We start from the raw sequence: 115,343 nt of genomic DNA, 5'->3' as shown, positions 1-115,343 counted from the left end.
GACGAGCCCCCGAAGCGAAGAGCAAATCTACGTATCCACCCTGCCCGGGCTGGAGCCCGCGCTGGAGGCGGAGGCGTCCGCCCTGGGCTGGAAGCCGCGCCGCGTGGAAGGCGGCGTGGAGTTGGAAGGCCCGGCCGGACTCCACCAGGAGGCCAACCTGCGCCTGCGCACCGCCAGCCGGGTGCTGCTGCGCGTGGGCACCTTCCGCGCGGGAGACTCCGACACGCTGGCCGAGCGCCTGGGCGCGCTGGACCTCTCCCGCGTCTGGGACGGGCGCACGCCTCCGAAGCTGTCGGTGAGCCTGCACCGCTCGCCGGTGCCGGGGCCGGACGTGGTGCTCTCCGCCGCCGCGTACGCGTGGGGCCTGCCCTCCGTGGAGCGCGCGGGCCCGCTGGACGAGGAAGGCGGCGGCGCGGGCCTCACGTTGCTGGTGCGCGTGGAGGCAGATGCCTTCACCGTGAGCGCCGACACCAGCGGCGAGCCCCTGCACCGGCGCGGCTACCGGCAGGAGGTGAGCCGCGCGCCCCTTCGCGAGACGCTCGCCTCGGGCATCCTGCGGCTCGCCGGGTATGACGGCACGGAGCCGCTGGTGGACCCGATGTGCGGCTCGGGGACGTTCCTCGTCGAGGGCGCGTGGCTGTCCATGCGCCGCGCGCCGGGCCTGCTGCGCGCCTTCGCCTTCGAGTCCTTCCCTTCCTTCGAGGCCGCGGCCTGGGCGCGGCGCAAGGCAGCCGCGGAGGCGGAGGCGCTCCCTGCTCCCCGCGCGACGCTCCACGGCTTCGACATCAACGCGGGCTCGCTGGGCACGGCGCGGCGCAATGCCCGACGCGCGGGGTTGACGCTCGCGCTGGAGCGGCGGGACGTGCGCACGCTGACACCTCCTCCTGGGAGCCCGGGACTGGTGGTGGCGAACCCGCCCTACGGCAAGCGCGTCGGCGAGGCGGAGGACCTGCCCGGCCTCTACCGCGCGCTGGGCCACACGCTGCGACAGTCCTTCGCCGGCTGGCGCGCGGCGGTCATCCTCCCGGACGACGCGACGCTGGTGAAGGCGCTGGACCTGCCCGGTGCGCGCAGCCTCCCCGTGCGCAATGGCGGGCTGCGATGCCTGCTGCTGCTGGCCGGCTCCGCGACGCCCCAGGCGCCAACGCGAGGATGAAGCTCACGGTCCACGTCAGCGGACGGCCGAGGGGCAAGTACTCGTTTTACGGCTTGATACCTGGAAGTTGAAACATGGCCGCGAGGCAGCAGGCGGGCGTCCAGGCGAGCGGACCACGAGAACACGGCCTGCGACACGGAGCAGCCTGAAGCCCCCGCCTTCTCCAGCGGGCAGGCAGCCGGGGTCTCACTGACCCATTTTGCTTTTCATGTGTCAGACACCGGAACATTCGCGTCACATGGGTTTCTCCCGCGTGTCGACAGCGCTCGTTGTTCTCGGAACTTCCTCCAGCAACTCTCCACACCGGCGACACAGGCGGGGCGGGAGTTCGTCGCGCCTCGCGGGCCTGGGCACCGCGCTGCTCCTCGTCCTCGCGCTGACGTCCCTGGCGCACGCGGCCACGCCCCCGGCGACGGTGCCCGCAATCGAAGGGTGGCGCTTCCGCTGGGGCGACGCCCCGCTCGGGCCCGACGGCGTCCCCACCTGGGCGAAGGAGACGGGCGCGGAGGAAGGCTGGCGGCCCGTGGCCGCGTTCCAGGTGCCTCCGGACCGCGGCACGAACACGTTCCTGTGGCTGAGCATCCCGGTGCCCGACGGGAAGTGGCTGGAGCCCGCCCTCTTCCTAGGCACTGTCGCCAACGCCTTCGAGGCGTACAGCGGTGGCCAGCTCCTCTTCTCCAGCGGGAAGCTGAACCCGTCCGGCCGCGAGGAGATGGACAACATGGCGTGGCACGTCGTGCCACTGCCGCCCACGGCGGCGGGCCAGCGTGTGCTCCTGCGCATCCAGGGGAGCGGGCCCGCCATCGGCGTGCTGCGTGACGCGCGGGTGGGCGCGCGTCATGAGCTGCTCTCCTCGATGACGCGCACCGGCCTGGCGTCCTTTGTCATGGGGACGCTGCTCCTGGCCATCGCCCTGGCGTCCGCCGGGGCCGCCATCCTTCGGCGCCAGCGGCGGATGTTGGTGGGGCTGACCGTCTTCGCCGGTGGCTCGGGGGCGCTCCTGCTTGGCATGAGCGGCCTGTTCCTGTCGCTCTGGGACTCCACCCTGCTCAGCGGCCAGCTCACGCTGCTGGGCGCGTACGGCATCCTCCCCGGCCTCGCGTGGTTCATCTCCGACACGATTGGCGAGGGGCGGCTGCGCTGGTTCCGCATTGGCGCGGCGGTGGTCTCCGTGCCCGCAACCATCCAGTGCGTGCTCGTGCTCGTGGACTTCGGCGCGGCCCAGCAGTTCGTGACGCTCCTCACGCTCTATTCGCTCCCCGGGTTGATGGTCTGCGTCGGCGTCGCGGCCGTCGAGGCGTGGCGAGGCAATGCCGACGCCCGCATCTTCGTCACCGGCCTGGGCATCCTCATGCTCACCCTCGTCCACGTCACGCTGCCGCAGCTCGGGCTGATGGAGGCGACCGACAGCCAGATGCACTGGGGCTTCCTGGCGCTCACGCTGTCGCTCGTGGGCATTGTCGGACGCCGCTCCGCGCTCGTGGTCCGCTCGCTCACGCAGCACACCCGCAAGCTGGAGGAGCGGCGCCAGGAAGTGCACACCCTGGCCGAGAACATGGGCAGCGGCGCTGGCGAGCTGGCGGCGGTGGCGCAGCAGCTGCGCACCACCAGCGAGGAGCAGACCGCCGGCATCAGCCGCCAGGCGACGGCGCTCCAGCAGTTGGAGCAGACCGTGGAGGAGATCCGCCAGGGCTCCCACGTGACGGCCGACAAGGCCCAGCAGCTCGCCACCTCCGCCCAGGGCGCCGAGCAGGTGGGGCGCGACGGCGGGGCGGCCATCGAGCGGACGCTGTCCAACCTCGAGACCATCCGCGCCGAGGTGTCGGAGATGGCCAGCCGCATCCTCGCGCTCGACGCCCGCACCCGCGAGGTGTCCGGCATCGTGGACGCGGTGAAGACGCTGGCGGACCAGTCCAACATGCTGGCCATCAACGCGGCCATCGAGGCGGTGCGCAACGGCGACAGCGGCAAGGGCTTTGCCGTGGTGGCGCGGGAGATGCGCAGCCTCGCGGACCAGTCCATCCAGGCCACCACGCGCATCCGCGACGTGCTCGACGGCCTGAGCACCAGCATGCGCGACACCGCGAAGCTGAGCGAGCAGGGCGAGCAGCGCGTGCGGGGCAGCCTGGACGCCGTGCGCACCTCCGGCGCGCAGCTCCAGAAGCTGGCCTCCATCATCGGCGACACCAGTACCAGCGTGCGGCAGATCACCGCGGCCGTGGCCCAGCAGGACGCGGGCACCCACCAGATTGCCCAGGCCATCCAGGAGCTGTCCGGGCAGATGCAGCGCACGCTGAAGGTCGTCGACGAGACGCGGACGGTGACGCGCTCCGTGCAGTCGCTGGCCGAGCGCATGTCGGGCGTCTCCGACCAGGCGCTCCGCTCCGGAATGCTGGACTCGAACCCGGCGCCTGCCCGGTAGGCGCGGGCTCAGGGCGCGTCGAAGGCGTACAGCTTGTTCTGGTCCGCGGTGTAGACGCGCTTGCCCACGATGATGGGGTCCCGGAGCTGGCCGCCGGAGCTCCCGTCGACGGCACCCACCAGCGTGGACTTGGACGCGCTCCACTGCTGCGCCAGGTCTGACACGCGCAGCACGTGCAGGCCGCTGCTGGAGGTGATGACGAGCGTGGGCACGCCGGTGCCAGCGTCATCCCGCGTACCGGAGGCCGCGGCGAGGGTGGTGGTGCGCTTCGCGCTCCGGGGCGTGGTGAAGGCGAGCAACTCCATGCCGTACGCATCCACCACGATGCCGTAGACGCCGGAGAGCGTGCGCGTCACCGGCGTCCCACCGGAGATGGCGTCGAAGGAGTAGAGGACGGTGCCCGCCGACTCCTGCGTCGCGACGATGGCACGCCCCCCCACCAGCACTGGCGCCTGGACGCTGACGAGCGCCGAGCTCGGAAAGGGCGCGGAGCGGAACAGGCTGGAGCCCTTGTAGCCGCCGTTGCGGATGTTGAACGTCACCTGGCCCGTGGTGGCGTCTCGCTCCAGCAGATAGATGCGGTTGCCCGCCACGCTAAGGTGGCTGGCGGGCGTCAGGGCCACCGCCGGCCACCGCTCGACGCCCGTGGCGATGTCCCAGCCGTACAGTCCGCTGGTGAAGGGCCAGGGCTGGCTCGCGTTGCACTGGGTGGAGCACTGGAAGTTGTAGATGGCCGCCAGGTAGATGAAGCCCCCGTCCGCGGCGATGGCGCCGAAGTTGTCCTGGGCGGTGTTCCACTGCTCCGCCGGGTAGGAGGGCGCGTTGGGGTAGTAGCCGTAGGTGTTCAGCTCGCGCTCCACCGCACCCCTGCGGGTGAAGGCGCGCAGGCCCAGCCTGGGGCCGTGCCACGCCTCCTGGTTGTAGATCCACAGGCGGGTGCCATCGGTGAGCGACTGGCCCCAGCTGTCGTTGCTGTGCAGCTCCACATCCGAGTACGGCAGCGGGTTCCCCGGGTAGTAGACGGGGCCGGAGGCCTTGTTCCAGATGCGGATGCCGTCGTCGTTGAGGACCACTCCGTCGCGCGTCTCCCACTGAGCGGTGCGGACCTCCTTCTCGTACGTGAACAGGGTGGGCCAGTTGCCGCGGTTGTCGTTCAGCGGCTTGTCGGCGCTCCACACCTTCGCCCCCGCCAGCGACACCTTGTCCACCGCCGGCGTGCCGCGGCTGTTGCTGTAGTTGCCGCTGGAGTCCCACTTCACGTAGACGCCGCCCGTGTCCGCCACGGCGCGCTCCACCGTCTGCATGACGCGAGGCGAAGCGGCGGTGGGCGCGTAGCTCCAGGCGGGCGCCAGCGGGTACCAGACACAGCCGTCGGACGCCGAGGAGCGGCGGGCGTCATGCCCGTAGGTCCCCCACGCGCTGGAACCCGTGCACGCTGGCGTCAGTGACGAAGCGCGGGTGCCGGTCGGCTCCAGCAGAGGCACGGGGGCGTCCTCTCCAGCGCTCCCGCAGGCGGCAAGGCCCGTGGCGGACAGGAACAGCGCAATCCCTCTGGCTCTCAGCGTCATGACACGACCTCCTCGTTGGGGCTCGCGACGGACGGGTGACGGCCTGGATGGTGTAGAAAATCAGCACCTCGTGGCAATCCCGTTCACTTCGATTTCACGGACGGATGCCCCGGGCCGCGTCGCGTCATGCGGCGCTCCACTGCCGCGCTAGGCGGGGCGGGTGAAGTCCTTCCGCTGGCGCTCTGCCTCACGGCGGAGCGCGCAGCCGTCGACATGGTCGTTCACCATGCCCATGGCCTGCATGAAGGCATAGGACGTGGTGGGGCCCACGAACGTCCACCCGCGCCGGCGCAGCTCTTTCGACAGCGCGGTCGACTCGGGCGTCGTGGGCATGCTCCGCAGCACCTCCCAGGTGAGGTGCCGGGGCCTGCTGGCGGCGGTGGGCTCGAAGCGCCAGAGGAACGCGGCGAGCGAGCCCTGCTCCTCCACCAGCTCGCACGCGCGGCGCGCGTTGTTCACCACGGACTCAATCTTCCCCCGGTGACGCACGATGCCGGCATTCCCCAGGAGGCGCTCCACGTCGCGCTCGGTGAAGCGGGCCAGCCGGACGAAGTCGAAGCCGAGGAAGGCCTCGCGGAAGGCCTCGCGCTTGCGAAGGATGGTGAGCCAGCTGAGGCCCGCCTGGAAGCCTTCGAGGCAGAGCTTCTCGAACAGGCGCCGGTCCTCCGCCATCGGCCGCCCCCACTCCGTGTCGTGGTAGGCGAGGTATTCGGCGGTGCTCCCCGCCCACCTGCACCGCCGCACTCCGTCCACGCCTTCGATGAGGCCCTCCTCCGTCGTCGAGGTCCTCGGCGTCTCTTCGCGCTGCGCCCCGGTCCGGGACGCGTTCTTCTGCCTGGTCGCCATGCGCGGCCATCCTCGCACGTCACGCACGCGGAGCTCATGGGCGCCTGCCAGCCTGGGAGACGGGAAGCCCCCCTCCCAGGCTGGACCGGCGCGCCTGCCCGGTTTCGTGCTACCGAAGGGCCGTGGAGATGTGGGTCACGCCCTTCGAGCCGCAGCCGGCACCGCATGAGGTGACCGGGAGCTTCCCGAGCCCCTTCGACGAGCCCGGTCCCCCCGCGCTCGCGCGCAGGGCCGCGGAGGCGTTGCAGGCGGAGCTTCGCGCGGGGCTCATCGCTCCCGGGCTTCCATCCGCGCTGCTCGACGAACCCGAGGGTGGGAAGATGTTCGGCGTGCTCGTCGTGCGCGAGCCCGGCGGACGCATCGGGTTCCTGCGCTCCTTCTCCGGCATGCTCGCGGGACGCTGGGATGTGCCCGGCTTCGTCCCGCCCCTCTTCGACCGCGAGGCACGGGCGCGGCTGGAGCCCGAGGGTGAGGCCGCGGTGAAGGCCCAACACGCCCGCGCCGAAGCGCTTCGCACGTCACCGGAGCTCGCTTCGCTCCGTGCCGCCCACGAGGCGCAGGAGGTCCGCCACACCACGGAGCGCGCGGCGCTGCGTGCCCGGCATGAGGAGCGGCGGAGGCAACGCCACGCGCGGCGGGCGGAGTTCACGGCCCCTGGCGGCGCCGAGACGCAGGCGGTGCACCCCGGGCCCCCTCCCGGGAGCCACGGCGTGAAGGCGGAGCCGCTCGGAGACGCCGAGAAGCGCGCGGCCCTCCACGCGCTGGACCAGGAGAGCCGGGGCGACAAGGCGGAGGCGCGCCGGATGGAGGCGACCCACGAGGAGGAACGTCGGGCGCTCGCGCCGAAGCTCGCGCGGCTGGAGCGACGACTCCGGGCGTCGGAGCGGCTGCGGCGCATCGTCAGCCGCGCGATGATGAAGCGCCTCCACGACACGTACGCCGTGCCCAATGCGAAGGGCGAGCGGCGCCTCCTCCGCGCACTGTTCACCTCGGGAGAGCCTCCCTCGGGCGCCGCTGACTGCGCGGGGCCGAAGCTCCTCGCCCAGGCCTTCGCGCACGGCCTGCAGCCGCTGGCGCTCGCGGAGTTCTGGTGGGGCGCTCCGCCCATGTCGGGAGGACGTGCCTCGGGCGCGTTCTACGCCGCGTGCCGGGACAAGTGCGGCCCCCTGCTGCCGTACATGCTGGAGGGCCTGTCCGTCTCCGCCCCCCGGACCTTCGCCCCCCCCGCGTCAGCGAGCGACGGGCTGTCCATCCTCTTCGAGGACGCCTGGCTCGTCGTGGTGGACAAGCCGGAGGGGCTGCTCTCCGTGCCCGGCCGGGAGGCCTCGCTGACGGACTCGGTGCTCACCCGGCTGCGTGCGCGGTATCCGCGGGCGACGGGTCCGCTGCTCGTGCACCGGCTCGACCTGGACACGTCGGGGCTGCTCGTCGCCGCGCTGGACGCGGGGACGCATGCGACGCTGCAGCGACAGTTCCTCCACCGGCAGGTCCACAAGCGCTATGTGGCGTGGGTCCAGGGACAGGTGAAGGGCGAGCGGGGCACCATCGACTTCCCCATGCGCGTGGACCTGGATGACAGGCCCCGACAGATTCACGACCCGGTGCACGGCAAGCCCGCGGTGACGGAGTGGCAGGTCCTGGAGCGCAGCGGAGACCGCACCCGCGTGGCCTTCTTCCCGCACACCGGAAGGACGCACCAGCTGCGCGTCCATGCGGCGCATCCGCTCGGCCTGGGCGCGCCCATCGTCGGGGACCGCCTCTACGGACACCCCGGCGCACGCCTGCTGCTGCACGCGGAGGCGCTGACGCTCCTGCACCCGGGCACCGGACAGCGCGTCACCTTCGAGCGGCCCGCTCCGTTCTAGGCAGCACGCTCCGCGGACACCACCGCTCGCTGGACCGCCGGGAAGATTTCGGGGTCCCGTCGTAATGGAGGTGCGCCCGCCGACCCGGCTCGATTCGCGGTGGGCTCCATCCAGAGCGAGACGTCTGGCCCGCCGTCAGAGGCCGCCAGCGCGCGCTCGATACCCGAGCCAAGGACCCATCCATGTTCCAGAACCGCACTGTCTCCGTGCGCGCGCTTCGCGCCGCGCTGCTGTCTTCCCTGCTCTTCGCCTCGGGCGCGTTCGCCGATGAGGCCCAGGTGACTGCTCCGAGCGCGCTCTCTTCGCGCACGGAAGAGGCCCACTGGGGCTACGCGCAGCGCGTGAGCCCCGCCCACTGGGGAGAGCTCGCGGGAAGCGGCATGTGCTCGACGGGCCAGCAACAGTCGCCCATTCCGCTGCAGTCGACGAACGTGTCCCACCAGCACGTAAGCATCCCCAGCTACCACTACCAGACGAGCCAGGTGCACATGCTCAACACGGGCCACACCGTGGAGTTCGCCTACGACGTGGGCAGCTCGGTCCAACTGGGTGGCAACGTCTACACGCTCAAGCAGTTCCACTTCCACACGCCCAGTGAGCACGTGGTGGACCACATCCGCTACCCCCACCCCATGGAGATGCACCTGGTCCACGTGGACGCCAACGGCAACCCCGCGCTCGTCGTGGCCGTCTTCATCAAGGCGGGCGCGGTGAACAACGTGCTGCTCAACGCCTTCAGCCATCTTCCGAAGCACGCGGGTCAGGTGAGCGCACCGCTGGGAGCGGTCCTCAACGCGAGCGCCCTGCTGCCGCACGACAAGGACTTCTTCCAGTACACGGGCTCGCTCACCACCCCGCCGTGCAGCGAGGGCATCCAGTGGTACGTGCTGAAGAACCCCATCGAGCTGTCGGACGCGCAGATCGCCGAGTACCAGCGACTGCCGCACCTCAACCCCAGCAACCGGCCGCTCCAGCCGCTGAACGGCCGTGACGCGAAGCTGCACCCCATCCCCGGCTACTGAGCACGGCACGGGGATGAAGCCTCAGGCCGGGCGCTCTCGGACGCCCGGCCTGCTTCGTCAGCCACCGTGCGCAGGGACTTCCGCGAGCGCGGCGTCCCTCACCGCGCGGAGCCGGGCGCGCACCGCGTCCAGGTTCGTCCCATCATAGCGCAGCGCATTCGGGTGCTCGAAGCCCACGTTCCACGGCTGCGCGGGGACGATGACCAGCCCGCGCGGCCGCCACGTGAGCCAGCGGTGGATGTACTCCGGCCAGTCGTCCACCAGCACCTTCCCGTAGACCAGCCCCTTGTCCATGGTGACGGTGACGCGCGCGTCCGGCACATGCGCCTGGCACCACTGGAGCTTCTCCGCCCAGGCGTTCGTGGAGCTCACCGGGCCCTTGGTGAGCACGTGCAGCTCGAACCCGAGCGTCCGCAGCTCCCCCAGCACGTCGAAGCCGTGCTGCCGCCGCTCCAGCCGCGCCCACCACCCCGGCTGCCCGCGGATGAGCTCCTGCCGGGCCCTCAGCCAGGGCGAGTCCTCGAAGTCGGCCGTCAGCGGGGGCTCGCCCGGGCTGCGCAGCCGCTCCAAGTCCCGCAGCATCGCCCCCTGGTAGTCGCAGAGCGTCCCGTCCATGTCGACGAGCGCCACCAGCTCCGACCGCTTCACCGTGTCCGTCATGAGGGCCGTTCTACTCCAGCCCGGAGCGTCCGGGCCTCCCAGGGGAGGCCCGGCTCACTGCCCGACGGGAGCCTCGGCGGGGGCCTCGGGCGCGTCGGCCTCGGCCGGCACCATCGCGGCCTCCGGACCAGACAGCACGGCGGGCTTCACACCCAGCTCGCGCGTCAGCTTCGGCGCCACGCCCGTCTCCGCCAGCAGGCGCTCCAGCTGCACCCGGGCGCGGCGGTTCTCCTTGTGCACCCGGCGGCCGAGAATCAGCTCGTTCTTCAGCGAGTGCTCCCAGCCCGTCAGCTCCGTCACCGTCACCTGGTAGCCGAAGGCCTCCAGCGTCAGCGCGCGGATGACGTTCGTCAGGTGCGAGCCGAACTCCCGGCGGTGCCACGCGTGCGAGTACAGCAGCGAGATGGAGCCACTGCCCCCCGACACCGGGCGCTTCTCCTTGAGCTGCGCGGACACCTCGGCCTGGCAGCACGGCACCACCGCCACGTGGTCCGCCCCGTGGCGGATGGCCGCCACCAGCGCGTCATCCGTCGCCGTGTCGCACGCGTGCAGCGCCATCAGCAGGTGGATGCGCTCCGGGTACTTCGCCGTGTCGATGTGCGCCGTCTCGAACTGCATTCGCGTGAAGCCAAGCCGCTCCGCGCGGCCCTTCGCACGCTCGGTCAGGTCCGGCCGGCCTTCGATGGACAGCAGCGTGCCGGTGGCCGCGTCCTTCAGGAACAGCTCGTAGAGGACGAAGCCCAGGTAGGCGTTGCCGCTGCCCGCGTCCACCAGCACCGCGCCAGGGTGGCGCGCCTGCACGTCCTCAATCGCGGGGCGCAGCAGGCCCATCAGGTGGTTCACCTGCTTGAGCTTGCGCAGCGCGTCCGCGTTGAGGTTGCCCTCGCGGGTGAGCAGGTGCAGCTCACGCAGGAGCGCCGGGGACTGGTCCGGCAACAGCTCCCGCCGGACCTGCGAGGCCTTGACGTTGCGCCTCAGACGGACACCACTTCGAGCACCTCGGGGATGGCCTCGCGCAGGCGCCCCTCGATGCCCATCTTCAGGGTGGCCGTGGACGACGGGCAGCCCGCGCACGAGCCCTTCATGTGCAGGTAGACGATGCCGTCCTCGAAGCGGTCCAGCGTGATGTCGCCGCCGTCCATCGCCACCGCCGGACGGATTTCGCTGTCCAGGATTTCCTGGATGCGCGCCTGGATGGAGCCACCCTCCGCTCCGCCCGCCGCCTGGCGCGAGGCCGCCACCGCCGCCTCGTCCACCACCGGCTCGTTGGCCGTCAGGTGCGAGTCCAGCGCGGACATCACCGCGTCATTCATCTCGTCCCACTCGCCCTCCTCGCCCTTCGTCACCGTCACGAAGTTGCTGCCAATCATCACCGCCGTCACGCCGCGCACGTCCATCAGCTTGTGCGCCAGCGGCGACTTCGCCTGGGCGTCGTCCCGGCTCGTGAAGTTCAACGCGCCGCCCGCCAACAGCTTCCGGTCCACCACGTACTTCAGCGTGCTGGGGTTCGGGGTCCACTCGAGCTGGATGTTCACCGACATTCAATTCTCCTCAGGCCCTTCCTCTAAGGCGCCGGTCGCCCCTTAGCAACCCGACTCTCGGAGAAGCAAACGGCGTCGTGCCGCCCACCCCCCCACCCTCCACTGTTCAACAAGAAATACGAGAACTTCCAGAACTCGACGTGGAATCCGGTATACTCCCAGGCTGACTGCTCCCCGGGGAGCCCGCCGATGTTGATGACCAGCCACCGCCGACCCCTCGATACCCCCCAGCCCGCGCCGCGCGTGCCGGCGGCCGTGTTCGAGGGACTGTTCGTGCGGGGCCTCAAGGCGGAGGGGCGGCTGGCCCGGGAGCTGGAAGCGCTCGGCTACCACATGAAGAAGCCGGAGATGGACTACCCCATCGCGCTCTGGCAGCGGGCGGTGACGTTGGCGCGCCAGGAGGCCTTCGCCTCGCTGGGCGAGGAGGACGCGTACCGGCAGCTTGGCCGCCAGCTCGTCGTGGGCTTCGCGGAGACGCTCATCGGCCGGGTGGCGGCGGTGGCCCTGCCGATGATTGGCCCCGCGCGGGCCATGGAGCGCGTGCCGCGCTACCTGGCGCTGATGGGCCGCACCGACATCCACGTGACGCTCACCCCGGTGGGAGACCGCGGCCGCCGCATCCACCTGACGGACCGCTACAACCGGCCGGACCTGATGGCGGGCGGCATGGAGCGGATGCTGGAGCTGACGTCCGCCCAGCCGCGAATCACCGTGGAGGAACGCAGCGCCGAGGGCTACCGTCTCCTCGTGCGTTGGTAGCTGTTGGTCGCCGCCGCGCCTCACCAGGAGCGCACCACATGTCCTACCCACCCCGTCTCGCCCACCTCGCCACCCGTGCCGTGGTGGTGGCGAAGCTGATGCCCACCTACGCCCGGGCCCACAACATCGACGAGGAAGAGGCGTCGCAGCGGCTGTCCACCGCGCTCGCCGGGCGCCTGCTGACCGCGCTGCTGGAGGCCGCGTGGACCGCCATGCGCGGCACCGCGAAGCGGCTCACCGACGACGGGCTGCTGGAGAAGGTGGCCACCACGCTGGGTGACCGCCCCCTGCGCCCCGGGCGTCCCGCCCCCTCCAGCCCCTCCTGGAGCGCCTTTCTCATCCTGTTGGATTTGGAGGTCGGCACCGCCAGCGACGCCGCGCGCCGGGTCATGGAGACCGACGAGGGACGGCGCCGGGGCGACGAGGGACTGGCGGAAGCCGGACGCTTCCTTGCCGCGGAGCTGACACGCGGGAAGTAGCCCGGTGCGGTGCTGGCGGCACCCGGGCCGCATCGTTATAGGCTCGCGCCAACGTCGCGATGTCCACCCCGCTCCCCACCACCCTGCGCATCCTGCCCTCCATCACCGAGGTCCCCCGTGCCGCGTGGGATGCCCTGGTGGACGAGGCGGGCGTGCCCTTCCTGGAGTGGACCTTCCTCGCGAGCCTGGAGGAGAGCGGCAGCGCCGTGCCGGAGCGGGGCTGGCACCCCCGCCACCTGACGCTGTGGCGCGGCTCCCGGCTGGTGGCCGCGGCGCCCGCGTATCTCAAGGAGGACAGCAACGGCGAGTTCGTCTTCGACGGGCCCTGGGCCACCGCCGCCGAGCGCGCCGGCCTGCGCTACTTCCCCAAGCTCGTCCTCACCGTGCCCTTCACCCCCGCCACCGGCCGGCGCGTGTTGGTGGCCCCGGGCGAGGACCGCCGCGCGCGCGAGGCCGAGCTGTACGCCGCCGCGCAGGAGTACGCCCGCGCCGAGCGCCTGTCCGGAGTCCACGTCCTCTTCCCCACCGAGGAGGAGCTGCCCGTCCTGGAGGACCAGGGCTTCGCGGTGCGCCTGGGCGTCCAGTACCAGTGGCGCAACGAGGGCTACCGCACCCTGGAGGACTTCCTCGCCCGCTTCCACTCCAAGCGGCGCACCCAGCTGCGCCGCGAGCTGCGCGCCCCGGCCGACCTGGGCATCCAGGTACAGACCCTGCGGGGCGAGGCCCTGGAGGGCGTGGACGCGGACACGGTGTACCGCCTGTACGCCTCCACGGTGGACAAGTACCCGTGGGGCATGCGGTTTCTCACCCGGGACTTCTTCGCCCGGATGCTCGCCCGCTTCCGGCACCGCTGTGAATGGGTGGAGGCCCGCCGGGAAGGACGGCTGGTGGCCGGCGCGTTCAACTTCGCCGGCCCCCGCGCCCTCTACGGCCGCTACTGGGGCTGCTTCGAGGAGCACCCCTTCCTGCACTTCAACGTCTGCCTGTACCACCCGGTGGAGCAGGGCATCGCCCGGGGGCTGGAGCGCTTCGAGCCCGGCCATGGCGGCGAGCACAAACTCACCCGGGGCTTCGAGCCGCACCTTACATACAGTGCGCACCTGCTCCTCCACCCCGGCCTGGACCGCGCCGTGCGCGGCTTCCTGGCCCATGAGCGAGCAGCCGTCGAAGGCGGCCTGCCCCAGTGGCGGGCGGAGACTGGTTTCAAGGAGGGGGCCTGAAAATCCCTCCTCCCGTCGTCATTAAAGGGAGCGCGATAGACCCATGGCGCAGAAGCACGAGCACGATAACTCCGTCGTCACGGAGTCAGCACCCAAGCAGAAGCTCAAGAGGCCCACCCTCTACAAGGTGCTCCTGCACAACGACAACTACACGACGCGGGAGTTCGTTGTCGCCGTGCTCAAGGAGATCTTCCACAAGTCGGAGACGGATGCCGTGCAGATCATGCTGCACGTCCATTACAACGGGGTCGGGGTTGCCGGCGTCTATACGTTCGAGGTCGCCGAAACGAAGGTCAAGACGGTGGAGGCCGCGGCTCAGGAGAATGGGTTTCCCCTGCGGCTCTCCATGGAACCCGAGGAAGGTTGAAACGTGGCAGGACCGCTGATTGCCAAAGAGTTGCAGGCCAGCTTCCGCACCGCACTCGATGAGGCGCGGAAGATGCGCCACGAGTACCTGACGCTGGAGCACCTGCTCCTCGCGCTCACCCGGGACTCGCGGACACGCGAAGTCCTGCGGGCGTGTGGAGCCAACGCGAAGCGCCTCCAGGAGCGCCTGGTCTCCTTCCTGGAGGAGACCGTCGAGCGCCTGCCCGAGGGCGTGGAGGCCGAGCCCCAGCAGACCATCGGAGTGGAGCGGGTGCTCCACCGCGCCGCCATGCACGCGCTGTCCGCCGAGCAGAAGCTCATCGACGGCGGGGACGTGCTGGTGGCCATGTTCCGGGAGGAGGAGAGCCAGGCGCTCTACCTGCTCCAGCAGGAGGGCGTCACCCGGCTGGACCTCCTCAACTACATCTCCCACGGCATCTCCAAGGATGGCGAGGGCGACGGTGCTCCGTCCGAGGGCGCTCCCGGCCGTGCCGCGCCGGTGGGCGACGACGAGGAGGGCGAGTCTCCCCGGAAGAGCCCCCTGGAGGCCTACACCACCCAGCTCAACATCGAGGCGAAGGAGGGGCGCATCGACCCGCTCATCGGCCGCGAGAAGGAGCTGGAGCGCACCATCCAGGTGCTCTGCCGCCGCCGGAAGAACAACCCGCTCTACGTGGGCGAGGCGGGCGTGGGCAAGACGGCGATTGCCGAGGGCCTGGCGCTGCACATCCACGAGGGCCGGGTGCCGGAGGTGCTGAAGAACTCCGTCGTCTACTCGCTGGACATGGGCGCGCTGCTGGCGGGCACCAAGTTCCGCGGCCAGTTCGAGGAGCGGCTCAAGGGCGTGCTCAAGGCGCTGCAGGAGCAGAAGGACGCCATCCTCTTCATCGACGAGATTCACACGATTGTGGGCGCCGGTGCCACCAGCGGCGGCTCCATGGACGCGTCCAACCTGCTCAAGCCCGCGCTGGCCAGCGGCCGGCTGCGCTGCATCGGCTCCACGACGTTCCAGGAGTACAAGGCGGCCTTCGAGCGGGACCGGGCGCTGTCGCGGCGCTTCCAGAAGATTGAAGTGGGCGAGCCCACCGTGGAGGACACCGTCCTCATCCTGGAGGGGCTGAAGAGCCGCTACGAGGAGCACCACGGGGTGAAGTACACGCCCGAGGCCATCCGCGCGGCGGCGGAGCTGTCCGCGAAGCACATCAACGACCGCTTCCTGCCGGACAAGGCCATCGACGTCATCGACGAGACGGGCGCGGCCGAGCGGCTCAAGCCCGAGGGCAAGCGCACCAACACCGTCAGCGCCGCCGACGTGGAGAACGTGGTGGCGAAGATGGCGAAGATTCCCGCCAAGAGCGTGTCCGCCAGCGAGGGCGTCCAGCTCCAGAATCTGGAGAAGGAGCTCCAGGCGGTCATCTTCGGTCAGGAAGCGGCCATCAAGGACCTGGTCAGCGCCATCAAGCTGGCCCGCTCCGGCCTGCGTGCGCCGGAGAAGCCCATCGGCTCGTTCCTCTTCTCCGGCCCCACGGGCGTGGGCAAGACGGAGCTGGCCAAGCAGCTCGCGCAGACGCTGGGCGTGGAGTTCCTGCGCTTCGACATGAGCGAGTACTCGGAGAAGCACACGGTGAGCCGGCTCATCGGCGCGCCTCCGGGCTACGTGGGCTTCGACCAGGGCGGCCTCTTGACGGACGCCGTGCGCAAGCACCCGTACGCGGTGCTGGTGCTGGATGAAATCGAGAAGGCCCACCCGGACCTCTTCAACATCCTGCTCCAGGTGATGGACCACGCGACGCTGACGGACAACAACGGCCGCAAGGCCGACTTCCGCAACATCGTCCTCATCCTCACCACCAACGCTGGCGCGCAGGAGATGAGCACCAAGGCCATGGGCTTCGGTGACTTGCAGAAGCCCGCGGACGGCACCCGCGCGAAGAAGGCGATTGAGCGCACCTTCACCCCCGAGTTCCGCAACCGGCTGGACGGGTGGATTCTCTTCTCCGGCCTGCCGCCGGAAATCATCCTGAAGGTCGTGGACAAGGAAGTCCGCCTCCTCCAGAAGATGCTGGACGAGAAGAAGGTGAAGCTGGAGCTGACGCCCGCCGCCCGCGCGTGGCTGGCCGAGCACGGCTATGACCCGGCCTTCGGCGCGCGGCCCATGGCCCGCCTCGTGGACAACTCGCTGAAGAAGCCGCTCGCCGAGGCGCTCCTCTTCGGCGACCTGAAGGACGGCGGCATCGCCCGCTACGACGTGGAGGGCGACAGCCTGAAGCTCCAGACGATGCCCGCCGCCGCCGAGGTGGTGTAGCCCGTCCCGCCCGGCCGCCGGGCACCGGACATGAAAAAGGCCCCGGCTCCCAGGTGGAGTCGGGGCCTTCTTCTTTTCGCGAAGGCGGGACGCGCGGCGCTTCAGCCGACGCGGTAGCTCTTCACCGCGCTGGAGAGCTGCTCGGAGATGATTTGCAGCGTGGTGGCGGCCTCGCCGGTGGAGCCGATGCGGGCCACCGTCTCGTCCATCATCTTGGAGAGGTCATTCACCGCCAGGGTGATTTGATTGATGCCCACGTTCTGCTGGCTGACGGCGGCGGCAATCTGGCGGACGGCGGCGGCGTTGTCCTGGACGATGGAGGACAGCTCACGCAGGTTCTGCCCGCTGTTGCGCACCTGGGCCAGGCCCGACTCCATGCGCTCGGCGCCGCGCTCCGTGATTCGCACCGCGGCGGTGACGGAGCTGGCGATGTCGTCCAGCAGCTCGCGCACGCGGGTGGTGGCCTGGATGGACTGGTCGGCCAGCGCGCGGATTTCCCGCGCCACCACGCCGAAGCCCTTGCCGTGCTCGCCCGAGCGGACGGACTCAATCGCCGCGTTGAGCGCCAGCATGTTGGACTGGTCCGCCAAATCCTTCACCGTCTGGGTGATGCCGCCAATCTGCTGCGTGCGCTCGCCCAGCTCGACAATCTTCTGGGCAATCTCGCCCACCTGGACGCGGATGTCGTTGAGCCCCGCCATCGTCAGCTCGATGGAGGCCTCGCCCGACTTGGCCAGGGCGTCCGCGCGCTCGGCGACGGAGAGCACGCTCTCCGCCTTCTGCGCGGCCAGCATGGAGGTCTGCTTGATTTCCTGCGCCGTCACCTGCGTCTCCTGCAGGGCGGCGGCCTGGCGGGAGATGGTCTGCGCCTGGTCGGTGGAGGAGGTGTTGAGGTGCTCGGTGGACTGGGTGAGCGCGGTGGCGGCCTGCTGGAGGTTGATGGTCACCTCGCGCAGCCGGGCCACCATCTGCGCGAAGGAGTTGGACAGCCGGCCCACCTCGTCGCCGCTCTTCACCTGGATGGGACGGGTGAGGTCACCGGACTCGACGATGTGGCCCGCCACCTCCGTCAAGTCACGCAGCGGGCGGACGATGCTGCGGCCGAACATCGCGGCCACGCCCACGCCCACGGCCACCAGCAGCAGGGCGAAGACCATCATCCGCCAGCGCAGCGAGGACACCTGACTGGAGACGTGGTCCATGGACATGCCCACGTGCACCGTGCCCAGCCGGCCTCCGGCCACCGGGGCGCTGACGTTGAGGGCGCGCAGCCGGCTGTCGCCGAACTCCATGTCCACCACCGCCGAGTCCCCCGCCGCGAGGATGGCGGCCTTCAGCGGCTCGGGGAAGGCGCTGGTGAAGGAGTGCGCCACGACGTTGCCGCTGGCGTCCTGGACGAAGAGGTAGGACAGGTCGTCACTGCCGCGGGTGACGTCCAGCATGGGCTGGAGCGTCCCGTCGCTGGCGGTGATGCCCTGCTCGGCGGCCACCGCGATGCTGCGGGCCACCAGCTGCCCTTCCTCCAGGTGGTTGTCCACCAGGCCGTTCTCGAGCCCGTTGGTGGCGACACCCGTGAGGATGAAGGCCACCGAGGCGCTGATGACCGCGGTGAGGAGGACGAACTTCGGCGCGAGCCCCAGCGACTGCCGGAACTGCTGGGTGAGCTGCGTGGTGAGCGATTTTTGGGGGAGGGTCACGGAATCACCACCAGGGAGACGACGTCAGGAAGGCACCCGCGAGCAGGCTGGCAGGTGAAGAAGGGACACGGGCGCGAGGCCCGGGACAGGGGTTTCATCGGGGAGGGCCTCCCTCGCCCCGCCCGCTCGCGCGGAAGGCGGAGAGCGAGCAACTCTGGAGGATGAGCTCCGGCATGGAGGCCAGGGGCACGCCCTGGTCCGTGGCCTTCAGCTCGAGCGCGGCGCGCGGCATGCCGTAGACGACGGAGGAGGCCTCGTCCTGTGAGAAGGTGACGCCGCCCGCCTTGCGGATGGCCAGCAGGCCGCGCGCGCCGTCCTCGCCCATGCCGGTGAGCACCACGCCTCCGCTGCGCCGGCCGAAGGCGGAGGCCAGCGAGGACAGCAGAACGTCCCCGTTGGGGCACGGGCCACCCTTGGTGCGCTGCAGCCGCGCGAGGCCCGCCGCGTCCACCATCAGGTCATGCCCGTCCAGCGGGAAGTACACCTTGCCCGGCTCCAGGCGCTCGCCTTCCTTCGCGATGTTCACCGGGAGGGGCGTCACCTGGGACAGCCAGCGCACCATGCCCTGGGTGAAGCCCACGGTGATGTGCTGGGCGATGAGCAGCGGCACCGAGAAGTCCTTCGGCAGCTTCGCCAGCAGGTCCGCCAGCGCGGGCGGGCCGCCGGTGGAGGCGACGATGCCGAAGACGTCCACCCGCGCGCCCGTGGGCGGAGGCGGCATCACCCCGGTGCGCGGGCGGCGCGAGATGACGGGCACCTCCGCCATCAGGCACACCGAGTGGGCCAGATCACGGCCCCACTTGCGCAGCTCCTCGGCGTTGGTGACGTTGGGCTTGCCGATGAGCTCCAGCGCGCCGGCGCTCATCGCCTGGAAGCCCAGGTCCACGCCACGCTCCTCGGCCACCGCGCTCACCACGAGGATGCGCGCGGGCGACTGGGACATGATGGCGGCGATGGCCGCCGGGCCGTCCAGCCCCGGCAGCAGCAGGTCCATGGTGATGACGTCCGGACGCAGCAGTCGCGCGAGCTGCACGGCGCGGTTGCCGTCGCCCGCCCGGCCGACGACTTCGATGCGCGGCTCCTCCGTGAGGAGGGCCGTGAGCGTGTTGGCCATGGTGGGGGAGTCATCCACCACCAGGACGCGGATGGACCGCTGCACACTCACGCCCGAGACCCCCTGCGGCTCATCACGTCCAGCACCTCGGCCAGCAGGCGGCCCGCGGCGCACTCGCGCTTGCTGAGGTAGCCGTCCGCGCCCGCCGCCAGCCCACGCTCGCGCGCGGGGGCGCTGTCATGCGCGGAGACGAGGATGACGGGCAGCGAGGCCGTCTCCTTGCGCTCGCGGAGCTTCGCGATGAGCTGCACGCCGTCCATCTCCTCCATGTCCAGGTCGCAGATGACGACGTCGTAGGTGTCCGTCTGCAGCCGGTCCAGCGCCCGGGCCCCGCTGGCCGCCAGGTGCACCGTGAAGCCGCCGGCCTCCAGCATGGCCCGGTGCAGCGCGCGCGCGGTGAGCGAGTCGTCCACCACCAGCGCCCGCCGCTGCGCCACCACCTGCGTCTGCGCGAGCTCCGTCACCAGCCAGTCCGGGCGGCAGATGAGCAGCAGCTCGCCGCGGCTGAGCGTGGCCGCGCCCTGCCAGGCCGGCACGTCCCGCACCTCGGAGGGCAGCGGGCGGATGACCAGGTCCCGGTCCCCCACCACCGCGTCCACCGCGAGCGCCACGCGCTTGCCGCCGCTCTGCACGATGAGCAGCGGCTGCCCTTCGGCCGGCGGCGCCATGGCGCGCAGCCCCAGCCGCGCCCCGATGTCCACCACCGGCAGCAGCTGCCCCTGGTACTCCAGGTGGGCCCGGCGCTTGCCCAGGCGCAGCGAGTCCGCGCGGGCCAATTGCGTGGCCTCCACCGCCAGCATCGGCAGGCCCACCAGCGTCTCCAGCGCGCGCACCACCAGCACCGGGGAGCTGCCCAGGTCCACCGGCAGGGTCATCATGAAGCGCGTGCCCTGCCCCGGCGTGCTGGCGACTTCAATGCGGCCCTGGAGCGCCTCCACCGAGGCGCGCACCGCGTCCAGCCCCACGCCGCGCCCGGAGGTGTCCGTCACGTCCGAGCGCGTGCTGAAGCCGGCCCGGAAGATGAGGTCCCTCACCTGGTTCTCGTTGAGCCGCGCCGTCTCGTCGGAGGTGACGACGCCGCGCGACTCGGCCACCTTCTTCACGCGCTCCACGTCGATGCCGGCGCCGTCGTCCGCGCACTCCAGGAAGAGCAGGTTGCCCTGCTGTTCGATTCGCAGCGTCAGGGCGCCCTCGTGGTGCTTGCCCGCGCGCTCGCGCTGGGCCGGCAGCTCCAGGCCGTGGTCCACCGCGTTGCGCAGCAGGTGCACCAGCGCCCCCTGCAGCTTCTCCAGCAGGCGCCTGTCCAACGACAGCTCCGAGCCCACCACCGACAGCCGGGCCTCCTTGCCGAGCTGGCGCGACAAGTCGCGCACCATGCGCTGGAGGGGGTCCAGAATCGTGCGCACCGGGCGCGTGGTAATCGCCTTGAGGCCCTCCTCCAGCGCCTCGACGATGTCGCCCGTCTCCTCGCCGTCGGTGCGCAGCGTGCGCGACGTGCCGGACAGCAGCGAGCGCGCCTCCGCCGTCTCCGCCAGCAGGCCCTGCTTGGCCAGCAGCGTCACCACGCGGTCCAGCTCGCGGCCGCGCTCCTCGAAGCGCAGCCGCACCTCGCGCAGGCGCTCCACCTCGCGCATCAGCGCCGTCACCTGCCGCACCGACACGCGCCAGCCGGTGTCCGCCGACTCGGGCAGCGCATCCGGCATGGCCACCGGCGCGGACTCGGCCCCGCCCGTCGAGGCCGCTTCCGGCGCCGCCGCGTGCGAGGGCGCGCCCATGTCCGCGGCTGCTTCCGGGGGCGGCGCGTCGGACACCAGCTGCGCCAGGGCGGCCGCCGGGTCCGGCAGCGCGTCTCCGCGCCCGTCCGCGTGCGCCTGCGCGCGCAGCATGAACAGGTCCAGGCCGTGCAGCAGGATGTCCACCACCGGCCGGGGCATCTTCTGGGGGTTGGCCTTCAGCGGGGCGAGCGCATCCTCCAGCCTGTGGGCGATGTCGCCCAGGTCCTGCATGCCCAGCGACGAGGCGCTGCCCTTCAGGGTGTGCAGGTGGCGGCCCAGCCGCACGTAGAGCCTGGCGAGCGCGTCCGTCTCCAGGCCGTCGCGCTCCAGCTCCAGCAGGTCCATGGTGACCTTCTGGACGACCTCCTGGGCCTCCACGGCGAAGCCGGCGACGAGGCCTTGTAGCAGCGGATCAACGGGCATGACGTCCTCCCGTCCCGCGCAGGGCGAACAGGCGCTTCAAGTCAATCAAGTGGATGAGCTGGCGGTCCTGGGTGAAGACCTCCAGGACGGCGCCCTCGGAGCGCACGCGCGCGGCCTCCACCGTGCTCATGGGCAGCGTGGTGGGGCGGGGAATGGCCTCGCAGTCCAGCGCGCACAGCTCGCCGTCACCGCGGTCCACCACCAGCAGCACCGCCGGGTCCTGCCGCCAGCCGTGGCCGCCCAGCAGCGACGCCAGGCTGAGCGCGGCCAGCACCTGGCCCTGGAAGCGCAGCACGCCCACGACGTGCGGGGCGGACAGCGGCACCGGCGTCACCATCTTCAGCGGCAGCGCGGCGCGCAGCGTCTCCAGGGAGAGCGCGTAGCGCTCCTCGCCCAGGGGAAACTCCGCAATCCAGTGGACCGACTCCTCGACGGTCGCCTCGCCCTGGTCTCTGAGTCGGGATGCGCGCCGTTCCAGCAGCTCGCGCGACTCGACCTCCTGGGCCTCTTCCATCGTCCGCGGGGTGACCTTCATTCGAGCGGCCCCTGATTGAGGTAGGCGTCAGCGGACGCCTGGTAGAAACGCGCCGGCAGCGCCTCGGGCCCGTCCACCAATTGGTCGGGCGGGAGGCGCTCGGCGCGAGAGCGCAGGGTCCGCATCAGCGGCACGGCCGCCTCGCGAGACCCGGAGCGCTCCCGCAGCAGGGCCAGCTCCAGCAGCCCCGGCAGATAGTCTGGCGACTGGCGGACCAGCGCCTCCAGCACGGCCATGGCGCCCGCCTCGTCCCCCTCCTCGATGCGCTCCAGCGCATTCAGGTGGAGCCGCGAGGGCACGGGCGGCGGCGCGGCGACGACGCGGGCCGCGACGGGCGCGGGCGGCGCCACCGGGCGACGGGCCGGCACGGAGGCACGAACGTCCTCGTTGGCGGCGCGCTGGCGCGAGGGCGGCTTGGCGGACTCGCCCGGGGCGAGGAGGCGGAAGGCCTGCAGCTCCGGAGGCCCCTCGCGCACCATGCCGGAGGGGACGCGGTCCACCTCCACGGCACCCAGGAAGAGCAGCCCGCCCGGGTTGAGCGTGCGCGACAGCAGCGTAATGGCCGCGTCACGCGCGGCGGGAGTGAAGTAGGTGAGCACGTTGCGGCAGAGGATGAAGTCGAAGCGGCCGAACCGCTCGGGCAGCGGCGCCAGCAGGTTGGCCTGGGCGAAGGAGGTGACGCGACGGACGACGGGAAGGATGGTGACCTCGCGCTCACCGCTCTCCACGTACAGGGGGAAGAGCCGGGGCGCGGACTCGCGGCGGGACCAGGTGCCGTAGGTGGCGCGGCGGGCCGCCTCCAGGCTGGCCTCACTGAGGTCCGTGCCCAGCACCTCCACCGGGAAGCCGTGGGGGAGCGACGCCTGAAGGCACGCGGCCAGCGAGTAGGCCTCCTCGCCCGTGGCGCACCCCGCGCTCCAGGCGCGCAGGGCCAGGGCGTCCCGGCGCAGCGCCGCGGGCACGCCCACCTGGGCGATGAAGCGGAAGTGCTCCGGCTGGCGGAAGAAGTACGTCTCCCCCACCAGGATGGCGCGCACCAGCGTGCTGGACAGGGTGGACACCGGGTGCACCAGCTCGCTCAGCAGATCTCCCGCGGAGCGCCCGCGCGTGAGCTCCGCCCGCATGACGCGCTCCATCGCCTCGGTGGCGATGGCGTCGGTGCGAAAGCCGGTGATGGCGGCCACCACCTCCCGCGCGCGGGTGAGCAGCCGCGGGTCGAGCTCTCCGCCGCTCATGCGGTCCGCCTGGCCTCCGCGGCCTCGAGCATGGAGGGCAGCTCCCGCAGCAGCCCGCGAGCGATGAACACCTTCGGGTCGAGGATGGGCAGCGCGCGGCCGCCGGCCCGCAGCATGCCGATGAGCCCCTCGCGCAGCGGGCCATGGTCGGCCCCGCCCACGCGCTCGCGCCGGTCCACGTCGGCCGCGGCGTACTCCTCCGGGTCCTTCACCGTGTCCACGGCCAGCGCCAGCGCCACGCCTTCCACCTGGATGACCACCAGCATGCGCTCGACGAGCACCTGCTTGTGCTCCACGCCCAGGCGGCGCGCCACGTCCAGCACGCACAGCGCGTTGCCCCGCACCTCCACGTACTCCCGCAGGTAGGCGGGGCCCGTGGGCAGCGGCCGCGTCGCCGGGTGCAGCAGCACCTCGCGCACGGCATCCAGGGGAATGGCGAACTCCAGCTCGCCCACCGTCACGCGCAGCACCAGCAGCGAGCCCGTCCGGGCCCGGCGCCGCGCGCTGGCCATCGACTCGCCCACGGTGTGCAGCAGTTCGTCCGCGCGGAAGGGCTTGGGCAGGAAGGCCTCGGCGCCCAGCCCCAGGCACGCCTCGGCGCGCGACTTCTCCGAGGAGATGATGATGACGGGGATGTGCGCGGTGGCCGGGTCCGCCTTCATCCGCTGGAGGACCTCGTCGCCGTCCATCTCCGGCATGGACAGGTCCAGCAGCACCGCCTCCGGGTGCAGCCGGCCCACCTTCTCCAGCGCCTCGCGGCCATTGCTGGCCGTGTGGATGGTGTAGTGGCCGGAGAGGATTGCGCGCTCCAGCGCGAGAATCGCGTCGCTGTCGTCGACGAGCAGCAGGGACGGCAGGCTCACGGCATCAGGCCTTGGAGAGGAACTGACGGACGGTTTCCGTCAATTCGTGGTGGGACACGGGCTTCTGGATGAAGGCGTTGGCGCCGGCCTCGGTGCCCTTCTGGCGCAGGTCCGCGTTCTTCTCCGCCGTCAGCAGCAGGATGGGGACCGAGCGCACCTGGGGCATCGCGCTGGCGCGCACCTCCCGCACGAAGGTGATGCCGTCCATGCCGGGCATGTTGATGTCGGCGATGACGAGGCTCACGGGAACGAGCCGGAGGATCTGGAGCGCCCGGGTCGCATCGTCCGCTTCGACGGTCGAGACCTTGAGGTTCATCAGGTAGATCTTGACGATGTTGCGGACCGTCGGGCTGTCATCCACCAGCAAGACGTTGGTGCTGTGGGTCGTCACTGTGATGCGGCTCCTACGCAGGCCCGCGCTGTGCGGGAGGCCCCTGCGACTGTTCAGGACTCTACCGTGAGCGCTCTCACGGGAGAAAGCGGGGCGGTCCGGCCCGGCATGGTACCGAGCGGGCAGGTGTCGGATGACCCCAGGACAATTCCCGGGGCCCGGGGGGTGCTCGGGAAGAATCCTACTCGGTTGCCTGCTTCGAGGCGCTGGCGGGCGGCTCCGCGGCGTCGGCCGAGGGGTCCACGGGCGGCGCGCCAATGGCGTGGTAGCCGCCGTCCACGTGCACCATTTCGCCCGTGGTGGAAGGCAGCCAGTCGGACAGGAGGGCGCAGGCGGTGCGAGCCACCATGTCGTGGCTGTCCTTGGAGCTCCAGCCCAGCGGCGCCTGCCGGCTCCAGCCCTGCTCCAGCGACTTGAAGCCCGGAATGCCCTTGGCGGCGATGGTGGCCAGGGGGCCCGCCGCCAGCGCGTTGACGCGGATGCCCTTGGGGCCCAGGTCACGGGCGAGGTAGCGCACCGTGGCCTCCAGGGCGGCCTTGCACACCCCCATCCAGTCGTAGATGGGCCAGGCGACGCGGTTGTCGAAGTCCAGCGTGACGATGGAGCCGCCCTTCGTCATCAAAGGCAGACACGCCACCGACAGCTCCTTGAGGGAGAAGGTGGAGATGCGGAAGGCCGTCTGCACGCTCTCCCAGGGGGTGTTGAGGAAGTTGCCGCCGAGCGCGTCCTCGGGGGCGTAGGCGATGGAGTGCAGGACGCCATCCACCCGGTCCCACCGCTGGCGCAGGGCCTCGGTCAGCGCGGGGAAGTGGGCGGGATTGCTGACGTCCAGCTCCAGCACCTCCAGGCCGGGCTTCAGGCGCTTCGCGCTGCGCTCGGTGAGCGACTTCGCGCGGCCGAACCCGGTGAGGAGGATGTCCGCGCCCTGTTCCAGCGCGTGTTCGGCGATGCCGTAGGCGAGGGACTGGGGCGTCAGCACCCCGGTGATGAGCAGCTTCTTGCCCTGGAGCAGCATGGAGCCTCGTCTGAAGGAGTGAGGGAACGCGCTCTCTACCACTCCTACCGGCCGGAGCGGGACGAAACCCGGGCGGGCCACCGGGGTGGAAACAGGGCAGACCTACATCGCCACGGCGGGCAGCGCCCCGGGCTGACAGCGGGAGGTTGGAGGACGTTGGAGGACGGAACAGATGCGCAGGTGGAGGCACGGATTCCGCCCGGGTGAAGTTGCGCTCACGTGGGGCATGAATCCACCTGCTCCCCGCCGAGCGGGAAGGCCTCCGACCTGCCTTGGGGGCTCAACAAAGATGCGGCGAAAAACCCCCAACGGGGCGCCCTTCCCAGTAAAAGACGACACCGCCATGGCGAATTTCCAGGACACGTTCCTTTCCGGCGCCAACATCGACTTCATCGAAGGGCTCTACGCCCGCTATCTCGAGGATCCCGCCAGCGTGGATGTGAGCTGGCGCGAGGTCTTCGAGCGCAATGACGGCGCCGGCAGACCCATCTTCAGCACGAAGCTGCTGGAGGCGGCCGCGGCCCCGGTGGCCCCCGCCCCTGGCAAGGCGAATGGCAAGGCCGCCGCCGTCGCCCAGAATGTCGCACAGGCCCCCGCCGCCGCCGCCGCGCCGGCCACCGACGTGCTGGTGCTGCAGTCGAAGGTGGACCAGACCATCACCGCCTTCCGCCTGCGCGGCCACCTGCGCGCGAAGCTGGATCCGCTGGGCCGCCCGCGCCCCCCGTTGGACCACGTGGCGGACGTGGGCATGGTGGACGACAGCCACTTCTCCGCGCGCGAGCGCGAGCAGGCGGTGGAGTGCAACAACGTCTTCCCCGAGCAGCGCGTGCGCCTGGGAGACCTGCTCGGCCGGCTGCACCGCACGTACACCGGCAGCGTCGGCGTGGAGTTCATGCAGATGCTCGACAGCGGCCGGCGCCGCTGGCTGATGCAGCGCATGGAGCACACCGAGAACAGCACGGACTTCTCGGTGGAGGACCAGCGCCACATCCTCACCCAGCTGTCCTACGCGGAGGGCTTCGAGCACTTCCTCCACACCAAGTACGTGGGCGCCAAGCGCTTCAGCCTCGACGGCGGCGAGTCGCTCATCCCCATGCTGGACGCGCTCGCCGAGGTCGGCAGCAGCATGGGCCTGAAGGAAATCGTCATCGGCATGGCCCACCGCGGCCGCCTCAACGTGCTGACGAACATCCTGGGCAAGAAGCCGGATCAGATCTTCAGCGAGTTCGACGGCCCGAAGGACCCGAAGGCCTACCTGGGCCGCGGCGACGTGAAGTACCACATGGGTTTCTCGTCGGACCGCACCACGCGCCAGGGCAAGAGCGTGCACCTGTCGCTGGCCTTCAACCCCAGCCACCTGGAGGCCGTCAATCCGGTGGTGGAGGGCCGCGTGCGCGCCAAGCAGGACCGCGGCGGTGACACCGGGCGCACCGGCGTCATGCCCCTGCTCATCCACGGCGACGCCGCCTTCATCGGCCAGGGCGTGGTGCCCGAGACGCTCAACCTGTCCGGCCTCAAGGGCTACACCACCGGCGGCACCGTCCACGTCGTCATCAACAACCAGGTCGGCTTCACCACCGACCCGCACGACTCGCGCTCGTCCATCTACGCCACGGCGATTGCGCAGCTGCTGGACATCCCCATCTTCCACGTGAATGGGGACGACCCGGAGGCCTGCGTCCACGTGGCGCGCCTGGCCACCGAGTTCCGGCAGACCTTCAAGAGCGACGTCGTCATCGACCTCATCTGCTACCGCCGCTACGGCCACAACGAGGGCGACGAGCCCTCGTTCACCCAGCCGGCGATGTACGACATCATCCGCAAGCACCCCACGGTGCGCACGCGCTACGCCGCCGCGCTGGCGGAGAAGGGCCGCATCTCCGCGGAGGAGTCCGAGACCATCAAGCAGCGCTGCCAGCAGGACTTCGACGCGGCGCTCACCCGCGCGCGCCAGGAGAGCCAGTTCAAGGAGCCCAACGCGCTGGAGGGCCTGTGGAAGCCGTACCAGGGCGGCTCGCTGAAGAGCGCGCCCCAGGTGTCCACGGCGGTGGCGAAGGACACGCTGTGCGAGGCCCTGAAGCGGCTGTCCACGCTGCCGGAGGGGTTCAACATCCACCGCGACGTGGAGCGCACCGTCATCAAGAAGCGCCTGGGCATGCTGGAGAGCGGCGAGCTCCAGTGGAGCGAGGGCGAGTCGCTGGCCTACGCCACCCTGCTGGCCGAGGGCTACAACGTCCGCCTCACCGGCCAGGACAGCGAGCGCGGCACCTTCAGCCACCGCCACGCGGTGCTGCACGACATCCAGACGGGTGAGGAGTTCGTGCCCCTGCGGCAGTTCGTCACCGGCAAGGGCGGCTTCCACATCCACAACAGCCCCCTGTCGGAGATGGGCGTGCTGGGCTTCGAGTACGGCTACAGCCTGGACGTGCCGGACGGCCTGACGGCGTGGGAGGCCCAGTTCGGCGACTTCGTCAACGGCGCTCAAATCATCATCGACCAGTTCATCGCCGCGGCGGAGAGCAAGTGGCGCCGGCTCAGCGGAATCACGCTGCTGCTGCCGCACGGCTACGAGGGCCAGGGCCCGGAGCACTCCAGCGCGCGCCTGGAGCGCTTCCTGGACCTGTGCGCCGAGGACAACATCCAGGTCTGCTACCCCACCACGCCCGCGCAGATCTTCCACCTGCTGCGCCGCCAGGTGATTCGGCCCGTGCGCAAGCCGCTGGTCATCATGTCGCCCAAGAGCGTGCTGCGCCGTCCGGAGGCCACCAGCAAGCTGGAGGAATTGGCCACGGGCACCTTCCAGGAGGTCATCCTGGACAAGGTGGCGCCGGCCGGCGTGACGCGGCTGATTCTGTGCAGCGGCAAGGTGTACTACGACCTGGTGAAGGCACGGGACGAGCGCAAGGACGACAGCATCGCCATCGTCCGGCTGGAGCAGCTCTACCCGTTCCCCTTCGACGAGCTGGCGGGCCTCGTGGCGAAGATGCCGAAGCTCGCGGAGCTCTTCTGGGTGCAGGAGGAGCCGCGCAACGCGGGCGGCTGGCACTTCATGTTCCCCCGCCTGCACGACCTGGCATCCACGCGCTCGCAACAGCCGCTGAAGTTGGGCTACATCGGGCGCGCGGAAGCCGCCAGCCCTGCCACCGGCTTCCCCAAGACTCACGAATACGAGCAGCAGCTCATCATCGAGGAAGCCATCTTCCGAGGGACCAAGAATGGCCGTTGAACTGAAAGTGCCCCCCCTGGGCGAGTCCATCACCGAGGCCGTCGTCGGAAAGTGGAACAAGAAGATGGGTGACGCGGTCTCCGCGGACGAGCCGCTCGTCGTCCTGGAGACGGACAAGGTCACCATCGACGTGCCCGCTCCCGCCGCCGGCTCCCTGTCCAGCATCTCCTTCAAGGAGGGCGACAAGGTCCGCGTGGGCGAGGTGCTGGGACTCATCGACGCCTCGGGTGCCGGGGCCTCGGCCGCGAAGCCCGCGGCCGCCGCCGCGCCCGCTCCGGTGCAGGCGCCCGCTCCCGCCGCCGCGGCTCCCGCCGGGGCAGCGGTGGACGCGCGCATGACGCCCACCGCGCGCAAGGTGGCCGAGGAGAACCAGGTCGACCTCACCCAGGTGAAGGGCAGCGGCTCCGGTGGCCGCATCACCAAGGACGACGTGCTCGGTCAGCTCAACCGTCCGGCCACGCCCGCGCAGGCGCCGGCCGCTCCGGCCATGCCGTCCGGGCCGCGCCCCAACGCCGCGCGCGAGGAGCGCGTGCGCATGACGCCGCTGCGCAAGCGCGTGGCCGAGCGCCTCATCCAGGCGCAGTCCACCGCCGCCATGCTCACCACCTTCAACGAGGTGGACATGGGCGAGGTGATGGCCCTGCGCAAGAAGTACAACGAGAAGTTCCAGGCGAAGCACGGCGTGAAGCTGGGCTTCATGAGCTTCTTCATCCGCGCCGCCGTCGAGGCCCTCAAGGCCTTCCCGCAAATCAACGCGGAGATTGACGGCGAGGACGTCATCTTCAAGCACTACTACGACATCGGCGTGGCGGTGAGCGGCAGCCGCGGCCTGGTGGTGCCGGTGGTGCGCAACGCGGACAAGCTGGGGCTGGCGGACCTGGAGAAGACGGTCGGCGAGCTCGGCACCCGCGCCCGCAGCGACAAGCTGGGCCTGGCGGACCTGCAGGGCGGCACCTTCACCATTACCAACGGCGGCATCTTCGGCTCCATGCTGTCCACGCCCATCCTCAACCCGCCGCAGACGGGCATCCTGGGCATGCACAACATCGTCGACCGGCCGGTGGCGCGCGACGGTCAGGTCGTCATCCGCCCCATCATGTTCGTCGCCCTCACGTACGACCACCGCCTGGTGGACGGCCGCGAGGCGGTGCAGTTCCTCGTGCGCATCAAGGAGTGCATCGAGGACCCCGAGCGGCTGCTCCTCGAGGTCTGACGCGACGCGGCTTCCCGCGAACAGTCTTGAGATGACGAGGCCCGGGTTCATTGCAACTCGGGCATTTCGGGCGGCCGGCTGGACTTCCAGTCGGCCGTTTCACTACAAAGACGAGTGTCTCCCGGTAGTCGGGGGGCGGGAAGAACGGGCGGCTCTCCACCACGCCGCCCCGCAAGACTGAGGAAGTGCAATGGCAACCGGTACCGTGAAGTGGTTCAACGACGCGAAGGGCTTCGGTTTCATCACCCAGGACGGCGGCGGTGAGGACGTGTTCTGCCACCACTCCGCCATCAACATGGATGGCTTCCGCACCCTGGCCGAGGGCCAGAAGGTGGAGTTCGAGGTCACCCGCGGCCCCAAGGGCCTGCAGGCGCAGAACGTCCGCGCCGCGGGGTAACGCGTCCGTCAGCCACTCCCTCAGGACTGGCCGATGAAAGAGAAGCCCGGCCCCCCTTGAAACAGGGGACCGGGCTTCCGCTTTTCCAGCAGTGCCTTCGAAGCGCGCGGGCTACAGGTTGCGCTTGAAGTGGTCCATGACGCGCTCCCACTGGCGCTCGGTGACGACGGGGTCCGGCACCATGTGCGTCAGGCCGCTCAGGGGCAGCAAGTCATGCGGCTTGCCGGCGCGGAAGAGCGCGTCCGACAGCTTGAGCGTGTGGAAGAAGTAGACGTTGTCGTCGGCGGTGCCGTGGATGAGCAGCAGCTTGCCCATGGGCTTGTCCTGCTTCGCGTAGGTGAGCAGCGAGCTCTTCTCGTACGCCTCGGGGTGCTCCTGGGGGATGCCCAGGTAGCGCTCGGTGTAGTGGGTGTCGTAGTCGAGCCAGTCCACCACCGGGGCGCCGGCCACCGCGGCCTTGAAGACGTCCGGGCGCTTGAGGACGGCCAGGGCGGACATGTAGCCGCCGAAGCTCCAGCCGGAGATGCCCACGCGGTTGAGGTCGACTTCGGGCAGCTCCTTCGCCAGCTCCTGGATGGCGGCGGCCTGGTCTTCAATGGTGACGCCTGCGAAGTCGTACCGCACCTCGCGCTCCCAGGCGGCGCCGCGCAGCGGGGTGCCGCGGCCGTCGAACTTCACGACGAGGAAGCCCTGGTCCGCCATCCACTGCGCCATCAGGTGGGCGGCCATGCTCTGGTAGACGACGGTGGTGGTGGGGCCGCCGTACACCTCGACGATGACGGGCAGCTTCTGGCCCTTCTTGAAGTCGCGCGGGCGGGTGATGGAGGCCCAGAACTTCCGGGGGCCCACCTGGCGCACCTCCACGTTGGGCGTGAAGGGCGGCTCCTGGGCGATTTCAGGCAGCTCGCCCACGCGGGTGCCGTCCCCGCGCAGCACGCTGATTTTCGTCATCGACTTGGGGCCCGAGGCGTTGAGCACCACCAGCCCGCCATTCTTGGAGACGGAGCCCCCCTCGACGCCGGGACCGGTGGCGCCGCTGGAGACCTTCTCCGGGGCGCCGCCGTCCTTCACGCGCCACAGGTAGCTCTCCGGAGGCGTGGGGCCGCCGTTGAAGTAGAGGGTGCGGTCCTTCTGGACGAAGCGCGCCAGCATCCGGTAGCCCGCGTCCGGCTTCACCAGGCTGCGCTCCAGCGAGCCATCCGCCTTGCGCAGCTCCACCTCGGGGCCGCCGTTGCGCTCGGTGTACCAGAGGAAGCCGCTGCCATCCTCCAGCCACAGCGGGAAGTCCTGCTCCAGGTTGAGCCAGGCGTCGTCCTTCTCGGTGAGCAGCTCGCGCGTCTTGCCGTTCTTCGGGTCCACCGCGAGGAGCTTCTGCTCCGTCTGGGTGCGGTTCTGCACGAGGATGCTGAGCGGGCCGGCCTTGGGCCACGCCACGGTGGCGAGGTACGGGTACTTCTCCGCGTCCCAGCTCACCCACGTCGTCTTGCCGCCAGCGGCGGGGATGACGCCCAGCCGCACCTTGGCGTTGGCCTTGCCCGGGCGCGGGTACGCGAAGTCCTCGCCGCCCTTCTCGGGGTGCATGACGTCGACGATGGTGAGCTTCTCCACGCCGGAGGTGTCGGACTCGGTGTAGGCGAAGGCCTTCGCGTCCGGGCCCCACCAGTAGCCGGAGAAGCGGCTCATCTCCTCCTGGGCGACGAACTCGGCCAGGCCGTGCGTCTTCGCGGCGGTGCCGCCCTGGGTGACGCGCACCTCCTTATTGGTGGCGATGTCGATGCGGTAGACGTCGTGCTCGCGCACGTAGCCCACCTGCTTGCCGTCCGGGGAGAACTTGGGGTCCAGCGTCCCGGGGCCCGTCTTCAGCTCCGTCACCTTGCCGCTGGCGCGCTCCACCACGTAGAGGCGGCCGGACAGGGGGACGAGGAGGCGGGTGCCGTCCTCGGAGAATTGATAGCCAGTGAAGCCCCGGGCGCTGACGCGCATGCGCTCACGGCGGGCCTTCTCCTCGGGGGTGAGCGTCTCCTCCGCGCCCTTGAGGATGGCCTCGGGGGTGAGCAGCTCCTTCGCCTGCCCGGACTCCACGTCGAACGCGTAGAGCATCTGGACGTTGGAGGTGGGGCTGGTGCGCAGGAAGAAGACGGACTTCTCGTCGGGGGCGATGCGCACGCCCGTGGGGCGGCCGCTCATGAAGCGACGCGTCTCGGAGAACTGGCGCAGGAAGGGGTCTGACTTGCGCTGCGTCTGGGACATGGGTGGGGGCTTCAGCTCCTGGGCGAAGACGGGGGTGCTCGCGAAGAAGAGCGCTGCGGTGAGGACCTGGCGCATGTTTGGTCGAATACCCGCGGTGGGCGGGTCTCCTTTCACGGAAAGGTGCGGGGAAGCCTACACTCGGCCGCCACGCGGCCGGAGCAAACGCCGGGCGGGCAAGAGGATTCCCGAGGTCATGGATACGGAAGACGACGCCCTGCGCCACCTCCGGCTGGCCGGGGTCATCCGGCTGGGGCTGGGCGGTGGACGGGGTCCGCGGGACGCGTACATCTTCGACCCTCACCGGCTCGCCCTGCCCTCCTGGGCCTTCGCGCTGGGGGAGTCCGGCCCCCCCGCCCTGCTGGTGTCGCTGGACCGGCACCTGGACGTGGTGGTGCCTCGCAGGCCCGAGGCGGTGCCGGACCGCTCGGCGGGGCTGCGCGCGCTGGACGAGCACGCGCGCTGGTCCCTGGACGTGCGCAACTACGACCACATCCTCGCGGCCATGGAGGCGGGGCTGGTGGGGGACGCGCTGCTGGTGGCCCGGACGCGGCCGCGAGGCTCGTTCGCCGGGGACACGTACGTGGACACGCGGGGCCGCGCGCACCGGCTGGTGACGGTGTCCACGGTGGACCGGGCCGCCGAGGCGTGGAACCACCCCGCTCCGGGTGACGCGGTGCGGGACGTGCTGGAGGCCGCGTCCCAGGTGCTGCTGGACGTGGACCTGGACTGCTTCACGTCGCTGAGCGACGCGGACCCGACGACGGTGCTACCGTGGCCGAAGAGCATCGTCCGCGAGTTCCTCCTGCCGGAGGGCTCGGAGCCCTTCTGGGACGCGGTGCTCGGCAAGGCGGTGGCGCTGACGCTGGCGCGCGAGCCGCACCACTGCGGCGGGCTTCTTGCCTCGGGGGAGCTGTTCCGCGACGTGGCGGAGGTGCTGTTCCGCGAGCTGCTGCGCGTCGAGCCGCCGTGAGTCCAGCGGCGGCTCCGGAGCGGGCGGCTACAGCGGCGAGTCCAGGAAGCCGGGCCGCGAGTCGGTGAGCTGTCCCCCGGCGAACGAGAAGCGGCTGCCCACGGGCGGGCGTTCGTCGTTGAGGACGTAGCCGAAGTCGATGCGGAACGGGACGACGTTGAACTGGGGGAACAGCAGCCGCAGGCCCACGCCCACCGTGTGCACCATGTCCGGCCTGTCATCGAAGGCGCTGCCCGAGTCGAAGAAGAGCACCCCGCCCAGGTGCACCGTCTGCACGACGACCGGCGCGGTGCGGTACTCCACGTTGACCAGCAGCAGCCGCTTGCCGGAGTACGCGTCCACCCCCGCGCCGCGCAGCCCGTTGCCGCCGCCCAGCAGGGTAATCCGGTCGAACAGGTCGTCGATATTCACATCCAGCAGCCCGCGCGCCACGAAGCGGCCACCGAGCACCTTGGGGGACACCTGCACCAGCTCCGTGGCCCAGCGCCGGTTGTTCCACCCCGCGTCCTCCCCCAGCTGCCGGCGGATGGCGCCCGCGGCGGAGACGGTGGTGAGGGCCTCGCCCAGGCGCAGCCGGTAGCGCGCGGCCAGGCCGAGCTCCGCGAAGTGCGACGCAGAGCCGAAGACGGGAGGCGCGTAGCGCACCGTGGCGGACACCCAGTGCCCCATCTGGAAGTCCTCGGAGAGCGCGTACGAGTCCACGTCGCGCATCACCTCGTAGCGGGCCTCGAAGGCGCGCAGGGACAGGGAGGCGTAGCCCGCGTCCTCCTCGCGCGGCAGGTAGTTGCGGCGGAACCAGTCGAGCTGCTCGTCGCTCAACATGGACGCGGCAGGCGGGTCATAGGCGTAGTGGTACGCGCCCAGCGTGCCGCCCACGTTCCACTTGTAGCGCGCCCCGTACGAGCGCGTGTACGAGACGCCGCCGGCCACCTCCTCCGTCTCGTAGACGTAGGGCACCGCCGGCCCGTCCGGAAAGGGGAGCTGCCAGATGTCCGCGCCGCGGTAGACGCGGTTGGTCTCCACGTTCCACGCCACGGACGTGCTGGTGCTCCACGGCGTGGCCAGCGAGTACAGGGGCCGGCTGAGGGAGAGGCTGCCGCGTGAGCCCTCGGGCCGGCCACTCTCGCGGCCGACGATGAGGGCAGCGGACTCACTGAGGGACCAGCGGCTGCCCAGCACGCGCGGGTCCGTGTAGCTCTGCCCGAAGCTGAGCGTGTCCAGCCGCAGGGTGAAGTCCAGCGCCAGCTTCTTCCCCCGGCCGAGGAAGTTCTGCTCCGTCCCCTGCAGCCGCAGGTACTGGAGGAGCGAGCCCACCGCGGAGAAGTCGCTGTTGAGCCGCAGCGACCAGATGTCCTTGGTGACGACGAGCAGCGCCACGGTGCCGGGCGCGCGGCCCTTCACCGGAACGAGTCGCACCACGGAGAAGAGGCGCAGCGTGCGCATGTTGCGGGCCGTCTCCTCCACGAGCGCGGCCGAGTACGGCTGACCGGGCTGGAGCAACGACTCCCGGCGGACGACCTCCTCCCGGGTGCGGATGTGGAAGATGTTGAGGAAGTCCGGGTACGGGTCCGTCTCGGCTACCACGTCCTCGGTGGCGACGAGCACCGCCTCCAGCACCTTGCCCTCGGGCTCGGGCTCCACCGTGAGGCCCTGCTGTTCCAGGGCCCGGGCAATCAAGGCCTCCTCGAAGTTACCCTGCTCGCGCTGAGCGTCCTCCCGTGAGTCGCCGTTCGGGGAGACTGGAGGCGCGGGTGCCGCCGTCGCCTGGGGTGAGGCCACGGCGAGGCGTGCGACGAGCAGGGCGAGCAGCGGGAGGTGCACGGGAGCATCCTGGCACGCACGGGGAGCGCCAAGGTGGACCGCATGACCCGCACGGGCTACCTCCCTCCCGCCACGGAACGGGCGTTGGCGTGGCGCTGGAAGTGCCTGAAATCAGGCGCGGAAACGCCTGGCGAGGTCGCGTTCACGTCACAGACCTACATTGTACGCAACCCTTGACGGGCTCCGGCCGATAACGTCGGCATGAGCGTCACCGCCGCCAGCCTCCACCGCGCCCTGCCCCGCTCGCCCTCCACGTCCACGGCCCGGGAAGGAACGGCCCGCGCACCGGCCCCGGTCGCCGAGGCTCGCGGCGCGGCCGGGCCGGCGGTCTCGCGCTTCCGGATGGATGGAGTGGATCCGTCCATGCTCGCGCGGCTCGGCTCCCTCTTCGCGCCGGTGTCCCCACCGCCGTCTCCCGCGGAAGACCCGTTCCAGGGGCTGCGCGACGCGGCGCTGCTGAAGGCCGTGAAGGCGTCCTCCGCGGACAAGAACGCGGTCAGCTACGACGCGGCCCGGCGCCACATCTTCGAGAGCCTGGACGTGGTGGACGGCAACGTGCGCTGCGTCTACACGGACCGGGAGATTCCCGGCGGCAAGATTCCGAAGAACACGGACATGAACGTGGAGCACACGTGGCCCCAGTCCAAGGGCGCCACCGGGGACGCCAAGAGCGACCTGCACCACCTCTTCCCCACCGACAGCAAGGCCAACGCCCGGCGGGGCAACTTCCCCTTCGGCCAGGTGGTGAACGTGAAGTGGAGCCAGGGCGGAGCGAAGCTCGGCACGGACGCCCAGGGCCGCACGGTGTTCGAGCCGCCCGACTCGCACAAGGGCAACGTGGCGCGCGCCATGTTCTACTTCTCCGCCACCTACGGCCGCGCCATTCCGGAGGCCGAGGAGGCGGTGCTGCGCCAGTGGAACAAGGTCGACACCGTGGACACCGCCGAGGTGGAGCGCAACCGGCGCATCGCCACCATCCAGGGCAACGTCAACGCCTTCGTCGAGCACTCGAACCTGGCGGACCGCATCAGCGACTTCTGACCGGACCGGTCAGCGGCCCGTCACAGCGCGCTTCGCAGGTCTCCCTTGCGCTGCTCGGGCAGCTTCTCGCCGCGCGCCACCGCCGCGACGATTCGCGCGAGCTGCTCCACCCCGTCCGACAGCGCGGCCGGGCCCGGCTGGAGGATGTAGCTGCTCCTCACCTCGTAGAGCTGGTCGTCCACCACCGCGCGCACCTCGCCCCAGCCCGGGCGGGAGGCAATCTTCTCCCGCTTCGCCTTGCGCCCGCACCAGCTCGCGATGACGGCGTCCGGGTTGCGCCTCGCCACCTCCTCCGGCTCGAAGATGCGGCCCTTCGCGCCATGCGACGCGCGCGACTCGCGGCACACGTCCTCGCCGCCCGCCAGCTCCACCAGCTCGGAGACCCAGCGGATGCTGGAGATGAGCGGCTCGTGCCACTCCTCGAAGAAGATGCGGGGCCGGCGCGGCAGCCGGTCCGCCGCCTCGGCGTGACGCTCCAGGTTCGCCGTCAGCTCGTCGGCCAGCCGCGCCGCGTCCTCCGCACGGCCCACCAGCGCGCCCGTCAGCCGCACCGACTGCAATATCTCCGCGACGGAGCGCTGGTTGAACAGGTACACGGGCACGCCGCGCTTGCACAGCTCGCGGCCCAGGTCCGCCTGCAGGTCCGAGAACCCCAGCACCAGGTCCGGCTTCAGCTCGAGGATGCGCTCGAAGTTCGCGTCCAGGAACGACGAGACGCGCGGCTTCTTGCGGGCCTCCGGCGGGCGCACCGTGAAGCCGGACACGCCGACGACCAGGTCCCCGGCGCCGATACGGTAGAGCACCTCCGTCGTTTCCTCGGTCATGCACACCACCCGCCGGGGGTAGGGCGGCGCGGAGGAGAGCAGCTCGGACAGGCGGGCGTTCATGGACCGCAACCTACCGCGCCCGCTCCGGACCGTCCGCCCGAGAGCAGGCAGGCGGGCTCAGTCGATGATGATGTTGAAGCAGCGCGCGGAGCACGCCTCCTCCAGCTCGTTGCACTGCCAGTCATCGTTGATGCACGCCGCGCACTCCCGGTCCAGGTCATCACAGGAGTCGCTGCACGAGAGCCCGGACGACTGGAAGCCACACTGGGACAACCTGTCACATGCGTCCTTGCAGCTCGTGTCCGAGCACCCGGACGCCGCCAGCCCCAGCGACACCACCATCACCGCGCGGAAGACCTTCATGGCCACCCCCTTCCAGCGCCGTCTACGCGGGCCTCCCCTCCCCGACCATTGCCCCACGGACAGGTCCGCCTTGCACCAACGGTGTTGGCTGCCGGACTTTGCTCCTCCGGAGCCGGAATCTCGGCCTTTGGCGCACTGCGGCAACCTGGCAGGTCGCTTGGGGAGTAGCGGATTGCAGTGTTAGCATCGGCGCGCATGTTCGACCGGAATGTCGAGTGCCTTCCCGGTCGGCGGGGGCAGACATGATCGAAAGCAACGCCCCGACGAATGGCGCCCCCCCAGAGATGGAGGATCCGCTGCTTGGACGGGTCCTCAACGAGCGTTTCCGCATCCTGGAGACCCTCGGTGCCGGCGGCATGGGCCGCGTCTACAAGGCGATGCAGGCACCGCTGGACCGGCTGGTCGCGCTCAAGGTCCTGAATCCGCAGTACGGCGAGGGGAAGGACCCGGGGTTCCAGAAGCGCTTCTTCCTGGAGGCCAGCGTCACCGCGAAGCTGCGCCACCCCAACACCGTCACCGTCATCGACTACGGCAAGACGGACGACGGCATCTACTACATCGCCATGGAGTACCTGGAGGGGCTGACGCTCGGCCAGCTCCTCACCCAGGTGGGTCCGCTGCCGTGGGCGCGCGCGCTCAACATCAACCAGCAGATTGCGCGCTCGCTGCGCGAGGCGCACCGGGTGGGCCTCATCCACCGCGACCTCAAGCCCGCCAACGTCATGGTCCTCAACCAGGAGACGGACCATGACGTGGTGAAGGTGCTGGACTTCGGCCTGGTGAAGTCCTTCATCGCCGACTCCGGCCCCATTCCCCAGGACACGTCGCTCACGCAGGCCGGCATCATCCTCGGCTCGCCGCAGTACATGGCGCCGGAGCAGGCGCGCAACGTCGCCGACCCGCGCAGCGACGTGTACAGCATGGGCGTGGTGCTCTATCAGATGCTGATGGGCCGGCCGCCCTTCCTGGCGTCGCAGAGCATCGACGTCATCGTGAAGCACATCAACGAGGCCCCGCCCGCCTTCGGCGCCATCTGGCCCAGCCACACCGTGCCCGCCGAAGTCGAAGCGCTGGTGATGAAGTGCCTCGCCAAGCTTCCCGTGGAGCGCTACCAGTCCATGGACGAGGTGCTGGAGGCCATGCGCCGCGTGGCCTCGTCCATCGGCGTCAGCGGCGTCTTCAGCGGCCCGCGAATCGCCAGCAGCGGCCCCATCAGCGGCCCCTACGGCGCCACCGGCTCCGGCCCCAGCACCATGGCGCTGGACATCTCCGTGGAGGAGACGCCCACGAAGCCGTCGCGGCGTCCGCTGGCCATCGGCCTCTTCGCGGGCTCGCTGCTCCTGGGCCTCGGCGTGGCCGCGTTCCTGGCGTTCCGCCCCACCACCCCGACGCCCCTGCCGCTCGCCCCGTCCACAGGGCAGCTCCCCTCCTCCGAGGCCCCCGTCCCCGCCCCCGCGCGGGCCGCGGCGGCCTCGCCGGGCACCAGCCTGGGCGCCGACGACGACGAGCTGGCCCTGGCGCCGCTGTCCCCCTCCCCCGTCAAGCCGGTGCGGTTCCTGATCGCCAGCGAGCCGAGCGGCGCGCGGGTGACGTACCTGGGCCAGGACATGGGGCCGACGCCCCTGAACCTCGAGGTAGCCCCGGAAGAGGGTGGCCGCGCCAGCGCGCAGCTGACCTTCAGCCTGGAGGGCTACAGCCGCGTCACCGTCGTCGCCAAGGGTGAGGGCCCCGAGGCGCGCCATACGCAGAAGCTCCAGCCGAAGAAGAAGGCGACCACGAAGCCAGGCAAGGCTTCGGGCTCCTCGCCCTACAAGGACGACCCGTACCAGTGAAAACCCCCACAGCCCTCAAACGAGCGGGCCTCCTCGCGTTGTGTCTCTGCGCGGGGGAGGCCCTGGCGGACGCACGCCTGGAAGCGCGCCGCCACTTCCGCAACGGCATGAGCCTCATTGCCCAGAAGCAGTATGACCAGGGCATCGCCGAGCTGGAGGCCGCGTACGCCATCAAGCCGCACGCCAACGTCCTCTACAACATCGCCCGCGCGTACCATGACGCCGGCCGGCTGACGGAGGCGCTGGACGCGTACCAGCGCTACCTCGCCATGAACCCGCCGGACTCCGGCTCGGTGGTGGCCACCGTGGCGGCCCTGGAGGAGAAGCTGAAGGCCGGCGGCGACGCCACCGCGTCCGCCTCGCCCGAGGACAAGTCCGCGCTGCCCATGCCGCCGCCGCCCGCCAGCATCCAGGCGCAGCAGCAGCTGGGCGTGCTGCTGGAGCGGCTGGAGAAGGCGATTGAGCGCGCCGAGTCCATGCCCTCGCCCGGCACCTCCACCGCCGCCGCCCCCACCCCCACGGTGTCGGCGCAGTCCAGCGGCGCGGAGGCCGTCGCAATGGACGAGGGCGCGGTGCCTTACGAGGAGCGCGTGGTGACGGCGAGCCGCCGTGCCCAGTCCTCGCTGGAGGCGCCCAACGCCACCACCGTCATCACCGCCGAGGACATCCGCCTGTCCGGCGCCACCAGCCTGCCGGAGCTGCTGCGGCGCGTGCCGGGCGCGGACGTCATGTCGCTGGGCGTGGGCAGCGCCAACGTGTCCCTGCGCGGCTTCAACCAGCGCATCGCCAACAAGGTGCTGGTGCTGGTGGACGGCCGCACGGAGTACCAGGACTTCCTCGGCCTGACGCTGTGGTCCTCCATCCCCATCGGCCTGGAGGAAATCGAGCGCATCGAGGTCATCCGCGGCCCGGGCAGCGCGCTGTACGGCGCCAACGCCATGCTGGGCGTCATCAACATCATCACCCAGTCCCCCGGCAGCGGCCCGCGCGCGCGCTTCACCGCCACCGGCGGCACCGGCAACACCGTGGCCGGCTCGTTCCTCAGCCACGGCAGCTCGGGCGCGCTGCGCTACCGCGCGGCGGTGGCGTACTCGCAGGCGGACAAGTGGAGCCGCGACTTCGCCAGCGGTCGGCCGGACATGGAGCTGAAGGACCCGGATCCGGACATCGGCATCCGCGGAGCGCGCGCCACGCTGTCCACCGTGTACACCTTCAATGAAGGGCGCCAGGTGGGCCTGTCCGGCGGCGTGCACCGCTACACCACGGAAATCTATCCGCTGGGCCTCTTGCGCAACTACTTCATGGACGGCGTCAACGCCTACGCCAAGGGCGACGTGGAGGTGGGGCCGCTCAAGCTGAAGACGTTCTGGAACCACATCTCCGGGGACGCGGGGCCGCAGTACGAGGCCATCGGCCAGCGCTCGCTGGGCACCACCATCAGCTCCAACCTCTTCAACGCGGAGCTGCTCTTCGCCCGCGCCTTCGACCTGGGCGGCATCCACCAGCTCAACGTGGGCGTGGAGGGCCGCCTCAAGCGCGTGGCCTGGAACTACCTGGGCCCGCTGCGCCAGGAGGTCCACGCCGCCGCCTTCATCCAGGACGAGTGGCAGCTGGTGGAGCCCCTGCGGCTCGTCGCCAGCTACCGCGTGGACCGGCACCCGCTGCTGGACAACGGCAGCCCGGGCCTGGCGCACTCGCCGCGCGTGTCCGCGCTGTTCCTGCCCTTCGAGGGCCACGCCTTCCGCGCCAGCGCGGCGTCCGCCTTCCGCGAGCCCACCTTCCTGGAGAGCTACACCCGCATCCCCGTGCCCGTGCCGGGCGTCAACGGCGCGAGCGCGCTCACCACCGGCAGCACGACGCTGCGTGCCGAGCGCCTCACGGCCTTCGAGCTGGGCTGGCGCGGCGAGGCCGCGGAGGTGGGCGTCGACTGGGACGTGGCCCTCTACCAGAACACGGTGAGGGACCTCATCGGCCTGTCCGCGGTGCAGCGGCTGCCCGCCGGTGAGTCCTATGACGCCGAGACGGGCTCGTACCTGCTCGGCATCTCGCGCTTCCAGAACGAGGACTCCGTCTACACCGCGCGCGGCGTGGAGGCCGGCGTCAACATGGCGCCGGTGGACGGCCTGGGCCTGAAGCTGAGCGCCGCCTTCCAGAACGTCACGTCGGACAGCGAGGAGAAGGCGCAGTGCGGCCCGTGCAGCCAGGCGCCCCAGTTCAAGCTGTACGGCGGCGTCACCTACCGCACCAAGGCGGACCTGGAGTTCGGCGTGGACGCGGCCTTCACCACGGCCAGCACCTGGATTGAGCGCGAGCCCGCCGCGGCGGACCCCACCCTCATCGAGCTGGTGCCCAACCCCCTGTCGGCCCATGCCGTCATCAACGCGCGGGTAGGCTACGAGGCCGTGAAGAACACCGTGGACGTCGCGCTGGTGGGCAGCCACCTGGGCGGCTCGCACGCCCAGCATCCCTTCGGCAATCGCATCGAGCGGCGCGTGTACGCGACCCTGACGGTGACTCCATGAAGCGCCCCCTGCTGTCCTGGACGAAGGCCCTGGGTGGCCTCGCCTTCACCTCCCTGCTCGGGCTCGGCTGCGAGGCTCCGCCCATCGTCCCCACCGCGGACGGCCGGCAGAACACCCGCACCGCCCGCATCGAGGGAAACCTGGTGGTCAACTCCACCGCGCGGGGCAACGCCGTGGTGCTCCTCTACGACGCCGCGCGTCCCCCTCCGCCGCAGGGCACGGGCCGCCCCATCGCCTTCACCGTCGTCCCCGCGGCGCAGCTGTTCGGGGCCGCCGGGAACACCCTGCCCGGCCCCTTCACCGCGCCCTTCACCTTCAGCCTGGTGTCCCCGGGGAGCTACCTGCTGCGCGGCTTCATCGACGCGGACACCTGCGGCGCCAACCCGGTGCAGCCGTGCCACGTGCCGGACTTCATCCCCTGGTACGGCGTCACCAGCGAGCCCAACGCGGGCGACGTGGGCGGCGCCGCGGTGCACCCCAGCACCGGCGTGCCCCTCACGCTGGAAGTCACCGCGGACGCGGACGGACAGCCCCAGCCCCTCACCGGCGTCTCCGTGAGCTTCTCCGACACGGCCCGGGTGCCGTTGGACAGGCCCGCCTTCACGGTGACGGCGCCGGACCGCGTGGTGGGGAGCACCCCGAAGGTGCTGCGCCTGCAGCGCGCGGCCCTCCAGGCCGGCGCCGTGGATCAGCGCCCTCCCGGCTTCCTGGTCAGCTACGTGGACGCCGACCGCGACGGCAGGCCGGACGATGCCAACAAGGATGGCGTGCCGGACCTGTGGCCGCGCGTGGTGGTGCGCAAGCTGGCGGACGCAGCCGGCCTCACGGAGGAGAACGACGTGGACCGCAATGGCGTGCTGGACGACCCCGGCATCGACCACCCGCGCGCGGATGGCGTCGTGGACGGCAAGCCGGACCTGGTGGTGCTCGCCGCGGGCCTGATTCCGGACGGCCCCATCGCCGCCCTCACGGATGAGGCGGGCAACCCGCGGATGACGCCCGTCATCCTGCCTGAGCTACAGGTGGTGGTACGACCGCTCGCGCTGGACGCCAGCAACCCCGCCGCCCCCGTCCAGCTCAAGGAGATGCCCAAGGGCCGCTATACCCTGGTACTGATCCAATCCACCGGCCAGACGTGGCGGGTTCCCAATGAAATGGACCCCGCTATTGCCCCGGGCGTGGGCCTTCCTCCCGACGAGAGCCAGTCCTTCGTTCTGGAAGTCCCTTGAGTACCAACGCTTTGACTTCCTCCTGTCCTTCCGTCAACATGACAAAGTTTTCAGGGGAACAGCCCCACCTGAGGTTGATGATCCGATGAAGGCCGGAACCCTCCCCTCTCCAGAGCCCGTACCCAATCGCACCACGACGGAGACGACCCGACCCCTGGGCGCGCGCCCTGCCGCGGGAACCGCGCCTCAGCGCGTCCTGCTGGTGGACGACAGCCGCTCCATCCGGACCCTGCTGAAGATCTACCTCATGGCCCGCAGCTTCGAGTTCCTGGAGGCGGAGTCCGCCGAAGAGGGACTGAAGGTGGCCGAGTCGGGCCCGGTGGACCTCATCCTCACCGACTTCCACATGGACGGGATGAACGGCGCGGACTTCGCGGCGCAGATTCGCGCCAGCGCCAACGCGAAGCTGTCCAAGGTGCCCATCCTGATGATGACGGGTGATCCGAACGTGGCGGAGGTGCGCGCCCTGGGTCAGAAGGCCGGCATCAGCGCCTTCGTCCGCAAGCCGGTGAGCTGCGCACAGCTCATGACGCTGGTGGACACCATCCTCCCGCTGCCGCGGAAGTAGTCCCCGCCGCGCCAGCGGCTACGACGCCGGGTTCCGGGCCGCCACCGCGGCACGGGCCCGGCGTTTCTTCTTCAGGGCCTCCGCTCCGCGGATGGCGAAGAGCAGCGCCAGCACCGCGCCGTAGAGGGCCGGCTCGGTGACGTCCTTCTTCACGCGCCACACGAAGTGCACCACGCCCAGCACCGCGGCCACGTAGGCCAGCCGGTGCAGGCGCTGCCAGCGGGGGAAGCCCAGCCGGCGCACCCACGCATTCGTGGAGGTGACGGCCAGCGGCGTCAGCAGCACCAGGGCGAGGAAGCCCACGGTGATGAAGGGCCGCTTGCCGAGGTCCTCGAGAATCGCGCCGAGCGCCAGTCCCTGATCCAACACCGCGTACACGAGGAAGTGCGCCGCCGCGTAGGTGAAGGCCAGCAGGCCCAGGGTGCGGCGCACGCGCGCGGGCCAGGTCCACTTGAAGACGAGCCGCAGCGGCGTGCAGGCCAGCGAGGCCAGCAGCAGCACCAGCGCGAGCAGGCCCGTCTGGTGGAGCGCGGCCTCAATCGCGTTGGGCCCCAAATCGCCCCGGGGGCCCTGCACGGCCAGCATCACCAGCGGCGAGAGGCCGCCCACGGCGAGGGCGGGGTTGAGCCAGGGACGCGGAGGCGAGGCCATGGCTCAGTAGCTCTTTCGCAGGTCCATGCCGCTGTACAGGTGCGCCACCTGATCCGCGTAGCCGTTGAAGGGCAGCGTGGGACGGCGCTCGAGGTCGCCGATGCGGCGCTCGGTGGCCTGGCTCCAGCGAGGGTGGGACACGGCGGGATTCACGTTGGCGTAGAAGCCGTACTCGCCCGGCGCGGCGAGGTTCCAGGTGGTGGGCGGCTCCTCGCGGGTGAGCGAGATTCGGACGATGGACTTGATGCCCTTGAAGCCGTACTTCCAGGGCACCACCAGCCGCAGCGGGGCGCCGTTCTGGTTGGGCAGTTGCCGCCCGTAGAGCCCCGTCGCCATCAGCGTCAGCGGGTGCAGGGCCTCGTCCAGGCGAAGGCCCTCGACGTAGGGCCAGTCCAGCGTGGAGCGGCGCTGGCCAGGCATCTGCTCCGGGTCCTGCAGCGTGGTGAAGGCCACGTACTTCGCCTGGCTGGTGGGCTCCACGCGCTCGAGCAGCTTGCCCAGGGGGAAGCCCAGCCACGGAATCACCATGGACCAGGCCTCCACGCAGCGCATGCGGTAGACGCGCTCCTCCAGGGGGAACCAGGAGGTGAGCTGGTCGATGTCCACCGTCTGCGGCTTGCCCACCTCGCCGTCGATGACGACAGTCCAGGGCCGGGGCTTGAGCGTGTGCGCGAAGCGGGCCGGGTCGTTCTTGTCGAGGCCGAACTCGTAGAAGTTGTTGTAGGTGGTGACGTCCTCGTAGGGCGTGCGCGGCTCGTCGGTGTCGTACGGGCCCTGGCCCCTCGCCACCGGCTGCGCCACCAGGCCCGCGTCCGGGACGAAGGCGTCCATGGGGCGCGTCTGCTTGCGGCCCAGCAGGTACAGGCCTCCGGCGACGGCGGCGGCGGTGCCCGCGAAGAGGCCGGCATTCTTGAGGAACTCGCGGCGGCGCAGGTAGAGCGCCTCGGGCGTGACTTCGGAGCTGGGGGGCTCGGCGGGCGGCTTGTCGCTCATGGCCCCTGTATAACGGCCAACCCCGCCCTTCGGTTACCGCGCCGCGCCTTCCTGTTCCGGCAGCGGGCCAGCCATCCGGGCCGCGGACAGGGCCGCCTCGCGGGCGCGGGCGTCCTTCAGCCGCCACAGGCGCCACCAGGGCGTGCCGGGCGACTCATGGTGCTCCCAGTGGTAGCCGAAGAAGAAGCAGGACAGCAGGCCCCACAGGTGGTTGCGCGGCAGGGTGCGCGCGTGGTGGGGCGCCATGTCCGGCGTGTCCGGGCGCCGGTGCGGCAGGTAGGTGCCGAAGTAGAAGAGCTGCAAGGTGCCCAGCACCGAGGGCAGCACCCAGAAGGCGAGGATGCGCGGCTGGGCCACGCCCAGCAGGAGCAGCACGTTGAACTTGGCCGCCATGACGCCCAGTTGCGGCAGCGTGGTGTAGCGGGCCATGAAGGCGCCCAGCCACGGCCAGAAGGCCTGGGAGCGGGTGGAGAAGTCCGGGTCGTCATGGCCCGTGGGGTCGGCGTGGTGGGCCCGGTGATTCACCACCAGCCGGCGGTACGACAGCCCCGCGAAGAGGAAGCAGGCGACCGTGCCCATGGCCTCGTTCACCCAGCGCCTGCGGGACACCGTGCCGTGCATGGCGTCATGCCCGGTGATGAAGAGGCCGGTGCACAGCCAGGCCTGCAGGGCGATGTGCAGCCAGGTGAGCGGCGCGTCCCAGGGCAGCCCGGGTGCCATGAACAGCCACGCGAGATGCCCTCCCCAGGCGCCGAGGATGCCGAGCGCGAGGACGACGCCCCACGGGTCGGGAGGCGCTGGACGGGGATGGCGGACCGGGGTCTGCATCTCTCCTGCTAACTGGCCATGCCCCGCCCGCCGCGCACGGAAAAGTGCCCGGCGGCGGACGGGACGGCGGCCGGTGGCTACTTCCGCACGGCGGTATCGGACGCGGAGGCCGCGGCGTCGCGCGACAGCTCCTCGGCGGTGACGTAGCGGGGCGCGATGTCCACCGGCACGTCCTTGAGCCGCTCCAGCACCTTCTGCACGGAGGGCCGCACCACGCCCATCTTCGCCAGCAGGGCCTCGGCCGCCTTGCGGTCGCCCCGGCCCTGAAGCTCCATGAGCTGCTTCGTGAGCGAGGTGACGGAGGCGCGAATCTTCTCCGGCACCACGGAGAAGGTGCCATCCGCGTTCACCTTCACCGCCCCGGTGTCGAGGAAGTGGTTGAGCTGCAGGGCGATGCCCTTGCCGTGCGCCTCGTCGATGCCAAAGCGGATGGAGCGGAACGAGGAGGCGAGGAACGTGGTGTACATGGTGCGCTCCAGCGCCTTGTCGATGACGCCCTCGTCCACCAGCCGCTGCAGGGCCCACAGGCCGGAGATGTCCGCCTTGGCCTCTTCAATCGCGCTGGAGGCCGCCTGGAGCTCCTTGCGCACGGTGGTCGCCTTGCCACCCACGGTGATGTTGCTGGGCCCCAGGCCGTGCATCAGCTCGTGCATGAGGATGTGGGTGAAGAAGGCGTCGAAGGAGACGTCCTGCTGGTCCTTCGCGGTGAGCGCCACCTTGGCGATGGGCAGCAGCACGCGCTCGAACTTGGCCTCCTGCACGTTCTTGAGCATGACGCGCTTGGAGCCCATCTTCTCCGTCACGCGCTCGTCGTTGGGGAGGTTGTAGGCGGCCGTCTGCACGCCGCGGTTGGCGTCACCGGCGGAGAAGAGGCTGTTGACGACGCGGATGGGGGCCAGCGCGCCAATCTTCGGGTTGCGCAGCTTCGGGTCGATGGGGAGCGCGTTCTCCAGTCCCTGGAGCTGGCCGCTGAACTTCGCCAGCTTCTGCGTCTCCGCGTCGTCGCGCAGGCCGATGAAGGACTCGAAGGCGGCCTTGTAGTTGAACCACTCGTCCTCGTAGACCTCGTAGGGGCCGATGGTGGGCTCGATGCTGGCGTCGAGCTGCATCCACGCCACCTCGCTGGCGTAGTAGTCGTTGGAGAGGAAGGCGTCCGCGCGGGCGGTGAGGAAGGCCTTGAGCGTGGGCTGCTTCGTGAGCGCGGCGGCCTCGCGCAGCAGCGTGGCGGCCTGGGCCAGCTCGCCCTGGTACTCCACGCTGTAGGGGACGGAGATGAACTTGCCGTCCGTGCCACGGCGGATGGTGGTGTAGAAGCCGGTGGCGTCCTTCTGCTGCGCCTCGGGGAGCGACTTCACCCAGGCCTCCACCTCGGCCTTGGTGGCGCCGGCCGGGTAGAAGTTGGCGGACTCGGGCTTGGGCGCCGCGCCGGGGATGAAGGGCTTCGCCTCGTCCAGGCTGCTCCAGGGCCCCTTGTCGAGGAGGAACGCGTGCAGGCGCGCGCGGCCCAGGGGCGAGTCGTCGTGCAGCAGGTCCAGGAGCATCGTCGGGTTGCCCGCCCAGCGCTGGCGCAGGAAGAGGGCGTCCATCACCTTCGACGCCTGGACGAGCTTTCCGAGCGCGCGCTTCTCGTTGTCGGGCAGGGCCTTCAGGTCGACCCGAAGTTCCACGGGAGCGAAGCGCGCCGTCATGCGCTGGAGCTCGGCGGCATCGGGAAGGCGGGCGGGGGTCTTCTCCGCGGCGGAGGCGGCGCTCGACAGCAGCACCGCGCCAAGCAGGGACAGGAGGGTCCGGTTCATGGCCCCTTCCCTACTCCAACGCGGCGCCCCCTCCCAGTGCGCTGTGCGGCGAGTGACGGGTGGGTGGCAGGGGGCTTGCTTTGACTCCCGTGGCGTGGCCGACGGCGGACCTGTTCACAGCATGTCAGGGGTAGCGCGTAGACTTATCTACCTCATGGGTTGTATAGGGAGGTGGAGGCGTGGGAGCTGAGGAGAAGTATGCGAGGAGGATGCTGGGGATGGGACAGGCAGAGCTGCTCGCCTTCTGGGGACGGGTGAAGCGGCGCGAGAGAATCGAGGGCTGGGCACCGGGCAGGGCCTTCGAGTTCCTCATGCTGCGGGCCTTCCAACTCGAAGGCGCAAGGGTGGTCTGGCCTTATTCGAGTGACCTCGAGCAGATAGACGGGGGCATCTACATTGATGGACTGGCGTGTCTCGTGGAAGCGAAGGACCACGCCGAGCCCATCGGGTTCGACGCCATTGCGAAACTGGCCCTGCGCATGCAACGCCGTCCGGCATCCGCCGTCGGACTGCTCTTCAGCACCAGTGGGTTCACCTGGCCCGCCCTGAAAGCCGTGGCGGTCCACCCGATTCGCAATGTCCTGCTCTGGAGCGACACGGACATCGGACTGGCCCTGAACCAGGGCGTGCGCGCGGCGCTCCGACGCAAGTGGCGTGGGGCTGTCGAAGCAGGAGTTGTGGACCAACCGCTCAGCAAGGAGGACGTCCCATGAAGCCCTATGTCATCACCTCGAATGCCACCGCCGCCGTGGTCCTGGGCAGGATGTTGGGGCCCGAGCTCGAAGGAAGGGTCGAGCTGATTGACGGGCGTGGGTGGGTCAACGCCACGAGCCGCGCCCGCGCCATCGCCTACGGAGGCTCCTGCGTCGCGCTGGTGCTCGGCCCGCGCAGGAAACGCGGCCCCAACGCACGCGAATGGGACAAGGCCTATGCCTATTCCCGCCTGAACCCAAACGGTGAGCGGACGGGCCTTCCGATGCGGCTCATTCTCTTGAAGTCGGCGCCAGAGGGACTCCTCTTCCTGGAGCCGGCCATCCTCCGGCAGCTCTCCGGCCGCGAGCCCACCGCGGAGCACCTGGAGTGGGCCCGCACGGCTCCCCGCCGGGCCCTGTCGGCCCTGCTGGGCGTGAAGCCCGCTTCGCTCGCGATGGCCCTGCGTCCCCGCCTGGAAGGCGTGGACCTGACGCAGCTCGCCTCACTTCCCGCCATCCGGAGGCTTCGGAAATTCATCCACGCGCAAATTCAATGGTCCGAGCGGCTGGAAACGCGGGAGGCCGTTTCCACGGGTGAACCCGGGTAGCGAAGATGACGAAGCGCGGCGCGACGAAGGTCGGAGCGTGCTGCCAACATGCGTGCGCCCTGGATGACCCAGGGTCCCCGGTGCCCGCCCCCGAGCCTGGGGCTCGTGAGGAACCCCACCATGTCGAAGACACCCCGCACCACCGCTTCCGCGCCCCGCTGGCGTGCCCTGCTGGCCTTGCTGGCCGGGCTCGCCCTGGGCGTCACCTCCACCCCGGCCCTGGCCGCGGACGAAATCCGCCTGCTCAAGGCCCACAGCGCCGTCAGCACCCGCTACGGCCAGGTGTGGCAGGACGTCACCTACACCCTGCTGGTGAAGAACCTCGCCTACGAGAAGTTCGTCTACGTCTACCAGAAGGAGCCGGACGGCTCGTGGGTCAACCTCCAGGGCTCCTACGTGGGCCCGGCGAGCGCGGGCCATGAGGTCTGGAAGGTCACCCGGCAGTACGCCGGATGGACGCAGCCTCCTGAGGCTTCGCGAGATCTGGAGTTCGTACCCAGGCTCGTCGTGGGCGGCACGTTCTACTGGGACAACAACTGGGGCGCGAACTACCACCTCGGCAGGAACGACGGCCCCATGCTCCACAACACCAACGTCCTGGTGGATGGCAGCTTCTGGCGGGAGAACGGCGACCTCGACGTCAACATCGACGTGCAGAACCTCGCCTACTCCAAGAGCGTGACGGTGGTCTACACCACCGACGGCTGGGCCACCTCGCACGAGGCCCCTGCCTCGTACGTCAGCGGCTATACCTACGCCTACTCCTACATCACCAGCCCCAACGTGAAGAACGTGGAGCGCTGGCAGGCCCACGTCCCGGCCGTCGCCGGCACCGCGCTGCAGTACTACGTGCGCTACCAGGTGAACGGGCAGACGTACTGGGACAGCAACTTCGGGTACAACTACGCGCATACCCGCCCCACCCCGTAGTCACGGGTGGGAGGTGCCCGGGGGTGTGGCCGCCGGCTCGCCCTGCCGCCAGACCTCCGGGCCCCTGCCCTCGACACGCCATTTTCCATGGTTATGGGGGAAGCGACGCTCGCGCTCCACGGGAGCGCCCGGAGGCTTTTTGTCCATGTCCGTTGAAAACTCCCCCCAGCGGGAAACCCACGCCTTCCAGGCGGAGATCAACCAGCTCCTCAGCCTGGTCATCAACTCGCTCTACTCCCATAAGGAAATCTTCCTCAGGGAGCTGGTGTCGAACGCGTCCGACGCGCTCGACAAGCTGCGCTTCCGCTCGATTACGGAGCCCGAGCTGCTCGCCGACGAGCCGGCCCTGGAGCTGCGCCTCATCCCCGACGCCGAGAAGGGCACCCTCACGATTGAGGACACCGGCATCGGCATGACGCATGACGAGCTGGTGAAGAACCTGGGCACCATCGCCCACTCCGGCTCGCGCGAGTTCCTGGAGACGCTGGCCCAGCGCGGGCAGAAGGACATGCAGCTCATCGGCCAGTTCGGCGTGGGCTTCTACAGCGCGTACCTCGTGGCGGACCACGTGGAGGTGGTCAGCCGCGCTCCCGGCAAGGACCAGCCGGCGTGGAAGTGGGCCTCGGACGCCAAGGGCTCCTTCACCGTGGAGCCCGCCGAGCGCGCCACGCGCGGCACCGCCATCACCCTCCACCTCAAGGCGGACCAGAAGGAGTTCCTGGAGGAGTACCGGCTGCGCACGCTGATTACGCAGTACTCCGACTACGTGGGCCACCCCATCAAGCTCCAGGTGAAGAAGACCACCGGGACGGGGGACGACGCCAAGACGGAGACGGCGCTGGAGGTGGTCAACAAGGCCAGCGCCCTGTGGCAGCGCTCGAAGTCCGAAATCACGGACGAGCAGTACCAGGAGTTCTACAAGCACCTGACGCACGACTGGGAAGCGCCGCTGGCCTGGACGCACTTCAAGGCGGACGGCAACCAGCAGTTCACCGGCCTGCTCTTCGTCCCCAAGCACCCGCCGTTCGACCTCAATGCGCAGCAGCAGCGCGGGGTGCGGCTGTTCGTCAAGCGCGTCTTCATCATGGACCGCTGCGAGGAGCTGGTGCCGCAGTGGCTGCGCTTCGTGCGCGGCGTCATCGACTCGGACGACCTGCCGCTGAACGTGTCGCGTGAGCTGCTCCAGGACTCGCAGGTGGTGCGCGCCATCCGCAAGCACGTGGTGAAGAAGTCGGTGGACCTGCTGGAGAAGCTGGCCAAGGACAAGCCGGACGACTACCGCGAGTTCTGGAAGGCCTTCGGCACGGTGGTGAAGGAGGGCCTGGCCACCGAGGCCGAGCACAAGGACAAGCTGGGCGGACTGCTGCGCTACGAGAGCTCGCGCGAGGAGGGAATCACCTCCCTGGCGGACTACGTGTCGCGGATGAAGGAGGGCCAGGAGGCCATCTATTACATCTACGGCGAGTCCCGGCAGGCGGTGGCGGACAGCCCGCACCTGGAGACGCTGAAGCAGCGCGGCTTCGAGGTCCTCTACATGACGGACCCGGTGGACGAGTGGGCCGCGCAGGGCCTGCGTGAGTTCCAGGGCAAGCAGCTGGTGTCCGCGCTCCAGGCGGACCTGAAGCTCCAGTCCACGGACGAGCAGAAGAAGGAGCAGGAGCAGCACGCCGAGGGGCTGAAGACGCTCACCACGAAGATGAAGGACGTCCTCAAGGACTCGGTGCGCGAGGTGCGCGTGTCGGACCGGCTGACGGACTCGCCGGTGTGCCTGGTGGTGCCCGAGGGCGGCTCGCCCGCGTACCTGGAGCGGCTGCTCCAGCAGCGAGGCAAGGGCATGGGCATGCCGCGCGTGAAGCGCATCATGGAAATCAACCCGGGCCACCCCGTCATCGCCCACCTGAAGGCCGTGCATGAGCGGCAGCCGGACGCGGCGCAGGTGACGGAGTGGATTGAGCTGCTGCACGACCAGGCGCTGCTCACCGAGGGCAGCACCATCTCCGACCCGAACCGCTTCGCGCGACGGATGACGGGGCTGCTGACGCAGGTGGCCGCGCAGGCGGCGGGCCACGGGGCCACGGCCACGGCCGCAACCCAGGCCCCCGCCCCGGAGGCCACCGCCGCCCAGCCGTCCAGCACCACGCAGCCCACGAGCTGACCGGACGCTGAACAGGAGCGGAGCCGCGTGGACTCGCGGCTCCGCTCCCGGGCGTATGGGCTTCCCACGTGCCTTGAGTTGAGCAGTCCCTGCCGCCCCCGGCGCGCTGCTGCGCAATTCCAGACACGTCTCGCGACTCCGGGACTGCTCCGCCCCGGGACGCAAGCTGTCACCCTCCCCGCCTTCCTCGACGCAGGCAGGGGGCGAGTGCCATGGGTTCGGCGGAGCTGATGGGCTACCTCGAGGACTGCCGCGTCCTCGCCCTCCAGGAAATCCAGCGCATCATCCCCGAGGCGCAGCGAGAGTCCTCGCCACTCTACGCGCTGATGCTCGACTACCCGCTGCGCGAGGCCAAGGGGCTGAGGCCGGCGCTGTGCATCGCCGCCTGCCGCGCGCTGGGCGGCAAGCTGGACGCGGTGGTGCGCTCGGCGGCGGTGCTGGAGCTCTTCCACAACGCGTTCCTCATCCACGACGACATCGAGGACGGCTCGCTCATGCGCCGGGGCGGCCCCACGCTGCACCGCACCCACGGGCTGCCCATCGCCGTCAACGTGGGGGACGCCATGCTCGCCCTGGCGCTGCAGCCACTGCTGGACAACGTGGCCGTGCTCGGGCTCGGGCCGGCGCTGCGCATCCTCCAGGCGGTGGCGGGGATGACGCGCGAGTCGGTGGAGGGCCAGGCGCTGGAGCTGGAGTGGATTCGCGCGGGCACGCTCGACGTCACCGATGACGACTACGTGCGGATGGTGGAGAAGAAGACGGCCTGGTACAGCTTCATCACCCCCGTCACCGTGGGCGCCATCACCGCCCGGGCCTCGCAGGAGCGCATCGACGCGCTCGCGGCCTTCGCGCGCTCGCTCGGCATCGCGTTCCAGATTCAGGACGACGTCCTCAACCTGCGTGGCAAGGAGGCGGACTACGGCAAGGAAATCGCCGGGGACCTCTGGGAGGGCAAGCGCACCCTCATGCTCCTGCACATGCTGCGCGGCGCCTCCGAGCCGGAGCGTCAGGAGGTGGCGCGCATCCTCCGCCTGCCCCGCCCGGATGAGCCCATGGCCACGCCACTGGACGGGGCCTCGGGCCCCGGCGCGCCCACAGCGCTCGAAGCACTGCTCGCGAGCCTCGTGGCGGAAGGGGCGCTGACGGCCCCGGGTGAGGCCCGGCTGCGCGAGGCCCTGTGCGCCCACGAGGCCCGGAGCCCCGTGAAGACGGAGGCGGACGTGCGCCTGTTGCTGTCCCTCATCGAGCGCCAGGGCAGCCTCGACTACGCCCAGGGCCTGGCCCGGCAATGGGCGGAGGACGCGGAGCAGCGCCTGGAGTCCTGTCGCGAGTGGCTGCCCGACTCCGTCCACCGCCGGCTGCTCGACTCGCTGGTCGCCTACGTGCTGGCGCGGGTCCGCTGAAGCGGAGGGAGTTTCATGGACGAGCTGCTGCGACTGCTGCTGGGCACACCCCTGGCGCCTTCCGGGCTGGAGCCGCTCCGCGAGCGGTCCTATGTCTGGCAGGAGCTGCACCGCATCCACCACCTGCTCCTGCGAGGCACCCTCTCCCTGGAGGGCGCGCCCCCGGAGCCCCACGCGGCACCACCCCACGCGGACGAGGCCACCGCGCTGCTGCACCGGGCCCGGCTGCTCCTGCTCCAGCACCCCGTCGCGGCGCAGGCGGCCTTCTCCGCGCTGGTGAACGAGGGACGCCAGTTCGCCGCCACCCCGGAGGGACGGAGCCACGCCGTGGCGCTCGCCGCGTCGCCCCTCCTCCGCCATGCGAGCGAGGTGTGGGGGGCGCTCGGGCTCGACATGCTGGAGGAGGACCCGTCCACCGTCCTGCCCTCCGCGTGGCTGGACGCACTGGTGCGCAGCGCGGCTTCGCCCAACCTGGCCGCCGCGCGGCCCGAGTCTCCCGTCCCTCCTGGAAGCGGGCTCCATGGCACCGGAGACGGCGGCACACCGAGCTGACGGGAGCCCCGGAATGGCGAGCCTCGATGAAGTCCACGACGACTATGCCGACGAGAACCTGCCCGTGCTCCTGCTGCTGGGGCTCGTCTCCGCCCTGCGCCGGCTGGAGCCGCTGCTGCCTCCGCCTGAGCCGCTCCACGCTCCGCCAGAGCCCGCCGCGACGACGCCTCACGCTCCGCCGGAGCCTCGTTCCGCATCGCCGGGTCCTCGGCCCGTGTCCCCCGAGCCCGCCGCGGACGCCGCCGCGCAGGTCCACCCCGGCTCGGCGCGCTTCGTGTACCTGGTGCTCGGAATCATCGCGTTCCGCGGGCACCTGCTGTCGGCCTTCCCGCGCCCTCGCGAGGCCGCAACGTCGGACGCGCCTCGCGCCGCTTCCGGGCGCGCGGAGCCGTCGGCCACTCCCATGCCGGGGCCGAGGGAGCTGCTGCGCTGACCATGAGGCGCCAGGACTCGCATGGCGGGCTCCTGACGGACCTCGCGGAGCTGCTCCCCCGGCTCGACTACTTCCGGCGCTCGCCCGCGCGGCTCGGCGGTCGGGGCGGGCACAAGGAGTGGCAGTACTTCCTCGTGAATGCCGGTGCGGTGCACCTGCTCATCAACTTCAGCCTCCAGGACGACCCGTGGGCCGCCGATGCGCGGCGCGCGGAGGTGGCGCGGCTCACGCTCCTGGCCCTCGGCGAGGAGTGGCAAGGCGGCCTGGAGCGCTTCCCCGAAGCGGAGGTCCACGTCTCCCCCGGCTGCATCGACGCGCGCTTCGGCGCCAGCACCCTGCGCTTCGAGCAGGGCCGCTACCTGCTCGACGTGTCCCTGCGGGAGCACTCCCTGGCGGCCGAGCTGGAGCTGGTCCCCATGATGCGGCCGCTCCTCTTCAACAACCACCCGCTCGCGCCGGGAGAGAACCTCTCGTGGGTCGTCGTCCCCCGACTGGAGGCCCGGGGCACCGTCACACTGGGAGGCCGGACACACCGGGTGGAGGGAGCGCCCGCGTACCACGACCACAACTGGGGCCACTTCCGCTGGGGCGGGGACTTCTCCTGGGAGTGGGCTCACGCGCTGCCGTCGGACGCCGCCCACCCGTGGAGCGCCGTCTTCGTCCGGATGATGGACCGGCGCAGGACGCGCGTGCGCTACCAGTCCCTCTTCCTGTGGAGGAGCGGAGGCCCGGTGCGCACCTTCCGGGACAGGGACATCCGCCTCCTCCACCAGGGCCACTTCCAGCCAGCGCGGCGCCTCACCGTGCCGCCGGAGATGGCGCTGCTCGCACCGGGACTGGCGTGCGACCTGCCCGCGCACATGGAGCTGGCGGCGACCTCGGGTGCGGACAGCTTCCACTTCCGCTTCGACGCGGAGGAGCTGGCCCGCGTCATCACCCCGGGCGAGAGCGAGCCTCGCACCGTGTCCGTGCTCAACGAGCTCAGCGGCCGGGTCGTGTCGCACGGCTGCATCGGCGGGGAACCCTTCGAGCTGGAGGCGACCGGCATCTATGAGCTCATCCGCGACTGAGGGGCCGGTGGGGGCGCTTCTGGCCGAGTCGTTCCTGGCGCTCTCGCGCGAGCTGCCGGCGCAGCACGCCCTCATGTGCGAGCAACTCCAGGGGCGAAGGGTGGAGGTGTGCGTGGGCGCGGAGCGCTTCTTCCTCGGCTTCGCGCCGGGCAGCGCGCGGGTGGAGTCCGCCGGGCCTCCGGCCGAGGTGCTGCTGCTGACGGGCCGGCGCGTGCTCGCGGACGTGCTGGACGCGCGGCTATCGCTCACCCGGGCCGTGCTCACGGACGCGCTGGAGGTGGTGGGTCCGCTGCCGTCGCTGATGGCGCTCCACGACGGGCTCGTCACCTACGTCCATGGGGCGGTGCGCTGCCCCTCGTTCCCCCCGCTGCTCGCACGGCTGCGCGCCGTGTGCCGCGAGGACGCCGCTCCCCATTCCCCGCCTGGAGGTGAAGCGCATGGCTCCCGAGAGCGATGAGAAAGAACGGGCCGGCAACCAGCCCATCAGCAAGAGCCTGGCCCGCGTCCACATCTATGGGGCCGGCATCGCCGGGCTGACGGCGGCCCACGAGCTGGCCATCCGCGGCTTCCGCGTGCGCGTCATCGAGCCCGCCCAGGAGTGCAGCGAGACGGGGCAGCTCGAGGGAGCGCCCCAGCCCCTGAGTCGGAGGATGGCCGTGGGAGGCCTGGCCCGCACGCAGTACCTGCGCGCGGAGCGAGGCGCGCAGGGGAACTTCGTCGGACAGGGGCGGAGCGAAGAGGGCCGCATCTTCCTCAAGTACCCGGCGACCTTCGAGCCAGGGGACGCGGCGGGCGCGGTGCCCGAGAAGGTGGTGCCCGAACTCCATCACTTCCTGAACCAGTGCGGCTTCTTCACACGGGGAGAGACGCAGGGCGTCCTCCACATCCGCATCCCTCCGAGCAAGGACGAGACCACCCGGCGCAGGCGCAGGCGCAACGCGGACGCGCTTCACCGGTTCCTGACGGCCACGAGCGGCTGGGAGACGAAGCTCGAGCCGGCGCGAGTCATCGTCATGCTGGAGGCGGAGGCCCAGGAGCTCGCACAGCTCCTGGCCCTCCCTCCCAAGTCGCTCGGCGACGAGGAGGGACTCCAGCTGGAGCTGCTGCACTACCTGCCCGGCGAGCACGGCTTCCGCTTCTTCCCCTCGTACTACCGCCACCTCTTCTCCACGATGATGGAGACGCCCATCCTGGACGAGAACAACCGGCTGACCGGCCGCCGCGTCTTCGACAACCTCGTCCCCTCCAGCTTCTACGGCATCGCCGCCCAGGGCCGCCGCATCCGCTTCCTGCGCCGCGCTCCGAGCTCCCGACCCGCGGAGATGCTCCAGGAGCTGAAGGACCTGGCGTCCTCCGGCTACCCGCTCAGCGACACGCTCCAGTTCACCCTGCGAATCTGGCGCTATATGAGCACCTGCTCCGAGCGCCGGCAGGCCGACTTCGAGAAGGTCTCCTGGTGGGAGTACCTGGAGGGGTACGACGCGGAGAAGAAGACGCGCCGCTACAAGTACTCCGACGCCTTCAAGCGGGACATGCAGTTCGCGCCGCGCGTGCTGGCCGCCTTCGACGGGGCCTGGGGCGACGCGCGCACCAACGGCAACACACTGACCCAGCTCTACCTCAACAACCTGCTGCCGCTGCCCAAGACGGACGGCACCCTCAATGGCCCCACCACCCTGGCGTGGCTGCGCCCCTGGCGCCGCTATCTCCGGGACTACCTCAAGGTCGAGTTCCACGCGGGCGCGCTGACCCGCCTCCAACTCGACACGGCGACGGGCCGACTCACGCCCCTCTGGCGGCGGCGGGGAGAGCGGCAGGAGGAGGAGGACACGATGGTGCTCAATCCTCCCCTGAAGGCGGACTTCCCCGGCGCCTATGAGCAGGTGGACTACCACCTCATCGCCACCGACGCGGCGACCGCGGAGACCTTGACGAAGGACCTGCCCCCCATTGGCGTGGTGCAGGGCCTGCGCGGCTTCACGACCACCATCCCCGCCAACCCTCGCGGGCCCGAAGCAGCGCAGCCGCGCGTGCCGGGCGTATTCCCAGGGAACGTGGCCTGGGACCGCTTCCAGACGCTCACCGGCATCCAGTTCTTCTTCCCCGCCTCCGTCCGCCTCGCGGAGGGCTACCTCTACTTCCTCGACGCGCCCTGGGGCCTGTCCGCCATCAACAGCCAGCAGTACTGGGCCACGCCGCCCACGTTCGACCGCGACGGCTTCGGCGCCGTGCTGAGCGTGGACATCGGCAACTGGTACGTGAGGGATGCGCCGAAGAGCCCGTCCAGCAGCGCCCCACATGAAATCGCCATGGAGGTGTGGAGGCAGATAAAGCAGGCCACCGAGCAGCACAAGACGCCGCTGCCCAACTCAGCCCACTTCAACTTCGAGCTGCCCGCGCCCGCCTGGTACCACGTGGACCGGTACATCCAATTCGATGCACCTCAGCCGCCCACCCCACAGCGCGCGGTCGCCAACCTCGCGCCCTACCTCATCCCCATCCTGGATGACTGGAAGCACCGGCCCGGCACCGAGCCGTGGGATCCGCTGCGTCCCGCTCCGCCGCCCGTGGGTGTCCTGTCGCAGGGGCTGTGGCAGGCGCCTCACGGGGGCTACCCGGTCCACTGGGACAAGCTCGTCTTCGCGGGCACGTACCTCAAGACGTTCACCCGGATGACCACCATGGAGTCGGCCAACGAGTCGGCCCGCCATGCCGTCAACGCCATCATCGACCACTTCCTGAAGCACCATTACGTGGCGCAGGAGGCACCACGGTCATCGGCCCCCGAGACTCCGCCAGGCAACCACGATGAGCTGGGCCCGCTCGCCGGCCTGCCGGAGTTCCGGATGACGCCCATCGGTGAGTACTGCCGCATCTGGGACCCCGAGCAGCACGAGCTGCCCGAGCTGGCGCCGCTGCGAGAGCTGGACGCGAAGCTGTTCGCCGCGGGCAGGCCGCATGTCTGGGATGCGCTCGGCATGGAGGCGCTCGCGATGCCGATGCTCCATCCGCTCGTCCCCACGGGCGGCGCCGAGCCCCTGCTCGCGCTGCTGCGTGTCGTGCGCGAGAGCCTGGAGAAGCTGCTGAAGGACGCCATGCCCGGGAAGAAGCCGCCCTCGCGGTGAGCCACCCAGCGGAAGGAGCACCCCATGTCCCGAGAGAAAGACGTGCCCCCCATTCCCCCCGCTCCCCCTCGGGCGGGCCTCGGACGCGTCCACATCTATGGCGGAGGCATCACCGGGCTGACGGCCGCGCACGAGCTGGCCCGGCGTGGCTTCCGGGTCCGCGTCTACGAGCCCGCCCAGGAGTACGACGAGACAGGACATGCCGAGGCCCAGGCTCCGTCACCCGTGACGAGCTTCAGGATGGCCGTCGGAGGCATGGCCCGCTCGCAGTACCTGCGCGTGCCCAAGGGGGCTCCGGGGAACTTTCCGCGGCAGGGCCAGTTCGTGACGTCCGACAGCCACCGCGCGTTCCTGCGCTATAGCCCCGACCTCGAAGCCAGCGAGTGGGAGCAGCAGCTCCACACCCTCGCGTACTCCTTCGTGTACGGCCGGGGCTATTTCGACGGCTACACCGGAGGGAGGTCGCCGGGCGTCCTCTACATCCGCGTCTACAGCAATCCGGGCGAGGGCCCGGACCCCTTCTACGACAAGCTCCTGGGCGACGCCTGGAACCTGCGTGAGAAGCTGACGACGATGTCCGTGGAGCAAATCACGTCTCCGGCGCTCCACCGCTCCCGCGTCATCGTCGTCCAGCGGGAGGACGACGCGCTCGCGCACGAGCTGGGGGCCCCGTTCCCACCGCTGGACTCGCCCGGCATCCAGTTCGAGATGTATCACTTCCTGCCCGGCGAGCACGGCTTCCGCTTCTTCCCCTCGTACTACCGCCACCTCTTCTCCACGATGGTGGAGACCCCCATCCTGGACGAGCAGGGCAGGTTCACCGGCCGCCGCGTCTTCGACAACCTCGTCCCCTCCAGCTTCTACGGCATCGCCGCCCAGGGCCGCCGCATCCGCTTCCTGCGCCGCGCGCCCGCCAGCCGGCCCGTGGAGCTGCTCCAGGAGCTGCGGGACCTGGCGTCCTCCGGCTACCCGCCCAGCGACACGCTCCAGTTCACCCTGCGAATCTGGCGGTACCTGTGCACCTGCTCCGAGCGCAGGAAGGCCGACTTCGAGCGCATCTCCTGGTGGGAGTACCTGGAGGGGTATGACCCGGAGAAGAAGACGCGCCGCTACCAGTACAGCGCGGCCTTCATGCGCGACATGCAGTTCGCCCCGCGAGTGCTGGCCGCCTTCGACGGAGCCTGGGGCGATGCGCGCACCAACGGCAACACGCTGGCCCAGCTCTACCTCAACAACCTGATGCCGCTGCCCAAGACGGACGGCACCCTCAACGGACCGACGACGTCCGCCTGGTTCCGCCCCTGGCGCCGCTACCTGGAAGAGCATCTGCGCGTGGAGTTCTACGCCATGAAGCTGCACCGGTTCGCGCTTGAGAGAGGCCGCCTCGTCCCCTACTGCCTCGCTGGAGAATGGGAGTTCGTCGACACCCACTCGAACGCCAATGGCTCCGACGAGGACTCCGACCCGGTGGACTACTACCTCGTGGCCACCGACGCGGTGACCGCGGAGCAGGTGACGCGCGGCCTGCCCCGCGTCGGCATCGTCGAGGGGCTGCAAGGCTTCACCAGCCGGGTGCCTCCCAACCCTCGCGGCCCGGAGCCGGCGGAGGAGCGCTCGCCGGGAGTGCTCCCGGGCCACGTGCCCTGGGACCGCTTCCAGACGCTCACCGGCATCCAGTTCTTCTTTCCCACCACCACCCGGCTCGCCGAGGGCTACCTCTTCTTCCTCGACGCGCCGTGGGGGCTGTCCGCCATCAGCAGCCAGCAGTACTGGGCCACGCCGCCCACCTTCGACCAGGACGGCTTCTCCTCGGTCCTCAGCGTGGACATCGGCAACTGGTACGTGCGCGAGCCGGGGGTGGGAAGTCCCTCCCACAGCTCCCGCCACGAGCTTGCCCACGAGGTGTGGCGGCAGGTCCGCGAGGCCACCGAGCAGCACCACGCGCCGCTGCCCCATGCGGGCCACTACGGCTTCGTCCTGCCAGAGCCCTCCTGGTACCACATGGACCGGTTCATCCGCTTCGAGACCGACCCGGCTACGGGGAAGGAGCGCCCCGTGAAGAACCTGGCGCCCTACCTCATCCCCATCGTCGGCGACTGGGACCGCCGGCCCGGGCCCGAGCCCTGGGACCCGATGGCGCCCGACCCGGAAGCGACGGAACGAGCAAGCCTCCCCGAAGGACTGTGGCAGGCCCCCCATGGTGGCTATCCGGTGCACTGGAAACAGCTCGTCTTCGCCGGCACCTGGCTCAAGACGTTCACCCGCATGACCACCATGGAGTCCGCGAACGAGTCCGCGCGCCACGCGGTCAACGCCATCATCGACCACTACCTCACCTGCCATGAGCCCAAGAAGCGCGAGCCCACGCGGGGCGTTGCCCCCCCGCGGGCCTCTCCCACCGTTCCCGAGTACAGCGGGCAGGGCTCGCTGACGGGCTCGCCCGACTTCCGGCTGACGCCCATTGGCGAGTACTGCCGCATCTGGGACCCGGAGAAGCACGAGCTGCCGGAGCTGGCACCGCTGCGCGAGCTGGACGCGAAGCTGTTTGCCCTGGGCCTGCCGCATGTCTGGGACTTGCTGCACCTGGAGCCCCTGGCCCTGCCGCTCCTCGCACCGCTCGACGCCTCGGGCGACGGAGCCGAGGCGCTGTCCTCCTTCCTGGCGCGGGTGCGCGAGGCGCTGGAGCCGCTGTCGAACCCGCTCTGGCCGGGCAGCGTCTGGCCCGGGCCGTGAGCGCCGCTCAGCGGGGCCGGAGCCCCAGGCCGGGGGCCAGCGTGGCCGCCAGCGCCCTCGGGTCCACCACGCCCTGTTCCCGCAGCCACGCCTCGGCCCGCTGCTGGGACAGCCGGCCCTGGGGCCCGCCCTGGAGCGCGCCGAGCGCATACCGCGCAACCTCCCGGTGGAGCGCCATGTCCGCCGCGCTGAAGCCAGCCAGGGCCTGGACGAGCAGCGTGCGCGCAGTGTCCTCCTCGCCCTCGAGCCGCGCCACGCCCGCGAGCACCAGCGCGGACAGGGGCTCCGCCATCGCCAGCGTCTCGTGGCCGATGGCGCGGGCCTGGCGGCGCGCGTCCACCAGCAGGGCCCGGCGCGTCCAGCGCGGCGCCACCTCCGTCGGCGGGGCCTGCCGCTCCTCCAGCTGCTCGGCCGCGGCCAGGGCGGCGCGAGCCCGCGCGTGCCGCACATGCGCGTCGAAGAAGCGCAGCGACGGCGTGGCGCGGTACAGGCCGTCCCACCGCGCCCGCACCTCCCGCCAGGCCCGCCACGGATTGCCCGCATATAATGATGCGTGGACGTGGGCCAGGAGGAGGCAGTAGCTCACGCGGTGGGAGTGGCCCACGCGGGACGCATCGTTCCAGTCCGCCTTGCCCGCGGAGCCGCGCTCCAGCGACTCCAGGGCCTCCCGCGACAGCTCCCAGGCCCGCGCGCCCTGGCCACGTGCCAGCCACGGGAGGATGCAGTCGCCCAGGCAGCTCTCGATGATGCCGAAGATGTCTCCGCGCTGCGTGGAGTCCTCCAGGAACCGCTCCAGCCGCTCGCCGAGCCGCCCCAGGTCGCCGCGCATGGCCAGCGCGGCATGGTGGTAGGCCGCGAGCATGCCCAGCTCCCACACCACGCCGGTGCACCGCTCGCGGAGGACGGCCTCGCCCCGCTCGCACGCGCTCACCGCCTCCTGCCACTGGCCATGGGTGAAGGCCCGGGTGGCGTGGGCCAGCAGCGACCAGCCCTCGTCACAGGCGTTGCCCGTCCAGCGCGCCAGGCGCTCCGTCTGGGCGAGCAGCTTCTGGCAGTGCCGGTCCATCCAGCCGCCCTTGAGGTGCGTCTCCATGGCGGCCTCGTAGGCCAGCGCGCGGCACACGGAGGAGGCGTCTCCCACCTCCAGGACCCGCCGCAGGTACCGCATGCGGAACGCATCCGCGAGCACGTGGTCCACCTGCGCGAAGCTACACGCCGCCGTCCAGAGCGCCTCCAGCGCCGGAAGCTCCGCGGCGGGCACCTGGCTGGCGGCGCGGACCTCGGGCTGCTGGTGCTCCTTGAGGAAGCGGAGCCGGTACCAGGTGGCCATCAGCAGCGCGTGCCGCCGGCTGCGCGGCACGGGGACGCCCACGTCCGCGAGCACGGTGCGCAGCAGCCGCCAGCCCTCCTCCACCCGGCCACACTTGATGGACTGCTCGGCGGCCCGGCGCCTCAAGTCTCGCACCCGCCCGGGGTCGCCGCCGCCGAGCGCGCTCGCGGCCTCCAGGTAGCGCGCCGCCGCGTCCGCCCGCAGGCCCTGGTTGGCGAGCGCGTCGCCCCACCCCTCCAGGAGCGCCGGCCGGTCCGCCTCGTCGCCCAGCAGCGCCAGCGCCCGCGAGAAGAGCCACGCCGCGTGGTCGAAGGCCAGCGCGTGGGCGGCGCGCTCGGCGGCGCGTACGGCGTAGGGCCCCGCGCGCTTCGGCTCGCCCGCGCCCACCCAGTGGCTCAGCAGCAGCTCCAGGTCCTCTGAGCCGGCGTGCTCGAGCGCCTCCGCCAGCCCCCGGTGCCGCCGTGCGCGCGCGGCGTCCCCCAGCAGGGCGACCGCCGCCTCCCGGATGCGGTCATGGTAGGTCGTCACGGCTTCCGCGCGCTCCCCGCACACGAGCCGCAGCAGCGACGCATCGCAGAGCGTGGAGAGCATCGGCCGGGCTCCCGGGTCCAGCCCCGCCCCGGCCAGCAGCACGTCGCGGGGAAGAGGCACTCCCGCCACGGCCGCCAGCTCCACCAGGGCCCGTTGCATGGGGGGCAGCGCGCGCAGCCGCTCGGCCAGCACCCGCTGGATGTCGAGCGGCGCGGAGACGTCCAGGGCCGAGCCCCGGCTGGCGGCGGTCGCGAGATACCGGGCCACCTCTCCCACGACGAAGGGGCTTCCGCCCGCCTGCCCGGCGAGGGAGCGCAACGCCTCCGCATTCACCTGCGTGCCCGCCAGCCACTGCCTCGCGAGCGCCTTCGCCTCCGCGGCCGACAGGGGCCCCAGGGGAAGCTCGCGGACGCGGGCCGTGGGGGTGTTCGACCCGCCCAGCGGGCCCGAGAGGCAGTCGCGCCCGGTGAGCAGCAGAAGGAAGGCGGGCGGAGCGGGCTCGCGCAGGAGCTGCTCGAGGAGCCGCGCCGATTCGGCGTCTCCCCATTGCAGGTCGTCAATCCACACCACCAGCGGCCCCGTGCGCGCCAGGCGCGTGAGCAGCTCCCGCAGGGCCTCGGTGCCCAGCCGGCGCAGCTCGACGTCCGCCGGGAGCGAGTCGGGCACCGGGGCTTCCCGGAGCGCGGACACCCGCCCCAGCACGGGGAACAGGCGCACCAGGGCGTGCGCGTGCTCCGGGACGAGCGCCGCCAGGGCTTCGCTCCGGAGCGTGGAGAGGTGCGCCGCCAGCGCGTCGATGATGGGGTCCAGCAGGGGATAGGCCACGACTTCGCGCGGATGGCAGCGGCCCTTGAGCACGAGCAGCGCGCCCTGGCGCCGGAGGAACTCGCGCATCAGGGTGGACTTGCCGATGCCGGACGGGCCGTGGACGTGCACGGTGCGCTGCTGGCCCTTGCGCGTGACGCCCCGGAGCGCCGCGTCCAGGACGGTCAGCTCGGCCGCCCTTCCCACGAAGGCCGGCTTCGGAGGACCGAAGAGGAGGTCTCCCTCCCAGGGCCGCGCGTCCGTGGGGAGCTCCGCCGCCGACAGCCGGGCCAGGAGCGCGGCGGCATCCGGCCGCTCCGTGGGTGACGGGGACAGCAGCGCCACCGTCAGCTCGGCCAGGTCATCCGGAATGCCCGGGGCCACGGCCCGGGGGTCGGGGGGGGACTCGGAGGCGCGGCGCTGGAGGAGCTGCTCCGTGTCTCCCGTGAGGAAGTAGGCCGTCTCGTTCCGGAAGGGACGGAAGCCGGTGAGCGCCTCGTACAGCACGAGCCCCACGGCATACAGGTCCGAGGCCGGGGTGAGCGGCCCGCCCTGGAGCTGCTCGGGCGCCATGTACGGCAGCGTCCCGGCGGCGGAGGAGCCGATTCGGGCCAGCAGCCCCGCCTGGAGCTCCGTGGTCAGGCCGAAGTCGACGATGACGACGCGGCCCTCTGCGGAGACGAGCACGTTGGCCGGCTTGATGTCGCGGTGGACGAGCCCGGAGGCATGGAGCGCCTGGAGGCCGCGGACGAGCTGCGCCAGCACGGCGCGCAGGCGCGGCGCGGCCTCGGGCGGCAGCGGGGAGACCTCCGACAGCACCACGCCGGCCTCGCGCGGCGGGAAGGCGCCCTGACTCCGCCTCGCGAGCGCGCGCTCCGGACGGACCCAGCCCAGGAAGTCCAGGCCCTCAATCAGCTCCATGCTGAAGCAGCAGAAGTCGTCACCGACGATGAGGTCGTGGAGCTGGACGAGGTTGGGGTGGCTGAGGCCCGCGCGGGAGCGGAACTCGCGCTTGAGGGCGTGGAGCGCGGTGGGCCCCGCCTTGCGCATCACCTTGAGCGCCACGTCCCGCCGCAGCTCGCGGTCATGGACGCGGTAGACAGTCCCCATGCCGCCCTCGCCCATGCGGCCGAGGAGCCGGAAGCGCGTGCTCCGCGCGAAGGGGCGCAGATTGGGTGGGAGTCCTGCCCTGGAACTGGAGTCTTCGGCCATTCCCCCTCCGGGGGCACTGCTTCCAGAAGGAAGAGCGCCGCCGGGGCGGATGTGAACGCGGCTCAGGCGTGGCTGGACTCACGTGAGAGCAGCTCGGCCTCCCGGGCGAGCGCTCGCAGCCGGACCTTGATGCGCTGGAACTGCTGGCGGAGGACGGCGGCCCGGCGGGCGAGCGCCTCGGACGTCACGGGCTCGCCAGGCTCCGACAGGCGCCGCGCCACGTCCGTCCAGGACATCCGCTGGTCGATGCGCAGCTGCAGCAGCGTCTGCTCATAGGGCTCCAGCTGGGCGCGCAGGGCCCGGACGCGGTCCTTCACGTCCGTCCGGAGCCACGGGCGCGTGCGGGACCAGTCATGGTGGGGCTGCTGGTCGAACGCGCCCTGGCTGACCGGCACCTCCCGGCGGGAGGGGGCCGCGGCCATCCGGTAGGCCACGTTGCGCGCGACGCGATGAGCCCAGGTCCGGAAGGAGCTCTCCCAGCGGAAGGCGGGCAGGTCCATCAACAGCGTCTCGCTGAAGATGGCGTAGGCCTCGCGGGCCCGCTCCTTGTCCTCGAGGAGGGAGGCCATCAGCCGCATGAGCTCCGGCCCATAGCCGGCCAGGGCCTCCTCCACCGCGCGCCCCACGTCGCCCTGCTCGCAGTACCCGTGGATTCGCTGCTCCAGTGCCTCGCGCTCGTCAGGCTGCATGTGGACCCCTTACAAATGTGGCCACCCCACCCGCGCCCCGCGAGAGCCTTCGACAAGCGCGCCGGCAGGCAAGGGACGGGAGGTCCGCTCGCATGGGCCCCCGGGCCGGACTCGCGCCGTCCTCCTGGGTGCCCGCCGACTCGGGCTACCGGTGAACGCCCTGGCGGGCTTCGGGTATCCTCGGGCGCACCTGGAAGAGGGAGCTCCCTGACATGAAGCGAGTGGTACTTGGATTGATGGCGGCCGCCCTGCTGGCCGCGTGCGCGTCGGCCGAGAAGGCGGGAGACCGCGCGGCGGCCGTGGGTGACTGGAAGTCCGCGTACTCGGCGTACCGCCAGGCGGTGGCGAACGACCCGGACAGCCAGGAGCTGAAGGCGAAGTTCGAGGAGGCCCGTACCCTGGCGCTCGAGGACTCGAAGAAGCGCGCGCGGGCCTGCGAGCAGGTGGAGGACTGGAACTGCGCCCTCGCCGAGTCGGACTTCGCCCTCTCCATCGACGGGGGCAACGCGGACATCGCCAGCTTCCGCATGCGCGCCGCGACTCGCGTCGCCTTCGGCATGCTGGACGGAGCCGCCGAGCAGGCCCGCAGCGGCCAGTTCCACAAGGCCGTCGAGGAGATGCAGCGCGCCACCCAGCTCTCGCAGGCCCCGGAGGTGAAGACCCGGGCCGAGGACGTGCGGCGCCACATCGTCACGAACGGGCGCGCCCGGGCGGACGGCTTCCGCCAGGAGCGCAACCTCCTCGCGGCCCATGAGCTGGCGCAGCTCGTGGCCGGGCTGGACGGCTCGCTGGCCGGCTGGGCCCAGGGCATCGCCGCCGAGTACGAGCAGTGGGTCACCGTGGAGTACGAGCGGCTGGCCCGCGAGGGTGACGCCGCGCGCGTGCACCATGACTGGCCGCTGGCCCAGGAGCGCTACCGCGAGGCGCTGAGCCTGCGGCCGGGCGGACGGGCGGCGCCGCTGGAGGAGTACGTGCGCCACGTCTCCGGCGCCGAGCAGCAGCTCGTCCACCGCGACTGGAACCGGGCCGCGGACGCCTACCGGAGCGCCCTGCGCACCGGCCAGGATGACGGCTACGCCACCCAGCAGCTGGAGCGTGTGGAGCTGCGTCCCTACCGCGTCTCGCTGCGCTCGGTGCTGGTGGTGCCCACCCGCCCGGATGGCAACCCCTGGGTGGGGGCGGCCAACCCGCTCTTCACCCGGCTCGCCCAGAAGCTGACGCAGCTGGCCGCGCGCCGGGGCATGTCCGACGTGCTGCTGGAGCTGGCCACGGCCCTTCCCCGGGAGAACCAGCCCCAGCTCCGCGTCGAGGCCCTGCTGCCGGACGGCACCCGCCTGACGACGCCGCAGAGCACCGGCATCTACACGGGGTTCAACTCCGAGTTCGTCGCCCTGGCCAACGACTTCGACGAGCAGCGCATCACCTTCCAGGTCTTCATGGACGACCCGCGCGGCAGCGAGCTGATGGGCTCGGTGGACGTGCCCGTGCGTGAGCTGGCGGGGCGTCGCGACGTCATCCTCGACAGCCGCTCGGTCATCGCGCTGAAGCTGTCCACCGCGCGCGGCGACGGGCGCGAGCCGGGCTCGTTCCTGGGCATGGCCCGCGTGCAGCCCATGCCTCCGCCCGGCACGCCCTCGCCGGGCCACGTCGCTACCCCGGCGGTTCCCTGACCCACCCGCGCGCCCGCCCTCCCCTCTTTGGAAGCAGGGGCAGGGCGGGCCCGCGTCAGCTCAGTTGAACGTGACGATGAGCGTGCCGTCGGTGAAGCCGCCCTTCGCGCCGAACACGTTGATGTAGTACTTGCCCGGCTCGAAGCCGTTCAGGTTGCAGTTCTCCGTGCTGTGCTCGTTCACGCCACGGCAGTCGTAGGAGCCGAAGCCTGGGACTGCCGCGCGCTGCACGTAGAGGTCCGCGTTGCCCGTGCCACGCAGCCGCACGTGGATGTTGCGGGTGCCGCCGTTGGTGCGCTCGGGAATCTGGACCGTGAACACCTGTGAGGAGCCCGCGGCGCCGGACAGGCCGGAGACTTCGACTCCGGGCTCGACGGGCACGTAGCCGCCCGTCCACGTCACCGTCAGCGTCGCGCCGCTGTAGGCGCTGAAGCCGTTGAGCATCACGAACCAGATGCCATCACCCGGGGCCGCGAAGGTGCACACCTCGTTGTTGCCGGACCGGTAGGGACGGCAGTCATAGCTGGTGGCCGTCGGGGCCTGGCCCCGGCGCACGTAGAGGTCCGCGTCGCCCGTGCCACCGGAGAGGGTGAAGGTCAGGCCCGTCGCCCCCTCGGGCACCACCACGGAGAAGTACGCCTTGCTGGCTCGCGCACCAGACAGGTCCGTGGCGGGGACGTTCTTCTCGAGGGGCAAGCTGTGAGGATGCGTGACGGGGGCGCCCACGCCCACCGTCTTCCAGGCACTGTCGACCGAGCTCACCGTCGCGGCGTCATAGCCGAGCTGGACGGCGGCCTGCTCCGCGGCGAGCTTCGCCTGCTCGAAGTTGGAGGACGGCAGCAGCAGGTCCACGTTCATCTTGTAGATGATGCGTCCGGCCTTCTCGATGCCGATACCCGCCACCGGCGTCGGCAGCGGACGGCGCGGGTGCGTGCCGCCCTGCGACAGCAGGTAGAAGGCCAGGTTGGAGATGCCCGAGCTGTAGTGCACGTCCACGCCGGAGGCGTAGTCGTCGTAGTGGTCCAGGGAGTCGCCATCCAGCTGGGGGTCGTGCATGTAGCGCAGGGCGTCCCCGGGAATGTCAGGCGTCCAGACGTCCTCGCCGATGAGCCACGTGTTGGCGTTCACCACCCGGCCCCGGATGTACCACTCACACACGGCACCGAAGATGTCGGAGATGGACTCGTTCATGCCGCCGGACTCACCCGAGTAGATGAGGTCCGACTCGACGTCCGTCACGGCGTGCGTCATCTCGTGCGCCGTCACATCCAGCGCGCCGGCCAGGTTGGAGGAATTCACCCCGTCGCCATCGCCGTACACCATCTGGGTTCCGTCCCAGTAGGCATTCACGTAGCTGACGCGGTGGTGCACGGTGCTGATGAGGTGCGCGCCGGCGTTGTCATACGAGTCGCGGCCGAACAGGTCGCTGTAGCACTTGTAGACCTCGCCCGAGTGGTCATAGGCGAAGTTGACGATGGGGTCCGCGTGCGGCGGGTCTCCCTCGGAGCGCGCCAGGACGCCCGGCAGCTGCGTCGTGTTCCCGCCGTCGTAGACCCGGCGGAACAGCGCGGAGTGGATATAGGAGATGCGCTCGAACGCATCTCCCGTCCGCGCGTTGACGAGCACCGAGTCATGCACCGGCGTGCCGTCCTCCTTCTCGCCCTTCACGCGCACGTCGTAGGCCAGCACCAGCTGGCCCCCGTCGCGCCGGTAGACGAGCCGGGGCTCGGGCGCGACGGTGGCACCGGCCGGGGACTCACGGTCGTCCTTCGCCACCGCGATGGCGGCCTCGGCGGCGATGGAGGCCTTGTCCGCCGTCGACAGCAGGTCCCCGCGCATGTTGGTGTTCACCGCGAAGACGGCGCCGTTGCGCGCGTGCAGGCGCAGCTCTCCACCCAGCACCTCGACGCCCTGGCGCCGCACGCCGTAGCGGAAGTGCGCGTCCCCGTCGAAGCCGACATAGGACTTCTTCAGGTACAGGTCGTCCGGGTTCAGCCGGAACAGCGGCGCCACGCGCTCCAGCACGGGCAGCAGCTGGCTTGCCTGGAGGGAGTGGACCGCTCCGGCCTCGGTCGGAACGAGGCCTATCGGGCCGGTGACGAAGGTGGGCACCGCCGCCTCGTCGACGCCCACGACCTGGAGGCCATCCAGGGCGGCGGCGGACTTCTCCACCACCGCGTCCTTCGAGCTGTTCGGAGGGGTTGCCTCCGTACAGGCGCCCGCAAGCAAAGACAGCAATGAGATGCCCAAGGCACCACGCAATCGCTTCTCAACCATGCATACCCCCAGTGAAAGGTGTGGGGGCGTATGCTGGCTGCAAGAGAGTCTCGATTACAAGTACAGTCCGCCTTTTCCACATACATTCCCAACCTTTGGGAATTGACATGGCGCGGCGGCAGGCTGCTCAATCGATGAGGTCGAAGTGCGCCTGGAGCGTTGCGCCCGGCGAGGCAGGAGGCCAGGGCTGTCCCTCGCAACTCACTCCGGCCTCCTCGCGCCGATGTTGAGTCCAAGGACAACACCCCGAGGAAGCGAAGTCCTGGCACCAGGGAGCGCGGTAGGCTGCGGGCAGGAGGAGCGCGCTCCATGTCCATTACCTTGAGCGTCAATGGCAGACCCCACACCGTCGACGTCTCGGAAGACACGCCGCTCCTGTACGTGCTCCGCGACGAACTGGGACTCAACGGGGCGAAGTATGGCTGCGGCGTCGGCCAGTGCGGCGCCTGCACGGTGCTGCGGGACGGCGTCCCGCTGCGCGCCTGCGTCGTACCCGCCGCGGCCCTGAGCGGGCGGGAGCTGACCACGCTGGAAGGACTCCGGGCTCCGGACGGGACGCTGCATCCGCTCCAGCGGGCCTTCCTGGCCGAGCAGGCGGGCCAGTGCGCCTACTGCATCCCCGGCATGGTGATGGCGGCGGCCGCGCTGCTGCGGGAGAAGCCCCGGCCCACCGAAGCGGAGATTCGCACCGCGCTGGATGCCAACCTGTGCCGCTGCGGCTCGCACAACCGCATCGTGCGCGCCATCCAGCGCGCCGCGGAGGAGCTGGCGCGATGAGCACCCTTACGAGCCGCCGCTCCGTCCTCCAGGGCGCGCTGGTGCTGGCCTTCGCCATGACGGGCCCGGGCGCGCTCGGCGCGGCGCCAGGGCGCAAGCCGCTGCCTGGAGACCTGGAGCGCAACCGCCAGCTCGATGCCTGGCTGAGCATCGGCGCCGACGGCGTCGTCACGCTGAAGACAGGCAAGGTGGAGCTCGGCCAGGGCGTCCTGACGGCCCTGGGGCAGCTCTGCGCGGACGAGCTGGACGTCGACTTCTCACGCCTGGCCTTCATCTCCGGCGACACCGAGCGTTCCCCGAATGAGGGGACCACGGCGGGCAGCATGTCCATGTCGCAGGGAGGCACGGCGGTGCGCTACGCCGCCGCCGAGGTCCGCGCCCTCCTGCTGGCCATGGCCGGCAAGCACCTGGGGGTGAAGGCGGAGCGGCTGAAGGTCCATGACGGCACCATCACCGCTCCCGGAGGCCGCACCGTCACCTACTGGAATCTCACGGGCGGGAAGTCGCTGAGCCGCGAAGCCACCGGCACCGTGGCGCCCAAGCCCCTCGCCGAGCGCCGCTATGTCGGCCGCCCCATCCCTCGCGTGGACCTGCCGGACAAGCTCTCCGGCGAGCCGGCCTTCGTGCAGGACTTCCGGTCCGACACGCTGGTGCATGGCCGCGTCGTCCGCGCGCCGTCATATGGGGCGAAGCTCACCGGGGCCGACATCGCGAGCGTGGAGCGCATGCCGGGCGTCCTGAAGGTGGTGCGCGACGGGGACTTCCTGGGCGTCATCGCGAGCCGGGAGTGGCAGGCCATCCAGGCCGCGGCGAGCCTGGCGCGGTCCGCCCGCTGGAGCGAGCAGGCCGCCCTGCCCGTGGACCCACACACGTGGCTGCTGGAGCAGAAGGCCCGGGACATCGTCATCGAAGACACCCCGCGCCCGACGGACGAAGCCCCGGCGCGCACCCTGGAGGCGCAGTACCGCCGGCCGTACCAGATGCACGCCGCCATCGGCCCGTCCTGCGCGGTGGCGGAGTGGGACGGCGGCGTCCTCACGGTGCACACCCACAGCCAGAGCGTGTTCGACACCACCGAGGCCATCGCGAAGCTGCTCGGCCTGCCGGTGGAGCACGTGCGAGGCCTGCACCTGGCGGGCTCGGGCTGCTACGGGCACAACGGCGCGGATGACGCCGCGGCCGATGCCGCGCTGCTGGCCCGGGCCCTGCCCGGCCGGGCCGTGCGCGTACAGTGGTCTCGCGAGGACGAGCACACGTGGGAGCCCTACGGCCCGGCCATGGTGACGAAGGTCCGCGCCAGCGTGAATGCGCGGGGCGACGTGCTCGACTGGGACTACGAGCTCTGGTCCACGCCCCATGGCACCCGGCCCGGGGGCAATCCCGGCAACCTGCTGGCGGGCCGCTCGCTGGCAACGCCCTTCCCCATGCCCGTGCCTCGGAACGGAGGGCCGCCGAACTACTCCGCGGACCGCAACGCCATTCCGCTCTACGCCTTCCCCGGCCGGAAGGTGACCACCCACTTCGTGACGGAGATGCCCCTGCGCGTCTCCTCGCACCGCGCCCTCGGCGCGTACGCCAACGTCTTCAGCATCGAATCCTTCATGGATGAGCTGGCGCACGCGGCGGGTATCGACCCGGTCGTCTTCCGCCTCCGCCAGCTACGGGATGAGCGCGCGAAGGCCGTCATCCAGAAGGCCGCGGAGCGCTTCGGCTGGTCGAACGCAAAGCGCCCGCCGGGACGTGGACGGGGCCTCGGCTTCGCGCGTTACAAGAATGTCGCCAGCTACTGCGCCATCTGCCTGGAAGTCTCCGTCGACCCGAAGACGCACGCCATCCGAGTGCTGCGGGCCGTGCTGGCCGCCGACGCGGGCGAGGTGGTCAACCCGGATGGGCTCGCCAACCAACTGGAGGGCGGGCTCATCCAGTCCCTGAGCTGGAGCCTGAAGGAGGCCGTGCGCTACGACGCCCGCCGCATCCTCTCGCGCGACTGGAGCACCTACCCCATCCTCACCTTCTCGGAGGTGCCATCCGTGGAGGTCGCCCTCATCGACCGGCCCGGTGAGCCCTTCCTGGGCGCGGGCGAGGCCTCGCAGGGGCCGACGGCCGCGGCGCTGGCGAACGCAGTCTTCGACGCGACGGGCGTGAGGCTCCGAGAGCTGCCGTTGACGCCCGAGCGGCTTGCCGCCGCGAAGCCAGGAGGCTAGCGCTACCGCGCTTCGAGCCTGACGCGAGCACCGAAGCGCGCGCGCAGGGCCTCTCGCGTCTCCGGTGAGACGTCCACTCGCCCCAACTGGAGCCACTCGAGCGCGGCGAGGTGGGGTGAGCGCGCCAGGGCGAGCGCCCCTTCGTCGCCGAGCCCGTTGTCACCGAGGTCGAGCCGGCGCAGACGGACCAGCGGGGCCGCCGCCACGGCCATGACGCCCTCGGACCCGAGCGCGTTGCGCGACAGGTCGAGCTCTTCGAGGCTGCCTGCCATGGGTGCGTCCATCAGGGCGCTGGCGCCGCGCGCGCCCAGCTCGTTCCACCTCAGGTCGAGCCGTATCCACCTCCGGGGCAGGGCCGCCAGGGCCAGCGCGCCCGCGTCGCCGAGCGCCCCGCCTTCGAGCCCGAGAGACTGCAAGCGTGGCAGCGCGGCGAGGACGGAGACGACGCTGTCACCGAGCCACCGGCGCTCCAGGGTGAAGTCCTCCAGGGTGCCCGCGAACGCTGCCTCGGTGAGGGCGCGAAGGCCGTCGAGGCCGTAGCTCTGCCCCTCGCGGTCATTCGAGATGTCGAGGCTCGTCAGCCTGGGGAACGCGAGCGAGCCGAGGATGGCCTCCAGGTCCTCGTCGTGGAGGTGGGTGCCCCTCAACCCGAGGTGCACCAACTGGCCGAGGTGCGGCGAGCGGGCGAGATGGGCCGCGCCTCCATCGAAGAGCAGGGTGTCAGTGAACGAGAGCGCGGTATAGCGCCGCAGCGCGGGCAGCGTCGCGAGCTGGGCCATCGCGTCTGTCGCATCCTCGAGGAAGAGCTCCGTGGCGAGCGGCGCGGCGCGGAACAGGGCGTCATGGTGGGCCAGGAACTGCTCGGCCGGAGTCCACACCATGGACGAGACGGTGGAGCCGCGGCTCAGCAGGTTGATGGCCTCCCCGACCTCATCGGGCAGCACGTCGCGCAGCGCCGTGAGGAGCGCCTCCAGCCAGCCTGCCTCCGAGGTTCCACAGGCAGAACGGATGAGCGCGGCGGGGGCCGGCCTTGTCCCCTCAATCGCCTCGGCGTACGTCAGCCACTTCCCCTTGTCGTCAGGAGCGTCCCGGAGCCCGAGGAGCAGGGCTTCCTCTCGCGGGCCCACCCTATCGGGATGGGCGGCCTCCAGCTCCCGGAGGGCCTCATCGTCGCGGCCGAGCGCGCGCAGGTACGCGATGCGCGCCTCGCGCAGCGCCGGGGCATCCGAGGTGAGCCTCGCCGCGTCGACGAGGTCGAGGGCGGCGCGCGGCCGGCCGGCGCGGAACAACCTCGCGGCCAGCTCTCCGAGCGCCTCGCTCGCGGGCACGCCCCACTCCATCGCGAGGACCAGCTCGCCAAGCCGCGCGCGCCAGTGGATGAGCGGGAGGACTTCGCCGTCACGGGTGATGTGCGTCCAGGCCGGACCGGGCCCCGCGAGCGCCAGGAGCGCTTCGACGCGGCCGCTCCGCCCGGCGAGCCGGAGCCGGGCGATACGTGCCCCCGCTCCGAGGGCGCCCTCTTCCACGCGGCGCCCCAGGGCCGCTTCATCAGCGTCATCGGACAGCGCGGCGTCCTCGAGCAGGGTGCCATCCGCCACGGGCTCGCCGAGGTCGACGGCGCGCAGCACCGCTCCGTCGCCATCGCGCAGCTCCCAGCGCCCGCACTCGCATGCGTCCGCGTTGCCCCCCGTCTGCCCGACCGGCCCCGTCCGCATGACACCGCCAGCACCCCCGGGGCCCGCCTCGTCCAACGGTCTCCGCAGGGTCCTCACGAGCTCGACGCCCAGCTCATAGATGGACTCACGGCGCACGACGCCGACGGCATCGCCATGGCGCCACAGCCCGTCCTGTTGATTGTATTTGCCCTTGCGGACCCGCTGGCCCTCGGCACTCGGCGCGCCCGTGGGGTGGAACGAACGGCAATACCCATCCTCGCGCTTCTCCTCGCGAAGCTGACCGTCCCGGTACCAGAGGCGCATCCCGAGCACCTCATCGCCGTTCTCGCCCCGCCGGCGCATCTCCACCCACTCGCCGCCCGGCATGGGACTCGCGAGGGGCGAGACTCCGGGCGGACGGGGCGGAATGGGGACACCGCTCTCGTTGACCTCGGCCCCGGCTGCATCGCGGAAGCGGGTCGCCAGGAGGTTGCCCTGTTCGTAGACACACTCGTAGACCGCGATGACGGGTGCGACGTTGTCGAGCGGGCGGAGCGGCCCCACGCGCGGAGAGCCCGGCCGGTAGCAGGTGCGTACGCCCTCGATGCGGCCCTGGACATAGGTGCACTCCTGGGCCAGCGAGCCATCGGCATAGAAGCGCTGCGCTCGGCCGTGGGGCAGCCCCTGGACGTGCTCGCACTCGGAGATGAAGCGTCCCTCGGCGTCCCAGTAGCGAATCCGGCCGTGGAGGCGCCCCTCGGCGTCACGTGGCCCCTCCACCCATTCCTGCTCGCCTTCGGACCACCAGGCGGCAGGGGGACGCGGGTCTCTGCGACGGAGGGGCGGGCTCATGGGGCGACTGTAGCGAAGAGCGCCTGTCAGGGACTCGGACAGGCCGCCCCGGTGTCAATCCACGCCCGGATGAGTGCGCCGAACTCCGCCTGCGTGCCGGGCACCGGCTCCAGGCCCGGGCCGGGACTCCAACCCCAGGCCACCAGCACGTCCTCGGCCATGTGGTGGTGGAGAGCCTCCAGGGACTTGCCGCCGTTGCGCTCCGGGTCCTTGAGCTGCTCGCAAATCTGTCCCAGGGATTTTCCCACCCACGCCATCTCGACGGGTGCCAGGGCCCACTTCGGATTGCCCGGGACACTCCGCAGCGTCGCGCCGACGAGCGACGTGTTGGTCTCCTGATGGCACGAGGTGCAGGGCAGGCCCGGAGTCCCATGGCCCTTCGGGCCGCCCGTCACCCGGGGGACGTGTGGCCGCTGCTCCAGCCCCTGCCGAGGCACGCCGTCCGCGGGGTGGCAGTTGACGCAGCGCGGATGCGCAATCACCCGGCCCGCCTCGACGAAGAGCGCGACGGAGCGGGCCGCCGGGTCGGTGATGCCGGAGAAGGCGGCCACGGGCTGAAGCCCCGCGCGCGCCCCGCTCCCCGCGTCCGGCGCCGTAGCGGCGGGAGCTTCCGGCGCCTGGGCACGCGAGCAGGACTTGCAGCCCGCCACCGTCACGGCGGCGCTCAACGCGAAGACAGCGAGGGGAAGTCGTCTCATTCAGCGCCCCAGGTCCATGAGGATGGCCTCCGCCGCGCGCCGGCCGGAGCCCAGCGCTCCATCGATGGAAGCATTGTCCCGGTGGTCTCCACAGACGAACAAGCCCGGCGACAGGCGCACGGTGCGGCGCGGCGGCTCCAGCGCGGGAGGCGGCTGCGCGGGCAGCGCCTGGGGAAGGACATACGTGCGCAGGTGCCGCCATGCGGAGACGGCCTTGCCAAACCAGCCAGTCAGCTCCTCACGCACCCGGCCTTGCAGCGCTTCGGCCTCCAGCGGCTCGCCGAGCACGGACACGGACACCAGCGCCTGTCCCTTCGGCGCATACGCCGGTGACACCTCACTCATGACCGCCACGTTGTTCACCAAGCCGTGACGCTCGCCGTTGAGCACCAGCCACGGCCCCTCCACCGGCGGCTCCGGCGCGGCGAAGTACAGACATGTCACCCGGTTCATCCTGTGCGCGGACAGGCCGGGCAGCAGGCCCTCCGCGCCCTTCGGGTCCGAGGCCACCACCACCGCCTTCGCGCCAATCGTCTCTCCGTCCTCCAGCCGCACGCGGTGGCCCCACACCTCGGCCACCGGCACGCGCATCCGCAGCACGCCCGCCGGGAGCTTCGCGGCGAGCTGCTCGGGGATGGCGCCCATGCCCTGCTCCGGCACCACCGTGTCCCCGGTGGAGAACATGCGGAAGACGAACTCCAGGAAGCGGCTCGACGTGGCCAGCCCGCGCTCCAGGAAGATGCCCGCGAAGAAGGGCCGCAGGAAGCCCTCCACCATGCCGTCCGTGAAGCCCAACTCCTCCAGATAGCGCAGCGCGGTGCGCTCGGGCCGTTGCCACAGGTCTTCCAGCTCGCCGGACACCGCCGCCTGCCGCAACTCCAGCACGCGCAGCTTGTCCCCGAAGGTGCCGGGCCCGTCGAGGAGGTGCGACAGCGCCTGGCCCGGCCGCCGCAGCGGGTCCGCCACCGTGTGCAGCCGTCCGCTCCGCCACACCTTTGCACCCGGGATGAACCGGCGCGGGGCAAGTGCCCCCAGGTCCAGTGCCCTCCGCCCCTCCGGGTAGGCGGTGAGGTACACCTGGAAGCCCCGGTCCAGGAGAAAGCCCTCATGGGCATCCGTGCGAACCCGGCCACCGGGTGCGCCTCCGCGCTCCAGCAGCAGCACCTTGAGACGGGCGTCGACGAGCGTCCGACTGCATGCCAGCCCCGCGAGCCCAGCTCCCACCACGATGACGTCCGGGTTCGACACGCGCGCGCCCTCCTACATCCACGCCACAATCCCGTGACCCTGGCTTGATAACGCCGTCGGGCACAAGGGAGACTGCCCGGCGGTTGGGAGCAACAGACACTTGTGGCTGAAGCGTGTCAGGTTGCTCGTTAGCCTGGACACCCGGTGCCGGCCTTCCCGGCACCTTCACTCGGAGAGAGAGCAGGAACCCCATGTTGATCGTGATGCGACCCGACGCGACGGCCCAGGACATCGAGCGTGTGAACGATGAAATCCGCCGTCGTGGCTGGCAACCGCATGCGATTCCAGGGGGCTCCCGCACGGCCATCGGCATCACCGGCAACCCGGGCGCGGTGGAGCCGGAGCCCTTCCGTGTGCTCCCTGGTGTCGCGGACGCGGTGGCCGTCTCCCAGCCGTTCAAGCTCGTCAGCCGTGAGGTGAAGCCGGACAACACGCAGCTGAACATCGGCGGGCTCACCATCGGCGGCGCGGCGTTCCACGTCATCGCCGGCCCCTGCTCCGTGGAGTCGCGCGAGCAGATTCTCTCCACCGCGCACGCGGTGAAGAAGGCGGGCGCCACCATGCTGCGCGGCGGCGCGTTCAAGCCCCGCACCAGTCCCTACGAGTTCCAGGGCCTCAAGGGCGACGGCCTCGCGCTGCTCGCCGAGGCGCGCAAGGAGACGGGCCTGCTCGTCACCACCGAGGTGAAGGACACGGCCACGCTGGACGAGGTGGCCGAGCACACCGACATCCTCCAGATTGGCGCGCGCAACATGCAGAACTTCAGCCTCCTGGAGGCGGTGGGCGAGCGCCGCAAGCCGGTGCTGCTCAAGCGCGGCATGAGCGCCACCATCAAGGAGCTGCTGATGGCGGCCGAGTACATCGTCGCCCGCGGCAACACCCAGGTCATCCTCTGCGAGCGCGGCATCCGCACCTTCGAGACGATGACGCGCAACACGCTGGACCTCAACGCGGTGCCCATGCTCAAGGCGCTGTCGCACCTGCCCGTCTTCGTGGACCCCTCGCACGGAATCGGTGTGCGCAAGGCGGTGCCGGCGATGATGCGCGCGGCGACGGCGGTGGGGGCGGACGGCATCATCGTCGAGGTGCACCCCGACCCGCCGCGCGCCAAGTCGGACGGCGCGCAGTCGCTGGACTTCTCCGAGTTCGAGAAGTCCATGAACGAGGTCCGCGCCATCGCCCAGGCGATGGGCCGTGAAGTCGTAAGACTGGGGTAGGCGATGACGCTCAAGGAAGCGCTGGGCAAGGTGGTGGGCCGGCGCGACCTCACCCGCGAGGAGATGGCCCGGGTCATGGGCCTGATGCTCGCGGGAGAGGCGTCGCATGCCCAGGTGGGCGCGCTGGCGACGGCGCTCAAGATGAAGGGGGAGACGGAGGACGAAATCCTCGGCGCGGCGGAGGCCATGCGGGCCTGCGCGGCGAAGCTGTCTCCCCGGGCGGAGGTGGTGCTCGACACCTGCGGTACGGGGGGTGATGGAGCGCACACCTTCAATATCTCCACCGCGGTGGCCTTCGTGGCCGCCGGGGCGGGGGTGACGGTGGCCAAGCATGGCAACCGCGCTGTCTCCAGTCGCTGCGGCAGCGCGGACGTGCTGGCGGCGCTGGGCGTGCAGATGGAGCGCCCGCACGAGCGCGTCGCGCGGGACATCGACGAGCACGGGGTGGGCTTCCTCTTCGCGCCCTCGCACCACAGTGCGATGAAGCATGTGGCGCAGGCGCGGAAGGACCTGGGCTTCCACAGCGTGTTCAACCTGCTGGGGCCGCTGACCAACCCCGCCGGGGCGCGCTACCAGTTGCTGGGCACCTTCGCCGGCAACCGCCTGGAGCAGACGGCGCGAGTGCTGGGGCGCCTGGGCAGCCGCCGCGCGTGGGTGGTGCACGGAGACGACGGGCTGGACGAAGTCTCCCCCTGCGCCCCCACGCAGGTGGCGGAGCTGTGCGAGGACGGCACCGTGCGGATGTTCACGGTGAGACCCGAGGACGCGGGGCTGGAGGTGGTGCCCCGCGAGGCCATCGCCGGCGGCGACGCGGAGGAGAACGCGCAGCGGCTGCGCGCGCTGCTGGACGGCGAGCGCTCCGGGCTGCGCACGGCGGTGCTGCTCAACGCGGCGGCGGCGTTGGTGGTGGTGGGCCAGGCGTTGGACTTGCGCGAGGGCGTGAAGAAGGCGGAGCACGCCATCGACTCGGGCTCCGCGGCGCGCAAGCTGGCCGCGCTCATCCACGGGGCCGTGTCGTGAGCGGCGCACAGCGTGAAGGGTCGGCGTCCTCCGGGACGCTGGACCTCATCATGGCGCGCAAGCGCCGGGAGCTGGCCGTGCGTCCGCCCATGGCGCCGCGCCCGCGTCCGGCGTCGCGTGACTTCGCCGGGGCCCTGGTGGCGAAGGTGCCGGGGCGGCCGGTGAGCGTCATCGCGGAGGTGAAGCGCAAGAGCCCCTCGGGCGGCGCGTTTCCGCACGCGGATGTGGTGGCGGTGGCCCGGGCGTACGAGGCCGCGGGCGCCAGCGCCATCAGCGTGCTGACGGACGGGCCGGACTTCGGCGGTGCCCTGGAGGACCTGGTGGCGGTGCGGGCGGCGGTGGCCGTGCCGGTGCTGCGCAAGGACTTCCTGGTGGCGGCGCGCGAGGTGGAGGAGAGCGCGCTGTGGGGCGCGGACGCGGTGCTGCTCATCGCGGATGCGCTGGAGGACGGCGAGCTGAGGGAGATGCTCGCCACCGCGCGCGAGGTGCGGGTGGCCGCGCTGGTGGAGGCGCACACCGAGGCGCACGCCGAGCGCGCGCTGGCCGCGGGCGCGGAGCTGGTGGGCATCAACAACCGGAACCTCGCCACGCTGAAGACGGACACGGGCACGGCGCTGCGGGTCATGCCGAAGCTGCGCTCTCGCTCCCTCGCACTCGTGGCGGAGAGTGGGCTCAAGTCGCTGGCGGACCTGCTGGCGGCGCGCGAGGCGGGCGCGGACTCGGTGCTGGTGGGCGAGTCTCTGCTGCGCGAGCCGGAGCCCGGACGGGCGCTGAGGCGGCTGCTCGGCGCGGAGGGCCCGTGAGCGCCCGGGTGAGCGGGACGGAGCCAGGAAGAGCGCCGGGGCGGCTACCCGACGCGGAGGGCTCCACATGAGCGTCCGGGTGAAGGTCTGCGGCATCACCCGCCTCGAAGACGCCCGGGCCACGTGGGACGCGGGTGCGGACGCGCTCGGGCTCAACTTCTACGCGAAGTCACCCCGGTACGTGGACCTGAGCACGGCGGCGGCGCTGGCGGCCACGCGGCCTCCGCTGGGCGCGGTGGTGGGCGTGTTCGTCAATGCGCCAGCGGACGCGGTCCGGGCGACGGTGCTGGAGTGCGGCCTCACGGCGGTGCAGCTCCATGGAGACGAGCCGCCGGAGGCGTGCTCGGGCTACGGAGTGCCCGTCATCAAGGCCCTGCGCATCCGGGGTCCGGAAGACGTGGCCCGCGCGCGGGAGTATGTGGGCGTGGGCGACGTGGCGGGGCTGCTGCTGGACGGAGCGGCTCCGGGGTATGGCGGCGGGGGCGTCGGCTTCGACTGGTCGCTGGTGGCGCAGCTGTCAGGCAGTGGCGTGCCCGTGCTGGTGGCGGGGGGCCTGAAGCCGTCCAACGTGGCCGAGGCGGTGCGGGCGACGCGGCCGTACGGTGTGGATGTGGCCAGTGGGGTGGAGTCGTCCCCTGGCATCAAGGACCTGGACGCGGTGCGCGCCTTCGTGCGGCTCGCGAAGTCCATCAACCTTTGGGAGTGAGAGATGACCACGGAGACTACCGTCGGACGCTTCGGGCGCTACGGCGGGCGCTACGTGCCGGAGACGCTGGTGCCGGCGCTGCTGGAGCTGGAAGAGGCCTACGCGAAGGCGAGCGCGGACCCCTCCTTTGGTGAGGAAGTCGCGCGGGTGCTGAAGGAGTTCGTGGGCCGGCCCACGACGCTGACGCCCGCGCGGCGGCTCACCGAGTCGTGGGGTGGCGCGCACGTGTGGCTCAAGCGCGAGGACCTGGCGCACACGGGCGCGCACAAAATCAACAACACCGTGGGCCAGGTGCTGCTGGCGAAGCGGATGGGCAAGAAGCGCATCATCGCGGAGACGGGCGCGGGCCAGCACGGCGTGGCCACGGCCACCGCGTGCGCCCTCTTCGGCCTGCCCTGCGAGGTGTACATGGGCGCGCTGGACGTGGAGCGTCAGTCGCTCAACGTCTTCCGCATGCGCGCGCTGGGCGCGGTGGTGAGGCCGGTGGAGTCGGGCTCGCGGACGTTGAAGGACGCGATGAACGAGGCCATGCGCACGTGGGTGTCGCAGGTGGCGGACACGCACTACGTCATCGGCAGCGCGGCGGGGCCGCACCCGTACCCGAGCATCGTCCGCGACTTCCAGGCCGTCATCGGCAAGGAGCTGCGCACGCAGGCGCTGGCGGCCTTCGGGAAGCTGCCGGACGCCATCATCGCGTGCGTGGGCGGCGGCTCGAATGCGATTGGCGTGCTGCACCCGTTCATCGGTGACAAGGACGTGCGGCTGGTGGGCGTGGAGGCCGGAGGCCACGGGCTCGACTCGGGGCAGCACGGCGCGTCGCTGACGCTGGGGACGGAGGGCGTGCTGCACGGCTCGCGCTCGCTGGTGCTCCAGGACGCGGACGGGCAGATTCAGGAGGCGCACAGCATCTCCGCCGGCCTGGACTACCCGGGCGTGGGGCCGGAGCTGGCGCACCTGGCGAAGACGGGGCGGATGGAGGTGCGCACCGCCACGGACGACGAGGCGCTGGCGGCCTTCTACGAGGTGGCGCGCACGGAGGGCATCCTTCCCGCGCTGGAGACCTCGCATGCCTTCGCGCGCGGCCGGGAGCTGGCGCGTGACCTGGGCAAGGGCAAGTACCTGGTCATCAACTGCTCGGGACGCGGTGACAAGGACGTGGCGACCATTTCCGCGCGGGGCGTGCCGCCGCCGGTGGGGGTGAAGTCGTGAGCGGAGAGATTGCGCAAACGTTCGCGAAGGCAAAGGCGCGCGGCGAGGGCGTGCTGGTGGCGTACGCCATGGCGGGCGACCCGGACCTGCCGCGCTCGGTGGACGTGTTCGCCGCGCTGGTGGAGGGTGGCGCGGACATCATCGAGATTGGCGTGGCGTTCAGCGACCCGATTGCGGACGGCCCCGTCATCCAGGGCGCGTCGGAGCGGGCGCTGAAGGCGGGCTCCACGCTGAAGCGCGTGCTGGACGAGGTGGTGCCCGAGGTGCGCAGGCGCTGCCCCCAGACGCCGCTGGTCATCATGACGTACGTCAACGTCATCATGGCGATGGGCGAGGAGCGCTTCGCGAAGCTGGCGCGCGAGCGCGGCGTGTCGGGCGCGATTCTGCCGGACCTGCCGCCCGAGGAGAGCGAGGGCCTGCGGGCCACGTTCGACGCGGCGGGCGTGGACCTGATTCCGCTGTGCGCGCCCTCGACGTCGCAGGCCCGGGCGCAGGGGATTGCCAGCAACGCGCGGGGCTTCGTCTACTGCGTGGCGGTATCGGGTGTGACGGGCATGCGGGCGGAGCTGCCGGCGGACCTGTCGCAGCGGCTGGACGTGGTGCGCAAGGCGTCGCCGGTGCCGGTGGTGGCGGGCTTCGGCATCTCCACGGAGGAGCAGGCGCGGACGCTGTCGGCGCATGCGGACGGCGTGGTGGTGGGCAGCGCGCTGGTGCGCGCGGCGCACGCCGACGGGCCGGGCGCGGCGAAGGCGCTGTGCGCGGACATCAAGCGCGGGCTCAAGCGCTGAGCAGTAGCGAGTGGAGGGCAGGCTCCTCTGCCCTCCTCGCCGTGCCCCGTCCGAGTCCGAGTGTCGGGTGGCGTGGACTGTCCAACCTCTGGCGCTCGCCGCCGGAATGCCGAGGACATCCCCGCGCCGTCTGGCACGATGGGCATCATGAAGACTCGGGGTCACCAGATAGTGCTCGTCCGGCACGGTGAGACGGAATGGAGCCGGAGCGGCCAGCACACGGGCCGCACGGACATTCCCCTCCTGGATGACGGGCGGAAGATGGGCAAGTTGCTCGCGGCGCCGCTGAAGGAATGGCGCTTCGCCGAGGTGTGGACGAGCCCGCTGAGCCGCGCGGCCGAGACGTGCGCGCTGGCCGGCTATGGCGACGTGGCGAAGAAGCGGCCCGACCTCATGGAGTGGGACTACGGCGACTACGAGGGCCGCACCGGGGACGACATCCGCGCGGCGAGGCCCGGCTGGGCGCTGTGGACCGACGGAGCGCCGAACGGAGAGACAGCCGCACAGGTAGGCGCCCGCGTGGACCGCGTCATCGCGGATGCCCGGGCGGTGAAGGGAGACGTGCTCTGCTTCGCCCACGGCCACCTGCTGCGGGTGCTCGCGGCGCGGTGGCTGGGCCTGCCGCCCGAGAACGGCCAGCTCTTCATGCTGGGCACCGCATCCATCAGCGTCCTCAGCCTCGACGGCGACGGCACGCAGCCCGTCATCGTCACGTGGAACGACACCCGGCACCTGCGCTAGGAATCGGCTGGCCTCCGCGCTGGCTGCAATTGCAGCCACGCCTGGCCTTCGCGGCACTCCGACGTGACAATGATTGCAATCTCCAGCACCGCGTAACCCAAAGTCGACAGCGCAGTGCCCCACAGGGCGTCAGGGCTTCCCCTTAAGACGACAGCGCTGGCGTTGGGAGCAACGGAACCACGCCTGGATTCTGGTAGCATTCAGCCCAAGGACTGTCTTGGGTTCGCGCCTACCAGGACAGCTGCCAGCCGTCATTCACACTTTCGCGGCTCCGGGGGGAGTCCATGAGCGCTGTCTCATCGTCACCGAACTTCAATTATGGTTTTCCGGCGCCGGGTCCTCAGTCTCCGTCGCCGCAGAAAATCATGGACCACGTGTTCTTCCTCACGGAGGAAGCCTGGAAGGACGCACGTGAGTTCGAGCGGTTCGACTACATCATCATCGGCAGCGGCCCCTGTGGACTGGCCTTCGCGGAGCGGGCGTTCAAGCACAACCCCAACAGCCGCATCCTGATGATTGAGCGGGGCCCCTTCTTCCTCCCGGAGCACTTCCAGAACCTGCCGCTCCCCTACCAGCGGGTCCTCGGAGGACTGACGGAGACCTTCCCCTGGACCCTGTCGGCGCGGACCGCCGGCCAGCCTCCTGGGACCATCGGCTTCCAGCATGGGATGGTGCCCTTCTTTGGCGGGCGCAGCATCATGTGGAGCAGCTGGTGTCCGCGCCCCACGCGGGCCGAGATGGCGTTCTGGCCCGAGGAGACCATCCGCGAGGCCGAGGAGCGCTTCGCCGACGCCGAACGGCTGCTCAACGTCATCCCCGCGGACCAGATTGATACCGACCTCGACGCGGCGATGCTGGAGAAGACGTCCAAGCGTCGGCCCATCTATGGCGTCATGCAGAAGAAGCTGCAGGCCATGCTCGCCGCCAACCTGGGGCGCATCAGCTCCGCGACGCGGTCCATGGCAGCGCCCATCGCGGTGGGCGCCGGCCTCCAGGAGAATCTCGACTTCGCGAAGTTCTCCACGCCCGCGCCGCTGCTCGACCTGGCGACCCGTCAGGCGGAGCTGGCCGTGGCCGGCACCGGCAGCCCTATGCGAATCGTGACGAACTGCACGGTCAACCGCATCCTCCAGCAAGGCGGAGTGGCGACGGCGCTCGATACGTCACGGGGCGTGGTCAACCTGGGCACCGCGAAGCTGGTGCTGGCCATGGGGACCCTGCCGCCGACGACGCTGCTCCTGAACTCGTTCCCGAAGCTCAAGAGCGCGGGCTCGCGCTTCACGGCGCACTTCATCACCTCGGTGGTGGCCCGGGTTCCGAGGAAGGACTACCCGTTCGGCGACAAGCTGGCGGAGATGGAGCTGGCCGCCATCTACATGGCCGGGACGAATGCCCAGAGCGGGATGCAGTACCACGTCCAGCTCTCGGTGCTCTCCGACAAGGACCCCGCGAAGAACGCGCAGCGGGCCGCCCGCTACATGCCCGACGTGGTGGCCACGGCCTCGCCCGCGCAGCTCGCGAGCTCCCAGGACTACCTCGTCTTCGTCTGCGCGGTGCTGGGCGAGCTGGACTTCCGCAACGGCGACAACTGGCTGAAGCCGAACGGGGAGGAGGACCCGACCACGAATGTGATGCTGCAGGTGCTGGCCAACGACACCGACCGCGCGACGTGGAACACGATGGACGAGGGAACCTTCCAGATGATGGAGCTGGCCTTGTCCCCCCAGGGCGCTTCCCGCGTCGAGTACTGGCATGGCGCTCCCGACCAGGGGACATGGGGCAAGGAGCGACCGACAGTCGTGGAGCGCCGGGTGCCGGGACTGGTGCACGAGGGCTCCACCCTGTGGATTGGGGATGGCGATGAAGCGGTGGTCGGCCTGGACTACCGGCCCCGCGGCGTCGCCAACGTCTACGTCACGGGCGGGGGCCTCTGGCCGGCGGGAGGCTCCTGGAACCCCACCATGACCATGGTGGCCCTGGCGCAGCACCTCGCCGACAAGCTCTCCGGGCCGTCAACCAAGGCGGCCCGGGCGGCGGCTCCGGCGGCGCCGACGACGACCGGGCTGCCCGTGGCGGCCGTGCCCTGACAAGGCAGGCCGCATGGGGGCGGCTGAGGACTACAGCCGCCCGTCGAGGAAGTTGCGCACCAGCTTCGGCCCCTCGGGAGTGAGCACGCTCTCGGGGTGGAACTGGAGCCCCACCACGGGCCGCGTGCGGTGACGCAGCGCCATGATGAGGCCGTCCTGGCTCCACGCGGTGGCCTCCAGCTCCTCGGGCAGCGACGACTTCTCCACGATGAGCGAGTGGTACCGCGCCGCGGTGAAGCCCTGGCTCATCCCGGTGAAGACGCCCGTGTTGCCGTGCTGGATGTGGGCTGCCTTGCCGTGCACCGGCTCCGGCGCGCGAATCACCTTGCCGCCGAACGCCGCGCCAATGGACTGGTGGCCCAGGCACACGCCCAGCACCGGCACGCGAGACTGCGCAATCGCCGCCACGCTGATGCCTGCCTCGTGCGGCGTGCACGGGCCCGGAGAAATCACCAGGTGCGAGGCGCCCGACGCGGCCACTCCGGCCGCGTCCAGGTCGTCATTGCGCACCACCTTCACCTCGGCGCCCAGCGTGTAGAGCAGCTGCACGAGGTTGAAGGTGAACGAGTCGTAGTTGTCGATGACGAGAATCACCGGCCACCTCCCTCACGCGCCATGCGCAGCGCGGCGGCCATGGCACCCGCCTTGGCCTCGGTCTCATCCGCTTCCTTGGACGGCACCGAGTCCGCCACCAGGCCCGCGCCCGAGGTCCACAGCGTCCGGTCTCCGTCCACGAAGAAGGTCCGCAGCGCAATCGCCACGTCCAGCGTGCCGCAGAAGGACAGGTAGCCCACCGCGCCCGCGTAGGGCCCGCGCCGCTGCGGCTCCAGCTCGTCGATGATCTGCATCGCGCGAATCTTGGGAGCGCCCGACACGGTGCCCGCGGGGAACGTGCTGGCCAGCGCATCCAGCGCGTCGTACTTCGCGTCCAGCTTCCCGCGCACCTGCGAGACGATGTGCATCACGTGGCTGTAGCGCTCGATGACCTTCATGTCCTCGACGCGCACCGAGCCCGGCGCCGCCACGCGGCCCACGTCGTTGCGGCCCAGGTCCACCAGCATGACGTGCTCGGCCAGCTCCTTCTCGTCCGCGAGCAGCTCCTTCTCCAGCGCCAGGTCCTCGGCCTCCGTGGCGCCCCGGCGGCGCGTGCCCGCGAGGGGCCGCACCACCACGTCGCCGTCGCGCACCTGCACCAGCAGCTCCGGCGACGCGCCCACCAGCGCGCGGGCCTCCCCCAGCTCCACCAGGAAGAGGTACGGCGACGGGTTCACCCGCCGCAGCGCCCGGTAGAGCGACAGCGGAGGCGGCGCGCCGCGCGCCTCGAAGCGCCGCGCGAGCACCACCTGGAAGATGTCTCCGGCGCGGATGTATTCCTTGGCCCGCTCCACGGCGGCCTCGTAGCCGGCGCGGTCCCAGCACGCCACGGGCGCCGCGTCACCGCGCATGCGCGGGCCGGCCGCGTACGCCTCCGCGGGCAGGGGCTGGAGCAGCCGCTCCGCCATGGCCTGCGCGCGCTCCTCGGCGTCCTTCAACGCGGCGGCGGCGCTGCCATGCAGCGAGGGCCGGGCGATGGCGGTGGCCTTGAGCGTCCCGGTGCGCGAGTCGTGGGTGACGAAGTCCTCGCACACCAGCCATTCCGAGTCGGGGAAGGAGGTGTCGCGCGGGTGCCGGTCCGGCACGGTGGGCTCCAGCCACGAGAAGCAGTTGTAGCCCATGTACCCCACGAGCCCGCCCAGGAACGGCGCCTCACCGGGCAGCCGGGCCACGGCCAGCTCGCGCCACAGCCCGCGCAGCACGTCCAGGGGCTTGCCCTCGCGGCGCTCCTCGCGCGAGCCACGCCACAGGGTGGCCCCCGTCGGGTCCAACCGCACGCGGCCCGCGGGCTCCGCGCCCACGTGGCTGTAGCGCCCGAAGCGCTCGCCGCCGTAGCAGGACTCGAGGATGAAGCCGCGCGAGCCTCCGCCCAGCTTCAGGTACGCCGACAGCGGCGTGTCCAGGTCCGCCGGCAGCACCACCGACACCGGCACCGCCTCGCCCTTCTCCGCGAGCTGCCGGTAGGCCGCCTTCCGCTCCTGTGCATCCATCGTCATGACTTGCTCCCCTCCTCCCAGTAACGGGAGGAGGATGGGGGTGCCCGACTACAGGGCCTCGGGGCTACGGCTGCGTCTCTGCCATGGCGGCGCCCGAGGGCTTCACCTCGGAGAACACGCCATCGGCGAGCTTGTACTTCGTGCGCTCGGTCGTCTTCAGCGTCTTGCCGGCTTCGTCCTCCTCGGTGTTCGTGCGAACCACCGTGAGGCCCTGCTGCTTCGGCTGGAAGGAGACCTTGTATGAAGAGTAGGTGGGCGAGTCCGACAGGCCGCCCAGCTCCAGGGCCAGCTTCGCCTTGCCGAGCACGCCCTTCTTCTTTCCCGGCACCGTGTAGCTCACGTACGCGGTGCTGAAGTCGCCGCACGCCTCGGGCGACGAGTCCACCTGCACCAGCGCGAGGCCCGCCGTCTTCGACGAGACGAGCTTCGCCTTCGCCGGGCCTCCGTTCACACTCAGGTAGGCCTGGCCGGCGGGAGAGACATCCACGCTGCTGACGCGGCGGGGCGGCTTCACGTTGGGCTCCAGGACGCGGACGCGAATCTTGAAGTCCGCGCTCATCACCACCGTGGCCACCTCCTGCTCCCCGTCGCCGTCGAAGTCCCCCTCGAAGCGGAAGGGCGTGAGGGTGTTGCCGAAAATCCAGCCCGTGAAGGGCTGGTCGTCCTCTGTGCCCGGAGTGCCCTTCGTGTCCAGGTACGTCACCTGGTACCAGTGGTTGACGTACTCCCCCACCTTCAGGCGCTCCTCGCCGCGCTTCAGCACCTGCACGGGGGAGCCCAGCATCAGCGTGGTGACGACGGCCGCGTCGGCGGCGGGCGACTGGCGGAGGTTCGCCTCGTCCACGCCCACGAAGAGGCTCGCCTGCTTCCCGGTCGGCTCGAACTGCGTGAAGTCGTAGCTCTCCAGGGTGCGCTTCGACGCGTCCGCCCCTTCCTCCAGGGACGCGGCGGTGTAGTGGACTTCGGGCTCGGGCGTTTGGGAGAGGACCAGCGACAGCAGCAGGGCGGGCGTCATGCGAAGCCATCCAGTGCGGGAGGTGCCGCCGTTATCGCCCGTCCGCACGCGCCGTCCAAGAGGGCTCGGTATTCCCGTGGAAGGGCGCGCGGCCGGAGGGTGACAGGCGGGTGTCCGGGAGGCAGCCCAGGGGGCAGCGGCCCGTAGGGCGGACACACACCTCGGGTGGCCGCCTTCGGTTTGCCTCGCTATCTGAATGAAGCTTTGAGCGCCTCCTATCCCTTCCAGGACAGACCGCCGCTCATCACGGTGACGCCGCAGGGGCTGTACTGCGCCCCGGGTGACTTCCATATCGACCCCTGGCGCCCCGTGGAGCGGGCCCTCATCACCCACGCGCACGGGGACCATGCGCGAAGTGGCAGCCGCCGCTACCTGGGCGCCCGGGCAGGCGAGGGGCTGCTGCACCGGAGGTTGGGCGCGGACTCGCCCATCGACACGCTGGAGTACGGCGAGCGGCTGTCCATCAACGACGTCACCGTCAGCTTCCATCCCGCGGGCCACGTGCTGGGCAGCGCGCAGATTCGCATCGAGCACAAAGGCGAGGTGTGGGTCATCTCGGGCGACTACAAGCGCGCGCCGGACCCGACGTGCGCGTCCTTCGAGGTGGTGCGCTGCAACACCTTCATCAGCGAGGCCACCTTCGGGCTGCCCATCTACCGCTGGGACGACACGCGGCTGGTGGCGGAGGACATCCTGGGGTGGTGGGACGCCAACCGCGCGGTGGGCCGCGCCTCGGTGCTGTTCTGCTACGCGCTGGGCAAGGCGCAGCGCATCCTCGCGGAGCTGGCGCGGCTGACGGACCGGCCGGCCTACGTGCATGGGGCCCTCAACAGTCTGGTGGCCGTGTACCGCGAGGCGGGCGTGCACATGCTTCCCACGCAATTGGTGTCGGAGGTGGAGAAGGGCACGTCCTTCGCGGGCGCGCTGGTGCTGGCACCGCCCAGCGCGGGGGGCTCCACGTGGATGCGCCGCTTCGGCGAGTACGAGACGGGCTTCGCGTCCGGGTGGATGCGGGTGCGCGGCAACCGGCGGCGGCGCGGCTTCGACCGGGGCTTCGTGCTGTCGGACCACGCGGACTGGCCGGACCTCCTGCGCACGGTGGCGGAAACGCGCGCGGAGCGGGTGCTGGTGACGCACGGCTACACGGACCCGCTGGCGCACTACCTGAGGGACAACGGCGTGGACGCGGCGCCCCTGGCCACGCCCTTCGAGGGCGAGGCGGAGGACTGACGCGTGCGGCGACTGGCGGACCTCTACGAAGCGCTGGACCAGACCACGTCCACCAACGCGAAGGTGGACGCGCTGGCGCGCTACTTCAAGGAAGCCCCGCCCGAGGACGCGGCCTGGGCGCTGTACTTCCTCACGGGCCAGAAGCTGAAGCGGCTGCTCACCACGAAGCTGCTGGTGGGCTGGACGCAGGAGCTGACAGGCATCCCCGGCTGGCTCTTCGAGGAGGTCTACGCCTCCGTGGGCGACCTCGCGGAAGTGATTGCCCTGCTGCTGGACGGCCTGGAGCGCCCGCCCGGGCCCGAGGAGTTGCCGCTGTCCGTCTGGCTGGAGCAGCGCCTGCTGCCCCTGCGGAACCTGGACGCCGCCGAGCAGCGTGAGCGGGTGGTGTCCTGGTGGAAGGCCATGCCCCGGCGGGAGCTGTTCCTGCTCAACAAGATGCTCACAGGAGAGCTGCGCGTGGGCGTCTCCGCCACGCTGGTGGTTCGCGCCGTGGCCCAGGTGGCGGGGCTGCCGCCGCCCAGCGTGGCGCACCGGCTGATGGGGACGTGGACGCCCACGCCGTCCTTCTTCCGGCAGCTCGTGTCGCCGGATGTCTCGGACGGGCACAGCTCGCGGCCCTACCCCTTCTATCTGGCCTCGCCGCTGGAGCAGCCGCCGGAGGCGCTGGGCGACCTCGCGGACTGGCTGGTGGAGTGGAAGTGGGACGGAATCCGCGGCCAGCTCATCCGCCGCCAGGGCGGCGTGTACCTGTGGAGCCGGGGCGAGGAGCTCATCACCGAGCGCTTCCCCGAAATCTCCGAGGCCGCCGCCGCGCTGCCGGAGGGCACGGTGCTGGACGGCGAGGTGCTGGCCTATGAGGACGGAAAGCCCCTGCCCTTCGCGCTGCTCCAGCGCCGCATCGGCAGGCAGAAGCTGACGCCCAAGGTGCTCGCGGAGGCCCCCGCCGCGTTCATCGTCTATGACCTGCTGGAGCTCGGCGGGAAGGACGTGCGCGAGCTGCCGCTGCGCGAGCGGCGCGCGAAGCTGGAGGCGCTGCTCGAGGACCGGCCCCGCTTCCCCCTCTCCCCCTCGGTGAAGGCGACCACGTGGGAGGACCTGGCGCACGTGCGAGGCGAGGCCCGCGAGCGCAACGTCGAGGGCTTCATGCTCAAGCGGCTCGACTCGGCGTACCTCACCGGGCGCAAGCGGGGCGACTGGTGGAAGTGGAAGATAGACCCGTTCACCGTGGACGCGGTGCTGCTGTACGCGCACCCGGGCCATGGCCGGCGCTCGTCGCTGTACACCGACTACACCTTCGCGGTGTGGAACGGCACGGAGCTACAGCCGGTGACGAAGGCGTACTCCGGCCTCACGGACGAGGAGATTGGCCGGCTGGACCGGTGGATTCGCGCGCACACGAAGGAGAAGTACGGGCCGGTGCGCTCGGTGGAGCCCGAGCAGGTCTTCGAGCTGCACTTCGAGGGCATCCAGGCCTCCCCCCGTCACAAGTCGGGAGTGGCGCTGCGCTTCCCCCGCATCGCCCGGTGGCGCACGGACAAGAAGCCCCAGGACGCGGACACGCTGGACACCCTGAAGGAGCTGCTCCATGCCGGCGGGTAGGTCGCGAACCCTGAGGGCGCAGATTGCGCTGCGGAGGAAGGCGCTGCGCTCCGGCGGCGGAGGTGGCGGCGCGCCGGCCATGCAGGGCCCTCCCGCGAAGAAGCGGCGCACGGTGAGACGTCGCCGGGCCGCGGCGAGCACTGACGCCACCCCTCAGACGGGCACGCCCATGGAGCGGCTGCGCGGCTGGTTCACGTCGAAGGGGTGGACGCCCTATGCCTTCCAGGAGGAGGCCTGGGCCGCCTACGCGCGCGGCGAGAGCGGCCTCATCCACGTGCCCACGGGCGCGGGGAAGACGTACGCGGCCTATGTCGGCCCGCTGGCGGACGTGGCGGAGCGCGGCCAGAAGGGGCTCCAGGTCCTCTACGTGACGCCGCTGCGCGCCGTGTCGCGTGACGTGGAGAAGGCGCTGCTGGAGCCCCTGCGCGTGCTGGACTCGGACATCGACGTGGAGAGCCGCACCGGCGACACGTCGTCCTCGGTGCGCCAGCGCCAGCGTGAGCGGCTGCCCGAGGTGCTCATCACCACGCCGGAGTCCCTCTCCGTCCTCCTGTCCAATGAGCGGGCGTCGGAGCTGTTCGCCTCGCTGCGCTCCGTCATCGTGGACGAGTGGCACGAATTGCTCGGCTCCAAGCGCGGCACGCAAATGGAGCTGGCCCTGGCCCGCCTGCGGCGCTTCGCTCCAGACGTCCGCACCTGGGCGCTGTCCGCCACGCTGGCCAACCTGGACGAGGCCGCGCGCCATGTCGTGGGCACGGGCCGCGTGCCCACGCTCGTCAGCGCGGACCTGGAGCGCCCGGTGAAGGTGGACACGCTGCTCCCCGAGTCGGTGGACAGCTTCCCCTGGTCGGGCCACCTGGGCTTCTCCATGCTGGCCCGCGTGGCCGCGTGGTTGGACCCGGAGCAGTCCACGCTGGTCTTCACCAACACTCGCTCGCAAGCGGAGCGCTGGTTCGAGGGGCTGCGCTTCGCCCGCCCGGAGTGGGAGCACCTCATCGCCCTGCACCACGGCTCCATCGACCGCGAGGAGCGCGAGCGCGTGGAGGCCGGCCTGAAGGACGGCGGGCTGCGAATCGTCGTGTGCACCTCCTCGCTCGATTTGGGCGTGGACTTCGGCCCCGTGGAGCGCGTGGTGCAGGTGGGCAGCCCCAAGGGCATCGGCCGCACCATGCAGCGCGCGGGCCGCAGCGCGCACCGCCCCGGGGCCACGTGCCACATCCTCTTCGTCCCCACGCACGCGCTGGAGCTGGTGGAGATGGCCGCCGCGCGAGACGCCATCCACCGCCGCGAGGTGGAGCCGCGCCTGCCGCCGGGCAAGCCGCTGGACGTGCTCGCGCAGCACCTGGTGACGTGCGCCATGGGCGGCGGCTTCACCCGCGAGGCGCTGCGCGACGAGGTGCGCGGCGCGGCGGCCTACGCCAGCCTCACGGACGAAGAGTTCGAGTGGACGCTCGCCCTGGTGCGCGAGGGCGGCCCCACGCTGCGTGCCTACCCGGAGTTCCGCCGCGTGGTGGAGCACGAGGGCCGCTTCATCGTCGCGGACTCGCGCATCGCCCGCCTGCACCGCCTCAACATCGGCACCATCACCTCCAACGCGGTGGTGCAACTGCGCTACTGGAGCGGCGGCCGGCTGGGCAACATCGAGGAGGCCTACATCAGCCGGCTGCGGCCCGGGGACACCTTCCTCTTCGCCGGCAAGCGGCTGGAGTTCAGCCGCTTCAAGGACATGACGGCCTACGTGAAGCCCGCGAAGGCCAAGGCCACGCAGACACCGCGCTGGAATGGCAGCCGCCTGCCCCTGTCCAGCTCGCTGGCCGCCGCCGTGCGCCGCACGCTGAACTCCGCGCGCCACGGCGACGTCACCACGGACGAGCTGTCCGCCGCCTGGCCCGTGCTGGAGGCGCAGGAGCGGCTGTCGCGCATCCCCGCCGCGGGTTCGCTCCTGGCCGAGGTGTGCGAGACGCGCGACGGCCACCACCTCTTCCTCTATCCCTTCGAGGGGAGGCTGGTGCACGAGGGGCTGGCGGCGCTGCTCGCCCTGCGCCTCACCCGGCTCCAGAAGGCCACCTTCAGCCTGTCCGTGAATGACTACGGGCTGGAGCTGCTCACCCCCGCGCCCTTCCCCTTCGAGGAGGCGCTGCGCCCCGCGCTCTTCACCGGGGAGCGGCTGGTGGAGGACGTGCTGGAGAGCGTCAACGTCAGCGAGCTGGCGAAGCGGCAGTTCCGCGACATCGCCCGGGTGGCGGGGCTGGTGCTGCCGGGGCTGCCCGGGGCGCGCAAGTCCACGCGGCAGGTGCAGGCCAGCTCCTCCCTCCTCTATGACGTCTTCCTCAAATACGACCCGGACAACCTCCTCCTCGTCCAGGCCCGCCGCGAGGTGCTGGAGCAGCAGTTCGAGCAGGGGCGCCTGGGCCGCACCCTGGAGCGCCTGGAGGTCAGTCCCGTGGAGCTCGTCCACGTGCGGAGGCCCACGCCCCTGGGCTTCCCCCTCGTCGTCGAGCGCATCAGCGCCAGCGTCTCCAATGAGTCCCTGCTGGAGCGGGTGGAGCGCCTGAAGGAGCGATGGACGCGAGAAGATGCCAGGTCCGCGTAGGCGGCACCCTCCTGGAGCTGCTCCCCGAGCGCGCCCTCTACTGGCCCGAGGCCGGGGTGCTCGCCGTGGCGGACCTGCACTGGGGGAAGACGGAGAGCTTCCAGCAGCACGGCATCCCCCTGCCGGGCGGCGTGCTGGAGGATGACCTCGCGCGCCTGTCCGCCGCGCTCGCGGCCACCGGTGCCCGCCGGCTGCTCTTCCTGGGAGACCTCATCCACTCCCGCCAGGGCCTCACCCCCACCCTCATCCAGCGGCTCGCCGTCTGGCGCGAGTCCCATGCCGGGGTGGAGCTGGTGCTGGTGCGCGGCAACCATGACCGCCACGTGAAGACGCTTCCCCCGGAGTGGCGCCTGGACGTCCGCGAGTCCCACGCTGACGAGGGCCCCTTCCGCTTCGCCCACCACCCGGAGCCCGCGCCCGGGCGCTACGTGTGGGCGGGCCACCTCCATCCCATGGTGCGCCTGAGCGGCGGGGGAGACAGGCTCCGCCTTCCCTGCTTCCATGTGGGCCGCGACGTGGGGGTGCTGCCTGCCTTCAGCGCCTTCACCGGCGGGCTCAATGTCTCCCGCCGCCCCGGCGAGCGCGTCTTCGCCATCGCCGAGCCCGCAGTCGTCGAGGTGTAGGATGAGCACCGCCAAGCGCCGTCGCGTCCTCGGCATCATCGCCACCGACATCACCTTCGAGCGCACCGAGCACCGGGGCCGCGAGGCGTGGCTGGGCAAGTGCCTCCACTGCAATGGCCACCTGGTGGTGGGCCTGGATGGCGAGCCGATCAGCCGCGCCACCATCGAGCACATCGTCCCGCAGACGGCCGGCGGCACCGACGCGCTGACCAACCTCGCCCTGGCCTGCGCCCGCTGCAACCAGGGCAAGAGCCGGCATGACGTGAAGTACCACCGTGACGCGCGCGCCCGTGAGTTGGTGGAGCGGCTGCTCGCCCGCCGCCGCGAGCGCTGGCGCGAGCCGGAGGGCGCGGACACGGAGTGAGAATCCCGCGCCGCTCATGGCGGGGATGACTTCCTCTGTCACGGCCCTTGACGCACCGTCCAACTCCACACGCTGCGTGCGCTCGGCGATGAAGGGCTCGCCACGAGGGCCACGCCCGGAGAATTGATCGCTCCGGAGCGTGCGGCTCAAACGCCCCTTCCGAGCCGTAGAAGAGAGATTCATCGTCTCCGACCCGCGACTTTCCGCCTCCGCGCGCGGAAGTGGTATCCGGCTGTCCCAACATCCGAGTCGCTACATCAGAATGGTTGACACTGCCGTGTCGATGCCCGATGGTCCCGCGCCGCGTCAGGGCTGGGATATGCAGGAGGGCCCCGCCCGCGGCACTCTCATAGAGGTCTCGTTGGACGTGACTGCTTCGGATTCCGCGCGCAAGGAGCCGCCGCCTGCCCGCCCCATCGGGGCCGGGAACGCCACTCCGCCCTTCGCGCCCGGCCACGCCCGCGCCTCCCTTCGCCCTCCTGTCACCGCTGTCGTTGAAGCCCCCTTGCCCATGGTCCTGGTATGAGCGGCCCTCTCTTCCCACGCTGGACGAACACGGTGTCGCGGCTGTCCGCCGCGGCGCTCCTCGCCGTGCCCGCCATCGGCCTTGGCGGCCTCATGGCCTACGTACGCTCGCCGTACGTCACCAACCAGCAGATGCCCGTCGAGCAGCCCATCGAGTTCGACCACCGCCACCACGCGGGTGACGAGCAGATCGACTGCCGGTACTGCCACTGGTCGGTGGAGGAGTCTCCTTCCGCCGGTATCCCCTCCACCACCGTGTGCATGTCCTGCCACGCCCAGGTGTGGAACAAGAGCCCGTACCTCGTCGAGGTGCGCAAGGCCTTCTTCGCGGACCAGCCCATTCCCTGGGTCCGCGTCCACAACCTGCCGGACTTCGTCTACTTCAACCACGCCATCCACGTGAACAAGGGCGTGGGCTGCGTCAGCTGCCACGGCCGCATCGACCAGATGGCCGCCGTCGAGCAGGCCGAGCCGCTGACCATGGCCTGGTGTCTGGACTGCCACCGCAATCCCGAGCCCAACCTGCGTCCGGCCGAGTTCATCACCTCGATGACCTGGGCTCCGCCGACGGACAAGACCGAGGCCGCAGCGCTCGGCAAGAAGCTGGCGGAAGAGTACGACGTCCACTCGCGCACGAGCTGCTCCACATGCCACCGATGAACACGAAGCGCGACGGCGCCCCGTCGCAGGACACCTCTTCCTTCGCGCTCCCGGTCGTCTCGGACCGGCCCGCCCCCGCCGCTGACGCCGTCGGTGAGGCCCTGGAGCACGCCGCCGCCAACGCCTCCTCCACCGAGACCGGCTATGGCCGGAGCTACTGGCGGAGCCTCGAGGAGAAGCTCGGCACCTCCGAGTACATGGAGGAGACGCGCCCCGAGTTCCCCGCCGGCGCGGACCTGGCCCCCTCCGGCTTCGCCCGCCGCGAGTTCATGCAGCTGCTGGGCGCCTCGCTCGCCCTGGCCGGCGCCACGGCGTGCAGCACCCGTCCCCAGGACGAGCGCCTCCTGCCGTACACCAAGACGCCGCCCGAGGTCACTCCGGGCAACCCGCTGCACTACGCGTCCGGCATGACGCTGGCCGGCAACACCTCCGGCCTGCTCATCACCGCCCGCGAGGGTCGCCCCGTCAAAATCGAGGGCAACCCGCAGCACCCCGTCAACCAGGGCGCCGCCGGCCCCTGGGAGCAGGCGTACCTGCTCTCGCTCTATGACCCGAACCGCGCCCGCGTGCTGCGGCAGGGCAAGAGCCCCCGCGCCCTGCGCGTGCTGGCCGAGGACGTGGCGGGCCTGGTGAACAAGGCCGCCGACGGTGGCGCCCGCGTGCGCTTCCTCACGGAGCCCGGCAACTCGCCGCTGATGGGCGACCTGCACAACCGCATCCTGAAGAAGCTGCCCAACGCGCGCTTCTACGGCTACACGGCGATGACGCAGGACTCGGAGTCCGAGGCCACCCGCGCCCTCTTCGGCGGCCAGCCCGTCTCCGCCCTCTACGACTTCGCCCAGGCCGACGTCGTCCTGTCCCTGGACGCGGACTTCCTGGAGGCCCGCCCCGCCAACCTGGCCTACGCGCGCCAGTTCGGAGCCCGCCGGGACCCGAAGGCCGGCTCGCTCAACCGCCTCTATGTCGCCGAGGCCCGCTTCTCCATCACCGGTGGCATGGCGGACCACCGCCTGCGTGTGAAGTCACAGGAAGTGCTCGCCGTCGCCGCCGCCGTGGCCCAGGCCATTGGCGGTCCCGCCGCCTCGCTGGCGTCCGCGGCCTCCGGCAAGGCGCAGCTGCGCGGTGACCTCAACGCCTGGGTCCAGGCGGTGGTCGCCGACCTGCGCGCCGCGAAGCCCGGCCGCACCCTGGTCGTCGCCGGTGAGCGTCAGCCCGCCGCGGTCCACGCCCTGGCCCACGCCATCAACGCGGCCCTGGGCAACGCCGGCACCACCGTGCGCTACGTGCAGGCCCCCGTCGCGGAGCCCGCCGGCCTGAGCCAGGCGCGCGCCCTGGTGGAGGACATCAAGGGTGGCCGCGTGGACACGCTGGTCATCACCACCTGGAACCCGCTCTACAACCTGCCTTCCGACGTGGGCCTGGCGGAGCTGCTCAACCCCGCCACCAACCCCAACCGCGCGAAGCTGACGGTGCTCTACACGGGCCTCTACGAGGATGAGACCAGCCAGTTCGCGGACTGGTTCATCCCCGCGGCGCACCCGCTGGAGACCTGGAGCGACGGCCGCGCGGTGGACGGCACCGTGTCCATCGCCCAGCCGCTCATCCAGCCGCTCTTCAACGGCGTGCCCGAGTCCGAGCTGCTGGCGCTCTTCCTGGACGAGCCCTACCGCCCTGCGTACCAGATGCTGCGCGAGTACTGGCAGGGTCAGGCCGGCGGCCCGGCGGACTTCGAGCCCCGCTGGGAGACGTTCGTGTCGGAGGGCATCGTCGCCGGCACCGCCTCCGCCGTGGCCACCGCCACCCCGGACTTCGGCGCCGCCACCGCCCTGGTGACGGGCTACCAGCCCCCGAAGTCCGACGGGCTGGAGCTGAACTTCGTCCACGACTACAAGCTCTTCGACGGCCGCTTCGCGAACAACGCGTGGCTGCAGGAGCTGCCGGACCCCATCACCAAGATGGTCTGGGACAACGCCGCCCTGGTGAGCCCCGCCACCGCGACGAAGCTGAAGCTGGAGCCGGGCAGCCTCGCGGAGCTGAGCTACGGCGGCAAGAAGCTGACGGTGCCGGTGTGGACGACGCCGGGCCTCGCCGACGACACCGTGACGGTGGCGCTGGGCTACGGCCGCAACGGCCTGCACGAGTCGGTGGCCAAGGGCGTGGGCTTCAACGCCAACACCCTGCGCACCGCCAGCGCCCCCTGGTTCGACGGCGGCGCGGACCTCACCCTGGTGCGCGGCAGCTACAAGTTCAGCCTCACCCAGACGCACTGGCGCATGGAGGGCCGCCCCATTGCCCTGGACATGCCGGTGTCCGAGCTGACGAACCCCTCCGTGGAGACGCAGCACATCCTCCACCGCGTGCAGGGCGAGCTGAAGCCGGGCATCCACGACAACCTGCCCGACTTCGACTACAGCAAGGGCCCGGCCAACCCCCAGGGCTACAAGTGGGGCATGTCCATCGACCTGTCGCGCTGCACCGGCTGCAGCGCGTGCGTGGTGGCCTGCCAGGCGGAGAACAACATCCCCGTCGTGGGCAAGGAGCAGGTGGGGCGCAGCCGTGAGATGCAGTGGCTGCGCATCGACCGCTACTTCGAGGGTCCCGAGAGCGACCCGAAGATGGTCATGCAGCCCGTCATGTGCGTGCACTGCGAGAAGGCCCCCTGCGAGTACGTGTGCCCGGTGAACGCCACCGTGCACTCGGAAGAGGGCCTGAACGACATGGTGTACAACCGCTGCGTCGGCACCCGGTACTGCTCCAACAACTGCCCGTACAAGGTCCGCCGCTTCAACTACCTGCACTACACGTCGGGCAAGACGTCCACCGAGAAGATGCTGATGAACCCGGACGTCACGGTGCGCAACCGCGGCGTCATGGAGAAGTGCACGTACTGCGTGCAGCGCATCGAGCGCGTGCGAATCGACGCCCGCGTCGAGAAGCGCCTCATCCAGGAGAAGGAGCTGCAGACGGCCTGCCAGCAGACCTGCCCCACGCAGGCCATCACCTTCGGCTCCCTCAACGACCCGCAGCAGCGTGTCACGCAGCTGCACGAGGACGAGCGCGCCTACAAGCTGCTGCACGAGCTGGGCACCCGCCCGCGCACCGCGCACCTCATCCGCGTCCGTAACCCCAACCCCGCCCTCGAGCCCGCCAAGACGCCGGCGGCGACCGAAGGGAGCCACTAATCATGGCAGAGACTGCTATCACCGCTGGGCTCGACCCGCTCGAGCCGCGGCACCTCGTCGCGCCGCACCACGACGACGCGTCGCTCAACGAGACGCTGCTGGACCATGTCTGGCGCAAGCCGGGCAAGGGCTGGTTCATGCTCTTCGGCCTGACGCTCAGCGCCCTGGGCCTGCTCGTCATCGGCGTCACCTACACGCTGGCTCGCGGCATCGGCGTGTGGGGTAACAACCAGCCCGTCGGCTGGGCCTTCGACATCATCAACTTCGTCTGGTGGGTCGGTATCGGCCACGCCGGTACGCTCATCTCCGCCATCCTCCTGCTCTTCCAGCAGAAGTGGCGCACGAGCATCAACCGCTTCGCGGAAGCCATGACGCTGTTCGCCGTCATGTGCGCGGGTCTCTTCCCGCTGCTCCACACCGGCCGTCCCTGGTTCGCCTTCTGGCTGTTCCCGTACCCCTCCACCCTGGGCGCGTGGCCGCAGTTCCGCTCGCCGCTGGTGTGGGACGTGTTCGCCATCTCCACGTACCTCACGGTGTCCGCGCTGTTCTGGTTCGTGGGCCTCATCCCCGACCTGGCGGCCCTGCGTGACTCGTCCAAGACGAAGGCGCAGCGGGTCATCTACGGCCTGTTCGCCCTCGGCTGGCGCGGCTCCGGGCGGCACTGGCACAACTACAAGATTGCGTACCTGCTGCTGGCCGGCCTCTCCACGCCGCTGGTCGTCTCGGTGCACACCATCGTTTCCTTCGACTTCGCCGTGTCGCTGCTGCCCGGCTGGCACGCCACCATCTTCCCGCCCTACTTCGTGGCCGGCGCCGTGTTCAGCGGCTTCGCGATGGTGATTACGCTCATCGTCCCCGCTCGCAAGTACCTGGGTCTCCGCGACGTCATCACGGACCGGCACCTGGAGAACATGAACAAGGTCATCCTCGCGACGGGCCTCATCGTGTCCTACGGGTACCTGATGGAGCACTTCATCGCCTGGTACTCGCAGAACCAGTACGAGTTCTGGACCTTCTACGTGAATCGCGCCACCGGCCCCTACGCCGGGGTGTACTGGCTGATGATTGCCTGCAACGTCATCACCCCGAACATCTTCTGGTTCGAGAAGTGCCGCCGGAGCATCGCCATCATGTGGGTGGCCTCCATCATGGTGAACATCGGCATGTGGTGCGAGCGGTTCATCATCATCGTCACCTCGCTGAGCCAGGACTTCCTCCCGTCGTCGTGGGGTATCTACGCGCCGACCTGGGTGGACTGGTGCATCTACATCGGCACCCTGGGCCTGTTCGGCACCCTGTTCCTCCTCTTCCTCAAGTTCGTGCCCGCGGTCGCCGTGAGCGAGGTGAAGGAGCTGCAGCTGGAGCTCAAGCACGCCGCCCAGCACCACGACACGCACGGAGCGCACTAGAGCCATGGAAGCCACAGTCCTCTATTCCTGGGTCCTGGCCGAGTTCGCGACGCCAGACTCCCTCGTGGCCGCCACCCGCCAGATGCGGGAGAAGGGCTTCGAGGGGATGGACACCTACTCCCCGTACCCGCTGCACGGCGGCTCCGAGGCCCTGGGTCTGCCCCCCTCGCGCGTGCCCTTCATCGCGCTGGGCGGCGGCCTCACCGGCCTGGTGACGGCGCTCGCCATGCAGACGTGGATGAACACCTACGACTACCCGCTCAACATCGGCGGTCGTCCGCTGCTGTCGCTGCCGGCGTGGGTGCCGATTACCTTCGAGCTGAGCGTGCTCTTCGCCGCGTTCGGCATCTTCTTCGGCCTGCTGGGGCTCAGCCGGCTGCCGCAGCCGTACCATCCCGTCTTCGAGTCCGATGCCTTCCGCAGCGCGTCCACGCACGGCTACTGGCTGAGCGTGCCGCAGGCGACGGGACAGGACGCCACCGCCGTCATGGATCAGCTCAAGGCCCTGGGCGCCACCCAGGTGACCCTCGTCACGGGAGAGAAGGAATGAGGTGGCTCATCCCCGCCGCCGGGCTCGTCGCCCTCACGGGCTGCGACGTCCCCTCCGAGTTCCTCCAGCGCATGGAGGACCAGTCCAAGTACGAGTACTACGAGGCGTCTGACTTCTGGGCGGACGGTCGCGCCATGCGCACGCCCCCCGCGGGCACCGTGCCGCGTGAGCGCTTCGACAAGCTCCCGGAGCTCAAGGACCCCGTGCAGCGGATGTCCGCCCTCACGGGCCGCTCCAATGGCCAGCCCCTGGGCAACATCCCCGTCCAGGTGGACCGCCAGCTGCTGGCCCTGGGCCAGAAGAAGTACAACATCGTCTGCTCGCAGTGCCACGGCGTCATCGGCGACGGCAACAGCGTCGTCGCGGAGAACATGTCCCTGCGCCTGCCGCCGTCGCTGCTGGAGCTCGAGGGCAAGCCGGCCGGTCACTTCTATGCCGCCATCAACGAGGGCTACGGCGTGATGCCGTCCTTCGCGGGTGAGCTCGACGTGCGCGAGCGCTGGGCCGTCGTCGCCTACGTGCGCGCCCTGCAGGCGGCCCGCAACACGCGCACGGACGGGCAGCAGCCCGTTCCGCAGGAGAACCGATGAGTCCCCCCGTCACCACCGCGCGCGCCTCGGACTACGCGCGCTACACCGCCACCCCGAAGCTGATGGTGCCCGCGTTCGGCCTGGGCGCGCTGGGCGTGCTGGCCACCCTGGCCGGCTACTTCGCCACCGACGCCAAGGGCGAGGCCGCCCACAGCTACCTCATCGCCTTCACCTACTGGCTGGGCATCAGCGTCGCCTTCCTCATCATGGTGGCCATCTTCCACACGGCCAAGGCGAAGTGGCTCATCGTCCTGCGCCGCACCATGGAGACGTCCGCCGCCTCGGTGCCCATCTTCATCCTGCTGTTCCTGCCGCTGCTGGCCATGGTGAAGCACCTGTACCCGTGGTGGCCGGGCTCGCCGCTGGCGGCCCACATCACCGGGCTCGAGGCCGAGCACCTGGCGCACAAGCAGCACGGCTACCTGAACCCCACGTTCTTCTACTTCCGCCAGGCCATCTACTTCGGCGTGTGGGCCTTCGTGTCCTGGCGCCTGCGCTCGTGGAGCCTCAAGCAGGACGAGACGGGCGAGCTGGAGCTCACGGCGAAGCAGCGCTTCTTCTCTCCAGGCGCGCTGCCCTTCCTTGCCCTCACCATCACCTTCGCTTCTTTCGACTGGATGATGAGCCTCACGCCGCTCTGGCAGTCCACCATCTTCGGCGTCTATTACTTCGCCGGAAGCTTCCTGGCGGCCTTCTGCGTGCTGACCATCGTCGCCGTCAACGCCCAGGGTGCCAACCTCTTCGGCAACGTCGTGAAGCTGGACCACTTCCACAACCTGGGCAAGCTGATGCTCGCCTTCGTCGCGTTCTGGGCCTACATCGCCTTCTCCCAGTTCATGCTGGTGTGGATTGCCAACATCCCTGAAGAGGCGCCCTGGTACGGCCTGCGCATCTTCGGCCCGTGGCGCCCGATGTCCATCGCCCTGTTCTTCGGGCACTTCGTGCTGCCCTTCTTCGTGCTGCTGTCGCGCAACCTGAAGCTGCAGCCGCGCAAGCTGGCGGTGGTGGCCGTGTACATCCTGGCCATCCACGCGGTGGACCTGTACTGGCTCATCTGGCCCGCGCTGACGGGCGCGGCCGGCCCGACGTTCCACTGGACGCTGCTGACGGCGTTCCTGGGCGTGGGCGGCATCTCCGTGGGCTTCGCCCTCATGCAGGCGCGCAACCGCTTCACGCTCCCGGTGAAGGACCCCTACATCGCCGAGTCCCTGAGGTACGTGCAGCCATGAAGAAGACCCAGTCGGAGCTCGAGTCGCGCGTCATCGTCGGCGCGCACGGAGTGGCGGCCGAGGAAGACCACCTCGTCATGGGCAAGGTGGTGGGCATCGGTGTCGGCTCGCTCATCATCTTCCTGGTGGGCATCCTCTGGGCCTGGCGCATCCAGGTCCGGACGATGCAGGACATCCTCGGCGAGGACATGGTGGCCTCGCCCCGGCCCGCCGCCATGGGCCAGTACGAGGTGGGCATCGTCAACCAGCGCCTGTTCGAGCAGGACTGGCACGCGGTGGACAAGATTGGCGGCCAGCAGCAGGCGCTCGGCGCCGGCTGGGGCGACCAGCCCGGCGTGAAGGCCCACCCCAACCTCAACGAGGCCATGGACCGGGTCATCAACGAGGCCCGCAACCCGCCTCCGACCCCTCCGCCACCCGCCCCGCCGGAGGCCCCCGCGCCGGGGACCCCTGCGTCACCTCGGCAGTAGCATCCGCCGTCCCCCTCGCGTAAGAGCCGTCCTGCAATGAAGCCCGCCCTCTCCCACCTCCTCCCACGTGTCACCCGCGTGGGCCTCCTCGCGGCGGCGCTGGTGCTCGGCACCGCGCTGCCCGCGGCCGCCATGCCCGGTGCCGGCAAGACGCCCCGGGCCATCATCGAGGCCCAGCAGGACCTGCCTCCCCAGGTGAAGGGCGTGGACGTGGAGGAGCACCTGGGGGACCCGCTCCCCCTGGACGCGCGCTTCACGGACGTGGAGGGCCGCGAGGTGAAGCTGGGGGAGCTGCTGTCCAAGACGAAGCCCACCCTGCTGACGCTCGTCTATTACAACTGCCCCATGCTCTGTAACCTGGTCATCAATGGCCAGGTGCAGGCCATGCGGGAGCTGGGGCTGGAGCTGGGCACCGACTACGAGGCGGTGACGGTCAGCATCGACCCGGAGGACACCCCGACGCAGAGTCTGGACCGCCGCCGGCGTCACCTCCAGTCCATGGGCAAGCCGGAGCGCGCGCCCTGGCACTTCCTCACCGGCACGGACGCCAACGTCCGGCGACTCGCGGACGCAGTGGGCTTCAAGTACACGTACGACGCGAGCACCAAGCAGTACGCCCACCCCGCGGTGGTGCAGGTCATCACCCCGGAGGGGAGCATCTCCCGGTACCTCTATGGGACGAGCTTTCCTTCCAAGGACATGAAGCTGGCGTTGTTGGAGGCGGCCGGTGGCCGCGTGGGTACCAGCTTCGACCGCGTCGTCATGTCCTGCTTCAAGTATGACACCGCCAGCCGGCGGTATGGGTTCTACATCTTCGGGTTCATTCGCCTGGGCGGCATGGCTGTGTTCTGCGCCCTGGCGACGATGCTGATCTATTTTTGGAGGCGCGAGCTGAAGAAAGGCGCGGCGGCATGAGCGAGCTTCTCAACAACATCCTGTTCCTCCCGGAGGCCGCGTCCACGTTCGCGGAGCGGGTCGACGCGCTTCATTACTTCGTCGTGGGTACGACGATGGTGATGTCGGCGGGCGTCGGCCTGGCGGCCCTGTTCATGTTCTTCCGGTACCGTCGCCGGTTGCCGGCCCAGGCGACGGAGTACGTCGTCCCCACCCTCAAGACGGAGTTCCTCTTCGTCTCCGTACCGCTGGTGTTCTTCCTGGCCTGGTTCGGCATCGGGTTCCGGGACTTCACCTGGGTCACCACTCCGCCCAAGGACGCGATGGACGTCTACGTCATGGGCAAGCAGTGGATGTGGAAGTTCGCGTACCCGGAGGGCCCCAACGGCGTGAATGTCCTTCACGTCCCGGCCAACCGTCCGGTGCGCCTGCTGATTACGTCCCGCGACGTGCTGCACTCCTTCTACGTGCCGTCGTTCCGCATCAAGCAGGACGCGCTGCCAGGTCGCTACACGCAGATCTGGTTCGAGGCGACCAAGCCGGGCACGTACCAGGTGCTGTGCACCGAGTACTGCGGCCTGTCGCACTCGAAGATGCTGGCCGAAGTCGTAGTCCTCCCCGCGGAGGAGTACGACGTGTGGATCAAGGAGCAGCGCCGAGGCCGCCTGCAGGACCGGCAGGACGCGCTGGCGGACACCTCGCTGGTGCCGCCGGTGGCCCGCATGGTGGAGCAGGGGCAGGTGCTCGCGGGCACCCAGGGCTGCCTGAAGTGCCACTCCGTGGACGGCTCGCAGCACATCGGCCCCACGTTCCTCGGCATGTTCGACCGTCTGGAGCGGCTCGATGACGGGAAGGACATCCGCGTGGACGAGGCCTACATCACCCAGTCGATGATGGACCCCGGGGCCCACCTGGTGGCGGGCTACCAGAACGTGATGCCGACCTACCAGGGCAAGCTGCAGGGTCCGGAGACGGCCGCCATCGTCGAGTACATCAAGTCGCTGCGCACCGCGAACATTCGCGAGGGCGCCTCCGAGGGACCCGCCTATGACGCCATCCAGTAGCATCGCCTCCCCGGGCGCGGCTCCCGCGCACGACGAGCACCACGACCACCACCCGAACTACCTGGTCGACGGCACCACCATCAAGTCGTGGCTGCTGACCGTTGACCACAAGCGCATCGGGTTGATGTTCCTGTTCTGGGTCCTGCTGTTCTTCCTGGTCGGCGGCATCTTCGCGCTGCTCATCCGGGTGGAGCTGCTGACGCCGGGCCCGACCATCATGGACGCGATGACGTACAACCGTACGTTCACGCTCCACGGCCTGGTCATGATCTTCCTGTTCATGATTCCGGCGATTCCGGCCGTCTTCGGCAACTTCATGCTGCCGCTGATGCTGGGCGCCAAGGACGTGGCCTTCCCGCGGCTGAACCTGCTGTCGCTCTACATCTACCTGGCCGGCGCGATGCTGGCGCTGTGGGGCATGCTCAACGGCGGCCTGGACACCGGCTGGACGTTCTACGCGCCCTACAGCACGCACACGACGACGACGGTGGCGCCCGTGCTGTTCGGCGCCTTCATCATCGGCTTCAGCTCCATCGTCACGGGCATCAACTTCATCGTCACCACGCACACCATGCGGGCGCCGGGCATCACCTGGTTCAAGATGCCCCTGTTCGTGTGGGCCATCTACGCGACGAGCTGCATCCAGGTGCTGGCCACGCCAGTGATTGGCCTGCTGCTGGTGCTCGTCACGGTGGAGAACCTGTTCGGGTTCGGCATGTTCGACCCGGCGCGCGGTGGTGACCCGGTGCTCTTCCAGCACCTGTTCTGGTTCTACAGCCACCCGGCCGTGTACATCATGGTGCTGCCCGCCTTCGGCGTGATGTCCGAAGTCGTCGCCGCCTTCAGCCGGAAGAACATCTTCGGCTACCGCGCGGTGGCGTACTCCAGCCTCGGCATCGCCTTCGTGGGCTTCTTCGCCTGGGGCCACCACATGTTCGTGTCCGGCCAGTCCACCTTCGTCGGGGGTCTGTTCGGCGTGCTGACGATGCTGGTGGGCGTGTTCACCGCCATCAAGGTCTTCAACTGGGTGGGCACCGTCTACAAGGGCGCCGTCGACTTCAAGACGCCCTTCGCCTACTTCTGCGGCTTCCTGTTCTTCACGGTGTTCGGCGGCATGACGGGCATTGCGCTGGGCACGGTGTCGCTGGACGTCCCCTGGCACGACACCTACTTCGTGGTGGCGCACTTCCACTTCATCATGGTGGGAGCGACCATCATGGCGTTCCTGGCGGCGCTCCACTACTGGTTCCCGAAGATGTTCGGGCGCACGTACCACGAGGGCTGGGGCCTGGTGTCCGCGGCGCTCATCATCCTCGGGTTCAACGCCACGTTCATCCCCCAGTTCCTGGTGGGCAACAACGGCATGCCGCGCCGCTACTACGAGTACCCGGAGCGCTTCCAGGCGCTCAACGTGGCCTCCACGGCGGGCGCGTCGCTGCTGGCGTTCGGCTTCGTCATCATCGCCATGTACCTGACGTACGCGCTGCTGTACGGACGGGCGTCCGGGAAGAATCCGTGGCGCAGCAAGGGCTACGAGTGGCTGACCGAGTCCCCGCCGCCGACCCACAACTTCGTGGGTCCGCAGCCGACCTACCCCGAGGAGCCCCACTTCTACGTGGATCCGAAGAAGGCCGAGGTGCCCGATGCAGTCTAGTGTCTCCACGGCCGATGGGACGGTGGCCCCCGTCCCCCGGCTCGCCATGCACTTCGCGTCGCTCGAGGTGCAGAACCACGCGGCCCGCCTGGGCATGTGGCTGTTCCTGGCGACGGAAATCCTGCTCTTCGCCGGCCTCTTCGTTTGCTACGGCGTCTACCGCTTCCTCTTCCCGGAGGCGTGGGCGGCCAGCAGCCGGAGCCTGGACCTGACGATGGGCACGGTGAACACCATCGTCCTCATCACCTCCTCGCTCACCGCGGCGCTCGCGGTGCACTACGCGAAGGAGGGGAAGAACAAGATGGTGGTGGTGCAGATTGCCCTCACGCTGCTGATGGCGGTGGGCTTCCTCGTCATCAAGTACTTCGAGTACTCGCACAAGTTCCACGTCGGCACGCTGCCGGGCCGGTTCTACTTCTACGAGGGCATCCAGCTGCCGGGCGCACCGATGTACTTCACGGTGTACTTCTGCTCGACGGCCCTGCACGGCCTCCACGTCATCATCGGCATGATTGTGCTGACCTTCGCCATGGTTCGCGCCTGGCGCAAGGCGGACTTCGGCCCCAACAACTACACCATGGTCGAGCTGGGCAGCATGTACTGGCACCTCGTCGACCTGGTGTGGATCTTCCTCTTCCCGATGCTGTACCTCGTCTGAAGGGCTCCCCGACCATGGCCATTGCCAACGAATCCCGTCAGGAAGAGCACAACATGAGCGAGGAGCACCACGGCGCTGGGCGCTACTGGCTCATCTGGGGCGTGCTGCTCGTGCTGACTCTCGTCACCGTCATCACCGGCCGCATGCACCTGCCCAGCTTCGGCCTGGTGCTCGCGCTCGTCATCGCCACGGTGAAGGGCACGCTCGTGACGCTGTACTTCATGCACCTCATCGACCACCGCGGCGCCAACCGGCTGGTGTTCGGCGTCTCCATCGTCTTCGTGATGCTGATGCTGGCCATTCCCCTGCTGGATTTGGGGACGCGCTTCCGCGGCTCCAACCCGCCGGGCTCGCAGTACAGCGACCTGCAGGCGGTGGACATCGGTGCCAACGCGCAGCAGGGCCGCTTCGGCGGCATGAACAAGAGCGACACGAAGGAAGAGACGGGAGCCGGAGGCCACTGACCGGCTCCGGAGCTGGGGCCCACGCCCCACCCCACACGCGGCGCCGAGGGAGTTTCCCCGGCGCCGCGTTGCTTTTGCGGGCTACTGCTTCGGCTACAGCTTCACCTCGAGGTTGAGGGCCAGCGCGGTGTCGGTGGACACCTTGCCGGCGGGCGGCGCGCTGTCGGACTTCACGAGGAAGCTGGCCCCCAGCGACAGGGCCTCCGTCAAGCCGACGGACAGCTGTGTCTGGCTGCTCACCAGCACGCGCGAGTCGCCGATGACGCTGATGAGCACCTCCACGTCCTCCTTGAAGAGGACGTTCTCGTTGAGGCCGTAGCGGAACACCACGCCGAAGCGGGGGCCGCCCAGGTCCACGTTCTCCAGGTTCAACCGCTCCGGGTAGTACTGGAAGCGCGTCTCGTACGCGTACCGGAAGGCGGCGTCCGTGCGCAGGTAGGACTGCCGGCCCTCGGGAGACTTCTCGTCCCACCACAGCACGCCGAGGCCGCCTTCACCGAAGGTGCGCGACTCCACGCTCTTCACGTGGTCGGTCTCCGCGCCAACCTGCGCGTAGCCGCTGAGCACCTGGGTGAAGCGGCGGTCGCCGCGCAGCTCCGCGCCGGCGGAGAGCGCCACCACCTGGGAGAGGGACTCCTCACCCTCAATCTCGGGCGGGCGGCTGCGGCCGTAGGAGCTGAAGGCCTTGAAGGCGTAGATCCAGTGCTCCGTCTTGCGCTGCGCGCTGGCCAGGCCGCTGAACGTGAAGGTGGAGGCGTTGCCCGTAATCGAGATGAGTCCCGCGCCCAGGGTGACGTCCCACACGTCCTTCTTCTCGGCGGGGGCGGCGGCGGCGTCCGCGGGGGCGGCGGCCGGAGCGGCCGGGGCAGCAGCGGCCGTCGCGACACGCTCGGCGGCCTCGGCGGCGCGGGCGCTGGCCTCGGCGGCGCGCTCGGCGGCGGCGGCGGCGCGCTCGGCGGCGGCGGCGGCGCGCTCCTCGGGGCTCGCCGGGGCGGGAGCGGGCTCGGAGGCCGGCGCGGCCCGGGGCGCGGGGGGGGTGGGGGCAGGCGTCTGGGCCTGCAGGGACGTGGCAATCAACAGCGCGGCGGAAAGCATCCGTTCTCCTGTTCTACGGCGTCGGCGGATATGAAAGCCCCCTTCCTGCTCCAAAGAGGGGCCGTGCTTCAATCCCCCTGTGCTTAATTCGCGCGGCGCCCCGAAGTGCCGAGGAGGCCCGCGCCCGTGAACTCCGCCCGACTCCTGCTGCTGTCCGCCCTGCTGCTGCCCACGCTGGCCGCCGCCCAGCGGGTCACCGTCCCGGTGGACGTGGGCGTGGGCCCCACCGCCCTCCTCTTCTTCGGGCCCGTCTTCGAGGACCAGCCCATCCACACCGGGCTGAAAATCTCGGTGGACGCGGTGCTGGACCGCGAGTGGCTGAAGAAGAACCAGCGCGTCATCCCCAAGCGCTACCGGAAGCAGGCGCAGCGCCTGGACGAGATTCGCTTCTCGCCGTCCATCTTCATCCCGGACACGCTCATCATCTCCCCCAAGCTGCGCGACACCGGCATGTACGGCGTCACCTGGAAGCCGCTGGGGCTGGGGCTGCCGCTGTCGTCCAGTCCGGTGCGCCTGTCCGTGGGGGGCGGGCTGTTGCTGACGTACGCGTACCTGCACTCGGACACGCTGGCGGACACGCACTTCCTGCGGCCCGGCGCGGAGCTGGGCGTGGACCTGGAGCTGCAGTTCTCCAAGAGCTTCCTCGTCAGCGTGGGCTGGGAGTCCGCCCTCTACGTGCCGCAGGAGCTGGGCGGGCTGGGGCTGCCAGACCAACTGCGCGACGGCATCTTCCACGTGGGGCAGGCCTACCTGCAGCTCCACTTCCGCTTCCCCTACACCACCCGGCTGTGAGCTGGACGGCGGAGGGCCTCCAGACGGCCAGGCCGCCTGCTGCGTGCGGAGGCCGGCGAGGCTAGCCTGCGCCGCCATGCACCTGGTCCTTGCCACCGAAGCGCAGAAGGCCGAGAGAGACCGCGTCACCCACGCCGCCTGGGGCTCCCCGCTGACGGTGGAGCAGTTCCACCAGCGGGAGCTGCGGCTGCGCGCCCACCCCTGGTGCACCGCGGGCATGAATACGTGGCTGCTGCGCGAGGACGACGGCAGCGTGCTGGCCTCGTGCGAGACGTTCCACAACGACAGCCACCTGCGCGGCCCGGATGGCCAGTACGCGCCCGGCGACAGCTTCTCCATCGCCAGCGTCTTCACCGAGGACCACCTGCGCCGCCATGGCCATGCCACGCGGCTGATGGACCTCGTCGCCACCGAGCTGGAGCGCGCCTCGCCCCGGGGCCACGCCGCCGTCCTCTTCTCCGACGTGGGCGCGTCCCTCTACCGGCGCTCCGGCTACGAGGAGGTGCCCGCCTGGGACTGGGACCTGCCAGCCCGCGAGGCGGCGTCCACCCGCCCCGGTGCCTCGCTGCTGAAGGACGGGGACGTGGCGGAGGCGCTCGGGAGGTTCCGGCGCCCGGACGCGCCCTTCTACCTGTGGCCGAGCCCGGCGCAGGTGGACTGGCACCTGGAGCGGGAGCGCATCTACGCGGAGCTGCTGGGCCGGCCCCGGCCCGAGGCCTGTGGCGCGGTGGTGGGCGAGTCCACCGCCCTGTGGGCGATGATGGCCCGCCATGGCGAGCTGGTGGTGCTGATGCTGGAAGCGCGCTCCGACGAGGACGCGGCCACGCTGCTGGAGACGGCCGGCGCCGTGGCGCACCGCGCGGGGCTGGCGAAGGTGGTGGTGTGGGAACAGCCCGACACCGCGCCGCGCGTGGCGCGCGTGCCCGGCGCCACCCGCGTGCCGAGGGACGGCTCGCTGCCCATGGTGCGGCCACTGCGCCCGGGACTGCCTCCGGCGCCGGCCATTCCCTTCCCTCGCGCGCTCTGGGTGTGAGCGCCGGATAGGATGAAGCCATGGCCAAGCGCACCCGCATCATCGAAGGGACCTGGAACTGCACCTCGTGTGACACGAAGGGCATTCCCGCGCGCCACAAGCTCTGCCCCAACTGCAACAACCCCCGCGAGGTGACGGGCAAGGAGTCGGAGTTCGACTTCGGCGGGGTGGACGCGAAGAGCGGCAAGTCCCTGCGCGAGGGTGTCGCCGACGACGAGACGCTGGAGCTGGCCGCCGCGGGCGAGGACTGGTTCTGCGCGTACTGCGGCGCCGCCAACCGGGGAGACGCGTCCCACTGCAAGCAGTGCAGCGCGGAGCGCACGGCCGACGCGAAGGCGGCCGTGAGCCGGGAGCTGCCCTCCCCCGAGGCCCCGCCCCAGCCCGTGGCGCAGCCGAAGAAGCCCGGGGGCACGAAGCGCTGGCTGGTGCTGGGCGTGCTCTTCTCCTGCTGCTTCGGCGGGGGCCTGTTCCGCTGCTGGGCCAGCAGCACCCACGAGTACCCCGGCGAGGTGACGGGCACGGCCTGGAAGCGCGCCGTGGTGCAGGAGCGCTACCTCCCGGTGGAGAAGACGGGATGGAGAGACGAGCTGCACGGCACCGCGCCACGCATGCCCGTCAACGGCGCCGGCGAGGTGGCGGGCGTGGCCAACATCCGGGGCTGCGTGTCGCGCCAGCGCGGCACGCGCCGGGTGGCGGACGGCACGGAGCGGGTGTGCCGGAACAAGACGCGCAAGGTGGCCTGCGGCACGGAGGAGAAGTGCCGCCGCAGGGACAAGGGCAACGGCTTCGTGGAAGAGGTGTGCGAGGACGTGACGAAGTACTGCAGCGAGAGCTACGAGGACTGCAAGACCGAGACGCGCTACCGCACCGAGCCCGTCTACGCGCAGCAGTGCACGTACGACACCTACGAGTGGGCGCCGCAGGACCGGCGCGAGGCCTCCGGCACCGATGACCGGCCGCGCTGGCCGACGCTGCCCGTGGGGGGACTGGACCGCCTGCGCCGCGAGGAGCAGTACTCCGTCAACATCCGCTACGAGGACGACGGGGTGAAGGAGCACGTGCTGGAGCCGAAGCGCGAGCAGGAGTTCCTGGCGTGGAAGAAGGGCCAGGGCGTCAACCTCACGGTGACGAATCTGGGGAAGGTGGAGCAGGTCGTCCCACGTTGATTCACCGAGGTTCCCCGCCCATGGAGTGCACCCGCTGTGGCGCCTGCTGCGTAGCGCCGGACATCGCCGCGCTGGACAAGCCGCTGGGCCTGCGCTGCCCCCACCTCACCGAGGACAACCTCTGTGGCGTGTACGAGCAGCGGCCGGCCGTCTGCCGCGCCTACGCGGCGGACGAGGTGTGTCGCATCATCGAAGCCCCGACGCTGGACGAGCGCGTGCGGAAGTACCTGGACCTCTTCGGCCTGGCCGACGAGGCCCGGGAGGTCCGCGAGCAGGGCTGCCCCACCATGCGCAGCGCCCGCCGCCTGGCCGCCGGGCGTACGTCGGGCGGTCCGCCGCCTGGCCGTCGCGACGAGTAGACACCTCACGGGGTTGTCTCTTGTCCCCACGGCCCGTGGGCGTTATCCCCCCGGCCGTGCGATTCCAGCCCACCCAGCCCTTCGCCCCCGCTCCCGGACTGGCGAACGAGCACGCGCAGACCATCTTCGCGTCGCTCGCGCGTCCCACCCACGCGCCCACGGTGCGCCGCGAGCGCCGCGAGTTGCCCGACGGGGACTTCGTCGACGTGGACACCTTCGACGGCCCGCGCGGCGCGCCGCACGTGGTGACGCTGCACGGCCTGGAGGGCTCCTCCCAGGCCGGCTACATCACCGCCATCCTCCGCGGCGCGGCCGAGCGCGGCTGGGGCGCCAGCGCGCTCAACTTCCGCTCGTGCAGCGGCGAGCCCAACCGGCTGGCGCGCTCGTACCACTCGGGTGACATCCACGACGCGCTGCGGGTGTTGAGCGAGGTGCGCGCCCGCGTCACCGGCCCCCTCTTCGCCGTGGGCTTCTCGCTGGGCGCCAACGTGCTGTGCCGGCTGCTGGAGGAGCAGGGCGAGGCCGCGCCCGTGGACGCAGCAGCCTCCGTCAGCGCGCCGTATGATTTGGACGCGTGCTGCCGGAAACTCGACGGCCCCGGCCCCTTCCACCTGCTGTACCGGGAGCGCTTCCTGCGCTCGCTGAAGCAGAAGGCGCGCGAGAAGCTGAAGCGCTTTCCCAGCTCCTTCGACGGCCGGGCCATGGAGGCCGCGCGCACCATCCGCGCCTTCGACGATTCCGTCACCGCCGCGCTGCATGGCTTCCGCGATGCGACGCACTACTACGCGGAGGCGTCGTCCGGCCCCCGGCTGCACGCCATCCGCCGGCCCACGCTGCTGCTGAGCGCCGCGGACGACCCGATGCTGGAGGCTCCCGTCATCCCCCCGGGCGCCCTGGACAATCCGCACCTGAGCGTGGTGCTCACGGAGCGGGGCGGCCACGTGGGCTTCGTCGCGGGCCGCGCGCACCGGCCGCACTTCTGGGCGGAGGCCCAGGTGCTGGAGTTCTTCGCCGCGGTGATGCGCTAGCCGAACGACAGCAGGAAGCCGAGCTTCGCGTTGGGGCGCAGGCTGCGCACCCGCCAGGGCCGGGCCTCCTCGGGCGCCAGCGCGCCCTGGAACGGCTCGTCCAGGCCCTTCATCCCGGGGCCATACAGCTCCAGGAAGCTGAGCCCGCCGCGGACGAAGAACGTGAGCCGCCCGGGCATCTCCACCTCGAAGCCCATCAGCGCGCTCGCGTAGTTGTAACCCACGCGCTCGAAGGAAGGACTGGGCAGCTGCGTGCGGTCCGCCAGCCTGCGCTCCAGCCCGCGTGCGTCCGCGGGGCGCGCATGGCCGAGTTCCAGCGTCAGCGCGGGCTTCAGCCACCCGCGCGTGGGCAGCAGCGTGAGCCCCGCCCGTGCGCCAGCACGGATGCCGTTGTGCGTGCCGCCCAGGTGCAGGCGGACTTCCCGCCTCGGCCGGAAGGACACCGAGAGTCCCGCGCCCTCGGGCACTCCCGCGTCCAGCATCAGGCCGAAGGGCGCGAGCCGCTCCGGGTCCTGCGCCCGCTGTCGAAGCTCTGTCGCGCGCGGTGTGTTCGGCGCCGGCGCCACTTCCCTCGCTATCGCCACCTGCGCCGTCAGCACCAGCCCCAGCGCGGTGAGCGCGGACACCGCCCCCATGTACCGCCTCCCACTCCCCTCCACCGTCCAACGCGGCACCTCACCCCGGGCCGCCACTGCCACTTCGACCTGCTCCACCCCGGTGGACCGCTTCCCGGCCTGACACCGCGCTGCCTGGGAAGACCCCACCACCATTGACTGCCCCCACCTGCTCGCTCCGACGGCGACGCGCTCCGGGAGGAGCTGCCTCCCACCGGAGCCGCCTGACGTCCCACGCCCTGACCAAGACGCTCTCCGGGAGGAGCCCCCTCCTCGCCAGAAACCGTCCACCGCCCCACCCCGCCCGACCACCCCGACCCGCCGCCCATCCATCCGACGTGGACCGGACTCCGAGAGGCCCCCACCTCATCGGAATCCGTTCCCCCTCCA

The 115,343-nt window shown here is 70.7% G+C and carries 94 protein-coding genes (1 of these 94 running past the window's edge); 62 read left to right on the top strand and 32 right to left on the bottom strand.

Annotated elements, in window-relative coordinates; genetic code table 11:
- A protein-coding gene (locus G4D85_RS07150) for a THUMP domain-containing class I SAM-dependent RNA methyltransferase (RefSeq protein ID WP_164009370.1) crosses the window boundary here: on the top strand, positions 1-1,156 show its 3' portion. Its footprint begins 14 nt before the window's first position; only the last 1,156 of its 1,170 coding nucleotides appear in the window; its start codon lies off the left edge, out of view; its stop codon occupies positions 1,154-1,156.
- A 238-nt stretch (positions 1,157-1,394) separates the two neighbouring features.
- Complete coding sequence (locus G4D85_RS07145) at positions 1,395-3,578, top strand: methyl-accepting chemotaxis protein (protein ID WP_164009369.1); 2,184 nt, start codon at positions 1,395-1,397, stop codon at positions 3,576-3,578.
- A gap of 8 nt (positions 3,579-3,586) precedes the next feature.
- Here the strand turns inward: G4D85_RS07145 and G4D85_RS07140 are convergent, their stop codons facing one another.
- A complete protein-coding gene (locus G4D85_RS07140; protein ID WP_164009368.1) occupies positions 3,587-5,146 on the bottom strand; it encodes a hypothetical protein in 1,560 nt (519 codons plus the stop codon).
- Between the two features lie 147 nt (positions 5,147-5,293).
- A complete protein-coding gene (locus G4D85_RS07135) occupies positions 5,294-5,992 on the bottom strand; it encodes a DNA-3-methyladenine glycosylase I (RefSeq protein WP_164009367.1) in 699 nt (232 codons plus the stop codon).
- A 128-nt stretch (positions 5,993-6,120) separates the two neighbouring features.
- Between G4D85_RS07135 and G4D85_RS07130 the strand changes: the two genes are divergently transcribed.
- Positions 6,121-7,857 carry an RluA family pseudouridine synthase gene (locus G4D85_RS07130; RefSeq protein ID WP_205525490.1) on the top strand — a complete coding sequence of 579 codons (1,737 nt, stop codon included), beginning with the start codon at positions 6,121-6,123 and terminating at the stop codon, positions 7,855-7,857.
- Positions 7,858-8,039: 182 nt separating this feature from the next.
- On the top strand, positions 8,040-8,879 hold the full coding sequence (locus tag G4D85_RS07125; RefSeq protein WP_164009365.1) for a carbonic anhydrase: 840 nt from the start codon (positions 8,040-8,042) through the stop codon (positions 8,877-8,879).
- Positions 8,880-8,936: 57 nt separating this feature from the next.
- On the opposite strand, the gene G4D85_RS07120 is transcribed toward G4D85_RS07125, so the two are convergent.
- Genes G4D85_RS07120 through G4D85_RS07110 form a run of 3 tightly spaced genes read right to left on the bottom strand, consistent with a single transcriptional unit; the run spans position 8,937 to position 11,080 of the window.
- The gene (locus tag G4D85_RS07120; RefSeq protein ID WP_164009364.1) at positions 8,937-9,539 is read right to left on the bottom strand and encodes a 5' nucleotidase, NT5C type; all 603 of its coding nucleotides are present in this window, start codon (positions 9,537-9,539) and stop codon (positions 8,937-8,939) included.
- A gap of 54 nt (positions 9,540-9,593) precedes the next feature.
- On the bottom strand, positions 9,594-10,475 hold the full coding sequence (locus G4D85_RS07115) for a class I SAM-dependent methyltransferase (RefSeq protein ID WP_420821698.1): 882 nt from the start codon (positions 10,473-10,475) through the stop codon (positions 9,594-9,596).
- 38 nt (positions 10,476-10,513) lie between these two features.
- Positions 10,514-11,080, bottom strand: a complete 567-nt coding sequence (locus G4D85_RS07110; RefSeq protein ID WP_164009363.1) for a NifU family protein — start codon at positions 11,078-11,080, stop codon at positions 10,514-10,516.
- A 195-nt stretch (positions 11,081-11,275) separates the two neighbouring features.
- Between G4D85_RS07110 and G4D85_RS07105 the strand changes: the two genes are divergently transcribed.
- From G4D85_RS07105 to clpA, 5 genes are read left to right on the top strand one after another with little or no spacing between them, the layout of a single operon-like run.
- Entirely contained in the window at positions 11,276-11,839 is a 564-nt protein-coding gene (locus tag G4D85_RS07105; protein ID WP_164010498.1) for a DUF2378 family protein, read from the top strand.
- A gap of 38 nt (positions 11,840-11,877) precedes the next feature.
- Positions 11,878-12,318, top strand: a complete 441-nt coding sequence (locus tag G4D85_RS07100) for a hypothetical protein (protein ID WP_164009362.1) — start codon at positions 11,878-11,880, stop codon at positions 12,316-12,318.
- A gap of 59 nt (positions 12,319-12,377) precedes the next feature.
- Positions 12,378-13,538: a GNAT family N-acetyltransferase gene (locus tag G4D85_RS07095; RefSeq protein ID WP_164009360.1), complete on the top strand. Its 1,161-nt coding sequence runs from the start codon at positions 12,378-12,380 to the stop codon at positions 13,536-13,538.
- A 43-nt stretch (positions 13,539-13,581) separates the two neighbouring features.
- Complete coding sequence (locus G4D85_RS07090) at positions 13,582-13,905, top strand: ATP-dependent Clp protease adaptor ClpS (protein WP_164009358.1); 324 nt, start codon at positions 13,582-13,584, stop codon at positions 13,903-13,905.
- A gap of 3 nt (positions 13,906-13,908) precedes the next feature.
- Entirely contained in the window at positions 13,909-16,209 is a 2,301-nt protein-coding gene (gene clpA, locus G4D85_RS07085; RefSeq protein ID WP_164009356.1) for an ATP-dependent Clp protease ATP-binding subunit ClpA, read from the top strand.
- A 101-nt stretch (positions 16,210-16,310) separates the two neighbouring features.
- Here the strand turns inward: clpA and G4D85_RS07080 are convergent, their stop codons facing one another.
- The 8 genes from G4D85_RS07080 to fabI form a co-directional block, all read right to left on the bottom strand.
- Positions 16,311-17,906 (bottom strand): methyl-accepting chemotaxis protein, encoded by a 1,596-nt coding sequence (locus tag G4D85_RS07080; protein WP_164009354.1) that lies wholly within the window; start codon positions 17,904-17,906, stop codon positions 16,311-16,313.
- A gap of 94 nt (positions 17,907-18,000) precedes the next feature.
- Positions 18,001-19,071: a chemotaxis protein CheB gene (locus tag G4D85_RS07075; protein ID WP_164009352.1), complete on the bottom strand. Its 1,071-nt coding sequence runs from the start codon at positions 19,069-19,071 to the stop codon at positions 18,001-18,003.
- Positions 19,068-21,218 (bottom strand): hybrid sensor histidine kinase/response regulator, encoded by a 2,151-nt coding sequence (locus tag G4D85_RS07070; protein ID WP_164009349.1) that lies wholly within the window; start codon positions 21,216-21,218, stop codon positions 19,068-19,070. The genes G4D85_RS07075 and G4D85_RS07070 overlap by 4 nt, the downstream gene beginning before the upstream one ends.
- Positions 21,208-21,753: a chemotaxis protein CheW gene (locus G4D85_RS07065; RefSeq protein WP_164009347.1), complete on the bottom strand. Its 546-nt coding sequence runs from the start codon at positions 21,751-21,753 to the stop codon at positions 21,208-21,210. Before G4D85_RS07065 ends, G4D85_RS07070 begins: the two co-directional genes overlap by 11 nt.
- Entirely contained in the window at positions 21,750-22,988 is a 1,239-nt protein-coding gene (locus G4D85_RS07060) for a CheR family methyltransferase (RefSeq protein ID WP_164009345.1), read from the bottom strand. The genes G4D85_RS07065 and G4D85_RS07060 overlap by 4 nt, the downstream gene beginning before the upstream one ends.
- Entirely contained in the window at positions 22,985-23,851 is an 867-nt protein-coding gene (locus G4D85_RS07055; protein WP_164009343.1) for a response regulator, read from the bottom strand. Before G4D85_RS07055 ends, G4D85_RS07060 begins: the two co-directional genes overlap by 4 nt.
- Before the next feature lie 4 nt (positions 23,852-23,855).
- Positions 23,856-24,242 (bottom strand): response regulator, encoded by a 387-nt coding sequence (locus G4D85_RS07050; RefSeq protein ID WP_164009341.1) that lies wholly within the window; start codon positions 24,240-24,242, stop codon positions 23,856-23,858.
- 181 nt (positions 24,243-24,423) lie between these two features.
- Positions 24,424-25,257, bottom strand: a complete 834-nt coding sequence (gene fabI / locus G4D85_RS07045; RefSeq protein ID WP_164009338.1) for an enoyl-ACP reductase FabI — start codon at positions 25,255-25,257, stop codon at positions 24,424-24,426.
- A 343-nt stretch (positions 25,258-25,600) separates the two neighbouring features.
- Between fabI and G4D85_RS07040 the strand changes: the two genes are divergently transcribed.
- From G4D85_RS07040 to G4D85_RS07030, 3 genes are all read left to right on the top strand, one after another.
- Positions 25,601-28,483, top strand: a complete 2,883-nt coding sequence (locus tag G4D85_RS07040; RefSeq protein WP_164009336.1) for a 2-oxoglutarate dehydrogenase E1 component — start codon at positions 25,601-25,603, stop codon at positions 28,481-28,483.
- The gene (gene odhB / locus G4D85_RS07035; RefSeq protein ID WP_164009334.1) at positions 28,473-29,696 is read left to right on the top strand and encodes a 2-oxoglutarate dehydrogenase complex dihydrolipoyllysine-residue succinyltransferase; all 1,224 of its coding nucleotides are present in this window, start codon (positions 28,473-28,475) and stop codon (positions 29,694-29,696) included. Before G4D85_RS07040 ends, odhB begins: the two co-directional genes overlap by 11 nt.
- 190 nt (positions 29,697-29,886) lie before the next feature.
- The gene (locus tag G4D85_RS07030; protein ID WP_120526528.1) at positions 29,887-30,093 is read left to right on the top strand and encodes a cold-shock protein; all 207 of its coding nucleotides are present in this window, start codon (positions 29,887-29,889) and stop codon (positions 30,091-30,093) included.
- A 111-nt stretch (positions 30,094-30,204) separates the two neighbouring features.
- On the opposite strand, the gene G4D85_RS07025 is transcribed toward G4D85_RS07030, so the two are convergent.
- On the bottom strand, positions 30,205-32,418 hold the full coding sequence (locus G4D85_RS07025) for a S9 family peptidase (RefSeq protein ID WP_164009332.1): 2,214 nt from the start codon (positions 32,416-32,418) through the stop codon (positions 30,205-30,207).
- A gap of 118 nt (positions 32,419-32,536) precedes the next feature.
- Here G4D85_RS07025 and G4D85_RS07020 point away from each other — a divergent pair, with 118 nt between their 5' ends.
- Positions 32,537-33,313, top strand: a complete 777-nt coding sequence (locus G4D85_RS07020) for a UPF0489 family protein (RefSeq protein WP_164009330.1) — start codon at positions 32,537-32,539, stop codon at positions 33,311-33,313.
- 27 nt (positions 33,314-33,340) lie between these two features.
- On the opposite strand, the gene G4D85_RS07015 is transcribed toward G4D85_RS07020, so the two are convergent.
- Positions 33,341-35,134 carry a BamA/TamA family outer membrane protein gene (locus G4D85_RS07015; RefSeq protein WP_164009328.1) on the bottom strand — a complete coding sequence of 598 codons (1,794 nt, stop codon included), beginning with the start codon at positions 35,132-35,134 and terminating at the stop codon, positions 33,341-33,343.
- A gap of 201 nt (positions 35,135-35,335) precedes the next feature.
- Between G4D85_RS07015 and G4D85_RS07010 the strand changes: the two genes are divergently transcribed.
- Positions 35,336-36,175, top strand: coding sequence for an endonuclease I family protein (locus G4D85_RS07010; protein ID WP_164009326.1), 840 nt, complete (start codon positions 35,336-35,338; stop codon positions 36,173-36,175).
- A gap of 20 nt (positions 36,176-36,195) precedes the next feature.
- On the opposite strand, the gene G4D85_RS07005 is transcribed toward G4D85_RS07010, so the two are convergent.
- Together G4D85_RS07005 and G4D85_RS07000 are read right to left on the bottom strand one after the other, a co-directional pair.
- On the bottom strand, positions 36,196-37,062 hold the full coding sequence (locus tag G4D85_RS07005; protein ID WP_164009324.1) for a cobalamin-binding protein: 867 nt from the start codon (positions 37,060-37,062) through the stop codon (positions 36,196-36,198).
- A 57-nt stretch (positions 37,063-37,119) separates the two neighbouring features.
- Complete coding sequence (locus G4D85_RS07000; RefSeq protein WP_164009322.1) at positions 37,120-37,365, bottom strand: hypothetical protein; 246 nt, start codon at positions 37,363-37,365, stop codon at positions 37,120-37,122.
- Positions 37,366-37,607: 242 nt separating this feature from the next.
- Between G4D85_RS07000 and G4D85_RS06995 the strand changes: the two genes are divergently transcribed.
- The 4 genes from G4D85_RS06995 to G4D85_RS06980 all read left to right on the top strand — a co-directional run bounded on the left by G4D85_RS06995 (position 37,608) and on the right by G4D85_RS06980 (position 43,516).
- Positions 37,608-39,197: a serine/threonine protein kinase gene (locus tag G4D85_RS06995; RefSeq protein WP_164009321.1), complete on the top strand. Its 1,590-nt coding sequence runs from the start codon at positions 37,608-37,610 to the stop codon at positions 39,195-39,197.
- Positions 39,194-41,719 carry a TonB-dependent receptor domain-containing protein gene (locus tag G4D85_RS06990; protein ID WP_240359129.1) on the top strand — a complete coding sequence of 842 codons (2,526 nt, stop codon included), beginning with the start codon at positions 39,194-39,196 and terminating at the stop codon, positions 41,717-41,719. The genes G4D85_RS06995 and G4D85_RS06990 overlap by 4 nt, the downstream gene beginning before the upstream one ends.
- Positions 41,716-42,948 carry a hypothetical protein gene (locus tag G4D85_RS06985; protein WP_164009319.1) on the top strand — a complete coding sequence of 411 codons (1,233 nt, stop codon included), beginning with the start codon at positions 41,716-41,718 and terminating at the stop codon, positions 42,946-42,948. The genes G4D85_RS06990 and G4D85_RS06985 overlap by 4 nt, the downstream gene beginning before the upstream one ends.
- Positions 42,949-43,033: 85 nt before the next feature.
- Positions 43,034-43,516 carry a response regulator gene (locus G4D85_RS06980; RefSeq protein WP_164009317.1) on the top strand — a complete coding sequence of 161 codons (483 nt, stop codon included), beginning with the start codon at positions 43,034-43,036 and terminating at the stop codon, positions 43,514-43,516.
- 18 nt (positions 43,517-43,534) lie between these two features.
- On the opposite strand, the gene G4D85_RS06975 is transcribed toward G4D85_RS06980, so the two are convergent.
- The 4 genes from G4D85_RS06975 to G4D85_RS06960 all read right to left on the bottom strand — a co-directional run bounded on the left by G4D85_RS06975 (position 43,535) and on the right by G4D85_RS06960 (position 47,784).
- A complete protein-coding gene (locus tag G4D85_RS06975; RefSeq protein ID WP_164009315.1) occupies positions 43,535-44,167 on the bottom strand; it encodes a protein-methionine-sulfoxide reductase heme-binding subunit MsrQ in 633 nt (210 codons plus the stop codon).
- Positions 44,168-44,170: 3 nt separating this feature from the next.
- Entirely contained in the window at positions 44,171-45,160 is a 990-nt protein-coding gene (msrP, locus tag G4D85_RS06970; protein ID WP_164009313.1) for a protein-methionine-sulfoxide reductase catalytic subunit MsrP, read from the bottom strand.
- 33 nt (positions 45,161-45,193) lie between these two features.
- Positions 45,194-45,988 (bottom strand): fatty acid desaturase, encoded by a 795-nt coding sequence (locus tag G4D85_RS06965; RefSeq protein ID WP_164009311.1) that lies wholly within the window; start codon positions 45,986-45,988, stop codon positions 45,194-45,196.
- A gap of 77 nt (positions 45,989-46,065) precedes the next feature.
- Positions 46,066-47,784 (bottom strand): dipeptidyl-peptidase 3 family protein, encoded by a 1,719-nt coding sequence (locus tag G4D85_RS06960; protein ID WP_164009309.1) that lies wholly within the window; start codon positions 47,782-47,784, stop codon positions 46,066-46,068.
- 218 nt (positions 47,785-48,002) lie between these two features.
- On the opposite strand from G4D85_RS06960, the gene G4D85_RS06955 reads away from it, so the two are divergent.
- The 11 genes from G4D85_RS06955 (at position 48,003) to G4D85_RS48820 (ending at position 61,485) form a co-directional block, all read left to right on the top strand.
- Positions 48,003-48,497, top strand: coding sequence for a restriction endonuclease (locus G4D85_RS06955; RefSeq protein WP_205525454.1), 495 nt, complete (start codon positions 48,003-48,005; stop codon positions 48,495-48,497).
- The gene (locus G4D85_RS06950) at positions 48,494-49,084 is read left to right on the top strand and encodes a hypothetical protein (RefSeq protein ID WP_164009305.1); all 591 of its coding nucleotides are present in this window, start codon (positions 48,494-48,496) and stop codon (positions 49,082-49,084) included. The genes G4D85_RS06955 and G4D85_RS06950 overlap by 4 nt, the downstream gene beginning before the upstream one ends.
- 120 nt (positions 49,085-49,204) lie before the next feature.
- Positions 49,205-50,014: a carbohydrate-binding protein gene (locus G4D85_RS06945; RefSeq protein WP_164009303.1), complete on the top strand. Its 810-nt coding sequence runs from the start codon at positions 49,205-49,207 to the stop codon at positions 50,012-50,014.
- Between the two features lie 145 nt (positions 50,015-50,159).
- Positions 50,160-52,169, top strand: a complete 2,010-nt coding sequence (gene htpG / locus G4D85_RS06940) for a molecular chaperone HtpG (RefSeq protein WP_240359128.1) — start codon at positions 50,160-50,162, stop codon at positions 52,167-52,169.
- Positions 52,170-52,381: 212 nt separating this feature from the next.
- Positions 52,382-53,572, top strand: coding sequence for a polyprenyl synthetase family protein (locus G4D85_RS06935; protein ID WP_164009301.1), 1,191 nt, complete (start codon positions 52,382-52,384; stop codon positions 53,570-53,572).
- A gap of 15 nt (positions 53,573-53,587) precedes the next feature.
- Complete coding sequence (locus tag G4D85_RS06930) at positions 53,588-54,124, top strand: hypothetical protein (RefSeq protein WP_164009299.1); 537 nt, start codon at positions 53,588-53,590, stop codon at positions 54,122-54,124.
- Between the two features lie 13 nt (positions 54,125-54,137).
- The gene (locus G4D85_RS06925) at positions 54,138-54,557 is read left to right on the top strand and encodes a hypothetical protein (RefSeq protein WP_164009297.1); all 420 of its coding nucleotides are present in this window, start codon (positions 54,138-54,140) and stop codon (positions 54,555-54,557) included.
- A gap of 2 nt (positions 54,558-54,559) precedes the next feature.
- Positions 54,560-55,627: a carotenoid 1,2-hydratase gene (locus tag G4D85_RS06920; RefSeq protein ID WP_164009295.1), complete on the top strand. Its 1,068-nt coding sequence runs from the start codon at positions 54,560-54,562 to the stop codon at positions 55,625-55,627.
- A 7-nt stretch (positions 55,628-55,634) separates the two neighbouring features.
- Positions 55,635-56,084: a sterol-binding-like protein gene (locus tag G4D85_RS06915; protein ID WP_205525453.1), complete on the top strand. Its 450-nt coding sequence runs from the start codon at positions 55,635-55,637 to the stop codon at positions 56,082-56,084.
- Complete coding sequence (locus tag G4D85_RS06910; protein ID WP_164009294.1) at positions 56,065-58,752, top strand: NAD(P)-binding protein; 2,688 nt, start codon at positions 56,065-56,067, stop codon at positions 58,750-58,752. Before G4D85_RS06915 ends, G4D85_RS06910 begins: the two co-directional genes overlap by 20 nt.
- 24 nt (positions 58,753-58,776) lie before the next feature.
- Entirely contained in the window at positions 58,777-61,485 is a 2,709-nt protein-coding gene (locus G4D85_RS48820) for an NAD(P)-binding protein (protein ID WP_205525452.1), read from the top strand.
- A 7-nt stretch (positions 61,486-61,492) separates the two neighbouring features.
- On the opposite strand, the gene G4D85_RS06900 is transcribed toward G4D85_RS48820, so the two are convergent.
- A complete protein-coding gene (locus G4D85_RS06900) occupies positions 61,493-65,362 on the bottom strand; it encodes a serine/threonine-protein kinase (RefSeq protein WP_164009292.1) in 3,870 nt (1,289 codons plus the stop codon).
- A gap of 62 nt (positions 65,363-65,424) precedes the next feature.
- The gene (locus G4D85_RS06895) at positions 65,425-66,051 is read right to left on the bottom strand and encodes an RNA polymerase sigma factor (protein ID WP_164009291.1); all 627 of its coding nucleotides are present in this window, start codon (positions 66,049-66,051) and stop codon (positions 65,425-65,427) included.
- A 212-nt stretch (positions 66,052-66,263) separates the two neighbouring features.
- Between G4D85_RS06895 and G4D85_RS06890 the strand changes: the two genes are divergently transcribed.
- Positions 66,264-67,721, top strand: coding sequence for a hypothetical protein (locus tag G4D85_RS06890; RefSeq protein WP_164009289.1), 1,458 nt, complete (start codon positions 66,264-66,266; stop codon positions 67,719-67,721).
- A 60-nt stretch (positions 67,722-67,781) separates the two neighbouring features.
- Here the strand turns inward: G4D85_RS06890 and G4D85_RS06885 are convergent, their stop codons facing one another.
- Positions 67,782-69,959, bottom strand: a complete 2,178-nt coding sequence (locus tag G4D85_RS06885; RefSeq protein ID WP_338052873.1) for a M4 family metallopeptidase — start codon at positions 69,957-69,959, stop codon at positions 67,782-67,784.
- Positions 69,960-70,307: 348 nt separating this feature from the next.
- Here G4D85_RS06885 and G4D85_RS06880 point away from each other — a divergent pair, with 348 nt between their 5' ends.
- Positions 70,308-70,775, top strand: coding sequence for a (2Fe-2S)-binding protein (locus G4D85_RS06880; RefSeq protein WP_164009285.1), 468 nt, complete (start codon positions 70,308-70,310; stop codon positions 70,773-70,775).
- On the top strand, positions 70,772-72,979 hold the full coding sequence (locus G4D85_RS06875; RefSeq protein WP_164009283.1) for a xanthine dehydrogenase family protein molybdopterin-binding subunit: 2,208 nt from the start codon (positions 70,772-70,774) through the stop codon (positions 72,977-72,979). Before G4D85_RS06880 ends, G4D85_RS06875 begins: the two co-directional genes overlap by 4 nt.
- A 2-nt stretch (positions 72,980-72,981) precedes the next feature.
- On the opposite strand, the gene G4D85_RS06870 is transcribed toward G4D85_RS06875, so the two are convergent.
- From G4D85_RS06870 to G4D85_RS06860, 3 genes are read right to left on the bottom strand one after another with little or no spacing between them, the layout of a single operon-like run.
- Complete coding sequence (locus tag G4D85_RS06870) at positions 72,982-75,486, bottom strand: hypothetical protein (protein ID WP_164009281.1); 2,505 nt, start codon at positions 75,484-75,486, stop codon at positions 72,982-72,984.
- A gap of 26 nt (positions 75,487-75,512) precedes the next feature.
- Positions 75,513-76,184, bottom strand: coding sequence for an Isoquinoline 1-oxidoreductase subunit (locus G4D85_RS06865; RefSeq protein ID WP_164009279.1), 672 nt, complete (start codon positions 76,182-76,184; stop codon positions 75,513-75,515).
- On the bottom strand, positions 76,185-77,432 hold the full coding sequence (locus G4D85_RS06860) for an NAD(P)/FAD-dependent oxidoreductase (RefSeq protein ID WP_164009277.1): 1,248 nt from the start codon (positions 77,430-77,432) through the stop codon (positions 76,185-76,187).
- A gap of 191 nt (positions 77,433-77,623) precedes the next feature.
- Between G4D85_RS06860 and aroF the strand changes: the two genes are divergently transcribed.
- The 8 genes from aroF to G4D85_RS06820 all read left to right on the top strand — a co-directional run bounded on the left by aroF (position 77,624) and on the right by G4D85_RS06820 (position 86,003).
- Positions 77,624-78,649 (top strand): 3-deoxy-7-phosphoheptulonate synthase, encoded by a 1,026-nt coding sequence (gene aroF / locus G4D85_RS06855; RefSeq protein WP_164009275.1) that lies wholly within the window; start codon positions 77,624-77,626, stop codon positions 78,647-78,649.
- 3 nt (positions 78,650-78,652) lie between these two features.
- The gene (trpD, locus tag G4D85_RS06850) at positions 78,653-79,669 is read left to right on the top strand and encodes an anthranilate phosphoribosyltransferase (protein WP_164009274.1); all 1,017 of its coding nucleotides are present in this window, start codon (positions 78,653-78,655) and stop codon (positions 79,667-79,669) included.
- A gap of 50 nt (positions 79,670-79,719) precedes the next feature.
- Complete coding sequence (locus G4D85_RS06845; protein WP_164010493.1) at positions 79,720-80,472, top strand: indole-3-glycerol phosphate synthase TrpC; 753 nt, start codon at positions 79,720-79,722, stop codon at positions 80,470-80,472.
- A gap of 67 nt (positions 80,473-80,539) precedes the next feature.
- Positions 80,540-81,178: a phosphoribosylanthranilate isomerase gene (locus tag G4D85_RS06840; protein WP_164009272.1), complete on the top strand. Its 639-nt coding sequence runs from the start codon at positions 80,540-80,542 to the stop codon at positions 81,176-81,178.
- 3 nt (positions 81,179-81,181) lie between these two features.
- Complete coding sequence (gene trpB, locus G4D85_RS06835; RefSeq protein ID WP_164009270.1) at positions 81,182-82,387, top strand: tryptophan synthase subunit beta; 1,206 nt, start codon at positions 81,182-81,184, stop codon at positions 82,385-82,387.
- Complete coding sequence (gene trpA / locus G4D85_RS06830) at positions 82,384-83,175, top strand: tryptophan synthase subunit alpha (protein WP_164009267.1); 792 nt, start codon at positions 82,384-82,386, stop codon at positions 83,173-83,175. The genes trpB and trpA overlap by 4 nt, the downstream gene beginning before the upstream one ends.
- 138 nt (positions 83,176-83,313) lie before the next feature.
- Complete coding sequence (locus G4D85_RS06825) at positions 83,314-83,916, top strand: histidine phosphatase family protein (protein WP_164010491.1); 603 nt, start codon at positions 83,314-83,316, stop codon at positions 83,914-83,916.
- A gap of 365 nt (positions 83,917-84,281) precedes the next feature.
- A complete protein-coding gene (locus G4D85_RS06820) occupies positions 84,282-86,003 on the top strand; it encodes a GMC oxidoreductase (RefSeq protein ID WP_205525451.1) in 1,722 nt (573 codons plus the stop codon).
- Between the two features lie 30 nt (positions 86,004-86,033).
- Here the strand turns inward: G4D85_RS06820 and G4D85_RS06815 are convergent, their stop codons facing one another.
- From G4D85_RS06815 to G4D85_RS06805, 3 genes are all read right to left on the bottom strand, one after another.
- Positions 86,034-86,597, bottom strand: coding sequence for an anthranilate synthase component II (locus G4D85_RS06815; protein ID WP_164009263.1), 564 nt, complete (start codon positions 86,595-86,597; stop codon positions 86,034-86,036).
- Positions 86,594-88,087 (bottom strand): anthranilate synthase component I family protein, encoded by a 1,494-nt coding sequence (locus tag G4D85_RS06810; protein ID WP_164010489.1) that lies wholly within the window; start codon positions 88,085-88,087, stop codon positions 86,594-86,596. Before G4D85_RS06810 ends, G4D85_RS06815 begins: the two co-directional genes overlap by 4 nt.
- Positions 88,088-88,157: 70 nt before the next feature.
- Complete coding sequence (locus tag G4D85_RS06805) at positions 88,158-89,108, bottom strand: SH3 domain-containing protein (RefSeq protein ID WP_164009261.1); 951 nt, start codon at positions 89,106-89,108, stop codon at positions 88,158-88,160.
- A 204-nt stretch (positions 89,109-89,312) separates the two neighbouring features.
- On the opposite strand from G4D85_RS06805, the gene G4D85_RS06800 reads away from it, so the two are divergent.
- The 17 genes from G4D85_RS06800 (at position 89,313) to G4D85_RS06720 (ending at position 108,866) form a co-directional block, all read left to right on the top strand.
- Positions 89,313-90,338 (top strand): ligase-associated DNA damage response exonuclease, encoded by a 1,026-nt coding sequence (locus G4D85_RS06800; RefSeq protein ID WP_240359127.1) that lies wholly within the window; start codon positions 89,313-89,315, stop codon positions 90,336-90,338.
- Between the two features lie 3 nt (positions 90,339-90,341).
- On the top strand, positions 90,342-91,937 hold the full coding sequence (locus tag G4D85_RS06795; RefSeq protein WP_164009257.1) for an ATP-dependent DNA ligase: 1,596 nt from the start codon (positions 90,342-90,344) through the stop codon (positions 91,935-91,937).
- The gene (locus G4D85_RS06790; RefSeq protein ID WP_164009255.1) at positions 91,924-94,530 is read left to right on the top strand and encodes a ligase-associated DNA damage response DEXH box helicase; all 2,607 of its coding nucleotides are present in this window, start codon (positions 91,924-91,926) and stop codon (positions 94,528-94,530) included. The genes G4D85_RS06795 and G4D85_RS06790 overlap by 14 nt, the downstream gene beginning before the upstream one ends.
- Positions 94,500-95,153 (top strand): ligase-associated DNA damage response endonuclease PdeM, encoded by a 654-nt coding sequence (gene pdeM, locus G4D85_RS06785; protein WP_164009253.1) that lies wholly within the window; start codon positions 94,500-94,502, stop codon positions 95,151-95,153. Before G4D85_RS06790 ends, pdeM begins: the two co-directional genes overlap by 31 nt.
- Position 95,154: 1 nt before the next feature.
- Positions 95,155-95,517 (top strand): HNH endonuclease, encoded by a 363-nt coding sequence (locus G4D85_RS06780; protein ID WP_164009251.1) that lies wholly within the window; start codon positions 95,155-95,157, stop codon positions 95,515-95,517.
- A 522-nt stretch (positions 95,518-96,039) separates the two neighbouring features.
- Positions 96,040-96,702 carry a cytochrome c3 family protein gene (locus G4D85_RS06775; protein WP_164009249.1) on the top strand — a complete coding sequence of 221 codons (663 nt, stop codon included), beginning with the start codon at positions 96,040-96,042 and terminating at the stop codon, positions 96,700-96,702.
- On the top strand, positions 96,699-99,884 hold the full coding sequence (locus tag G4D85_RS06770; protein WP_164009247.1) for a TAT-variant-translocated molybdopterin oxidoreductase: 3,186 nt from the start codon (positions 96,699-96,701) through the stop codon (positions 99,882-99,884). The genes G4D85_RS06775 and G4D85_RS06770 overlap by 4 nt, the downstream gene beginning before the upstream one ends.
- 2 nt (positions 99,885-99,886) lie before the next feature.
- Positions 99,887-101,293, top strand: a complete 1,407-nt coding sequence (gene nrfD / locus G4D85_RS06765; RefSeq protein WP_164009245.1) for an NrfD/PsrC family molybdoenzyme membrane anchor subunit — start codon at positions 99,887-99,889, stop codon at positions 101,291-101,293.
- A gap of 4 nt (positions 101,294-101,297) precedes the next feature.
- Complete coding sequence (locus G4D85_RS06760; RefSeq protein WP_164009243.1) at positions 101,298-101,843, top strand: DUF3341 domain-containing protein; 546 nt, start codon at positions 101,298-101,300, stop codon at positions 101,841-101,843.
- Positions 101,840-102,433, top strand: a complete 594-nt coding sequence (locus G4D85_RS06755) for a c-type cytochrome (RefSeq protein ID WP_164009241.1) — start codon at positions 101,840-101,842, stop codon at positions 102,431-102,433. Before G4D85_RS06760 ends, G4D85_RS06755 begins: the two co-directional genes overlap by 4 nt.
- A complete protein-coding gene (locus G4D85_RS06750) occupies positions 102,430-103,662 on the top strand; it encodes a hypothetical protein (protein WP_164009239.1) in 1,233 nt (410 codons plus the stop codon). Before G4D85_RS06755 ends, G4D85_RS06750 begins: the two co-directional genes overlap by 4 nt.
- Entirely contained in the window at positions 103,659-104,132 is a 474-nt protein-coding gene (locus G4D85_RS06745; protein WP_164009237.1) for a hypothetical protein, read from the top strand. The genes G4D85_RS06750 and G4D85_RS06745 overlap by 4 nt, the downstream gene beginning before the upstream one ends.
- 36 nt (positions 104,133-104,168) lie before the next feature.
- Positions 104,169-105,047: an SCO family protein gene (locus tag G4D85_RS06740; RefSeq protein WP_164009235.1), complete on the top strand. Its 879-nt coding sequence runs from the start codon at positions 104,169-104,171 to the stop codon at positions 105,045-105,047.
- A complete protein-coding gene (gene coxB / locus G4D85_RS06735; RefSeq protein WP_164009233.1) occupies positions 105,044-106,090 on the top strand; it encodes a cytochrome c oxidase subunit II in 1,047 nt (348 codons plus the stop codon). The genes G4D85_RS06740 and coxB overlap by 4 nt, the downstream gene beginning before the upstream one ends.
- Positions 106,074-107,744 (top strand): cytochrome c oxidase subunit I, encoded by a 1,671-nt coding sequence (locus G4D85_RS06730; RefSeq protein ID WP_164009231.1) that lies wholly within the window; start codon positions 106,074-106,076, stop codon positions 107,742-107,744. The genes coxB and G4D85_RS06730 overlap by 17 nt, the downstream gene beginning before the upstream one ends.
- Positions 107,734-108,402 (top strand): cytochrome c oxidase subunit 3 family protein, encoded by a 669-nt coding sequence (locus tag G4D85_RS06725; RefSeq protein WP_164009229.1) that lies wholly within the window; start codon positions 107,734-107,736, stop codon positions 108,400-108,402. Before G4D85_RS06730 ends, G4D85_RS06725 begins: the two co-directional genes overlap by 11 nt.
- A gap of 14 nt (positions 108,403-108,416) precedes the next feature.
- Positions 108,417-108,866, top strand: coding sequence for a cytochrome C oxidase subunit IV family protein (locus tag G4D85_RS06720; RefSeq protein ID WP_164009226.1), 450 nt, complete (start codon positions 108,417-108,419; stop codon positions 108,864-108,866).
- 93 nt (positions 108,867-108,959) lie between these two features.
- On the opposite strand, the gene G4D85_RS06715 is transcribed toward G4D85_RS06720, so the two are convergent.
- Positions 108,960-109,961 (bottom strand): DUF481 domain-containing protein, encoded by a 1,002-nt coding sequence (locus G4D85_RS06715; protein ID WP_164009224.1) that lies wholly within the window; start codon positions 109,959-109,961, stop codon positions 108,960-108,962.
- A 126-nt stretch (positions 109,962-110,087) separates the two neighbouring features.
- Between G4D85_RS06715 and G4D85_RS06710 the strand changes: the two genes are divergently transcribed.
- The 5 genes from G4D85_RS06710 (at position 110,088) to G4D85_RS06690 (ending at position 114,339) form a co-directional block, all read left to right on the top strand.
- The gene (locus G4D85_RS06710; protein ID WP_205525450.1) at positions 110,088-110,753 is read left to right on the top strand and encodes a hypothetical protein; all 666 of its coding nucleotides are present in this window, start codon (positions 110,088-110,090) and stop codon (positions 110,751-110,753) included.
- 76 nt (positions 110,754-110,829) lie between these two features.
- Positions 110,830-111,786: an N-acetyltransferase gene (locus G4D85_RS06705; RefSeq protein ID WP_164009222.1), complete on the top strand. Its 957-nt coding sequence runs from the start codon at positions 110,830-110,832 to the stop codon at positions 111,784-111,786.
- Between the two features lie 20 nt (positions 111,787-111,806).
- Positions 111,807-112,952 carry a hypothetical protein gene (locus G4D85_RS06700; RefSeq protein ID WP_164009220.1) on the top strand — a complete coding sequence of 382 codons (1,146 nt, stop codon included), beginning with the start codon at positions 111,807-111,809 and terminating at the stop codon, positions 112,950-112,952.
- Positions 112,953-112,972: 20 nt separating this feature from the next.
- Positions 112,973-113,311 carry a YkgJ family cysteine cluster protein gene (locus tag G4D85_RS06695; RefSeq protein WP_164009218.1) on the top strand — a complete coding sequence of 113 codons (339 nt, stop codon included), beginning with the start codon at positions 112,973-112,975 and terminating at the stop codon, positions 113,309-113,311.
- Positions 113,312-113,367: 56 nt separating this feature from the next.
- Positions 113,368-114,339 carry a hydrolase gene (locus G4D85_RS06690; protein WP_164009216.1) on the top strand — a complete coding sequence of 324 codons (972 nt, stop codon included), beginning with the start codon at positions 113,368-113,370 and terminating at the stop codon, positions 114,337-114,339.
- On the opposite strand, the gene G4D85_RS06685 is transcribed toward G4D85_RS06690, so the two are convergent.
- Entirely contained in the window at positions 114,336-114,974 is a 639-nt protein-coding gene (locus G4D85_RS06685) for a hypothetical protein (RefSeq protein ID WP_164009214.1), read from the bottom strand. The two genes, G4D85_RS06690 and G4D85_RS06685, sit on opposite strands and share 4 nt — an antisense overlap.
- Positions 114,975-115,343: the final 369 nt, after the last annotated feature.

It is taken from the genome of Pyxidicoccus trucidator (assembly GCF_010894435.1).
In the GTDB taxonomy this organism is placed as follows: Bacteria; Myxococcota; Myxococcia; order Myxococcales; family Myxococcaceae; genus Myxococcus; species Myxococcus trucidator.
Note: the sequence above shows the minus strand (reverse complement) of the source record. Positions and strands in the feature narration are given on the sequence as shown.

Coding starts and splice junctions, on each gene's coding strand:
- G4D85_RS07145 (WP_164009369.1), top strand. CDS start 1,395: ATGGGTTTCTCCCGCGTGTCGACAGCGCTCGTTGTTCTCGGAACTTCC.
- G4D85_RS07140 (WP_164009368.1), bottom strand. CDS start 5,146: ATGACGCTGAGAGCCAGAGGGATTGCGCTGTTCCTGTCCGCCACGGGC.
- G4D85_RS07135 (WP_164009367.1), bottom strand. CDS start 5,992: ATGGCGACCAGGCAGAAGAACGCGTCCCGGACCGGGGCGCAGCGCGAA.
- G4D85_RS07130 (WP_205525490.1), top strand. CDS start 6,121: ATGTGGGTCACGCCCTTCGAGCCGCAGCCGGCACCGCATGAGGTGACC.
- G4D85_RS07125 (WP_164009365.1), top strand. CDS start 8,040: ATGTTCCAGAACCGCACTGTCTCCGTGCGCGCGCTTCGCGCCGCGCTG.
- G4D85_RS07120 (WP_164009364.1), bottom strand. CDS start 9,539: ATGACGGACACGGTGAAGCGGTCGGAGCTGGTGGCGCTCGTCGACATG.
- G4D85_RS07110 (WP_164009363.1), bottom strand. CDS start 11,080: ATGTCGGTGAACATCCAGCTCGAGTGGACCCCGAACCCCAGCACGCTG.
- G4D85_RS07105 (WP_164010498.1), top strand. CDS start 11,276: ATGACCAGCCACCGCCGACCCCTCGATACCCCCCAGCCCGCGCCGCGC.
- G4D85_RS07100 (WP_164009362.1), top strand. CDS start 11,878: ATGTCCTACCCACCCCGTCTCGCCCACCTCGCCACCCGTGCCGTGGTG.
- G4D85_RS07095 (WP_164009360.1), top strand. CDS start 12,378: ATGTCCACCCCGCTCCCCACCACCCTGCGCATCCTGCCCTCCATCACC.
- G4D85_RS07090 (WP_164009358.1), top strand. CDS start 13,582: ATGGCGCAGAAGCACGAGCACGATAACTCCGTCGTCACGGAGTCAGCA.
- G4D85_RS07070 (WP_164009349.1), bottom strand. CDS start 21,218: ATGCCCGTTGATCCGCTGCTACAAGGCCTCGTCGCCGGCTTCGCCGTG.
- G4D85_RS07065 (WP_164009347.1), bottom strand. CDS start 21,753: ATGAAGGTCACCCCGCGGACGATGGAAGAGGCCCAGGAGGTCGAGTCG.
- G4D85_RS07060 (WP_164009345.1), bottom strand. CDS start 22,988: ATGAGCGGCGGAGAGCTCGACCCGCGGCTGCTCACCCGCGCGCGGGAG.
- fabI (WP_164009338.1), bottom strand. CDS start 25,257: ATGCTGCTCCAGGGCAAGAAGCTGCTCATCACCGGGGTGCTGACGCCC.
- G4D85_RS07040 (WP_164009336.1), top strand. CDS start 25,601: ATGGCGAATTTCCAGGACACGTTCCTTTCCGGCGCCAACATCGACTTC.
- odhB (WP_164009334.1), top strand. CDS start 28,473: ATGGCCGTTGAACTGAAAGTGCCCCCCCTGGGCGAGTCCATCACCGAG.
- G4D85_RS07030 (WP_120526528.1), top strand. CDS start 29,887: ATGGCAACCGGTACCGTGAAGTGGTTCAACGACGCGAAGGGCTTCGGT.
- G4D85_RS07025 (WP_164009332.1), bottom strand. CDS start 32,418: ATGCGCCAGGTCCTCACCGCAGCGCTCTTCTTCGCGAGCACCCCCGTC.
- G4D85_RS07020 (WP_164009330.1), top strand. CDS start 32,537: ATGGATACGGAAGACGACGCCCTGCGCCACCTCCGGCTGGCCGGGGTC.
- G4D85_RS07010 (WP_164009326.1), top strand. CDS start 35,336: ATGAGCGTCACCGCCGCCAGCCTCCACCGCGCCCTGCCCCGCTCGCCC.
- G4D85_RS07005 (WP_164009324.1), bottom strand. CDS start 37,062: ATGAACGCCCGCCTGTCCGAGCTGCTCTCCTCCGCGCCGCCCTACCCC.
- G4D85_RS07000 (WP_164009322.1), bottom strand. CDS start 37,365: ATGAAGGTCTTCCGCGCGGTGATGGTGGTGTCGCTGGGGCTGGCGGCG.
- G4D85_RS06995 (WP_164009321.1), top strand. CDS start 37,608: ATGATCGAAAGCAACGCCCCGACGAATGGCGCCCCCCCAGAGATGGAG.
- G4D85_RS06985 (WP_164009319.1), top strand. CDS start 41,716: ATGAAGCGCCCCCTGCTGTCCTGGACGAAGGCCCTGGGTGGCCTCGCC.
- G4D85_RS06980 (WP_164009317.1), top strand. CDS start 43,034: ATGAAGGCCGGAACCCTCCCCTCTCCAGAGCCCGTACCCAATCGCACC.
- G4D85_RS06975 (WP_164009315.1), bottom strand. CDS start 44,167: ATGGCCTCGCCTCCGCGTCCCTGGCTCAACCCCGCCCTCGCCGTGGGC.
- msrP (WP_164009313.1), bottom strand. CDS start 45,160: ATGAGCGACAAGCCGCCCGCCGAGCCCCCCAGCTCCGAAGTCACGCCC.
- G4D85_RS06965 (WP_164009311.1), bottom strand. CDS start 45,988: ATGCAGACCCCGGTCCGCCATCCCCGTCCAGCGCCTCCCGACCCGTGG.
- G4D85_RS06960 (WP_164009309.1), bottom strand. CDS start 47,784: ATGAACCGGACCCTCCTGTCCCTGCTTGGCGCGGTGCTGCTGTCGAGC.
- G4D85_RS06955 (WP_205525454.1), top strand. CDS start 48,003: ATGGGACAGGCAGAGCTGCTCGCCTTCTGGGGACGGGTGAAGCGGCGC.
- G4D85_RS06950 (WP_164009305.1), top strand. CDS start 48,494: ATGAAGCCCTATGTCATCACCTCGAATGCCACCGCCGCCGTGGTCCTG.
- G4D85_RS06945 (WP_164009303.1), top strand. CDS start 49,205: ATGTCGAAGACACCCCGCACCACCGCTTCCGCGCCCCGCTGGCGTGCC.
- htpG (WP_240359128.1), top strand. CDS start 50,160: ATGTCCGTTGAAAACTCCCCCCAGCGGGAAACCCACGCCTTCCAGGCG.
- G4D85_RS06935 (WP_164009301.1), top strand. CDS start 52,382: ATGGGTTCGGCGGAGCTGATGGGCTACCTCGAGGACTGCCGCGTCCTC.
- G4D85_RS06930 (WP_164009299.1), top strand. CDS start 53,588: ATGGACGAGCTGCTGCGACTGCTGCTGGGCACACCCCTGGCGCCTTCC.
- G4D85_RS06925 (WP_164009297.1), top strand. CDS start 54,138: ATGGCGAGCCTCGATGAAGTCCACGACGACTATGCCGACGAGAACCTG.
- G4D85_RS06920 (WP_164009295.1), top strand. CDS start 54,560: ATGAGGCGCCAGGACTCGCATGGCGGGCTCCTGACGGACCTCGCGGAG.
- G4D85_RS06910 (WP_164009294.1), top strand. CDS start 56,065: ATGGCTCCCGAGAGCGATGAGAAAGAACGGGCCGGCAACCAGCCCATC.
- G4D85_RS48820 (WP_205525452.1), top strand. CDS start 58,777: ATGTCCCGAGAGAAAGACGTGCCCCCCATTCCCCCCGCTCCCCCTCGG.
- G4D85_RS06900 (WP_164009292.1), bottom strand. CDS start 65,362: ATGGCCGAAGACTCCAGTTCCAGGGCAGGACTCCCACCCAATCTGCGC.
- G4D85_RS06895 (WP_164009291.1), bottom strand. CDS start 66,051: ATGCAGCCTGACGAGCGCGAGGCACTGGAGCAGCGAATCCACGGGTAC.
- G4D85_RS06890 (WP_164009289.1), top strand. CDS start 66,264: ATGAAGCGAGTGGTACTTGGATTGATGGCGGCCGCCCTGCTGGCCGCG.
- G4D85_RS06880 (WP_164009285.1), top strand. CDS start 70,308: ATGTCCATTACCTTGAGCGTCAATGGCAGACCCCACACCGTCGACGTC.
- G4D85_RS06875 (WP_164009283.1), top strand. CDS start 70,772: ATGAGCACCCTTACGAGCCGCCGCTCCGTCCTCCAGGGCGCGCTGGTG.
- G4D85_RS06870 (WP_164009281.1), bottom strand. CDS start 75,486: ATGAGCCCGCCCCTCCGTCGCAGAGACCCGCGTCCCCCTGCCGCCTGG.
- G4D85_RS06865 (WP_164009279.1), bottom strand. CDS start 76,184: ATGAGACGACTTCCCCTCGCTGTCTTCGCGTTGAGCGCCGCCGTGACG.
- aroF (WP_164009275.1), top strand. CDS start 77,624: ATGTTGATCGTGATGCGACCCGACGCGACGGCCCAGGACATCGAGCGT.
- trpD (WP_164009274.1), top strand. CDS start 78,653: ATGACGCTCAAGGAAGCGCTGGGCAAGGTGGTGGGCCGGCGCGACCTC.
- G4D85_RS06845 (WP_164010493.1), top strand. CDS start 79,720: ATGGCGCGCAAGCGCCGGGAGCTGGCCGTGCGTCCGCCCATGGCGCCG.
- G4D85_RS06840 (WP_164009272.1), top strand. CDS start 80,540: ATGAGCGTCCGGGTGAAGGTCTGCGGCATCACCCGCCTCGAAGACGCC.
- trpB (WP_164009270.1), top strand. CDS start 81,182: ATGACCACGGAGACTACCGTCGGACGCTTCGGGCGCTACGGCGGGCGC.
- G4D85_RS06825 (WP_164010491.1), top strand. CDS start 83,314: ATGGGCATCATGAAGACTCGGGGTCACCAGATAGTGCTCGTCCGGCAC.
- G4D85_RS06820 (WP_205525451.1), top strand. CDS start 84,282: ATGGACCACGTGTTCTTCCTCACGGAGGAAGCCTGGAAGGACGCACGT.
- G4D85_RS06810 (WP_164010489.1), bottom strand. CDS start 88,087: ATGGATGCACAGGAGCGGAAGGCGGCCTACCGGCAGCTCGCGGAGAAG.
- G4D85_RS06805 (WP_164009261.1), bottom strand. CDS start 89,108: ATGACGCCCGCCCTGCTGCTGTCGCTGGTCCTCTCCCAAACGCCCGAG.
- G4D85_RS06790 (WP_164009255.1), top strand. CDS start 91,924: ATGCCGGCGGGTAGGTCGCGAACCCTGAGGGCGCAGATTGCGCTGCGG.
- pdeM (WP_164009253.1), top strand. CDS start 94,500: ATGGACGCGAGAAGATGCCAGGTCCGCGTAGGCGGCACCCTCCTGGAG.
- G4D85_RS06780 (WP_164009251.1), top strand. CDS start 95,155: ATGAGCACCGCCAAGCGCCGTCGCGTCCTCGGCATCATCGCCACCGAC.
- G4D85_RS06775 (WP_164009249.1), top strand. CDS start 96,040: ATGAGCGGCCCTCTCTTCCCACGCTGGACGAACACGGTGTCGCGGCTG.
- G4D85_RS06770 (WP_164009247.1), top strand. CDS start 96,699: ATGAACACGAAGCGCGACGGCGCCCCGTCGCAGGACACCTCTTCCTTC.
- nrfD (WP_164009245.1), top strand. CDS start 99,887: ATGGCAGAGACTGCTATCACCGCTGGGCTCGACCCGCTCGAGCCGCGG.
- G4D85_RS06760 (WP_164009243.1), top strand. CDS start 101,298: ATGGAAGCCACAGTCCTCTATTCCTGGGTCCTGGCCGAGTTCGCGACG.
- G4D85_RS06755 (WP_164009241.1), top strand. CDS start 101,840: ATGAGGTGGCTCATCCCCGCCGCCGGGCTCGTCGCCCTCACGGGCTGC.
- G4D85_RS06750 (WP_164009239.1), top strand. CDS start 102,430: ATGAGTCCCCCCGTCACCACCGCGCGCGCCTCGGACTACGCGCGCTAC.
- G4D85_RS06745 (WP_164009237.1), top strand. CDS start 103,659: ATGAAGAAGACCCAGTCGGAGCTCGAGTCGCGCGTCATCGTCGGCGCG.
- G4D85_RS06740 (WP_164009235.1), top strand. CDS start 104,169: ATGAAGCCCGCCCTCTCCCACCTCCTCCCACGTGTCACCCGCGTGGGC.
- coxB (WP_164009233.1), top strand. CDS start 105,044: ATGAGCGAGCTTCTCAACAACATCCTGTTCCTCCCGGAGGCCGCGTCC.
- G4D85_RS06730 (WP_164009231.1), top strand. CDS start 106,074: ATGACGCCATCCAGTAGCATCGCCTCCCCGGGCGCGGCTCCCGCGCAC.
- G4D85_RS06725 (WP_164009229.1), top strand. CDS start 107,734: ATGCAGTCTAGTGTCTCCACGGCCGATGGGACGGTGGCCCCCGTCCCC.
- G4D85_RS06720 (WP_164009226.1), top strand. CDS start 108,417: ATGGCCATTGCCAACGAATCCCGTCAGGAAGAGCACAACATGAGCGAG.
- G4D85_RS06715 (WP_164009224.1), bottom strand. CDS start 109,961: ATGCTTTCCGCCGCGCTGTTGATTGCCACGTCCCTGCAGGCCCAGACG.
- G4D85_RS06705 (WP_164009222.1), top strand. CDS start 110,830: ATGCACCTGGTCCTTGCCACCGAAGCGCAGAAGGCCGAGAGAGACCGC.
- G4D85_RS06700 (WP_164009220.1), top strand. CDS start 111,807: ATGGCCAAGCGCACCCGCATCATCGAAGGGACCTGGAACTGCACCTCG.
- G4D85_RS06695 (WP_164009218.1), top strand. CDS start 112,973: ATGGAGTGCACCCGCTGTGGCGCCTGCTGCGTAGCGCCGGACATCGCC.
- G4D85_RS06685 (WP_164009214.1), bottom strand. CDS start 114,974: ATGGGGGCGGTGTCCGCGCTCACCGCGCTGGGGCTGGTGCTGACGGCG.